The sequence below is a fragment of the Bradyrhizobium sp. SZCCHNR1015 genome (genome assembly GCF_032489875.1).
In the GTDB taxonomy this organism is placed as follows: Bacteria; Pseudomonadota; Alphaproteobacteria; order Rhizobiales; family Xanthobacteraceae; genus Bradyrhizobium.
Map to the genome: position 1 here is coordinate 229,309 of NZ_JAUEYW010000002.1, position 113,735 is coordinate 343,043.

A 113,735-nucleotide genomic window follows, 5' to 3' on the forward strand; every position below is an offset into this window, starting at 1 on the left:
TCATCTTGCGGATCACCTCCTCGGAGCGGTCCAGCGTGGCGCCGTCCGGCAGCCGCGCGAAGCCGACCAGGTACTGCTTGTCCTGGCCCGGCACGAAGCCGCCCGGCACCTGCTTGAACAGCACGGCGGTGGCGCCGACCAGCAGGACGTAGAGGATCATCACCGCGGCCTTGCCGGTGATCACCTTCGACACGCTGCCGCTGTAATTGTTGGAGGCGCGGACGAAGGCGCGGTTGAAGCCGCGGAAGAACCAGCCGAGGCTCGTGTCGAGGATGCGGGTGAGGCGATCCTTGGGCTCGTGGTGCCCCTTGAGCAGCAGCGCCGACAGCGCCGGCGACAAGGTCAGCGAGTTGACCGCGGAGATCACGGTGGAGATCGCGATCGTCAGCGCGAACTGCTTGTAGAACTGCCCGGTCAGGCCGGAGATGAAGGCGAGCGGCACGAACACCGCGACCAGCACCAGAGCGATCGCGATGATCGGTCCCGACACCTCGCGCATCGCCTGATAGGTGGCGTCACGCGGCGACAGGCCGCTCTCGATGTTGCGCTCGACGTTCTCCACGACGACGATGGCGTCGTCGACGACGATGCCGATCGCGAGCACCAGGCCGAACAGGCTGAGCGCGTTGATCGAGAAGCCGAACAGATGCATCACCGCGAACGTGCCGACGATCGAGACGGGGACAGCCAGCAGCGGGATGATCGAGGCGCGCCAGGTCTGCAGGAACAGGATCACGACGATCACGACCAGCACGATGGCCTCGAAAAGTGTGTGCACGACGGCCTCGATCGAGGAGCGCACGAACTGCGTCGGGTCATAGACGATGTGGTACTCGACGCCTTCCGGCATCGTCTTCTTGATCTCGGCCATGGTGGCGCGAACGTTGTCCGAGATCTGCAGCGCGTTGGAGCCGGGCGCCTGGAAGATCGGGATCGCCACGGCCTGCTTGTTGTCGAGCAGCGAGCGCAGGCCGTACTCGGAGGCGCCGAGCTCGATGCGGGCGACGTCGCGCAGCCGCGTGACCTCGCCATGCGTGCCGGTCTTGACCACGATGTCGGCGAACTGGTCCTCGTTGGAGAGCCGGCCCTCGGCATTGACCGAGAGCTGCAAATCGAGCCCCTTGACGCTCGGCGAGGCGCCGACCACGCCGGCGGCGGCCTCCACGTTCTGCGCCTGGATCGCCTTGACGATGTCGGAGGCGGAGAGGCCGTGCTCGGCCGCCTTCTGCGGATCGACCCACACCCGCATCGAATAGTCGCCGGCGCCGAACAGCTGCACGTCGCCGACGCCGTCGATGCGCGCCAGCCGGTCCTTGACGTTGAGCACCGCGTAGTTGCGCAGGTACGTCGTATCGTAGCGGCCGTTCGGCGAAATCAGATGCACGACCATGGTGAGGTCGGGCGAGCTCTTCTTGGTGATGACACCGAGCTGGCGCACCACGGCGGGCAGCCGCGGCTCGGCCTGCTGCACGCGGTTCTGCACCAGTTGGGTGGCCTTGTCCGGATCGGTGCCGAGCTTGAAGGTGACCGTGAGCGTCATCGCGCCGTCGGTGGTCGCCTGGCTGCTCATATAGAGCATGTTCTCGACGCCGTTGATCTGCTCCTCGATCGGCGTCGCCACCGTCTCGGCGATCACCTTCGGATTGGCGCCGGGATAGGTCGCGCGCACCACCACCGAGGGCGGCACGACGTCGGGATATTCGGAGATCGGCATGGAGAACAGCGCGATCAAGCCGCCGAGAAAGATCAGCGTCGACAGCACGCCTGCGAAGATCGGCCGATCGATGAAGAATTTGGAGAGGTTCATGGGAGGCCCCGTGGTCGGGAGTCGGTCGATGTGAGTTGGGTGTGTCGGTCGGGCTGCAAGCTCGGTCTGCGCCTCTCCCCGCTTGCGGGGAGAGGTCGGATCGCATCGAAGATGCAATCCGGGTGAGGGGGACTCTCCGCACGGTCGGTGCGCGCCCCCTCACCCCAACCCTCTCCCCGTGAAGAACGGGGAGAGGGAGCGCGCCGCCTGCGTCGGACTAGAATCGACTAATCATGATCAGCGCTGCGCCAGTTGCTTCGTGTCAGCCCCATCTCTTGCGCCCATCGCTGCCACCTGCGTCTTCAGCAACGCGCCCGGCCGCACCCGCTGAAGGCCGTTGACGACCACGCGCTCGCCGGGCTTGAGGCCGGCGGAGATGATGCGCAGGCCATCGACGCTGCCGCCGAGGCTGACCGTGCGATAGACAGCGCGCTCGTCGTCGCCGACCACCATCACGAATTTCTTGTCCTGGTCGGTGCCGATGGCGCGCTCGTCGAGCAGCACCAGCGATTGCTGCTGCGGCTGGCCCATGCGCACGCGCGCGAACTGGCCGGGGATCAGCCGGCCGTCCTCGTTCTTGAACACGGCGCGGACGCGGATCGTGCCGCTCTGCCCGTTGACCTGATTGTCGATCAACTGGATATGGCCGGATGCCGTGATGCCGCCCGAGGTCGTCATCTCGACCGGGATGCGGTCGAGATTGCCGCGTTTGCCGGAGCCGTCGGCAATCGCCGACAATGCGCGCAACACCAGCTCTTCGGTGGCGTCGAAGCTCGCATAGATCGGGTTGACGGACACCAGCGAGGTCAGCACCGGCGAGGCCGACCCGGCGGCGACGAGGTTGCCGACGGTGACCTCGATCCGGCCGACCCGGCCGTCGACCGGCGCGCGCACCTGCGTGTAGTCGAGATTGAGTTTTGCGGCCTGCAACGCCGCTTCCGCGGCCTTGACGTTGGCGATCGCCTCGCGATTGCCGTTGTCGCGCTGGTCGTAGTCGCGCTTGGTGACGATGGAGTTGCCGACCAGCTGCGCGCCGCGCTCCAGCTCATTGGCGGCGAAGGATGCGCGGGCCCGCGCAGCCTCGAGCTGCGCCTGCGCCCGGTCGACCTCGGCGGCGTAGGGCGCGGGGTCGATCTTGAACAGGACGTCGCCGGCATTGACCAGCGAGCCCTCGGTGAAATTGGTGCCGAGAATGGCGCCGGCCACCCGCGGCCGGATCTCGACCCGCTCGACCGCCTCGAGCCGGCCGGAGAACTCGTCCCACAGGCTCGCCTGGCGCGGCTCGACGACGGCAACCGTCACGGGGACGGCCTGTTCGGGGGCCGCCGCGCGGGCCGCATTCGGCGCGGGACTGAAGTGGAAATATTGGGAGCCGGCGTAGGATCCGGCGGCAATCACCAGGCCGGCGGCGGCGACGGTGCCCAGCCACCGCCTCAGGCGGCCGGAAGAACGAATTTCGGGCGAAGGCATTGGCGCGCTCCAGATTTGTAGTGCTCGCTACAAATGTGGCGCTGGCAACCCGTTCGCAAGAGACTTATGTAACGGATGCTACGAAAATAGTAGCCCGACTTTCGGCGACTGCGCCAGATCAAAGAAATCGCGTTCAATAACAACTAGATAAGAATCAGACGGGGCGGAGACGGGAACAGGAGTTTTGCACATGGGCATCGGACGGCCCCGGACTTTCGATCGCGACACCGCGCTGGACCAGGCGATGGAGGTGTTCTGGCGCCATGGCTATGAGGGCGCTACCATCGCCCAGCTCACCGACGCCATGGGCATCAACCCGCCCAGCCTCTACGCCGCGTTCGGCAGCAAGGAAGCCCTGCTCAAGGCTGCGCTCGACCGCTACACGGCGCGACGGGAGGCCTGGATGGACGAGGTGCTGAGCGCGCCGACCGCCCGCGAGGTCACCGCGCGGATGCTGATGGGCGTCGCCGAGAAACAGACCGATCCCTCCAATCCGCCCGGCTGCCTGCTGGTGCAGGGCGGTCTCGCCTGCGGCTCCGGCTCCGCCAACGTGCCGTTCGAGCTCGCGGCCCGCCGTGCGCAGACCGAGGAGCAGCTCCGGCACCGTTTCGAGCGCGCCAAGCGCGAAGGCGATCTGGCCCCGGCCGCGGATCCGGCCGCGCTCGCGCGTTACGTCTCGGCCGTGATCACGGGCATGAGCGTGATGGCCTCCTCCGGCGGCGACCGTGAGGCTCTGGCCCAGGTTGCGGCCGTGGCGATCAGGTCGGTCGAGGAGCAGTCTGTGCGGGCGTAATGCCCGGTCGCGCGGAGCCAAGCCGCCATGCGACATTCTCAAGCTGTCTCCATCTGTGTGTTCGCGAAGCCCCGAGCAGGCGTAGGAGTGACGGCCTGTGAGATCGTAGCAGGATATCGGCGTTTTCCGGACCGTCAGCGCGCAGCCGTTAAAGCGCACCTTCGCGATGCCGGGCTTCGATCTGATTCCGGGCCGAATAGAGCGCTCGCAACCACCAGCCGCTTAGTCCCGGCGCGTCCGACGTCGCTCAATCTTGTCCGAAGGAGGCCTGCTCTGGAGCACCGTCCGCATGATGCCGGCGAACAGCAATGCTGCGGCCGGCCAATGAAACCAGACTCTGTGCAGACCGGTGAAAACATTGATCAGAAGCAGAAAGCCGGAGACTGTGAGGGCCATTGCGAGGGGACGAGGCAGGCTCGCGAAGTGATCCGCGATCGAGGTGATCGACGTGGATCGCGCATCGCCGTCGCGAAAAGGAGGTGGAGCGCTCGAGGCCGCAAACGCGCGCGCATGGAGGGCGCCGTCGTCAACCGGGAGGTCGGGTCGCTGGCCGGAACGGCCGCCGATCGTGACACGATAGCTGGTCACGGGGGCAACATTCTTCAGCGGTGGCTGGCCAAGACAGTCGAAGCCGACAGTCAGTTTGTTGTGCACCTGGTCGTAGACGGGGGCCGAGACCACGATGCCGCCGGGCTCGGCCAGTTCTTGCAGGCGCGCCGCGATATTGACCCCATCGCCGAAGATATCGGAACCATCCACCATCACATCTCCCAGATTGATCCCGATGCGAAACTGCATCTGGTGTCCGTTGGATGGCGTGGGCTTCTGACTGATTTCCTGCTGAATTTCGACGGCACACCGCACGGCCTCGACGACACTGGCGAACTCGGCGATCACGGCATCGCCCCAAGTATTGACGATGCGCCCGTCATGGCGCTCCACCAATCCTGCAATGGCCGTGCGGTAGCGGCGCAGCGTCTCCAGCGTACCGGCTTCGTCGGCTCCCATGAGGCGGGAATAGCCGTGCACATCCGCGCACAGCACTGTCGTCAACCGCCGTTTCAATTTATCGTCCGCCATGTAGCCGATCGTAGCCTCATCGATTGCCAAATGCATCAGGCATCATCCGGCGCAGCGGGATCAGGCCGCGCTGTTTTCCGTCCCATGCGCTGTGCAGCGGTCGCCCTTCGCATGGGTCTCTTGCGCTTCCTGATGAGGTCCGTTTCTTTGTGGGCCTGCATCGCCGGCCGGTCCGGTGCGCGCCTGCCTTTCCTCGCAACCACCGGGTTCAGCCTTCATGCGTGTCTTCTCCGCCGCCCTTGCCACCGAGACCAATACCTTCGCGCCGATGCCCACGGGGCTCGCGACCTTCCATGAGCGCGCCTACTTCCCCGCCGGCCAGCACCCAGACAAGATGCAGATGCATGGCGGGCCACTATGGGCTGCGCGCCAGGTTGGGCCGTCCAAGGGCTGGACGCTGATCGAAGGGCTGGTGGCCGCGGCCGTGCCCAACGGGCTCGTCACCCGCGCCGCGTTCGAAACCCTGCGTGACCAGATCCTTGCCGACCTCAAAGCCGCGCTGCCGGTCGACATGGCGCTGATCGGCCTGCACGGCGCGATGATCGCCGACGGCTATGATGATTGCGAGGGCGAGCTGCTCGCGCGGATACGCGAGATCGTCGGACCCGATGTGGTCGTCGGCGCCACGCTCGACCCCCACGTTCATATGAGCGAGCTGATGGTCAGAAGCGCCGATCTTCTGATCTGCTGGAAGGAATATCCGCACACCGACATTCTCGAGCGCGCGCAGGATCTGGTGAAACACTGCACCGAGATCGCCGAGAAGCGGCTGAAGCTGCAGAAGGCGCTGGTCGACACCGACATGATCGTCACCCTGCACACCACGCGCGAGCCGGTGCGCAGCTTCGTCGACCGCATCACCGCGCTGGAAGGCAAGGACGGTATCGTCTCGATCTCGATCGTTCACGGCTTCGGCTGGGGCGACACGCCGTCCATGGGCACCAAGGTGCTGGTCTATAGCGATGCCGCCGTCGATCCGGACGGTGTCAGGGCGAAGGCGCTGGCACGCCGCCTTGCGGACGAACTGATCGGCATGCGCGAGGCGGTGACCGAGCGCATGCCCGGCGTCGATGCCGCGCTTGACCAGGCATTGGCGACAGACGGCACCATCGTGCTCGGCGATGCCAGCGACAATCCCGGCGGCGGTGCGCCCGGCGATTCCACCTTCATCCTGCGCCGGCTGCTCGACCGCAACATCGGCAATGCCTGCCTCGGTCCACTCTGGGATCCGATCGCGGTGCGCATCGCCTTCGATGCAGGCGTCGGCGCCAAGCTGCCGCTGCGGATCGGCGGCAAGATCGGGCCGCTGTCGGGTGATCCCGTCGATGCGACCTGGGAGATCAAGGCGCTGAAGGAGAACATGGTGATGACGGGCCTCGCCGGCACGCCCGCCAAGCTCGGCGATTGCGCGCTGATCGCGAGCAATGGCGTCGAGGTCGTCATCACGACGTTCCGCTGCCAGGCCTTCGGCCGGGACTTCTTCACCCAGCTCGGCTGCGATCCTGCCACGCGCAAGCTCGTCGTGGTGAAATCCGCCCAGCATTTCCGCGCGGCATTTGCGCCGATCGCGGCCGACATCATCATGGTCGATGCGCCCGGCGTGGTCGCGCGCGACGTGACGACGTTGCCCTACAAGAAGATCAAGCGTCCGAAATGGCCGCTCGACGAGTTGCCGCAACCATCGCGCGCATGATGTCCCAGAATGCGACGCTCATCGCAGCGACGTTAACGTTCGGAACGCGGCTGGAACGAACCGCGTCCGAATCGCTTGCGAATCAGGGTTTGAAATCTGTTCACGGCTAGATGTCGTAGCTCTCGGACATGGCGCGCAACATGCAGCGCCGGCGATCCTGATCGCGCGGCTCGGCTTTCGTGAGAAGGTTAAAGGCGCAGAGGCGCGCCGGCGTCGTTGGAGAGAAAGCTACGACCCCGCATGCGGGGGCGGGCCCGCTCACGTCGTCGACGATCCGAACCGTCGCATCCACGCCGCCCTCAGACTGATCGGTGTCGGCGAGAACGGGCCCGGAGGCGCGCGCGTGATCAGGGCGACCAGCAGGAGCGCGGCGATCGCGAGCCAGAAGCACAGCCAGAACGCGTCGAGATAAGCGAGCACGTTGGCCTCGCGCTGGACCTGCGCGGCCAAGGTCCCGACGGCGCGCGCCTTGGCTTGGCCGCCGCCATGCGCGGCGAAATAGCCGGTCAGCCGTTGCAGCGCGCGCGCGACGTCGAGGTCGCCGCTCTGGATGTTGAGGCCGAGATAGGCCGAATGCACCTGCTCGCGCACCCGCAGCCACGTTCCCATCAGGGCGACGCCGATTTCGGCGCCGCCGAGCCGCATCACCTGGATGTAGGCCGCAAAGGAGGTCGCGCGGGCCGGATCGGAATTCGACAGCGCGAGGATGATGATCGACAGCAAGGTCAGGGCCTGTCCGATCGACTGCAGCACGACGATGACGATGAAATCCTCGCGCGCCCAGGCATGGGTGATCTGGGTGCCGAGCAGATTGGCCGCCGCGAAGGCGCTGAGACCGAGCACGACGACGATGCGGGGATCGAGATGGCGAAGCAGCACGATCGACAGCGGCACCAGCACGATCATCGGCAGCGCGCCGTAGAACAACAGCAGCGAGCCGCTCTGCTCCGGCCGCAACTGCGTGATCGTGGCGAGGAAGTTCGGCACCAGCGACGCGTTCGAGAGGCTGGTCAGCGTGTAGAGCAGGATCACGACCAGCGACAGCCCGATGTTGCGCGAGAACAGCACGTTGAAATGCGCCCATGGCTGCGGGGCGAGCGCCTCGTTGACGAGGAACAGGACGAACAGCGCGGCGCCGCCTGATAGCAGCGCCATCACCGTGCTCGATTGCAGCCAGTCGAGCCGGTTGCCCTGGTCGAGCCCGGCATAGATCATCGCCACGGCGCTGCCGAGCAGCAGCATCCCGCCCCAGTCGGCGTTCTCGAGCAGCGTGCGGTTGACCGGCTCGGCCGGGGTGCCGAGATAGACCATCAGCGCCATCAGCGGAGCCAGCACGACGCCCTGCCAGTACAGCCACTGCCAGCCGAGATGCTCGACATAGAAGCCGACCAGCGAGGTCGAGGTATCCAGCGCGAAACCGACCCGGATCGCATAGATCGAGATCGCCGGCAGCCACCAGCGGATCGGCAGGTTGCGGAAGATGATCATGAGCGTGGCCGGCACGAAGGTGCCGAGCAGCATGCCGTGCAGGATCGCGAGCGCGATCAAGGTCGGATAGTCGCGCACGAACGGAATGATCAGCGACAGCACCGCGTAGACCAGGCTGGGAATGCCGAGCACACGGCGCAGGCCGAACACGGTCGCGAGCCACGCCACCGCCGGCGCGATCAAGATCTGCGAGCCGATCGCGGCGGTCGACAGCCAAGCGCCCTCGTCGAAGCCGAGCGAGAACGCGCCGCGCAGATCGGGCAGGCCGACCGAGGTCAGCCGGCTGTCGAAATTCGCCAGGAACGAGCCGAGCAGCACCGCCCCGACGGCAAACAGCGGATGCGCCGCCTGGCCGCCGCGCGACAGCGGTCCGCGATCGGTCTCACTTGGTGCCATCGGCCTGGCCGGCGGTGCGGATGTGGGTCTCGACCGACATGCCCGGCAGCAGCCGCGCGAGCAGCGGCTGGTCGCCGTCGAGGGCGATGCGGACCGGAATGCGCTGCACGACCTTGGTGAAGTTGCCGGTGGCATTGTCGGGCGGCAGCAGCGCGAATTGCGAGCCGGAGGCCGGCGCGATCCGCTCGACGCGGCCATGCAGCCTTTGGCCCGGGAACGAGTCCACGGTGACCTCGACCGGCTGGCCGGGCGCGACATGGGTGAGCTGCGTTTCCTTGTAGTTGGCGATGACGAAAACATGCGGCAGCGGCACCACCGCGATCAGGCTGCTGCCGATGTTGACGTAGTCGCCGACCTGCACCTGGCGCTGTCCGACGACGCCGTCGAATGGCGCAGTGATCCTGGTGTAGCCGAGCTTGAGCCGCGCCGCGGCGAGCGCGGCCTTGGCGCCGGCGAGATCGGCGCCGCGCTGCTTCTTGGTGCCGGTGAGCACCTCCAACTGGTGGCGCTGGGCGGCGATCACCGCGCGGCTCGCGCGCACGTCCGCCTGTGCTTTGGCATAGGCGGCCGTTGCCTGTTCCAGCCGCTGCTTGGTCCCTGCCTCGCTCTGCGACAGCGACTGCTGGCGCTCTTCCTCCTGCCTGGCCTGCACCTCGGCCGCGCCGGCCGAGACCTGCTGCGCTTCGGCCTGGGCGATGGTCGCGTATTGCAGCTCGACCTGGTTGCTGAGGTTGTCGAGCGCCGCCTGCGCCGCTTCGACATTGGCCTCGGCCTGCGATACCTGTGCCTCGTAGTCGGCCGGATCGATCTGGACCAGCAGGTCGCCGGCCTTGACCTGCTGGAAATCGCTGACCGCAACCTTCGTCACCTCGCCGGCCACGCGGCTCGAGAGCTGCGTCAGGTCGGCGCGCACATAGGCATCGTTGGTCGACTGGGTCGTTGCGTTGCCGGTCCAGGCGTTCCAGCGCGTGGTCGCGAGCGCCACGAAGGCGAGCGCTGCGATCACCGCAAGCAGCGGAATGCCGAGACGCGCCCAGAGCCCGGGCGCCGCGGCGGAGGAGGGGGGCGGCGTCGATGCAGCGCGCGCCGCCGCGTCGACGTTACCAGGTGTTTCACTCAAGGGAGCCTCCTGCATCGGCCGACGCTGATCAGTCCGACGACTCGTACCCCATTCTGCGCCGCGTGCCACCTGGACTCTGGGTTGTGAGCCATGCGCCGCGGGGCATGGACATCTGCGCGCCGAACGGAACCGGCAGGCGATCGGACCGTGATGAAACAGCTAACAGGCCAGCAGGTTGAGCACAGGCACAGCCTGCGATCGCCGCGCCGGGATCGCGCCAACGACATCGGCGCTGCACTCGCTGCCGCGACCAGCCCGCGCATGATGTCCCAGAATGCGACGTCGCGCGCGCTCACGTTAACGTTCAGAACGCGACTTGAACGAACCGCGTCCGAATCAGCGGCGCAGCCCGGTACGAGGTCTGTTCACGGCTAGATGTCGTGCTGCCATCGCGTGACGTCAGCTATTCGGCGTCACCTGACCGCCACCGGACGACCGGCCGGGGTGCAAGACCGTTAAGAGCGCGCAGAGCGGCGCGCCGCCAAGCGGTTGTGGTGACGCCGGCCGGCGCGCTGCCCGGTTGCAGCGGTCGCCGCGCTGGGTCACATTTCGCATCCGCGACTGGGTCCAGCCGTTCGCTGATCAGAAGGCCTTCATGCATGGGTCACAACGGAGCGATCCTGGTTGCCGGCGGCGCCGGCTACATCGGCGCCCATTGCTGCAAGGCTGTCGCCGAGGCTGGCTACGTGCCGATCTGCTACGACAATCTGTCCACCGGACATCGCCGCTTCGTGCGGTGGGGACCGCTGGTGGTCGGCGACATCGCCGACAGCGCCAGAGTGGCTGACACCATCCGCGCCCACGCGGTCGGCGCGGTCATGCACCTGGCCGGGCCGAGCACGATCGGCGAATCCGTCACCGATCCGCAGACATACTATCTCAACAACGTCGCCGGCAGCCTGGGCCTGCTGCAGGGCATGCGCGAGGCCGGCTGTGCGCGGCTGGTGTTCTCCTCGACCGGCGCGGTCTATGGCGACGCCGGGCGGGATCCGATTCCCGAGAGCGCCGCGGGATCGGCCCTGAATCCCTACGGCCGCTCGAAATACATGATCGAGCAGATCCTGGTGGACTATCAGGCGGCCTACGGCCTGTCGGCCATCGTGCTGCGCTACTTCAACGCCGGCGGCGCCGACGCGTCAGGCCTGATCGGTGAGCTGCGCGATCCCGAGACGCACCTGATCCCGCGGGCGCTGATGGCGATCCTCGGCCATGTGCCGGACTTCGCGATCTTCGGCACCGACTATGACACACCCGACGGGACCGCCGTGCGCGACTATGTTCACGTCGATGATCTCGCGGCAGCCCACATCGCCGCGATGGGGCGTCTGCTGCAGAACGGTTCGGGGGGCACCTACAATCTCGGCACCGGCCGCGGCCATTCGGTGCGCGAGATCGTCGATGCAATCGGCAGGGAGACCGGCGAGCGGATCCCGCTGGTGGTGCGCGCGCGCCGCGCCGGCGATCCACCGGTCCTGGTCGCCGATCCGCGCCTTGCCCGGCAGGAGCTCGGCTTCGCGGCGCATCGGTCCGATCTCGGCACGATCATCCGCTCGGCCTGGAGCTGGCACCAGACCGCGCACCCCCGGATCGCATGAGGCCGATGCCGCGTGTCGGGAGCTTGTCGGGGAAGTTGTTACGCCGCGGCCGGCGGCGTGTGCGCGAACTCGTCCACGAAGCTCACCTCCGCGCGCTCGTCGTCGACCGACCAGCAGCCGATCTCGGAAGCGCCCCGGAAGAAGTGGACGCTGTGGACCGGTGAGCGGAAATCGTCGCCGCGAATGATCTGGAGCAGCGTCTGCGCCACGCGGCGGTGATCGCCGGGGAGCCTGAGGTCGAAGAATGCGTCGCCATAGCCCGGCAGGATGGTGCCGGCCGAATCGCGAACTTCCATGCGCAACTGAGCCATGCTCGCATTCAACGACAGCAACGGTTTCCGCCCGGTAAATGCCGCCGCGCTTTGGTCTCGATCCGGCGGCACATGCGGCCTCATCATTCGAGAGCTATTGCAGCGTGAACAGACCCAGCGCATTGCGGACCTCGCGCAAGGTCGCAGCGGTGACGGTACGCGCCAGTTCGGTGCCCTGCCTGACGATATCGAGAACATGGCCGGGATCACGCGCCAACGCTGCACGCCGGGCGCGGATCGGCGCGACCACGGCCTGCAGCACGTCATCGAGCCGCCGCTTCACGATGCTGTCGCCGAGGCCGCCGCGGACATAACGCGCCTTGAGGTCCGCAACAGCCGCAGGATCGTCGTCGAACGCGTCGAGATAGGTGAAGACGACATTGCCCTCGACGCGGCCGGGATCCGCGGCCCTGATGTGGCCGGGATCGGTGAACATGCGGCGGACGGCATCGCGGATCTCGTCCGCCGTGGCGGAGAGCGGAATCGTGTTGCCCTGTGATTTGCTCATCTTGGCCTTGCCGTCCACGCCGGGCAGGCGCCCGACGCTCGGGATCAGCGCGCGTGCCTCGGGCAGCACCTCGCTGCCCGCCTGGCGGTTGATGCGGCGGACGATCTCGTTGGTCTGCTCGATCAGCGGCGCCTGGTCGTCTCCGACCGGCACGATGGTCGCCTTGAAGGCGGTGATGTCGGCGGCCTGCGCGACGGGATAGCACAGGAAGCCGGCCGGAATATCGCGGCCGAAGCCGCGCGCCTGGATCTCGTCCTTGATGGTCGGGTTGCGCTCGAGCCGCGCCACCGTGACGAAGTTCATGTAGAGCAGCGTGAGATCAGCCAGCGCCGGCAAATGCGATTGCAGGCAGATGGTCGTCATCTCCGGATCGATGCCGACGGCGAGATAGTCGGTCGCGATCTCCAGGATATTCCGGCTCACCCTGGCCGGATCGTGGGCGTGGTCCGTGAGCGCCTGGGCATCGGCCAGCAGCAGGAATTGCCGATGCGTGGATTGCAGCGCGACGCGGTTCCGCAGCGAGCCGACATAGTGGCCGAGGTGCAGGGGGCCGGTGGTTCTGTCGCCGGTCAGGATGACGGGACGGTCGGGCACTGAGGGACGCATTGTGGTTCTCCAGGAGTGAGAACCGCCGCTCGATCGAGCTCTTCGATGCTGTTGATGACAAGAACCGCGTCGCAGGCCGATGAACGGCGGCGACGGGCGATCAAAGACGAGGCCGTGCCGCTCCTAGATGGAGCGCCACCACATGTTCGTGCGCAGGGTCTCGGTCTTGATCATCGGACCGATATGGCCGAAATCGCGGATCGACGCAACCCGCTGACATGCGCCGAGCGCGGCGCGATCCGGCCATTCCGTCTATTCGAGATCGATCGCATGATACTGGCCGGTCTTGTCGAGCTGCGTGCCCCAGACCTTGTGCAGCGCCTGGTGGTCGGAGGGGCCGAAGCTCACCTTCGATCCAACGCCGAGCTCGTAGTTCTGCATCGATTCGAGGACGTCGACCAGCGACTCGGTGTCGACGGCGGGACCAGCGCGCCGCAGCCCTTCGATCAGGACGTTGGCGGTGAGATAGGCTTCCAGGGACGAGTAGTCCGCCGGCTCGCCGGGGAAATATTTGGCGAGCGCCTTCTTGTAGTTCAGGGTGACGGAGGCGTAGCCGTCGACGGCCGGCGTGACCTGGGTGCAGATGACGCCGTCGGCATAGCGCGGGCCGAGCACCATCAGCTCGCTGGCGAGGCCGGTGCTGCCGACGCCCGAGATCGTCGCGTAGGTCATGTCCGGATAGAGGTCGCGGGTCTTCTCGATGAACTTGGCCGCGGCGCGGAAGGTGGCGACCAGCACGACGGCCTTGATCGCATGCTTCTGCCGGCGGAGTTGCGCGATGGCCTCGTCGACATTGACGGTGTTGCGGCTGTAGCTCATGCGGAAGGCGTCGCCCGCGCCGCCGCGCAGCGCGTGCATCGCCTTGCTGACGCCCTCCCACCCCGCGTCGCCATAGGCGTCCTGCTGGGTGAGCACTCCGATCTCCTGCGGTCGCAGCTTGCGGCTCTTGACGAGATAGTTCACCAGCGCATGGGCTTCCTCGGCGTAGCCGGCGCGGTAGTTGAAGACGTAGCGGTCCGGCGGGTCGTGGCGGAGCGAAGGAGCCCCGGTGAAGGCGCCGAAATACAGCGCATGGTGCTCGAGCGCGTAGGGCACCGAGATCAGGGCCGTCGGGCTGCCGTAGTTCTCGACGAAGCCGAACACCTTGTGCTGCTCGTAGAGCTCCTTCATCGCGTTCAGCGTCCGCGTCGGCTCATAGGCATCATCGGCCGTGTAGAGCTTGAGCTGCCGGCCATGCACGCCGCCTTCCTCGTTGGCCTGCGCGAAGGCGAGGTCGATGCCGAGCTTGAGCTGATGGCCCATCTCCCGGGCCGGACCCGAGAACGGCGCCGCCATTCCGAAGCTGATTTCGGTGTCGGTCACGCCCTGGACCGGGGGGCGCGCGCTGGTCGGCGGCGCCGCCGCGGCATTGGCCATCCGCGTGTCGAACTTCGGCGCGCGGTCCTCCTCCCTGAGCGGCATGCTCTGGTCTGGCGTGACCACGGGGAGGGCGCTCGCGAACGCTCCGGTCGGGAAAGCATCCTGGACCGGCGCGACTGTCTGCGCGGCGCGGACCGGCAGCGGGGCGACTGTTGCCGGCGTCGTCGCCTCCGCACTGCCGTTGGCGGAGAGCGCAGCGGTCCACCGTGCCGGCAGCCGCATCGCGGCAAAGCCGGCCACGCCAGCGGCGACAGCCACGAGCCCCAGCACGCTCAACACGCCGAGCAATCGCCGCTCCCGTGGCGGCGGAGGAACCTCCTGCACGCCGTAGCGCGACGCGAATTCAGCGGGCGTGGGCCGGTCGTGCTCGTCGCGCCACGATTGTTCATACATCGGACGCCGGCCGTCGTCGTAGCCGGACGGGAATGGCGGATCGCGGTCGTCATTGGGCGCACGCAAATGTCTCACGATTTCCCCCTTGGCTCGCGCGTCATGGACTCGTTGGAGTTTTCTTCTTGATCGCGCGGCCGTCATGCGCTGCAGGTTCTGCCGGCCGGATGAGTGTGGCCATGCGTCGAGATCTGCGCACGTCACAGGACCAGCACTCATCATCGCGTGCTGGTGGCTCGACTGTCCCAGACATGTTGTCTGGAACAAGTCCGAACGTCGACATGATACTGCGAAGCAATGCGGCGGTTGTTTGTTCGCGCCGTCAATTCCGGCTGAACAACGAGAGAGCTGCGCCGCCATGAGGGCAATTAGCTAAGACAACAAGTAGACGTGAAGCAGTCGAGCCTGATGGTTGGCATCAGGTGCCGACGATGCTGTTCGCCCGGCGCAAAGCCTCTCGTCAGTGGCCGGCTTTCTCCTCCGCCACCAGTCCCGTCACCATCGCCTTCACCATGGTCGCGATCTGCGCGCGCAAGGCGGCGAGCGGCACCGCGATCAGCTTCTGCTCCAAGCCGAGCGCGACCATGCCGTGGACGGCCGAGAACAGGCTGCGCGCGGTGACGCTGATGTCGTCGAACGAGCGCTGCGGAAACAACGCCGCCAGCGGCTGGTGGATGTGACGGAACAGGTGCATCTGGTCGGCGATGGCCCAGTCCGGCAGCGGCTTCTCGGGCGCCATGCGATGTTCGAACAGCGCGCGCCAGAGCTCGAGATTGTGGGCGGCGAAGTCGCAATAGGCGATCGCGATGCGCACCAGCGCAGCCTCGGGGCCGGGAGGTCCCGCGCCCTCGGCTGCGGACAGGTTGGCATCGAGCCGCGCCAAGGTGCGTGATCCGACCATCAGCACGAGCTCGTCGACATCGGCGACGAGATTGTAGACCGCGCCATTGGCGACGCCGATCTCCTGGGCGAGATCGCGCGTCTTCAGGCCGGCGAGACCCCGCGTGCGGATCATCCGCTCGGCAGCCTCGATCAGGGCTTCGCGCTGTTTTGCGCGTCTTTCCAGTGTCTTGGACATTGTCGACCAAAATATTGAGCGTCGCTCAAAATAATTCTTGAGCGCCGCTCATGATTGCGCTAGAAGAAATCCTATGAGCGATGCTCATAACAGGGAGTTCACAATGTTCAAGACCGTTCTGACGCTGTTTCGGGGCACCGTGGCCGTCGCGGAGGAGGAGCTGCAGGACCGTACCGCGCTGGTGATCCTGGATCAGCAGCTGCGTGACGCCGCCGCCGCTGTCGAACGCAGCAAGCGCGCGCTGGCGCTGGCCATCGCGCAGGACCAGCAGGAGGGCAAGCGGCTCGAGGCGACCTTGGCGCGGATCACCGATCTCGAGGTGCGCGCCACCGCAGCGCTCGACGGCGGCCGCGAGGATCTGGCCCGCGAGGCGGCGCAGGCGATCGCCGGCCTCGAGGCCGAGCGCGACGCCGCCAGGACGGCGCGGGCGCTGTTCGCGACGGAGATCACGAGGCTGAAGAGGCATGTCGTCAACGCCGAGGCGCGCATTGCCGAGCTCGATCGCGGCCGGCGGATCGCGCGCGCCTCCGAGGCCGTGCGCAATCTGCGCCGCGGCGGCATCGAGGCGGCGCGTCCTTACGAGTGCACGCTGCCCGAGGCCGAGGCGACGCTGAAACGGCTGCGCGAGCGGCAGATCGAGGCGCAAGCCGCGGACGAGGCGCTCATGGAGCTCGATGCCGCGACGGGGCCGATCACGACAGCCGAGAAGCTCGCCGAGCAGGGCTTTGGCCCGCGCATCAAGACCACTGCCGACGACGTGCTGGCGCGGCTGAAGGCCGGCCGCACCGCCCCGGCCAACTGAATTTCGTCACCCCCGATCGAACGCATCAACAACCACTGCCATCATAGGAGCCGACCATGAACCAGAACACCCAGCCGCACAGCAGCGCCTTCATCACCTTCTCCTACGCCTCCTTCGCCGCGTCCGCCTTCCTCGTCGCGCTCGGCGTGTTCTTCATGCCGATCGATCTCTGGATGAAGGGCTATCTGACGATGGGCATCGTCATGCTGGTGCAGACCTGCGTCACCCTGACCAAGACCCTGCGCGACCGCCACGAGAGCGGCAAGCTCGTCAACCGCATCGAGGACGCCCGCGCCGAGCGCCTGCTGATGGAGGTGTCGAAGGCGGCGTAAGCCGGCAGTCGCAGCCCCCTTGCTTCCTCGGTCTATGGCATCGATCGTATCGGACGAGATGCATGCGACGCAGAAGCGTTCAATTGGTTACTCCGTCATGCCCGGGCTTGTCCCGGGCATCCACGTTTTTCCGAGGGCGCCGCACGGCGTGGATGGCCGGGACAAGCCCGGCCATGACGGCGTGGAGGCAGGACGTTCATGGAACAAGGCAGGGATGGAGCGGCCCAAGCATGGCTGCCATTCAGACTGCGTTTACCTTTGCCGCCGCTCCGCCTCTCATCATGATCGTGCATTAACGGCGTCAGGTTAGGTCAGTCGGATCTGGCCATGATGCTAGGATGCCGGTGACGGCAGGCATGGTCTGGCGGGTGGGTCTACAAGTGAACATCGTCGCAGCAGTGGGGCGTATCCGACGCGGCATCAGCTTCTGGCTGACCGCGCTCGGCCAGGAGGCGATGGACCTGTCGCTCCGAACCCACGCGGAGTTGCGCACGCGCATCGTCGAGAGCCCGGGGACGACCTTGGATGATGCGGCGCTGGCGGCGCTCGTGGCCGATCTCCGCACCATCGCCGGCAAGACGCTGCCGGCCGGCGAGCTCACCTATGGCATTTTTTCAGGCCAGCGCGAGCCGCTCGCGCGCGCCATCATCACCGTGGTGTCGGAGGAGGCGGGCGGCCGGCCGATCGCGTTCAACGCGCTCGCGGTGATGCTGGTCGAGCGCGACGGCGACGCCCAGCAGGTGCTGCATCTCGGACTGGTGATGGTCGACCCGGACGCGCGCGGCAAAGGCCTTTCCGGCGTGCTCTACGGCCTCACCACGCTGCTGCTGTTCATCCGTGACGGCCTGCGGCCGAAATGGATCTCCAACGTCACGCAGGTGCCGGCGGTGGCCGGCATGGTCTGCGAGACCTTCTCCGACGTCTATCCGTCGCCGCTGCCGCAGGCCCGGCCGACCTTTGCGCATCTTCAGCTCGCGCGCGGCATCATGCGGGCGCATCGGGCGGTGTTCGGCGTCGGCGACGAGGCCGGGTTCGACGAACAGCGCTTCGTCATCACCAACGCCTATACCGGCGGCTCCGACGCGCTCAAGAAGACGTATGACGACGCGCCCAAGCATCGCGACCCCGTCTACAACGGCTTCTGTGCGCGCGAGCTGGACTACACCAGGGGCGACGACCTGCTGCAGCTCGGCCGGATCGACCTCGCCGCCGCCCGGCGCTATCTGCTGCGCGAGATCCCCTCGGACTCGCTGCCGGCGCTGCTGGCGACCTCGGCCGTGCTGGCGCTGCAGCGGATGATCCTGCCGCTGGTGCACTGGCTCGACGACACCAGGACGTTCGGCACCTTGCGTCCGCGCCTGCCGACCGGCGAGCCCACGCCATGACGGCCGGCATCGTTGCCGACTCCATCGTCAACCTCTGCGGCGCGATCGGCCTCGCGGTGGCCGCCGCGATGCTGCACCGGCGCGATCCCCGGGGACCGCTGACGGCGCGGCTCGTCGTTCTGCTCGGGACGGTCGCCTCGCTGTTCCTGCTGCGCGGCATCGCCTGGTGGATGGACAATGCTTTTCTCGACCGCATCTCGCTGATTCCGGCGGCGCTGATCCCGCTCGGCGCGCTGGTGGTGACGGAAGGCCTGCTGCGCCGGCACGCGCATCGCGCGCTCAAGGCAATTGCCCTTGCCGGCGGCGCGGCTCTCGCGATCGCCGGCGCGCTCGGTCCGGTCGCGTTCGAAAGCCACCACACAATCGTGCTGTCAGCCTTTCAGCTCGCGGGCTTTGCGACCTGCGCCTGGCTGCTGCTTCGCCGCGACCGCGCGAGCCTGCTGGCGTGGGAGAACCGCGCCATCGATCGCGTCGCCTTCGGCGCCATCATGGTCATCCCCTTCATCATCACAGATTTTCGCGTGCTGGCGCCGGGCATGCCGGTGCGGCTCGGCGCATTGGGCGCGCTGCTGGCGGTGACCGCGATCCTGATCGCCGGCGCCAGCGCGGAGACGCAGCGCCAAAGCGGGCTGCTGACAATGTTGCGGATCCTCGGCGCCGCCTTGCTCGGCGCTGCCGCGGCCGCGCTGTCGCCGGAGGTCGACGCGGCGCAACTGATGCGTTTCTGCGCGGTCGCCGTGGCCGGCGTGCTCACGATCGGCCTGATTGGCGACGCCTTGCGCGCGGTGCTGCAGGCCGGCGAGCCTGGCGTGCTCGACTCGATCGGGGCGTCGAACGCGGCGACACGCGAGGATCTGATCGCCGAGCTCACCCGCCAGCCGGTCTTCGAGAGCGCGCGCCGCTGCCGCGAGGATGAGCTGATCGCCTATGATCCGCCGCTGCTGCGCGACTTTCTCGCGTCGCGCCGCGTGTTGCGCCGGGCCGATGCGCCGTGGCGGCGGGCGGTCGCCGATCCGGCCGTCGAGCGCATGGTGGCGCTGATGGATGCGCGGCATGCGACGCATGTGATCGTGCTGTCGCACCGGCCGGTCGATCTCATCGTGCTCGCGGTCTCCGTGATCTCGGCCGATCCGGCCACGGAAACCGCGCTCGCGCTGGTCAGGCGCCTGCTGGTGCAGGCGCCTGATCCTCAGGACGTCACGCCCACATGTGATGGTGGGCATGCTGATGCTGTGACATGTCCATCATCGGCCCTTCCATCATCGGACCGTCCATGACGAGGGTCGCCGGAGCGGCGCTGGCGGCGGGCGCCGCGCTCGCCAGCATGATCACGTTCGAGGCGGGCGCCGCCGTGATGGCCGCCAGGACGGCGGCGGCGTCGGCACTGTTGCCGCCGCCGGTGGTCGCCAGCACCTGGCCGATCGTGGTGCCGTCGACATTGTAGGCGCCGCCATTGACCGGGATGTTGTTGCCGCCGACATCGGCTGCGTTCTGGTGCATCTGGTCGGCGGCCGCGGCGACCAGCGCCTTGTTGCCGGCCTGGAAGCCCTCGAGGATCTTGGCGATCTCGGCGCCGAGCGTGCTCTGGTCGCCGAGCAGCTCGTTGTCGAAGCGGGCCTGGAAGATGCCGCCCTGCGCAGCGTCGAAATCGGTGACGTCCTTCTTGAACGTCATCAGGTCGGCGGTGACCTTCGCCATCGCGGCGGCGTCGCCGGCATTGACCGCGGCGATGGCGGCTTTGCCGAGCGCGTTCGACTGGGCGATGAACATGGCCCAGAAATCGGTCTGCGCCTGGTTGTCCTGATAGGCCGGCGTCGGATTGAGGAAGTCGCCGAATCCGGTCCAGCCGTTGAGGCCGTTCTGCTGCGCCATGTTGGCGAGATTGGTGTCGCCGGCGACGATGTCGATGATGTCGAGGAAGTCGTCGTTGAGCGCGCGGCCGATGTCGACATTGCCGGCCGCGCCGTTGATGTGGGTGTTGACGAGCGCGAGCTGGTCGATGATGGCGAGCGCGTGCACGCCGGTCAGGCCGCCGAACTGCAGCGGGTTGGCGGCGACCAGCGCATTGAGGCCGGCGATCAGCGCGTCGACATCGTCCTGGATGATGTCGACATTGCTGTCGTTGACGCCGCCGATCAGCCGGTTGGCGGCGTCGTTGAAGATCAGGCCGAGCTCGGCCAGCGTGCCCTTGGCGGCGGTTGCGGCCGTCACGCCCTCGGGCAGCAGCGCCGGCGCCTGCAGGAAGCCGGTGACGCCATCGGCGTTGGTGGCCTTGCCGGCGAGGTTCGGATCGTTGTTGACGACGTTGAGGATGTCGAGATGCGCGTTGCGCAGCGCGGTCTCCGCGGCCGCGATGCTGCCGAACGCGCCGCCGCCGGTCACCGACGCCATCGCGGCATCCTGCGCGACCGTGATGTCGGCGAGGATCTTGTTGACGTTGGTCAGCGTCTGCCCGGTGAACTGGTTGGCGGCAACCATCGCCTTCAGGCCATCCTGAATCACGGTGAGATCGCCGGTGTAGTTGTAGACGCTGCCGAGCCCCTGGCCGCCTTCGTCGACCACGTTGCGCCACAGCCCGCCTTCGAGAAAGCGCGTCGCGTCGTTGAACACCACGCCGAGTTCGGCGAAGCCGAGCGCGGGCGTCGGTGGCGTGGGAGTTGTCGGCGTGGGCGGCGTGGGCGTAGGAGGCATCGGCGCCGGCTGGCAGTGATGATTGTGATGGTGGTGGTTGTGATGATGGTGATCGTGGTGACTGTCGTGATGGTGACGATGATGGTGCGACATGTCCGACGTACTCCCCAAGGCTGCGCACCACTGCGGATGAGCCGAGGCAACGGGGCGCGGCTGACGCGGGTGCGGATGATGCGGGCTATCTGCTGCCCGCTTCGTGGCTGCTTCGCGCAAGGAATGTGGAATGCGTCTGCGTCAGATTGTCGTGCGGCATACGGGGGGCGCTGCCGCAGAGCTGCGACATCTCACCGCTTGACGGGTGAGGGGCCGCTTCAAGAGCACGCGACCCGCGGCGATGTCGCGCCACGGCAAATCAGTGAGTTGCAAGAGCGCTCGACCGTCGCGATTCGGTCGATGCTGGACGTTCCGAATGCACGCGGAGCGCCTTGCGACGATCCGACGCGTCCGGCGAAATGATGCTGAGATCCGGAGCAACGACGGGCCGCCGCTGCGATGTGGCCGGATCATGGCGATTTCTTTGCGAAGGCCGCGAATGCGTCGGCGTAGTCGGCATGCCAGCGCGACAGCGGCGGCCGGTTCTCGACGATGTCGCCCGCGGCCCACAGGATGCGCCGCTCGTCCAGCGCGCGCGGCACGTCGTTGTCAGGGCACAGCACGTAGAAGTCGCCGGCCGCGACGCGCTCCAGCATGAAGTCGACGGTCTGCTCTGGCGTCCATGCGCCGGCCGGCTTCTCGACGCGGCCATTGGCGGTCAGCGGCGTGAACACGAAGCCCGGAATGAACAGATGCGCTGTCACCTGGCAGCCGGGCGTGTTGCGCAGCTCATGCTGCAGCGCCTCGGTGAACGCCTTCACGCCGGCCTTGGAAACGTTGTAGGCGGGATCGCCAGGCGGCGTGGTGATGCCCTGCTTGGAGCCGGTGTTGATGATCAGCGCCGCCCGGCCTTGTGCGATCATGCCGGGGGCGAACACCTGCGCGCCATGGATGATGCCCCACAGGTTGACGCCGAGGATGCGCTGCCAATTGTCGTCGGCAAGCATCTTGCTGCCCGGCTGGATGCCGGCATTGTTCATCAGCACATCGATCGCGCCGAACCGCTGCCGCACCGCCGTTTCGAGCGCGACCACGCTGTCCCGGCTGCTCACATCGACCGTGGCGGTCATGACCGCAGCCTCGCCACGCTTGGTCGCAGCCGCGAGCCTGGCGGCGGCGTCGCGCAGCCGGGCCTCGTCGATATCGGCGATGCAGACGTTCATGCCGCGTTCTGCAAAGCGCATGGCGGCGGCGAGCCCGATGCCGGAGGCGCCTCCGGTGATGACGGCGGTGTGGTCGGCGGACAGAGCAGGGTGAGACACGGCAGGTTCTCCGGCATGACGATGAGATGCTGGTGTATGATGTCCCGGCGCGGCCGCAAGATCATCCGGCTGACGGCAAGACGGGTTTTTTTGCGGCTACAACGCGAGCCGCATCAGTCCGGTCACAGATGCATCGTGTCGGCTGGAACCGGCTTACGACGCGGTTCTGGCCGCGCGGGCCTTCCGTGGCTTCTCGATGTCGCTGCGCAGCGCGGCGAGATCCTTCTTCACGGCATTGGCCGCGTCGCGCTCGATGCGCCGGTAACGTTCGACCAGCTGCGCGCCGAACGCCGTCAGCGCCGCGCCACCGCCATTGCGGCCGCCGGTCTGCCGCGCGACCGCGGGCTGCCGGCATACCCGGTTGATCTCGTCGACGAGGTCCCAGGCCCGCTTGTAGGACATGTCCATCGCGCGCCCGGCCGCTGAGATCGAGCCGTGCTGCGCGATGTTCTCCAGAAGCGCGATCTTGCCCGGCCCGATCCGGCTGCCGTCATCGAGATCGATGCGCAGGCTGAGCGAGGGCAGGGCGTTCGCTTTCGGCATGGAGGGTCTGCTCATACTGACGTGGGGCGGACATTGCCACCATCATGTTTTGCGAACAAGATGATGCCAATCGACAATCGCAACGACATCTGGGGACGAAATGCTGCCTGCGCTGTTTTCACCGCTCACGATCGGTCCTTATCACCTCAAGCATCGCGTCGTGATGGCGCCGTTGACCCGCATGCGCGCCGCAAAGGAGACGCTCGCGCCGCGGCCGCTCAACGTCGACTATTATGCGCAGCGCGCCACGCCGGGCGGGCTGATCATCGCCGAGGCCTCGCCGGTGCTGCCGACCGGCACCGGCAGTCCGAACGTGCCGGGCATCTACAGCGCGGCGCAGGTCGCCGGCTGGAAGCAGGTCGTCGACGCCGTGCATGCCAAGGGCGGATTCATCTTCCTGCAGCTCTGGCATGTCGGCCGCGTCTCGCATTCCTCGTTCCAGCCGGGCGGTGCGTTGCCGGTGGCGCCGTCGGCGATCGCGATCGGCGACGATCTCAAGGCGATGACGGCGGACGGCAGGCCGGCGGCCTACGAGACGCCGCGGGCGCTGGAGTCCGACGAGATCCCCGCGCTCGTCGCGGCTTATGGCCAGGCGGCGCGCAACGCGATCGCGGCGGGCTTCGACGGCGTCGAGGTGCATGGTGCGAACGGCTATCTGATCGAGCAGTTCCTGCAGACGCGCAGCAATCAGCGCACCGATCGCTACGGCGGCTCCATTGAGAACCGCTGCCGCTTCCTGCTCGAGGTGACGGAAGCCGTGATCGCCGCTTGCGGCGCCGACAAGGTCGGCGTGCGGCTGTCGCCCTATGGCATCGCCAACGGCTCCGGCGAAGTCGACCCGATGCCGCTCTACACGCATGCGATCGAGGCGCTGAACAGGCTCGGCATCGCCTATCTGCATCTGATCGAGCCGCGCTCCTCCGGCGCCGGCCGCGCCGACGTCAACTGGCAGAACGTGCCGTCGGCGCTGGCGCTGTTCCGTCCGATCTGGAAGGGCGTGCTGATCGGCGCCGGCGGCTTCACCGGTGAGCCGGCGGAGGCGGCGATCAAGGCGGGCCATGCCGACGCCATCGCTTTCGGCCGCTACTTCATCTCCAATCCGGACCTGCCCGCCCGCCTGCAGCACGGCTGGCCGCTGACGCCCTACAACCGCCCGACCTTCTACGGCGGCGAGGAGAAGGGCTACACGGATTATCCGGTGTATCAGGAGACAGCCGAGGCGTAGCCTCCGCTCTCTCCACGTCATTGCGAGGAGCGAAGCGTATGATGATCGACGCTCTTCGCTCGTCTCTTTCCACATCGTCATGCCCGGGCTTGTCCCGGGCATCCACGTCCATCCAAGCGTGCCGACCGACGTGGATGGCCGGGACAAGCCCGGCCATGACGTGGAGAGGGCTTGCACCAACAAACAACACCGCGTCGCCGGAGGAACCGCAACATGAAAAACCGCACCACCGGACGTTCGGCCTTCCTCGCGCTGCTCAAGGACGAGGGCATCACGCATCTGTTCGGCAATCCCGGCACCACCGAATTGCCGGTCATGCATGCGCTGAAGGATCATCCCGATCTCACCTACGTCATGGCGATGCAGGAGAGCCTGGTGGTGGCGATCGCCGACGGCTTCAGCCGCGCCTCGGGACGTCTCGTCGCCTGCAACGTCCACGTCGCTCCGGGTCTCGGCAACGCCATGGGCGCGCTCTACAATGCGCAATTCACCGGCACGCCGATGATCCTCACCGCCGGCCAGCAGGAGCAGGGCCACGGCCTGATGGAGCCATTGCTCTACGGTCCGCTGGTGCGGATGGCCGAGCCGCTGGTGAAATGGGCGGTCGAGGTGACGAGGCTGGAGGACCTGCCGCGCATCATCAGGCGCGCCGCCAAGGTCGCGACCACGCCTCCGACGGGCCCCGTCTTCATCTCGCTGCCCGGTGATATCCTCAATGCCGAAGCCGGCATCGAACTCGGCCGGTCGACGCGGGTCGATGCGCGCGTGCGGCCGACCGCGGACGCGTTGCAGGGGCTGGCGCAGCGCATTCTCAAGGCGCAGCGGCCGGTGATCATCGCCGGCGACGAGATCGTCAAGAGCGATGCGCTGCAGGCCGCCGCGGAGTTCGCCAGCGCGATCGGCGCGCCCGTGCATCAGCAGTCCGCGCCCTATGGCGCGCATTTCCTCTCCGAGCATCCCTGCTACATCGGCTCGCTGTCGCGCGCGCAGAAGCAGGTCCGCGATCTCCTGGCGCCGCATGATCTGCTGATCGTGCTCGGCGCCGATCCGTTGCGGATGTCCGTGCACAGCGAGATCGAGCCGCTGCCGGAGGGACTGCCGATCGTGCAGATCGGCCTGGTCGATTGGGAGCTGGGCAAGAACTTCGGCGCCGAGATCGCGCTGAAAGCCGACGTCCGCGAGACGCTCCTGCAGCTCACGCCGCTGCTGCGCGAGGTGGGCGGTTCGTCCCTGCAAGCTACCGCGCAAGCGCGCATCGCGGAGCTGTCGTCGAAGAACTGGAGTGCGCGGCGCCGGACGCTGACCGCTCAGATCGAGACGGCACGCGACAAAACGCCGATCGATCCCGACTATCTCGCGCTGCAGGTGGCCCAGGCCATGCCGGAGCATGGCATCCTGGTCGACGAGGGGCTGACGTCCGCGCGCTACATGACGGCGCTGTGGCCGTACCGCGACCGCTACAACTATCACGGCCTCGCGTCGGGTGGCATCGGCTGGGGCCTGCCGGCCTCGGTCGGCGTCAGCCTCGCCAATCCCGACCGTCCCGTGGTGTGCTACTCCGGCGACGGCAGTGCGATGTATTCGATCCAGGCGCTGTGGACCGCGGCTCACCACAAGCTGCCGCTCTCCGTCGTCATCGTCAACAATGGCGGCTATCGCATCATCAAGCAGCGGCTGCTGTCGTTCCACGGCGACGACAACTATATCGGCATGGACTTTGTCGATCCGCCGGTGGACTTCGCCGGGCTGGCAAGATCGCTGGGCTGCGAGTCACTGCGCGTCGGCGATCCCAGTGAGTTGAAGTCGGTGCTGTCGGGGGCCTTCCGGCGGCCGGGCACGAAGCTGATCGAGGTGATGGTGAGCAATGCGGTGAATTGAACAGCTTGGCCTGATGGTTCGAGACGCGCCGCACCTCATCCGCGGCGACCTGCTCGCTCGGTCATGACCATCCGGGGGAAGCGGCGCTCCTCACCATGAGGGTGGAGATCTCGCCAGCCATGAGGGTTAGGATTTCGCCACAAGCTCGGTCCTCGTCCTGAGGAGCCCGCCGCAGGCGGGCGTCTCGAAGGAGGCGGCGGGCGGAGAAGCCGCGAGAAAATTCTTTACGAATATCCGAAGATGTGCTTTATTCCCGAAATCCCGCCTCACACGGAGGGGCGCATCGCGATCGTCACGACACGCGAGGTGGGGATGCGACGGCTGTGGGCATGCCGCAGCGTGGGGAAGCCCGCGCCGACGAACGGCATCTGGCGGACGTGAAGGCGTGTGGTCCTGGCGCCCCGATGCTGGCGCCAAGTCCGCGGGTGATGATCCTGCAGACGACGGTGGCTATCGAGCCGGACACCGGGGAGAGCGCGCTATAAGCGTGAAAACCGTCGCGCGGGGAATGCCGGATGTTCGGCTGAACCTGTGGTGACTGCCGCCTGCTTTTCTTTCTGCAGGCGGGCCATGGGTGAGGCCTTCACCCGGCATTCCCCGCGCCCTCCGTCTCGTGAGGGTGTTCATGCCAATAGCTCGGGTGCTCGACCGCACCGCGAGAACGAGAGCGCGTAAGTCGGGGACGGTGACAAGGCTGCCCGACGCGTCAAGTCCCAGGCATGGCAGTTCCATAATCCGAGACGCATGCGCTGACCAATTGAATTCAAACCCAGCCTCTTTCGCTCCGCCCACGATCCCGATATGACGCCGCCTTCGTTGTGACTGGAAAAGCGCCATGACCAGGATTGATGCAATCGCCCGTGCCCGTCAAAGCCTGACGAGCGGTGACTTCCTGGCCGAGCTCGGCCGCCGGGTCGCCTATCGCACCGAGAGCCTCAATCCCGAGCGCAAGGACGACCTCGCGGCGTATCTGGCCAACGAGCTGACGCCGTCCTTTGCCGCGCTCGGCTTTTCCTCCGAGATCGTGCCCTCGCCGAGCGGCAAGTCGCCGTTCCTGATCGCGACCTACCACGAGAGCGACAGCGCCCCGACGGTGCTCAGCTATGGCCACGGCGACACCGTCGACGGCATGGCCGGCGAATGGCGCGACGGCCGCGATCCCTGGGCGGTGACGCCAGCGGGCAATCGTCTTTATGGCCGCGGCACCGCCGACAACAAGGGCCAGCACAGCATCAACTTGGCGGCGCTGCGCGCGGTGCGCGAGGCCCGCGGCGGCAAGCTCGGCTTCAATGCCAAATTCATCATCGAGATGGGCGAGGAGATCGGCTCGCCCGATCTCGCAGAGGTGGCCGACCGGCATCGCGACGCCTTGAAGGCCGACGTCTTCATCGGCTCGGACGGCCCGCGGCTGTCGACCGCGCGCCCCACCATCTTTCTCGGCTGCCGCGGCGGCATCCGGCTGCATCTCGACGTCAACCTGCGCGAGGGCGGCAATCATTCCGGCAATTGGGGCGGCGTGCTTGCCAATCCCGCGACCATTCTCGCCAATGCCATTTCCACGCTGGTCGACGGCCAGGGCCGCATCAAGCTGGAGTCGCTGAAGCCGCCGCGCCTCACCAACGCCATCCGCGCCATCCTCGCCGACGTGAAGGTCGAGCCGACCGCCGACGAGCCGGCGCTGTCCGACAATTGGGGCGAGGACGGGCTGACGCCGGCGGAGCGGCTCTATGCCTGGAATACGCTCGAGGTGCTGGCGATCTCCTCCGGCAATATCGACAAGCCGGCGAATGCGATCCCGGGCCGCGCCCGTGCCGTGCTGCAGCTGCGTTTCGTCGTCGGCACCAAGGTCGACAGCATCGTGGAGGACGTGAAGAACCACCTCGTTGCGCATGGCTTCCCGATGATCGAGGTCAGCATGACGCAGGGCTTCATGGCCTCGCGCGCCGACATCGACAGTCCCTGGATCAAATGGGCCGCGGATTCCATCAAGATGAGCACCGGCAAGGCGCCCGCCGTGCTGCCGAACTTCGGCGGCTCGCTGCCCAATGACGTGTTTGCCGACGTGTTGAAGATGCCGACCATGTGGGTGCCGCATTCCTATCCGGGCTGCTCGCAGCACGCGCCGGATGAGCACATTCTGCTGGATGTCACGGAGGAGGCGCTCGGCCTGATGGCCGGGCTGTTCTGGGATCTTGGCGAATTGCGGAAGCCGCTGTGAACCGAGAAGGAGGCATGAGCACACATCGCCTGGCATCATTGGTGCTCACCTCCCGCCGCCTGAGCCGGAGTGAGGGGCGTGCCGCGTGCGGGAACCGTCCGCCTGCAACTTTCGTCTGGTCGCGGGGCATGCGAGCTGATCGTAGTTTACCATCCCGACGTTCGGCGCTGCCGTTTCAGCCCGAACGTCTTGTCGAAGGGGACGCGGGACAGGCAATTTGTCGCAAGCGTCCGAGAACTTCCCGCCGCGGGGCGGTCTATGGTGCCCGCGCTCGTCCGGCCGGAGATCGTCCGGGGGCGGGGGCCATTTTGAGTTCGCTGTGGTTTATGCAAGCATCCGGCGATCAGCCGGATTGAGGAGATCAGTTATGAAGCAGCTTCGCCTATTCGGTCTTGCCGTCGCCGCCGCGCTCTGCGCCGGCCAGGTGCAGGCCGAGGACCTGACGGGGACCCTGAAGAACATCAAGGAGACCGGTGCGATCACGCTGGGCGTGCGCGACTCCTCGATCCCGTTCTCCTATCTCGACGACAATCAGAAGCCGATCGGCTTTGCCATCGACATCTGCATGGGCATCGTCGATGCCGTGAAAAAGGAGCTCAAGCTCGACAAGCTCGACGTGAAGCTCAATCCGGTGACGTCGTCGACCCGCATCCCGCTGCTCGCCAACGGCACCATCGATCTGGAATGCGGCTCCACCACCAACAATGCCGAGCGCCAGAAGCAGATCTCCTTCACCAACACCCACTTCCTGACGGCGAGCCGCTACGTCTCGAAGAAGTCGAGCAACATCAACAAGATTGATGATCTGAAGGGCAAGACGGTCGTGTCGACTGCCGGCACCACCAACATCAAGCAGCTCACCGAAGCCAATGCCGCACGCAATCTTGGGATCAACATCATCCCGGCCAAGGATCACGCCGAAGCCTTCCTGATGGTCGAGACCGATCGCGCCGTGGCTTTCGTGATGGACGACATCCTGCTGTCGAGCCTCGTCGCTAGCTCCAAGGATCCGGCCGCCTACGTCATCTCCAAGGATGCGTTCTCCAAGCCGGAGCCCTACGGCATCATGCTCCGCAAGGACGATCCGCAGTTCAAGAAGGTCGTCGATGCCGCGACCGCCAAGATCTACACCAGCGGCGAGGGCGCCAAGCTGTATGACAAGTGGTTCATGCAGAAGATCCCGCCGAAGGGCCTGAACCTGAACACCCCGATCTCGGCCGAGCTGAAGGCTGAGTTCGCCAAGCCGTCGGACTCGCCGGATCCGGATTCGTACAAGCCGTAAGGTGAAGTCGCATTAAGCTCGTGCCGCGACGCCGGTGCGCTCCCTCCCCCCTTGTGGGGGAGGGTTGGGGAGGGGGGCCCGCAGGGGCAGTCTTTGCTGAGACCCCCACCCCGACCCCTCCCCGCTTCGCGCGGGGGAAGGGGAGCGCAGTGTCGCTCGTGGCGACATTGCGTAAACCGACCGCGAGCTATCACTTCAGGACACCCCCGTGAACTACACCTGGAACTGGCACATCTTCCTGGAGCCGAACCCGACCGGGGCGGGCACCTATTTCGACATGCTGCTGTCGGGGCTGAAGGTCACCATCGTGACCTCGCTGTCGGCCTGGGTGATCGCGCTGATCTGCGGCACGATCGTTGGCATCCTGCGCAGTCTGCCCTCGAAATTGGCGACCTGGATCGGCTTCGTCTATGTCGAGTTCTTCCGCAACATGCCGCTGCTGGTGCAGCTGTTCCTGTGGTTCTTCGTGCTGCCCGAGTTGCTGCCGCGAACCGCCGGCCTGTGGCTGAAACAGATGCCGAATGCGCCGTTCTATACGGCCGCGGTCGGCATCGGGCTGTTCATGTCGGCGCGCGTCGCGGTGCAGCTCGCGGCCGGCATCGGCTCGCTGCCGCGCGGCCAGATGATGGCGGCGACCGCGCTCGGCCTCACCACCTTGCAGGCCTATCGCTACGTGCTGCTGCCGATGGCCTTCCGCATCATCCTGCCGCCGCTGACGTCCGAATTTCTCAACACGGTCAAGAACAGCGCCGTGGCGATCACGATCGGTCTGATCGAGCTGACGGGCGCCGCCCGCGAGATGCAGGAATTCTCCTTCCAGGTGTTCGAGGCGTTCAGCGCCGCAACGCTGATGTATCTCGTCATCAACGTCATCGTCGTGATCGGCATGCGCCTGCTGGAGCGCGCGGTGGCGATCCCTGGCTACATCACGGGCAAATGAGATGCTGGCCAATTTCGATTTCGACGTCATCCGCCGCTCGCTGAGCTACCTGTTCATCGACGGCATGACCTTCACCTTGACGCTGACCGCGCTGTCGGCTTTTGGCGGTCTCGTCTTCGGCACCATGATCGCGCTGATGCGGCTGTCCGGCTATCGCGTGATGGGCTGGATCGCCGGGCTCTATGTCGACTTCATGCGCTCGCTGCCGCTGGTGCTGGTGATCTTCTGGTTCTACTTCCTGGTCCCCTATATCGGGCAGTGGATCACCGGATCGTCGCGGCCGATCAAGGTCGGCGCCTTCGCCTCCTCGCTGATCACCTTCATCATGTTCGAGGCGGCGTATTTCTCCGAGATCATGCGCGCCGGCATCCAGTCGATCTCGCGCGGTCAGCCGGCCGCGGCCTCGGCGCTCGGACTGACCTATGCGCAGACCATGCGCTACGTCGTGCTGCCGCAGGCGTTCCGCAACATGCTGCCGGTGCTGCTGACCCAGACCATCGTGCTGTTCCAGGACACTTCGCTGGTCTACGTGCTCTCGATCCCGGACTTCCTCGGCGCCGCCTCCAAGGTCGCGCAGCGCGACGGCCGGCTGGTCGAGATGTATCTGTTCGCGGCCCTGATCTACTTCACCATCTCCTGCATCGCGTCCTACGGCGTCCGCCGCCTGCAGTCGCGCATCGCCATCATCAGGTAGTCGGCTCCCATGATCGAAATCAGCCACGTCAACAAATGGTACAGCCCGAGCTTCCAGGTGCTGAAGGACTGCACGACATCGGTCGCCAAGGGCGAGGTGGTGGTGGTCTGCGGTCCCTCCGGCTCCGGCAAGTCGACCCTCATCAAATGCGTCAACGCGCTGGAGCCGTTCCAGGACGGCACGATCACGATCGATGGTCTCAAGGTCAATGATCCCAAGACCAACCTGCCGAAGCTGCGCTCGCGCGTCGGCATGGTGTTCCAGCATTTCGAGCTGTTTCCGCATCTGAAGATCATCGAAAATCTCTGCCTCGCCCAGCAGAAGGTGCTGGGGCGCGGCCACGAGGAAGCGACCGCCAAGGGCATGAAGCTGCTGGAGCGCGTCGGGCTGAAGGAGCAGGCGCAGAAATTTCCGGCGCAGCTCTCGGGCGGCCAGCAGCAGCGTGTCGCGATCGCGCGTGCGCTCGCCATGGACCCGATCGCCATGCTGTTCGACGAGCCGACCTCGGCGCTCGATCCGGAGATGATCAGCGAGGTGCTCGACGTCATGGTCGATCTCGCCCGCGAGGGCATGACCATGATGGTCGTGACCCACGAGATGGGGTTTGCCAGGAAGGTCGCCCACCGCGTCATCTTCATGGACCGCGGCGAGATCGTCGAGGACGCCAAGAAGGATGAGTTCTTCGGCCAGCCCCGCAGCGAGCGCGCGCAGCAGTTCTTGTCGAAGATTTTGTCGCACTAGTTAGACCCGTCATTCCGGGTTCGATGCTGCGCATCGCCCCGGAATGACGGCGAGAGAAACGATCGGCGCATGCTAAGGACTATGCGTGCGCTGATGAGAAAGGAGATACCGCCTTGGACCCCATCGCTTACGTCAACGGCGCCTTCGTGCCCCTGTCCGAGGCCAAGGTCTCGGTGCTCGATCGCGGCTTCCTGTTCGCCGACGGCATCTATGAGGTGGCGGCGGTGCTCGACGGCAAGCTGGTCGACAGCGCCTCGCACCTCGCCCGGCTGGAGCGCTCGGTCGGCGAGATCGGGCTGGCGCTGCCGGAGAGCCTGGCGCGAATCGAGGCGCTGCAGAAGGAGCTGGTCGCGCGCAACCGGCTCGACCAGGGCATGGTCTATCTGCAGGTCACGCGGGGCGCTGACAAGGGCCGCGACTTCCCGTTTCCGAAAGGCGACGTCAAGCCGACGCTGGTGATGTTCGTGACCGCCAAGAACATCGTCGATGCACCCTCGGCGACGGCGGGCATCGGCGTCATCACCGTGCCCGACATCCGCTGGGCGCGGCGCGACATCAAGAGCGTCGCGCTGCTGGCGCAGGTGCTGGCGAAGCAGGCGGCTGCGGCCGCCGGCGCTGGAGAGGCCTGGATGGTCGAGGATGGTCACGTGACCGAGGGCGGCTCGTCCTCCGCCTTCATCCTGACCAAGGACGACGTCATCGTCACCAGGCCGAACTCCAACGCCATCCTGCCGGGCTGCACCCGCAAGGCGGTGGTGAAGCTCGCCGAGGAGCGTCAGCTCAAGGTCGAGGAGCGGCTGTTCACCGTGGAGGAGGCGCTCGCGGCGAAGGAGGCCTTCATCACCAGCGCGAGCTCGTTCGTGCAGCCGGTGGTCACGATCGACGGCAAGCCGGTCGGCGACGGCAAGCCTGGCCCGGTCGCGGCGCGGCTGCGCGAGATCTATGTCGATTTTGCGCGCGCGACGGCGGTGTAGTTCGACGAGAGAGCAGATGCAGCATCGAAACCCGTTTGCTTCGTCCGGCGCTTTGCTATCGTGGCGGCGAACCAAACAAAAACGGGGAGGCGTTTCGATGCGGTATCGCTTGTGCGGGCTTGCGGCCGGACTGTTGATTGCGGGCGCGAGCTGGGGGACGGCATTCGCCGATGACGGCTGGGTGACCCTGGTCGACGGTGACAAGAAGGTCGAATTCGCCGAGGTCGGCAAGGCCAATTGGGAGGCGAAGGACGGCGTGCTGATGGCCGACAAGCTCGACGGCAAGGATCCGTCCTATCTGGTCACCAAGGCCAGCTACAAGGATTTCCAGATCAAGGCCGAGTTCTGGGTCGACGACGCCGCCAACAGCGGCATCTTCATCCGTTGCGACCAGTCGACGAAGATCGACTCCAACATCTGCTACGAGGTCAACATCTTCGACAAGCGGCCCGATCCGAAATACGGCACCGGCGCCATCGTCGACGTGTCCAAGGTCGATCCGATGCCGAAGGCCGGCGGCAAGTGGAACACCTACGAGATCACCGCCAAGGGCACGCGGCTGACCGTGATGCTCAACGGCGAGAAGACCGCCGACGTCGACGACAGCAAGCATGCTGCGGGGCCGATCGCCCTGCAATACGGCTCGGGCGTCGTGAAGTTCAAGAAGGTGCAGATCAAGCCGCTATAGCGGTGCATTCCGGGCAGCGGCGCTGACCGCGGCTCGCGCGGTAAAGGCCCTTGCAGTACCAATGGCGCGCCATCATCTGCAGAGGATGGCGGGCCAGCCTGGCCAGCGTCACCAGTTCGAGCATGGCGGGCATTGCGGACTCCCTCACTTTCTTTCGACGAGATGGGGCGGCGCTCCGGTGACGGAAGTGCCGCCCCAGTCGCGTCAGCCATGCAGCTTCTTTGCGGTCTCGGCGATCACGCGCCCTTGATAGCGCGCCCCCGCCAGCTCGTTCTCGCTCGGCAGCCGGCTGCCGTCGCCGCCAGTGATGGTGGTCGCGCCATAGGGCGAGCCGCCGGTGATCTCGTCGAGCTTCATCTGGCCGGCGAAGCCGTAGTTGAGGCCGACGATGGTCATGCCGAAATGCAAGAGGTTGGTGATGATCGAGAACAGCGTGACCTCCTGGCCGCCATGCTGGGTCGCGGTCGAGGTGAAGGCGCCGCCGACCTTGCCGTTCAGCGCGCCCTTGGCCCAGAGGCCGCCGGCCTGGTCGAGGAAGTTGGCCATCTGCGAGGCCATGCGACCAAAGCGGGTGCCGGTGCCGACGATGATCGCGTCATAGTTGGCGAGCTCCTCGACCTTGGCGATCGGTGCGGCCTGGTCGAGCTTGTAGTGCGAGGCCTTGGCGACGTCGGCGGGCACGAGCTCCGGCACGCGCTTGATGTCGACGGTGGCGCCGGCTTCGCGGGCGCCTTCGGCGACGGCATTGGCCATCGCTTCGATGTGGCCGTAGGCGGAATAGTAGAGAACGAGAACCTTGGTCATGGAAGTCTCCGTGGGAATGCGAGTGATCGGGGAGGGCGTCCCGGCCGGAGAGCCGACCGGGATCGCGAAACAGACTTAAGCGGCGTCGACCAGCACCAGTTCGGAATCTTCGAGCGCCGTGATCTTCAGCGTGGCCTCGTCGCGGATGGCGGCGCCGTCACGAGCGTTGACGCGGACGCCGTTCACTTCGACGCTTCCGGCGGCAGGCACGAGATAGATGTGCCGGGCCTTGTCGGCGCTGTACTCGGCGGTCTCGCCGGCCTTCAGCGTGGTGCCGAGTACGCGCGCCTTGGCACGGATCGGCAACGCGTCGCCGTCATCTGCGAAGCCGCTCGCCAGTGTGACCAGCTTGCCGGAGCGGTCGGACTTCGGGAACGGCTTGGCGCCCCAGGTCGGCTGGCCGCCATCGGTGGTCGGCTCGATCCAGATCTGGAAGATCCGCGTCGTGGTCGGCTCGAGATTGTACTCGGAGTGGCGGATGCCGCTGCCCGCACTCATCACCTGGACGTCGCCGGCTTCGGTGCGGCCCTTGTTGCCGAGGCTGTCCTGATGGGTGATCGCGCCTTCGCGGACGTAGGTGATGATCTCCATGTTGCGATGGGGATGCGCGGGGAAGCCGGTGTTCGGTGCGATCTCGTCATCGTTCCAGACGCGCAGGGCGCCGTGGCCCATGTTGCTGGGGTCGTAGTAGCTCGCGAACGAGAAATGGTGCTTGGCCTTGAGCCAGCCGTGGTCGGCGCCGCCCAGCGCCGCAAAGGGCTTCAGTTCGATCATGGGTCTGCTCCTGTGGTTGCAACGGTCGGCCGGTGCCGCCGTGCCGTTGGGCATTGGAATAAGGCGGCGACCGGAGTATAGAAATAGAAACTATTGAAACCTATTGTTTCCAAAAGAGAGATTTGAAGGAATGGCGCGACTTCCGGATTTCGAGGCGATGGCGATCTTCGCCAAGGTCGTCGAGCTGCGCTCCTTCGCCGGCGCCGCGCAGGAGCTGAGCCTCTCCAAGGCCTCCGTCTCCAAGGCGGTGAGCCGGCTGGAGGAGCGTCTAGGCACGCGGCTGTTCAACCGCACCTCGCGGCGCCTGGCGCTGACGGATGCCGGTCAGCGGCTGTCCGAGCGCGCCGCGCAGCTGCTCGCCGATGGCGAGGCGGCGGAGACCGAGGCGCTCGCGCAGTCGCTGACGCCGCGCGGCCTGGTGCGCTTCGCGGTGCCGATGACGTTCGGCGTCAAGAAGATCGCGCCGCTGCTGCCGGCGTTCCTGGAGCAATATCCGGAGGTCTCGATCGACCTCCACATGAGCGACGCCACCGTCGATTTGATCGGCGAAGGTTTCGATCTCGCACTGCGCATCGCGCGGCTGCCGGACTCCTCGCTGCTCGCGCGCCGGCTCTGCGCCATGCCGCGCTACACGGTGGCGGCGCCGTCCTATCTGAAACGCCACGGCCGGCCGACGCACCCGATGCATCTCGCCGAGCACAAATGCTTCGGCTACGCCTATCTCTCCACGGCCGGCGTTTGGCACTACACCAATGCGGCCGGCGAGCAGGCCAGCGTGCGGCCGGCGGGACAGCTGCGCGTCAACAATGGCGAGGCGCTGTTGCCGGCGGTGCGCGCCGGGCTCGGCATCGCAGACCTGCCGGATTTCATCGTGGGCGACGCGATCGCGTCGGGCGAGGTCGAGGTGGTGCTGAAGGGCTGGAGCCAGCCGGAAGGCGCGATGCACCTGGTGATGCCGCCCGGCGGCCCGCGCCCCGCGCGGGTCGAGGTGCTGACGGAGTTTCTGGTGAAGGAACTGGCGAAGGCGAAGAAGCGATGAGCGCGCCCGCCGATCTCAGCCGATCAGGACTGCACCTCGCAGACGTCGACCCATGCCGCTTCTGTCAACTCGGCCATGCGATCCGGCGTGATCTTCACCGCGCTGTGGGTCGAGCCCGCCGCGGGCACGACGATGTCGAAGGCCTTCAGCGACAGATCGCAATACACCGGCAGCGGCGACTTCAGCCCGAACGGGCAGACGCCGCCGACCTCGTGCCCCGTGATGTCGGCGACCTCGTCGAGACCCAGCATCTTCGGCTTGCCGCCGAACTGCGCCTTGACCTTCTTGTTGTCCATGCGGGCGTTCCCGGCAGCGACGATCAGGATGACGCGGTCGCCGACGCGCAACGACAGCGTCTTGGCGATGCGGGCCGGCTCCACGCCATAGGCTTCCGCCGCGAGCGCCACGGTTGCGGAGCTCTGGCTGGAGACGAGGACGTCGATGTCGGGGGCTTTTTCAGCGAAGAAGGCGCGGACGGATTCAAGGCTCATGCGTGTTGACGATCTCAGGCAATTCGGAGAGCGCAGCAATACGATAATCGGGCGCAAAACCCAACTCGTCCATCTGGGTGCGCAGCGCCTTGAACATCGTGAGCGGGGACACGAGATCGGTCTTGTTGCAGGCGGCCGCCATGGCCTCGGGAGTGACGCGCTCGATCCAGGCAACGTTGAGGCCGAACGCCTTGGCGCCGCAGACGTCCCAGGGATTGGAGGACACGAACAGCACCTCGGCAGGTGCAAGCCCGAGTGTCTCCTCGATCAGCGCATAGGCCTGCGGGCTCGGCTTGAAGATCGTGTGGGCATCGACGCTGATGACGGCATCGAGCAGCGTGTCGAAGGCGCTGGCCTTCACCAGGCCATCGAGCATCGCGGGGCTGCCGTTGGAGAGGATCGCGAGCCGGCGGTCCTTCATCGCGGCGAGCGCGGCGCGTGCATCAGGGTAGGGATCGAGATCGAGATATTTGGCGATGATGCGATCGCGTGTGATCGCATCGGCCTGCAGGCCGAGAACGCGCAGCGCATAGAGCAGCGACTCGCGGGTGACGACCGAAAAATCCTCGTAGCGCTGCATCAGCGAGCGCAGCCAGGTGTATTCGAGCTGCTTGATGCGCCAGATCTGGGTGATGATGTCGCCGTGGCCGGGAAAGGCCTGCTCGGTGACCGCCGCCACCGACTGGATATCGTACAGCGTGCCATAGGCGTCGAAGACGACAGCTTTGAACGGCATGGCGCTCACCTGACCACCTTGAACAGGCGCAATGACTAATGGGTCACCGCGCCTGCGTAGACTAGCACGATCCTTGCGGACCGGACGATGTCAGATCCCGAGCAGCCTGCGCGCGTTGGCCTTCAACACCTTCGGCCGGATCTCGTCGCGGATGTCGAGCTTGGCGAAATCGGCGAGCCAACGGTCAGGGGTGATCACCGGCCAGTCCGAGCCGAACAGCATCTTGTCCTGCAGGATCGAGTTGATGTAGCGGACCAGGATCGGCGGGAAGTATTTCGGCGACCAGCCCGAGAGGTCGATGTAGACGTTGGGCTTGTGGGTCGCCACCGACAGCGCCTCCTCCTGCCAGGGGAAGGAGGGATGGGCGAGGATGATCTTGAGATCGGGGAAATCGGCCGCGACGTCGTCCATGTACATCGGGTTCGAGTACTTCAGCCGCATCCCCATGCCCCCCGGCATGCCCGAGCCGACGCCGGTCTGGCCGGTGTGGAACAGCGCAATCGCGCCGCCGTCGTTGATCGCCTCGTACAGCGGATAGGCGAGGCGGTCGTTGGCGTAGAAGCCCTGCATGGTCGGGTGGAACTTGAAGCCGCGGACGCCATACTCCTCGATCAGCTTGCGCGCCTCGCGGACGCCGAGCTTGCCCTTGTGCGGATCGATGCTGACGAAGGGGATCAGCACATCGAGATGGTCGGAGGCGACCTCGAGCATCTCGTAATTGTTGTAGCGCCGGAAGCCGGTCTCGCGCTCGGCGTCGACCGGGAAGATCACCGCGGCGATGTTCTTGGAACGATAATAGGCGGCCGTCTCCGGCACCGTCGGCGGGTGCTTGTGCGGCGACTTGAAGTAGTCGGCCATCTGGGCCTGGAAATCGTCGTAGCCGTCATCTGCATGCATGCCGCAGGGCTCCTCGGCATGGGTATGGATGTCGATGGCGACGACGTCGTCGATCTTGGGCAGAGCGAGCTTGGGCATGGGCGTTCCCGGGGTTGGTTCTTGGCTTTGAGAAATTGATTATAGGATATAACGAATTTGGCAATCGCCAAGTTGGATCGGCGGGCTGCTGGCCGGCAGCTTCTGTTGAAGTCCGGCGCCGCCATGATTGACATCCGGCGGGCCGGTGGTTAGAAACCGGCCAATCCGGGCGGCTTGGTCGCTTGCGGAACTCCTTTTCTATTTGCCACCTCACTGTTTGCCACTTCCGGCCTGTCCAACACGGCCTTTCAACGTATCAGGATGTCCCATGAAGGTCCGTAACTCGCTGAAGTCGCTGCGTGGCCGCCACCGTGCCAACCGTCTGGTCCGCCGCAAGGGCCGCGTCTACGTGATCAACAAGGTCCAGCGCCGCTTCAAGGCCCGCCAGGGTTGATCGAACGAGGCTGATCCGGCCGCGGTCGCCAGTCCGCTCACAGGCGTTTGACGCGTGTGCTGCTTTGCAGGACGCGCGGACTGCGTCTACACTCCGCGCATGGCAAAGCGAACTTTCCAGGCGGTCCTGCTCGCCGCCGTCATTTCCATACCGCACCTTGCGCAAGCGCAGGGCGAGCCGCGTGCGGCTCCCAAGCCGAAGCCGCCCGAGGCGCCCGCCAAGCTGCCAAAGGTCGGGGCCGACAAGACCAAGGGCCTCGATTTCCTGTTCGGCGCCCTGAAGGCCGCGCCGGACGATATCAGCGCCAAGCACGTCGAGGCGCGGATCTGGGCGATCTGGCTGCAGACCCCCAGCGATACCGTTGCCCTGCTGATGGCGCGGTCCAAGGCGGCGATGGACGCGAAGCAGAACGAAGTCGCGCTCAAGCTGCTCGATTCGGTCATCAAGCTGCGGCCCGATTATGTCGAGGCCTGGAACCGTCGCGCGACGATCTATTACCTCCAGAACGATTACGGCCGCTCGCTGGCCGACATCCAGCAGGTCCTGCTGCGTGAGCCGCGGCACTTCGGCGCGCTCGCAGGTCTCGGCATGATCATGCAGGATCTCGGCGAGGAAAAGCGGGCGCTGGACGCGTTCCGCAAGGCGCTCGAGGTCAATCCGCATCTGGACAAGGTGCCGGAGCTGGTCAAGACGCTGACCGAAAAGGTCGAAGGCCGCGACATCTGACGCCGCACCTGCCGTTAACCATGTGCTGAGCGCCGCTCTTGCTGGCGGGACCGCGCAACCCCACGTGTCGCTTGAGCGAGATTTGTCGGCAGGAGAGGCGCAATGACGCGTGCGGTGCTGGCGGCAGCGCTGGTGATCACGGCGGCCACGGCCGCGTGGGCCGAAGACATGTTCTGGGTGGTCGGCAACCGCGCCACCAATCGCTGCGAGATCGTGACCAGCAATCCGGTCGTCACCCCCACCATGGGCGACATCTGGTTCGCGTCCGGCCCCTTTAAGTCGCTGGACGACGCCAAGCTCGCGCGCTCCACGATCAACGCCTGCCCGAACAAGGACATCACAGCCGAGGACTGATCGTCGCCCGGTCGGATCGCTCAGTGGAACGCGGTGCTGCGGCGGTCCGGCAGGCCGTACTGGGCAGCCGCGGCATAAAGCTGCGCGATCTCGGCCTCGAGGTGCTCGTTGACCAGCAGCAGCGCCTTCAGCGCGCCACGGAGATCGCCATTGCAGCTCGCGACGATCTCGTCGATAGCCGTCTCGCTCGAACGAACACTCATCGGTAACCCCCTCCCAAAACACCAAACTAAACTCAGGGCCGGTCATCGTGCTCAGACCACGCAATGACCCGACCGGAAGTAATTCACGGCCATCAGCCGATTGCGAGGAAAAGTCCCGACCATGGTTATAAAATGGCCGACGACGCGGTGATGACAGGATTCCCGGGCGAAACGACGAGACAACGCGGCCGGATCTGCAACTCCCGCGGATCTGCACCGTAACTGTCACTGTGACAGGCAGAAAACTATCAATGATTTCAATGTTCTTGGTGGGCACTTTGGCGCTCCTGGCGGTGCTCACGCGCGCCGGCGTGGCGGTGCTCGAGCGCCGTTACCCGGCGCAAGGGCAGGCCATCAATGTCGAGGGTGCGACGATCAATCTTGTGGATATCGGGCCCCGCGACAGCGAAAAGCCGCCACTGTTGCTGCTCCACGGCGCCAGCTCGAACCTCGAGGCGATGCGCAGGCCGCTCGGCGACCTGCTCGCGCAGCGCCACCGGGTGCTGCTGGTCGACCGTCCCGGCCACGGCTGGAGCCCGCGTCTCAGGCCCGAGGATTCCACGCCCGCCGCTCAGGCCCGCATGCTGGATGAGGCGCTGGCGCGGCTCGGGGTCGGCCAGGTCGTCCTGGTGGTGCATTCCTGGAGTGGCGCGCTCGGCCTGCGCATGGCGCTCGATTTCCCCGACCGGGTCGCGGGCCTCGTGATGCTGGCGCCGGTCGCGTATCCCTGGCGAGGCGGGGTCGGGCGCTACAACGAGGCCGTCACCACGCCGGTGGTCGGGCCATTGCTGGCGCATACGATCACGCTGCCGCTCGGTCTGGCGCTGATGGCGCCCGGCGCCCGCGGCGTGTTCGCGCCGCAGGCCATGCCGGACGATTTCGTCGACCGGACCGCGACGCCGCTGCTGCTGCGCCCGCGCGAGTTCATCGCCAATGCGCGCGATCTCGTCACCCTGAAGCAGGCCGTGATCGAGCAGGCGCCGCGCTATGGCGAGATCAAGGTCCCGGTCACGATCGTGGCGGGCGAGGCCGACCGGACGGTCTATACCGACATCCATGCCCGCCCGCTCGCCCAGGTCGTGCCGCACAGCCGGCTGATCGTGCTGCCCGAGCTCGGGCACATGGTCCAGAACGCGGTGCCGGAACTGGTGGCCGGCGAGGTCGACCGCATCGTCGCGGCCGTCGCCACGGCCGATGCCGTGGCGCCGTGATGCAAAAAAGCCCCGGCGGTCGGCCGGGGCTTTGCAGGCGAGCTGACGGGTCGGCCGGCGGCCGCTTACTGCTTCTGCTTGCCGTCCTTGTCGAACGACGACACATAGGCCCAGAGGTTGTTGATCTCGGTCTCGTTCTTGATGCCGGCGAAGGTCATCTTGGTGCCGGGAATCTTGGCCTTCGGATCCTTGATGTATTCCTTGAAGACCGCCTCGTTCCAGGTAATGCCCGAATTCTTGTTGGCTTCCGAATAGTTGTAGTCCGGCGCGCTGCCCGACTTGCGGCCGTCGAGGCCGTTCAGCTCCGGGCCGACCTTGTTCTTCGCGCCCTCGCCGATCGAATGGCAGGGCAGGCACTTGTTGAAGGACGTCTTGCCGGCGGCCGCATCCTGCGCCAGCGCGGCAGACGCCAGCGACGACGAGGCGAGGATGACGAGCGCGCTCAAAGTCATTTTCTTCATGGATCAGGCTCTGTGGGTTACGAGACGAGTTTGCGCGCAGGTTGTGGCATGGCCTCAGGCGAGGCACAAGCGGGGATGCGCTGAGGCAAATCAGCATAATGGCTGAGCTTGTTGCTCTGCCGCAAACTTCGATGCGGATCCGCTGCCTATCCAAACGGTTTCCGTTGTGATTGATAGGCCGGGGCAAAATCGAGGCCGGAGGAACGCGATGGCGATCATGATGCCGGAGGCAGATCAAGCGGTGTTGGCGCGCCGTGGCGAGATCGTTGCTGCACTGCGAGCAATCGTGCCGGGCGAAGGCGTCATCGACAGCGCCGCCGAGATGCTGCCCTACGAGTCCGATGGCTTGATGGCCTATCGCCAGCCGCCGATGGTCGTGGTGCTGCCGGAGACCACCACGCAGGTGTCGCGGGTGCTGAAATATTGCCACGAGCAGGGCATCAAGGTGGTCCCGCGCGGCTCGGGAACGTCGCTGTCCGGCGGCGCGCTGCCGCTGGCCGACGGCGTGCTGCTCGGCCTCGGCAAGTTCAAGCGCATCCGCGAGATCGATTTCGACAACCGCGTCGTCGTCACCGAGCCCGGCGTCACCAACCTCGCCATCAGCCAGGCGGTGGCGCATGCCGGCTTCTACTACGCGCCCGACCCGTCGTCGCAGATCGCCTGCTCGATCGGCGGCAATGTCGCGGAGAATTCCGGCGGCGTGCACTGCCTGAAATACGGCATGACCACCAACAACGTGCTCGGCTGCGAGATCGTGCTGATGACCGGCGAGGTGCTGCGCATCGGAGGCAAGTGCACCGAGAACGCCGGCTACGACCTGATGGGCCTGATCACCGGCTCGGAAGGCCTGCTCGGCGTCGTCACCGAGGTCACCGTGCGCATCCTGCAGAAGCCGGAGACGGCGCGCGCGCTGATGGTCGGCTTCGCCGAGGTCGAGGCCGCCGGCGAATGCGTCGCCCGCATCATCGGCGCCGGCATCATCCCCGGCGGCATGGAGATGATGGACAGGCCGGCGATCCATGCCGCCGAGGCCTTCGTCCATGCCGGCTATCCGCTCGACGTCGAGGCGCTGCTGATCATCGAGCTCGACGGCCCCGGCGTCGAGGTCGACGAGCTGATCGGCCGCGTCGAGGCGATCGCGAACGGTTGCGGCTCGACCACCTGCCGCATCTCGACCTCCGAGGCCGAGCGCAACCTGTTCTGGGCCGGCCGCAAGGCGGCTTTCCCCGCCGTCGGCCGCATCTCGCCGGACTATCTCTGCATGGACGGCACCATCCCGCGCGGCGCGCTGCCGAAGGCGCTCGCGCGCATCCGCGAGCTGTCGGAGAAGTACCAGCTCGGCTGCGCCAACGTGTTCCACGCCGGTGACGGCAATCTGCATCCGCTGATCCTCTACGATGCCAACAAGCCGGGCGAGATGGAGCGCGCCGAGGCGTTCGGCGCCGACATCCTGCGCTGCTGCGTCGAGCTCGGCGGCGTCCTGACCGGCGAGCACGGCGTCGGCATCGAGAAGCGCGACCTGATGCCGGAGATGTTTTCCGAGATCGACCTCAACCAGCAGCAGCGCGTGAAGTGCGCCTTCGACAGCCAGGGGCTGCTCAACCCCGGCAAGGTGTTTCCCACCTTGCACCGCTGCGCCGAGCTCGGGCGGATGCACGTCCATGGCGGCAAGCTGGCGTTTCCGGATCTGCCGCGGTTCTGAAAAGGGCGCGGGCGGGCAGGAGATTCTCATCTTTCGCCCGCGATCTCGCGAGCCTCACGCGCGCCAATCGTCGATCGCCTTGCGCCGCAACGCCGGTGCAGCGAGCGTTGACGCTCTCTCCCCACGTCATTCCGGGGCGCCCGCAGGGCGAGCCCGGAATCCATAACCACAGGCCGATGTGTGGGGCAGGCCGGCAGCTCCATCCCGCTCCAACAACATCGGCCTGTGGCTATGGATTCCGGGCTCATCGCTGCGCGATGCCCCGGAATGACGTGGAGAGAGCTGACCTCATCGCATCCACCTCCGTCCGCAGACGCACGTTCACATTCCCGCGGCGTGCTCCGCCCGAGTGATGCCATCGGCATCGCCCTTCGAACCAATCGAGAGGGCGCAGGGAATGCCGGGTGAAGGCCTCACCCATGGCCCGCCTGCGAAAAAAATGCAGGCGGCAGGTACCACAGGTTCAGCCGAACATCCGGCATTCCCTGCGCGGCGGTCTTAACGCTTATACGTGCTCGCCCCGGGGATCGGCGTTCTTGTCCCCGTCGCTGGCCCGCCCCGCAAGGGGCACGACCCGCTTGGCCTCAGCACCGGGAGGCCAGGCCCACACGATTTCACGTCCGCGTCGACATCGTTCGTCGGCATGACGCGAGGTCACGCTGCGACCCGACACGGCCACCGCATCCCCACCCCACGTATCGTGACGACCGCGCGTACGCCCCTCTCGGTGAGGCAGGATGGGTGAAGTTATACATGATTTCTGTAAAAGCGAAAGGAAAATTTCGCCATAAGGGGGCGGTTTAACGTTCTGAGTTGGATTCATTCACGAAATAAGTTTTTCAGCGCGGAGCTCTGGTTTCAGAAAGTCCAGCCTTCGGCGGCCATGAAATCCTCAAGCGTGAAGCACGGCACCTTGAAATGATCGCAGATGTTCGGGATCTTAGCGGCCCCCTTTTTGAATTTCTCCATCGTGACTACTGTTAAGCCGTCGGTGCCGGCTTTGGCGATCACGAACGGATCGGCATTCCGACCGCCCTTATAGAATTTTTGCCTCTCGATGTTCGCTTGGAAATGGGGAACGGAAAATATCTTCGTTACGAACTGACCTTCGTCGTTGGTGGGCGTGGGAAAGATGTCTTGGTTCTGCTTCGCCCAGTCCGCGAGGTCGGCAAGCGAACCGTCCTCAATCTCGCGCAAGACTTCACGCGTGGATATGATCAACTTGTTCGCGATCATCTGGTCGAACTTAGTCCAAAGCGATGGGAATTGCTTTCGGTAATAGTTCCGAAACAGAGCCGAGAAAGGCGAGTTGTCGAACACATACATTATAATGCGCCGCGTTCGAAATGTTCTTCAAGACCTGCAAGGCTTTTGGGTTTGACGTCGAGGAAGTTGGCTAGCTGCGTTTCGCTAATGCGATTTCGTCGATACTCATCTAGCGCTAGAGAAACGTAGTCGCGGCCGAGGTAAGCAAGTTTGGTCCAGAAGTAATCGCCGCCCGGAGCGCCTGCACCGCCACGCTGCTGTGCCCAGCGAGTAGTCGCCTCGCGGTAGGTTTGCTGCGTGATCTTGCCCTGATCGAGAAAACGACGAAAAATCACTTCTCGGCTGACATGAAAGCGGTTCGCGAGTTCGGTAGCGGTTGCCTCGTCGTGCTTGCGACCTTTCATAGCTTGCGCAAGCTCCTTTTCAGGCAAGAGAAATTCCGCAGCAAACGCATTGCAGAAAACTTCAATTGCTTTTTGATCGCCTCCGATCCGGTCGATATAGTCGCTGCTAAGCGTATCGATGCCGCTGGTCTGAAATAGCAGGTGCGCAAGCTCGTGGAACAGAGTGAATATCTGCCTCGTTTTAGTGGAGCTGTTGTTAACGTAGATCAGCGGGAATATTTCGTCGTAGAGACAGAAGCCAGAGAAGTCATCTGTTCTGAAAGCGTCCTTGAAGACGAAGACACCGACAGCTTGGAATGCGTCGCGCCAAGCCTTCAGCGCGTCGTCGTCGGTTTTGAATTGTTGCTGAGCTTCCAGAGATAAGCCAAGGTAATCGCGAACCTTTTCGGCGGTGGTGGCGATATTGTCCTTGATGCTAAGTCTTAGGTCTCGAATGATCTGCCGTTCTGCGGGGTTCTTAGAACCCGTCAATTCAGCCAAGTTGAGTTGAAACGCCGTGGCCTTGCTGACGAGCAGGCGCACACGGCTGGGAATGCTTTCCAGTTCGGCGTCGGGAAGCGTTCGGAACGACTTCTTGACATCAGGAACATCGGGAGGCTCGGGAAAAAAGAAAACCGATATCGGAAGTTTCAGCCCTGAGGCGAGCCCTTCAAGCTGCGCATAAGTCGGACTCGATGCGCCGCTTTCCCACTCGTCAATGCGGCCGAAGTGCTTAGCCTCGTCGAGCGAGAGGCCGGCGCGCTTTCGTGCCCAGGTCAAGACCGATGGATTGATCTGAAGTCGCTCGACGGCCATCGTGCAGTCCCAAGAACAACGTTGTACGGGCGGCCGACCTCTAACCGGCAGAGGCCTGATCTGCCACCGAATTCTTGTCCAACAGAATTCAGATTCCAAATGCGTTGTACGCCGAATGGCGCTGGTTGATCAACGGGCGATTGGCCGAGCTGGTCGGGCGTTACGCTGACATTGCACAAAATGTCTGAGTTGGTTTAGCTTCGTGGATATTTGCTCCAGCAGCTAGCCGGTCTTGTGCAGCCTCACCGCAACTTCTAGCTCCCCTTCGACCTTGAGATCACGGCTACGCCTCCCCCATTCCCTGACCGATATCTCGGCCGTTTCCAATTAGTGTAGCTTGAGCTGCCTAGCAGGATACTTCTTCTGCCAGGTCTCCACGAGAAATAGCGAGACTGTACTTGCGGAATGAATCGCAAGCCTTGCAATGCGCGGATCGATTCTGCGGTAGCCCCTTTCGCGTCCGTGTGCATCCCCGCCGTGTGTCCGGAGAGCGCCCACACCGTTCACCACCGAGTTGAGGCCGCCGAGGATTGTACGTACATCATTGGCAATCTCGTCCGCGACACCCTGCTTATCAGGCGTCAGACCAAGAGGCTCGCGGACCGCTTGATAGAGCCCTTGCACATCCTTTTTGGGTGGAAGAGGTAGTTCAAGCTCGATCAGCACCGAACGACAGACGCTCTCGATGACCGAGCAGGCGGACGTTACAGCGTCCTCCGGATCGCTCTCGGCGCTCGCAAGTGCCCGCTCGAGGTCGCGGTTCACGGTGTCGAAATCAATGACAGACGCAGCGGTGACCAAAGCGTCAACAACGCTGGCTGACCTGCCTGGCGCCCCTAGTCGGACATGGCGCCCGACACGCTGTAGCTCAAGCCCGTCGAAGGAAAGCCGTGCGTTGAGGTATTCGATGACGGCCTGCAGCCTATCGGGGTCGGACGCGAAGTCGCGAGGGTCCGCCGCTCGCTCGATGATGTTCCGGAGGATCGTCTGGTCGCCGACGCGGTTGGCTCGTTCAATCGCCTCGATCAAGGTGGGCAGTCGTGACCCGTTGCCAATGCTCATGGCGATGTTGCAGCCGCGCATGAAGGATTCGAGCTTCGGTCCCGATCGATAGATCCCAATTGGTGGCGCGGGGTCGTTGCCGCCTCCGCCTGAGATCACCATCGCCAGTGCTTCGACCGACTGTGGAGCGAGATGGATGTGCATTCAGTAGGCAATCTATTCGCTGATAACAGCCGATGTTCGACCGGCCCCGCCGAAATTGCAAGCCTGTCCTAGACGGCAACGTTTAGGATCAGCGCCTCACAGGCTGGGGGGGGGCACGAGATGATGGCGGCTAGGGGGCTTTGTTCTCCACGCAGTTGCGGCGATAGTGCGCTCTGATAGATAGCTCAGCGGGCTTTGCCGCTGAGAAGCGGTCTCTTAAGTTGGCCCGTCCCCTTCATGCTAGGAAAGGGAGAGCCGCTCTCCACCCAATTTCGATCTTGACGGGTTCCCGTGCCTAAATCAGTGGCTCTAAAAGTCGGCGGGTTACGCTTCGCTAATCCGCCCTACGGGCTAGGGTGGTGATGGAATTCACATGCGTCCAACTGAAACCTCAACGCCGACCATACGGCTGCGTTCTTTGATCCTGGCAGTGCGAAATCCGGCAAGACCGTCTCCGATTAGGTGACAGTGCCGGACTGTCACCTGATCCAGGCTCTTTTGTAGACTATGTCGGTTTTTGAGAACCGATAGGAGGCGAGGTTGGTTCAGCTTACGCCACGCCAACACCATTAGCCGCTTTGGCACTGAAGCCCAGTGACTGAACGGGCCTAGGGCGGATCAGCGAGATTCGACGAGTAGCCTCAAAATTGACAATGTGCGGACTAGATTCGCGGGGCGCTCGTGGGAGGTCGCCATGGGAATGCCGTCCTATCTAGCTGACATCGAAGACAAAGCTGCGGACAATCGGGCTGTGGCAGGGCTGTTTGTGAAAGGGACGGCTGGAGCCGCGGGCATAGACTCAGTTCTGGAAGCCAAAAAGACCGCCACGGCAATAAAGAAGGCGCGTAGGGAAGAGGCAGAAGTTCGCGAGATAGAAGAGCGAACGCGTAGCTACGTCGATGATATGCTCGCTTGGCTGGCCGCTACGGTCGACGTCACGCCGTTGCAGCGGCGCTGATTTTAACAGGCGCATGGGGAATTGCGGTGATAGTGCGCTTAACTCGAGGCGAAGCGCAGCGCCGGACCTTGCCGCTTAATAGCGTGCTCTGACGCGGCCTGTCCCTTCCAATAGCAAGAACTGACAGACCGCGATCCACCCAACCCGATCTCGCAGTTACGGTGACAGTGCACTAAACTTGACGCGCGCCGCCCGAACGGAGCAGGACCGCGCATGGCCCGTCTTGCCCGTGTCGTCATCCCGGTCTGCCGCATCATATCATCCAGCGAGGCAACGGGCGCGCGCGGACCTTTTTCGGGGACGACGACTACGCGCTGTACCGCGACCTTCTCGCGACCCACTGCGCGGCGGCCGACGTTGAGGTGTGGGCGTGGTGCCTGATGCCGAACCATCGGCAGCGAGCGCTTCCTCGCCCGGATCGAGAAGCTGACCGGGCGCGTGCCCAAACCTGCGAAGCGCGGACCGAAGCCGGCGGCGGAGGCGGGAGCGCGGACGCGGAGAGGGCAGGATCAGTTTTGTGGACTGTCACCGTAATATCGTAATCCGAACTCGCGGGCGACCGGCAAAACGCCTTCGCCCCGAGGCAGCTTCTATTGTGGACGTGAAGGCCCGGAGCGCTGTTCGACTCCGGGCCGATCATGTGGTCGCAGGCTGATGAAACGACTAATGCACCCGGATGGTCCCATCTGCGTTGTAGTCACTCTTGGGGTTGTAGCCGCTATCACGGTGAGTTTTGGCATGTAGGTCAGCATTGCTGCCGCTCACGCCAGGAGTTCCGGTATCAACCCGCATGGTCCCGTTTGCGTTGTAGTCACTCTTGGGGTTGTAGCGGGAATCGCGGTGAGTTTTTGCATGTAGGGCAGCGTTGCTGCCACTGACGCCCGGAGTTCCGGGATTAACCCGCATATTCCCATATTCGTCGCGATCACTATCGCTCGACCCGACCTGCGGAACCGCAGCGGCTCTTGCATGATGATGAGTGCGATGACCGGCCAAGGCCGCAGATGTAGAGACAGCGAGAATAACAAGACCGACAGCAATGCTTCTAGCCATAGTCAACTCCTGATGTTGAAGAACCGCTGACGACGGATACGCCGCCAGTATATAGGCTGACACGCAATTTCTGGCTGTCTTTGACATAACTCAAACGCTGAAAGCGAGTGCGCCGTCACCGTCGCCGCCGTTCTGGGTATCTGCCTGGCTGAATGTTTGGAATTACTGAAATTACGAAATCACGGTGACAGTGCACCAAACTTGACGCAAATCACTCGGGCGAGCAGGGTGGTGCATGGCCCGTCTTGCTCGCGTCGTCATCCCCGGTGTGCCGCATCATGTCACCCAGCGCGGCAACGGCCGCGCGCGGACCTTTTTCGGGGACGACGACTACGCGCTGTACCGCGACCTGCTCGCGACCCATTGCGCGGCGGCTGACGTCGCGGTGTGGGCGTGGTGTCTGATGCCGAACCACGTGCACCTCATCCTGGTGCCGTCGGATGCCGACGGGCTGCGCCGGGCGCTGTCGCGGGTGCATCGCGTCTACGCCGGGACCATCCAGGCACGCCGCCGGCGTAGCGGACATTTCTGGCAGGGGCGGTTCGGCGCGGTAGCGATGGACGAGACGCATCTGACGGCGGCGCTGCGCTATGTCAGTCTCAATCCGGTGCGGGCGCGGCTGGTGGCGCGCCCTCAGGACTGGGTCTGGTCGAGCACGCGCGCGCATCTGCGCGACCGCGACGACGGCATCACCGCGCGCGAGCCGGTGAAGCGGATGTTCCCGGACTTGGCCGGCCTGCTGTCCGCCCCACCGGAGGACGAGGACGCTCTGTTGGCGCGCCTGCGCGCCGCCGAGAGCATCGGCCGCCCGATCGGCAGCGACCGCTTCCTCGCCCGTATCGAGAAGCTGACCGGGCGCGTGCTCAAGCCGGCCAAGCGGGGGCCGAAGCCGGCGGAGGAGGCGTGAGCGCGCCGCACCCGGCAACGGGGCTTGCTCGGCCTTGCTCAAGTTTTGTGGACTGTCACCGTAATGCTTGTGTGTGATTGGTGGAATAGCTCTTCTGGGGATACATCTGTTAAATTCATGTCGGGATAGTGTTTCTACCCTTTTTTTGGTGCAGGGCGGGAGTAAGGGTATCAGAGTGGCGCGACATACTTCCGGCGACCCGTCCAAGGGTAGGATGTATCTGGGGAGGCCGATTCTATGGAAGGCTTTTACTTAGCTCTCGGCGCAACCATCTTGTTGCCATTCCTGCAATGGGCTTTTCCGACGATACCCAAGTTGGTCGCATACGCCGGTGTGGCAAGTGGTATCGTACTTTTGCTAAGCGAATTCTTGGACGCTTCAATGAAACCGCCCTTTAGTGCTGCAACCCTCTTTCTAATCGGCGCCTTGTGTATTGGCGGATCTGGCCATTTGTATCTGCAGTCTTTCAAGAAGTCCGTTGCCGAAAAACCGATAGAAATCGCAGCGCCCCTCCCAGGGCATAACAATCCTGATCATTCTGCCGAGAAGGTCGTCGAAAACAATCCCGTAAAGCCCATCCAAACTGCGGAAAGCACTCCAGCGATTGCCCCTCACGTTCCCGCCAATCCAATCGAGCCTCCGACGAAACCGCACGGCCCCATTTTAGAGGCAACCAACGATTCGAAAATAAACGCGGCTGGCGCAGTCATTCCAAATGACCTGCCTTTTCAGCTTGGCAAGGCTGATGGGGGCTCAGTGATTGATATGCCAGGCCTTGTTGTGACGCGGAAAGACGATGGCGCAATCGTGATCAATCCTGGAGCCGGTAGCGGTGAAAGATACTTTCAGCCGCCAAGCGGCGAGTTCGTAGATATGTCAGTCCGAGACCTGAAGGCGCGGATGCGTGCAACGGTGCACGATCTCAATGCTTTCCAAGCGAATTTTGAAAAGGATTTTTATGATCCCGGACATAAGTATCCTTCTAAGGAAAAAGCGCGAGAGGTCAGGGATAAATATTCCGCAGAGTATCGAGAGAAATTCTCTAAGCTTGCGCTGTCACTCGCAGAAGCAGCGTTGTTTCGTATTGGGAGGCGTGTAGACGCCAGTGAGTTGTCACGTCAGGCCAATGACGGCGGGAGGATAATCTTGCACGAAAGATTTGTTGGCCCCGCGCCAGCAACAGAGGCTGCGGCGTTTTTAGCCGGTTTAGAATCAAAGCTGCCCGATTAAAGCGGGACTAACAGGGAGGATTAAGGTGGCGGCGAGTGGGGCGGGTTAGTAACCCGCCCTGTGGACTATCTGATCAATGTTGGCCTTATTAGGTCGAGCACCCTAAATCAGCCCGTACTGCATCCGCTCGCGCCGTGCCAGCAGCGGCAGGGCCTGGCCGGCGATGTAGGTCTTGAAGTGGGCGCTCTCCTGGTGGGCCTTGAAGGCGGCTTCGTCGCGGAACAGCTCGTAGAACAGGAACTGCGCCGGGTTGTCCTTGGCGCGGGAGATCAGGAACAGTTTTGCGCCGGGCTCGCGCTGCGCCTCGGGCAGGAAGCGCGACAGGATCTCGGCGACGCGGTCGGCTTCGCCGGCCCGGGCCTCCCATTGTGCCACCACCAGCAGGCCGCCGCCGCTGACGGCCTCGCTCACGGTTCTGGTCTCGTTGGCATATCCGGTCATTGCGATCGTTCCTTTCGTTGATGTCGTGCAGGGGAATCGATACCGCGGTTTCGGCATCCGATCCTTCGATGGTGGACGAAGGATGGATGTTTCGCCGGGGCTTGACGGGCTGCTGGTGGGGAGAGATCGGGTTGCATCGGAGATGCAATTCGGGGGGGCCACGCGGCACTTCCCGTGCCGCTGCCCCTCACCCCGACCCTCTCCCCGTAAGAACGGGGAGAGGGAGGGCACTGTCTTCCGGGCTCGTAGTTGGGCCACCCAGCGCGCCACGCGAGGGAACTGTAGCCGGCGGGGCGCCATGCGGATCGCAGTCCTGGCCGCCCTTGTGTCCGGCCCGCAACGCTTTAGAAAGGCTCCAACGCTGATGGCCGCGCGTTGCGCTCGACCATCGTCATCATCAACCAGCAAGGCGAGCAGTGGTGGACGCCCTCAGAGTACGGAACGCAGCCGACGTCGAGGAGGTGGTCCGCTCGGCCATCGCCAGTGAGCAGCCGCTCGATGTGATCGGCCATGGCTCGAAGCGCGGAATCGGGCAGGTCACGGCGACCAATGCCGTGCTCGACCTGTCGGCGCTGAGCGCGGTCGTGTCCTATGAGCCGAACGAGCTGATCATCACGGCGCAGGCGGGGGCGCCGCTCGGCGATCTCCTGTCGCTGATCGATTCGAAGAGCCAGCAATTCGCGTTCGAGCCGATGGATACGGGGCCGCTGCTCGGCACCGCCGGCCGCGGCACGCTCGGCGGGATGATCGCGGCCGGGCTGGCCGGGCCGCGGCGGGTCCGGGCCGGCGGGGTGCGCGACCATCTGCTCGGGGCGCATGCCGTCTCCGGCTTCGGCGAGAGCTTCAAGACCGGCGGCAAGGTGGTGAAGAACGTCACCGGCTACGATCTCTGCAAGCTGCTGGCGGGCTCCTGGGGCACGCTCGCGGTCATGACCGAGGCGACCCTGAAGGTGATGCCGCGGCCGGAGGCCGAACGCACGCTGGTGCTGCGCGGGCTCGACGACCTCAAGGCCAACCGGGCGATGACGGCGGCGCTCGGCTCGCCGTTCGACGTCTCCGGAGCCGCGCATCTGCCGGCCTCGACGCTGCGGCCGGAGGTCACGGGCTTGAGCCCGCTCGGCTCGCCGCGCGAGGCGGTCACGGTGATCCGGCTGGAGGGCATCACGGCCTCCGCGGCGCATCGGGCGACGTCGCTCGCCCGCCAGCTCGCCACCTTCGGTCCGGCTGAGATCATTGCGGACGACGCCTCGGCCGATGTCTGGAGCGCCATCCGCGACGTGCTGCCGTTCGCCGCCCATGGGCCGCTCGGCGCCTGGACGGTGTGGCGGATCGTCTGTCCGCCGGTGTCGGGCGGCGCGATCGGGCAGGCCCTGACGCGCCAGACCGGCGGCGAGGTGATCTACGACTGGGGCGGGGGCCTGATCTGGGCCGCGCTGCCGCCGCAGCCCGATGCGTCGGCGGGGCTGGTGCGCAAGCATGTCGAGGCCGCCGGCGGCCACGCGACCCTGCTGCGCGCGTGGGACGAGATGCGGCTCGCGGTCGACGTGTTCCACCCGCAGCCCTCAGGCGTCGCCGCGCTGGAGGAGCGGGTGCGCGTCTCCTTCGATCCCAAGACCATTCTCAACCGCGGGCGGATGCGTCGGAGCGTTGCGTCATGAAGACCGAGTTCACCCTGGCGCAGCTCGCCGATCCCGACATCGCGGTCGCCGACAAGATCCTGCGCGCCTGCGTGCATTGCGGCTTCTGCACCGCGACCTGTCCGACCTACGTGCTGCTCGGCGACGAGCTCGACAGCCCGCGCGGCCGGATCTACCTGATCAAGCAGATGCTGGAGAAGGACCAGGCGCCGACGGCCGACGTGGTCAAGCATATCGACCGCTGCCTGTCGTGCCTGTCCTGCATGACGACCTGCCCGTCGGGCGTGCACTACATGCATCTGGTCGATCAGGCGCGGGTGCGAATCGAGCAGCGCTACGAGCGCCCGCTGACCGACCGGTGGCTGCGCGCCGCGCTCGCCTATGTGCTGCCGCGGCCGCGCGAGTTTCGGCTGGCGATGACCCTGGCGCGGCTCGGCCGGCCGTTCAAGGCGTTGCTGCCGGCATCCTCCGCCTCGCGCGCACCTGCGCCCAGCCTGCTGCGGCGCGTCAGGGCGATGCTCGATCTGGCGCCCGCCGCCGCGCTGCCGCCGCCGGGGCCGGCTGATGGCAGCGTGTTTGCCGCGCAGGGCGCGCGGCGCGGCCGCGTCGCGCTGCTGCAGGGCTGCGCACAGGCGGCCCTGGCGCCGCGCATCAACCAGGCTGCGATCAACGTCCTGACCCGGCACGGCATCGAGGTCGTCTTGGTCAAGGACGAGCAATGCTGCGGTGCGCTGACCCATCACATGGGGCAGGATTCCGACGCGCTGGCGCGGGCGCGCGGCAATGTCGACGCCTGGACCGCGGAGGCGAAGCGTGGCGGTCTCGACGCCATCCTGGTGACGACCTCGGGCTGCGGCACCGTCATCAAGGACTACGGACACATGCTGCGCGAAGACCCGCGATATGCAGCGCCCGCGGCCGCCGTGTCGGCGATCGCGAAGGACATCACCGAGTATCTCGCCGGTCTCGATCTGGCCCCTGCAACTCAGCATGACGACGTCGTCGTGGCCTATCACTCGGCCTGCTCGCTGCAACATGGGCAGAAAATCACGAGCATTCCGAAAGAATTGCTTTCCAAGTCCGGATTCGTGGTGAAAGATATACCGGAGAGTCATTTGTGTTGCGGTTCGGCGGGGACCTACAACATTCTCCAGCCTGACATCGCGATGAAGCTGCGCGATCGCAAGGTCGCCAACATCGCGACCGTCAAGCCGAATGTGATCGCGGCAGGCAATATCGGCTGCATGATGCAGATTGCCAGCGGCACCTCCGTCCCCGTCGTGCACACCGTTGAGCTTCTCGACTGGGCGACGGGCGGTCCGCGGCCAGGAATGATTTGACGGATGGGCGCGCGCTGATGGCCGGCCCGTCCCGCCGGACGAGCTGATCGAACGGCGGCAACTGGAGGGTTTCTGATGGCGAAGGACAAGAAGGCGAAGAAGGACAAGAAAGAAAAGAAGAAGCTGATGGCGCAGGCCAAGGCCGCCAAGAAGGCGACGAAGACGTCCGCCAAGAAGGCGACGAAGACGTCCGCCAAGAAGGCTGCAAAGAAGTCGGCGAAAAAGGCCGCCAAGAAGGCTGCCAAGAAAACTGTCAAGGCGCCGGCCAAGAAGGCGAAGAAGACCGTGAAGGCCGCGGCGAAGAAGGCGGCCAAGGCGCCGGCCAAGAAGGCTCCCGCCAAGAAGGCCAAGGCGTCGGCTGCGAAGGCTCCGGCTGCGCCGAAGAAGAAGGCCGCCAAGAAGCGGGCTCCCAAGATGGCTCCGCTGGTCGAGACCCCCGAAATGCACGAGACCGAATCGGCTGCTGAGACCAGCTGGGCGATGCCGAGCGCGGCGCCCGAGGAGCACGAGGACGGCGAGGGCACGGCGTCCAGCAACTGATCCTTCCGGACCGGATCATTCTCAGGGCCGGGCGAATTCACATCGGGAGGCCGCGGCGGCTGCGCTGCGGCCTTTTCGTTTGCCAGCGTCCGTTGTCTGCGTTGGCTGCCCCTTGTTGTCGATGGACCTGTTTGTCCGAATGGTCGTCCCCGCAGATCTACGGCCGGGCGAATCCGACTCCGGTGCGCTGCGCCGTTTTGCTTGCGGCACCGCGTTTCCAGCGGGCCGGCACAATCGATTGTGCGTCCTAGCGTGCTTTCGGACACGGAGATTTGTTGTTCAAATGCAACACGCGCCGACTACCTGCCGTAGAAATGTCAAATCGCCCAAAAAGGCGGCAGATGCCGCGCTTTTTTGCTTCACGTGTGGCGGGACCCTGGCACAAATTGCGTCTGGATGACGCAGCCGGTCTTGTTTGCGCCCTGGGGGGCCAAGGTGGGGCAGGCTTTTTTCGAAATAGGGTGATGGGGATCGTCATGAAAAAGTGGGCTTTGCTGGCAACGGCGCTGGCAATGGTTTCGGGATCGGCTTCGGCGGCGGACATGGCGGTCAAGGCCTATAAGGCTCCGCCTCCGGTCGCGTTCGAGCCGTGGGACATCGCGTTCGGCGCGGCGATCATGAACGACTACGTGTTCCGCGGCGTCACCCAGTCGAACCACAAGGCGTCGGTCGCCGCCTATTTCGAGCCGCGCTACAACGTCAACAAGGACCTGCAGCTCTACGTCGGCGTCGCCGGCGAGAGCATCTCGTTCGCGAACCGCGCTGCTGCCGAGATCGACATCTACGGCGGTATCCGCCCGACCTTCGGCGCGTTCGCCTTCGACATCGGCGTCTGGGGCTATCTGTATCCGGGCGGCACCTGCTACTACGGCGGCGGCGCCGTGACGGATTTCGCGGGTCAGGCGCTGAGCGCCGAGTGTCAGGCCAACACGCTGACCAACCTGAACGTGATGAAGAAGGACGTCTCGTTCTTCGAAGTCTACGGCAAGATGAACTACACCGTGAACGACATGTGGACGTTCGGCGTCACCGAGTTCTACTCGCCGAACTTCCTGAACACCGGCGCCTGGGGCAACTACGCCTCGGTCACCGGCAAGTTCACCGCCCCGAGCACGACCTTCGGCTCCAGCGGCGTCGGCATGTACGTGTCGGGTGAGTTCGGCCGTCAGTGGTTCGGCACGTCGGACTCCTTCTACGGCGTTCCCGCCTTCCCGAACGGCATCAAGTATGCCGACTACAACACCTGGAACATCGGCGTCGGCTTCACCTACAAGGTGTTCACGCTGGACCTGCGCTACTCCGACACCGACATGTCGAAGGGTGATTGCAACGCCTTCACCAGCGACTTCACCGCCAGCGGCACCACCAACGTCACGCCGATCAACCCGGCTGGCCTGGGCTCGAAGTGGTGCGGTGCGACCGGCATCGCCAAGCTCTCGGTCGACCTGACGGCGATGAGCAATCTGAAGTAATCACCCGCCAAGGCGGATCGGACTGATCACGAAGGGCGGCAGAGCAATCTGCCGCCCTTCTGCTTTTTGGTGACGGGGGCCGGCTGTCGCTCGGACGTCTTGCCGCCTTTCCTGGTCGCCTTGCGTGGGCACCGCGGCGCGCGCGCCTCAGCTGCCTCCACCCGCGGTCGCGTCGGCCGCCTGTCCGGCTTGCCGCAGCGAGAACCGGTCGCCGTCGCGAATCAGCTCGACCTTGCGGTCGTGGAAATCGTGCAGGGTCGAGCGGTGGCCGATCGAGACGACGGTGGTCTGCGGCAGCCGCTCGGCGATGACCCGATAGAGCCGGGCTTCGCTCGGCTCGTCCAATGAGGCCGTGGCCTCGTCGAGGAACAGATATTGCGGCGCATGCAGCAGCGCGCGGGCGATGCCGAGCCGCTGCTGCTCGCCGAGCGACAGCATCCGGTTCCAGTGCTGGTCCTCGTCCAGCCGGTCCGCCAGTTGCGGCAGGCCGACGGCCACCAGCGCCTCCTTGACCTGCTCGGCACTGAACGCATCGGCGGCCGCGGGATAGACGATCGCCGCCTTGAGCGCACCGATCGGGAAGTACGGCCGCTGCGGCAGCATCATCAGCTTGGCATGCGCGGGCACGCTGATGGCGCCGCTGCCGAACGGCCAGATCCCGGCGATGGCGCGGAACAGCGTCGACTTGCCGGCGCCGGACGGCCCGGTCAGCAGCGTGCGCTCGCTGCTCTCGAGGCTGAAGTCGTCGGCCGCGATCAGCGGCAGACCGTTGGGCAGCTTCAGCAGCAACTGGGCGAGCTCGATGCTGTCGCCGGCATGGCTGGCGACATCGATCGTCTGCGGCTCGGCCGAGAGCTTGGCGGCGCTCTCGATGGACATGTCGAAGCCGTCGAGGCGGGCGACGGTCGAGCGCCAGTCGGCGAGCGTCCGATAGGTCGTCACGAAGAACGACAGCGCGCCCTGCACGGTCGAGAAGGCGGACGCCGTCTGCATGATGCCGCCCATCTGGATCGACTTCGCGAAGTAGGCAGGCGCAACCAGCACATAGGGAAAGATCACGGCCGCCTGCGAATAGCCCGCCGTGAAGGCCGTCAGCCGCTTGGTCCGGCTCATGATCTGGTACCAGTTCTGGACGACCCGGCCGAAGCGGGTGCCGAGCTGACCTTGCTCGGCGCCTTCCCCGCGCAGCAGCGCGATCTGCTCGGAGCTTTCGCGCACCCGCACCAGGTTGAAGCGGAAGTCGGCCTCGTAGCGCTGCTGCTCGAAGTTGAGATTGACGAGCGGCGATCCGATCCAATGCGTCAGGAGGGTCCCGAAGATCGCATAGATCAGCGCGATCCAGACCAGGTAGCCGGGGATCGCGATGTTGGTGCCGAACAGCTGCAGCGGGGCATCGGTCGACAGCCCCCAGAGCACCACCATGAACGATGCGAGCGAGACGACCGAGCTGAGCAGGCCGATGGTGATGTTCAGCGTCTTGTCGACGAACAGCTGCACGTCGTCGGCGATGCGCTGGTCCGGGTTGTCGGCGATGTCGCCCTTGAGCTGCATGCGATAGTGCGTGGCGTTGTCCAGCCAGCGGCGCAGGTAGACGTCGGTCATCCACCGCCGCCAGCGGATCTGCAGCCATTGATTGAGATAGAGCTGGTAGACGGCCAGGATGATGAAGATGGTCGCCAGTACGGCGAACACGCCGATTTCCCAGATGAAGCTGTTCCAATCATACTGCTGCAGCGCGTTGAAGAACCTGTTCTGCCACTGGTTCACCAGCACCTGGATCGCAACCAGCGACAGTTCGATCGCAATGACGGCGGCGAGAAGGATGCGGCCGGCGACCTTGTCTTCGGAGCGGAAGTAGGGAATGGCGATCCGCCAGACGGTGGCAACGGTCGAGCGCAGATTGTTCACAGACGGGCTGCTCCTGAGAAAAGGTCTTAACAGGCTGACGAAAAACGAGAAAATCGCTGGTGTCGCCACCTGCCTAGACTAAAGTCGTAATCTGGCGGGTGGCCGCCGGCTTGTCGGTCGCGTGTGACAAACCGTAGCATGGGGCAGGGGAGAGGGACTGCGACCGCCGCCAGATTTCGCGAGAATTTGAGCAGAGTTGGGCGTTGCCGGTTTTGTGATCGCCTTTCCGACCTTTGCCAGGCTTGGGGGCTTGGCGAGCAGACCTGATCCGTCCCGCCGGACGGGGTCCAATGACAAGAACGTGGGGGAGAAGTCACGATGTGGAATCAAATCTACGACCCGTTGGGGAGCCCGGCGCTGTCGACGCTGGCCGCCGCCGTCCCGGTCGTGACGCTGCTGGTGCTGATCGCCAGTGGCAAGGTCAAGGCACACATCGCGGCGATCATCGCCGTGATCCTGACCAACCTGATCACGATCTTCGTGTTCACGATGCCCGCCAATATGTCGCTGCGCGCGACGTTTCTGGGCGTCATCACCGGGTTCTTTCCGATCGGCTGGATCGTCCTGAACGTCATCTTCCTCTACCAGGTCACGGTCTCCACCGGACGGTTCGAGCTTCTGAAGCGCGCCATCGGCGGCGTCACGGAAGACCGGCGCCTGCAACTGCTGCTGGTCGCCTTCTCGTTCGGCGCGTTCTTCGAGGGCGCATCCGGCTTCGGAACCCCGGTGGCGATCACCGGTGCCGTGCTGATCGGCCTCGGCTTCTCGCCGCTCGCGGCCTCCGGCCTGTCGCTGATCGCCAACACCGCACCCGTCGCCTATGGCGCGCTGGGCACCCCGATCCAGGGCCTCGCCTCGGTCACCGGCCTCGACCCCTACATCCTCGGCGCCATGGTCGGCCGGCAGTTGCCGATGTTCTCGCTGATCGTGCCGTTCTGGGTGATCTGGGCGTTCGCGGGCTGGAAGGGCATGAAGGACGTGTGGCCGGCGATCCTGGTCACCGCCGTCTCGTTCGCGGTGCCGCAATTCCTGATCTCGAACTACGTCAATCCGTGGATCGTCGACATCGGCGCCTCGCTGATCTCGATGGGCGCGCTGATCCTGTTCCTGAAGGTCTGGCAGCCGAGGCAGCTGTGGCTGTCGCCGGCGTTGCGCGGGCGTGACGAATCGGCCGCCACGATGACGGCGGCGAAGCCGCTGGACCGCACGCCGCTGACGCAAGCCGAGCTCTGGGGCGCGCTGCTGCCCTGGATCATCGTCTGTGTCGTCATGCTGATCTGGGGCAACGGCGCCTTCAAGGCCTGGGCGAACTCGATCTTCACCTGGAACTATCCGGTGCCCGAGCTCGACAAGCTGATCAACAAGATGCCGCCGGTCGCTGCGAAGCCGACGCCGGAAGGCGCGGTGTTCTCGTTCACCTACCTGACCTTCACCGGCACCGGCATGCTGATCGCCGCGATCATCTCCGGCTTCCTGATGGGTGTCGGACCGGGCAAGCTGATCGCGGAATATGGCCGCACCATCCGTCTCTGCGCGATCTCGCTGATCACGATCTCGGCGATGCTCGCGATCGGCACGCTGACCCGGCTGTCCGGCGTCGATGCCACGCTCGGCCTAGCCTTTGCTGCGACCGGCGTGCTCTATCCGTTCTTCGGCACCTTGCTCGGCTGGTTGGGCGTGGCGCTGACCGGATCGGATACGGCTTCGAACGTGCTGTTCGGAAACCTGCAGAAGATCACCTCCGAGCAGCTCGGCCTGTCCCCTGTCCTGATGGCGGCCGCCAACTCCTCCGGTGGTGTCATGGGCAAGATGATCGATGCGCAGTCGATCGTGGTCGCCTCGACCGCCACCAACTGGTACGGCCATGAGAGCTCGATCCTGCGCTACGTCTTCCTGCATTCGATCGTGCTGGCCTGTCTTGTCGGCCTGTTCGTCACCTTGCAGGCCTATGTCTATCCGTTCACGGCGATGGTGCTGAAGTAGCAACACCGTCTGCGACAAAAGCCCCGCGCCGCAGCTGCGGCGCGGGGCTTGCTATGTTTGGAACACATTTGTGCGGGAGCCGTGCTGGCGGGAGTCACGGCCATCGCCTGGAAGGCGAGCCCTGCGTGTGACTGGTGTGAAGGGGAACGATGCAAGTGTTGAAGCGTGGCTGCGCCGTGGCGACGGTGGCGTTGTCGATGTCGGGGCTGGCGCTCGCCGCCGCCTCGGCGGAGGAGTTTCCTTTCGGCATGGAGATGACGCTCGATGCGCTGCCGCAACCCGGCTCGAAGCGGGTGCCGGATCTCGACATCGGCGATAACGGTGACACCGTGCTGGAGCTGTGGTGCAAGGGCGGCAAGGGCCAGTTCTCAGTTGCCGGCAACACCATCGTGTTCATCGCCAGCAGGATCGAGGACCGCAACTGCCCGGCGGCGCGCGCCCAGGCCGACGACGAACTGATCGCGGCGCTGAGCGCGGCGACCAACTGGAAGCGTCAGGGCGACCTGATCATCTTCATCGGGCCGAAGACGCTGCGCTTCCGGCTCAATACGAACTGAGGCAGGGCGGTCGCCTGTGAAGATGAAAAGCTGCTGAGACCAGCAACCCTGCTGGTCAGTTACTCCGTCATGCCCGGGCTCGTCCCGCCTGCGCGGCCGCAGCCGCTTCGGCGCGGCGAAGGCCCGGGCATCCACGTCCGTCCCAGGATGCCGATCGGCGTGGATGGCCGGGACAAGCCCGGCCATGACGACCTGGAGAGAGACGTGAGCGCACAACGGGTTGCCATATGCGCCCTGCCAATTGAAGAAAGGGGGCGCGCACCGGTCGACTGCGCGCCCGCCGCTCTTTATTTCCAGACCGAGTTGTCCGCGTCCCAGCGCTTGGCCTTGAAGACCTTCGCCAGCTCGTCGATGGCGCCGCCATCGTCACGGGTGTCGCCCTCCTCGTCGCCGGATGACTCGTCCGACAGGATCAGCTTGGCGGCGGAGCTCTCGTCGATCGTCGTCGTGGTCGGGCTGCTGATCCACAGCATCAGCGCGTCCGCGCCGCCCGGCTTGTCCGCCGAGACGAGGCCGGTGACCTCGATGACGTCGGTGAGCTCCAGGGCCGGCATCAGCTGGCTCGGCCGCTTCAACGTCAGCTTCAGCTTGCCGCTGACCGGATTCCACGCCGCGCTCGTCGGCTTGGCGTTGTAGGTCCGGGCCAGGACGTCGGAGATCGCGTTTGCGAGCTTGTCCTTGTTGATCTTGTCGCCGTCGCGCCAGTCGGCGGCCGCGAAACGGATGGTGCGGTCCATTTCGACGGTGCCGGCGGTCCAGCCGGCCGTCACCACGCCGTTCATGGCCCGCGCCTTCGCGATCAACGCGCCGGCGCGGTCGGGGTCGACCGTCATGCTGATGGTCTGCTCGCCCGCGCGCAAGGCATCGCAGCTCACGATCAGGCTCGACAGCGAAACTTCGACGTTCTCGCCCTTCAGGCTCTTGAGGAAGTCGGTCATGGCGTCGAGCTTGAGCCGGACCGAGACCGCCTCGGGCGAGACGTCGGTGAAGTCCTTCGGCTGGGCGCTGATGCCGTCGTCGCTCGACTGGCTCTCCTGGAATTCCTTCTCGCTGACGTCGGAGTTGTCGGTCGACGCCACCTCGGTGACGCTCTTGCCGATCGTGATCTGGCCGCGGAACTCGAACGTGTCGCCGGTCGGCTTGCGATTCAGCTTCACCGTGACCGGCTCCTTGGCGCCGTTGCTCTGGGTCGCGCCGGTCAAGGTCTGGCCGTTGACCGTGAGGCCGACCACGAAGCGGTCCTTGCGATCCGAATTCTTTGCGACGGGATAGCAGACGTCGAGCGTGGCGGCGGTGACGGTCTTGCCCTGGCGCGTCTCCTTCAGGATCACGTCGGCATTGCCGTCCATCAGACCGTCGATCGCGGTGAAATACCGCGTCTCGTTGGCGGGGGCCTTGGTCCCGCTCTTGCTCTGGGCCCAACCGAGTTCCGGCGCGGCCGCTACAATCACGGCCAGCGCAAGCAAAATCGCGCGCATCTGAAAATCCTTGTGGGGGCAGAATCGGCCATAAGCTGTAGCGCCGATTTGCGGTCGCTGCACCCCCGGCGCGGACACTCGGCCAAAAAGAAGGCCGCCCGGAGGCGGCCTTCCTGAATGTGAGATGTCGAAAACAGGGCTCAGAAGCCCATGCCGCCCATGCCACCCATGCCGCCGCCGGCCGGCATCGCGGGAGCCGCATCCTTCGGCAGCTCGGCGACCATGGCCTCGGTGGTGACCAGGAGACCGGCGACCGACGAGGCGTCCTGCAGCGCGGTGCGGACCACCTTGGCCGGGTCGATGATGCCCTTGGCAACCATATCGACATAGTCCTCGGTCTGCGCGTCGAAGCCGAAGGTCTCGGACTTCTCGTCCAGGATCTTGCCGACCACGATCGAGCCTTCGACGCCGGCGTTCTCGGAGATCTGGCGAATCGGAGCCTCGAGCGCCTTCAGCACGATGTTGATGCCGGCCTGGACGTCCGAGTTGGCGTTGGTGATGCGGCCGACCGCCTTCTTGGCGCGCAGCAGCGCCACGCCGCCGCCGGGGACGATGCCTTCCTGCACCGCAGCGCGGGTCGCGTTGAGGGCGTCCTCGACGCGGTCCTTCTTCTCCTTGACCTCGATCTCGGTCGCGCCGCCGACGCGGATCACCGCGACGCCGCCCGCGAGCTTGGCGAGACGCTCCTGCAGCTTCTCACGGTCGTAGTCCGAGGTGGTCTCCTCGATCTGCGCCTTGATCTGGCCGACGCGTGCCTCGATATCGGCCTTCTTGCCGGCACCGTTGACGATCGTGGTGTTCTCCTTGTCGATCACGACCTTCTTGGCGCGGCCGAGCATCTTCACCGTGACGTTCTCGAGCTTCATGCCGAGATCTTCCGAGATCAGCTGACCGCCGGTCAGGATCGCGATGTCCTCGAGCATGGCCTTGCGGCGGTCACCGAAGCCCGGCGCCTTGACGGCCGCGACCTTGAGGCCGCCGCGCAGGCGGTTGACGACCAGCGTGGCGAGCGCCTCGCCCTCGACGTCCTCGGCGATGATCAGGAGCGGACGGCCCGACTGCACCACGGCTTCGAGCACCGGCAGCATGGCCTGCAGGCCCGACAGCTTCTTCTCGTGCAGCAGCACGTAGACGTCGTCGAGCTCGGCGGTCATCTTCTCGGCATTGGTGACGAAGTAGGGCGAGAGATAGCCGCGGTCGAACTTCATGCCTTCGACGATGTCCACCTCGGTATCGAGCGACTTGTTCTCCTCGACCGTGATGACGCCCTCGTTGCCGACCTTCTGCATCGCCTGGGCGATCATCTTGCCGATCGCGGCGTCGCCATTGGCGGAGATGGTGCCGACCTGGGCGACCTCGGAGGACGCAGCGACCGGCTTGGCGCGCTTCTCGATGTCCTTGATCACGGCGGCCACCGCGATGTCGATGCCGCGCTTGAGGTCCATCGGGTTCATGCCGGCGGCAACGGCCTTGGCGCCCTCGCGCACGATGGCCTGGGCCAGCACGGTCGCGGTGGTGGTGCCGTCACCGGCGGTGTCGTTGGTCTTGGAGGCGACCTCGCGCAGCATCTGCGCGCCCATGTTCTCGAACTTGTCCTCCAGCTCGATCTCCTTGGCGACGGTGACGCCGTCCTTGGTGATGCGGGGAGCGCCGAAGCTCTTCTCGATGACGACATTGCGGCCCTTCGGGCCGAGCGTCACCTTGACGGCGTTGGCGAGAATGTCGACGCCGCGCAGCATGCGGTCGCGTGCGTCGCCGGCGAATTTGACGTCCTTGGCTGCCATTTCAAAATTCTCCTGGAGTAGACCTCGACGGCGAGGGGCGTGATCGCCCGTCTGTCGCTGGAACGAGGTTGCAGAGCATTTTCGCCCGGGGCGGCTGATCGCCGCCCCCGACAGGTCGGGATCAGGCGACGACGCCCATGATGTCGGACTCCTTCATGATCAGGAGCTCCTCGCCGTCCAGCTTGACCTCGGTGCCGGACCACTTGCCGAACAGCACGCGGTCGCCGACCTTGACGTCGATCGGGATCAGCTTGCCGCTCTCGTCGCGGCCGCCCGGGCCGACGGCGACGACTTCGCCCTGCGAGGGCTTTTCCTTGGCGCTGTCGGGAATGATGATGCCGCCCTTGGTCTTCTCTTCGGCGTCGATGCGCTTAACCACGACGCGGTCGTGCAGGGGACGAAACTTCGATTTGGCCATGACGGATCCCTTTTGGGGTGCTTGGATAAGTGTTGCTATCGGAGGAAATCTGAATGCGACCACATTTGACGCCCATCTGGCGCCAACTGGCTCGCAGCCTTAGCAATCGCGCCCTCCGAGTGCTAAAGACCGCTCGGGGAAATATGGCTTGCGGCTGTTCCTGTCAAGCAACGGCCAGCCGTTAAGCCGTTCTTGAGGCTGTTAGGGGGATGTTGTCCGGGGCCAGACATGTTAGTGGAGCGGCGTCGTCATCCGACGTCATTGCTCTGACGAGCGTTTTGCGCTTGGTTGCCGGACGGGGCAGCCACGATTCTGTTCCTAAGGGGATGCCATGACGAGTTCACGGTGCGCGCGGCCGGTTGCCAATCTCGCGATCGCGTCGGCGCTCACGATGCTTCTGGGGGCGTGCACGGGCTTCAGCCTGTCGCCGTCGCCCCCCATGCAGACCGAGGCGCCGGTCGAGCCCGAGGTTCCGGCGACGATCCGCCCCGAGGATCTCGTGGGCAAATGGGGCCTCGCCGCCTACAACAATCCGAATGACCGCGCGCGCACCGAGAAGATGGCTCTGGCGCAGTGCAAGCAGCCTTACGTCATCGGGGCAGGCACGTCCGGCGGTGTCGTGATGCATCTGGCCGACCAGGCGACTCCCCAGGAACTGCGCCTGAAGGGGTCGGCCAGCGGCAAGAACTACATCGGCCCGGCCGGACCGCCCGGCGGCGAGCAGGACCGCGAGGTCATCTCCTTCGACGGCCGTGTGCTGATCACCCGCTTCGTCGACAAGGATGCGGCGACCCGTTACCAGACGATGGTCTACGTCCGCTGCGGGCCGCGCGCCTGAGATCCGGGCGATCATCCCGCAAAGGTCGAGAGTCGAACGAAAAACGCCGGCGACTGCGCCGGCGTTCTGTACGATGACGTGGCCTGAAGCGGTCGCTGGGACTGGCCGCCGACCTCAGTTGAACATCGCGTCGATGTCGTCCTGCGAGGCGTGGCCGACCTCGCCCGCCGCCTTCGGGCCGTTCAGCAGCCTGGCGTCGCCCTCGCGGGTGTCGACGATCGGCGGCACATGCGCCTTGATGGCGTCGACGCCGCCCCAGATGTCCATCATCACCACGATGTGGTGCTCGATGAACTTCATGGTGGTCATGACCTTGTTGATGCGCTGGCCGGTCAGGTCCTGGAAGTTGCAGGCCTCGAAGATCGACACCACGCGCTCCTGGATCTCTTCGCTCAGGATCTTCTGCTGGTCGGCCGAGTCCACCTTGGACAGCGCACTGGCGGCCTGGTCGATCGCCTCCGCGGCTTCGAGGATCTGCTGCGTCGCCTGCTCGGTGCCGCCGACGACCGCGCCGAGCTCGCCGTTGACCTTGGCCATCTCCTCGCCGTTGAAGCTCTTGGCATGGAGGGTCGCGATCTCGCCCTTGGTGCGGTTGATCGCGTCGTGGATCAGGTCGAGCTCGACCTTGAGCTTTTCGCACTGCTCGATCTGGGCACGATACGTCTCGAGCAGCGCGCGCGCTTCGGCGACCTCGCGTGCGGCGGATTCTTCGATGGCGGCGTTGGCCGTGTTGCTACCTCCGCTGCGGATGGCGTTGGCCATCTGGGAGCGGATCGCGCGCAGCTCGTCCATGATTTCCTTGTGGTTGGGGCCGATCTCGCCGCCCACGAAGTCGGGCTCCGGCATATGGCCGACGATTGCTTCTTCGATACGGAAACGCTTGCGAACAGCCATGATAGTATCCCTGACCTCTTGTTCGGATCAGTTCTACGCAGAGCCTATTTAACATCGCGTTCACGCCAGGAACCGCGGTTGAGCAACGCTGGCGTGCATCGTGCGTCAACTATTAACCATGCCCCGCCGGCCTTCACGCAAAATAAACGCTAGCCATCAAAACCGCCGTCGTATGCAGCGATGGTGAATCCCGGCGCCTCCCGCGTTTACCAAAGCGATCGGGTTTTGCTCTTTATTGACGATACGCGGCGGCGTTGCCGCCTCGCGCGACGAACAGTCTCCAGACGAAACAGTACAGAGTACGTCGATGTTCAAATCATTCTCCACGGCGCTGCTGGCCGGCGCATGCGCATTCTATTCAGGTCTGGATCGGGCGGCGGCCCAGGGGTTTCAGCAGCCGACCGTGATCTACAGCGGGCCGCCGCAGCAGTCCGCGCCGGTGCGCACCGCCTATGTCGAACGCTCGCGCATGGGTGGCGGCTTCATCGAATTCCTGTTCGGAGATCCGCAAGGCGGCCGCGGCGCGCCTCCGCCGGGACAGCCGATGTACCAGCAGCAGCCGTCCTACTACGAGCCGCAGCGGCTGGCGCCGGGCATGGTCCCGCAGCAGGGAGTGCCGGATGAGGAGGCCTATGAGCAGACGCAGCGGCCGCTCGATCCGAAATACGAGAAACAGATCGTTGACTATGACGGCAAAGAACGGCCGGGCACGATCGTCATCGATACGCCGAACAAGTTCCTCTATCTGGTCCAGGGCGAGGGCAGGGCGCTGCGCTATGGCATCGGCGTCGGCCGGCCCGGCTTCACCTGGTCGGGCGTGAAGACGATCTCGGCCAAGCGTGAATGGCCGGACTGGACGCCGCCGCCGGAAATGCTCGCGCGCCGGCCCGACCTGCCGCGGCACATGGAGGGCGGACCGCAGAACCCGCTCGGCGCACGCGCGATGTATCTCGGCTCGTCGCTGTATCGGATCCACGGGTCGAACGAGCCATGGACGATCGGCACCAACGTGTCGTCAGGCTGTATCCGGATGCGCAACGAGGACGTCATCGACCTCTATGGCCGCGTGAACGTCGGTGCCCGGGTGATCGTGCTCTGACGACCGCCGCCGCACGACATCGGCCATTGAAAAAGGCCGCCCATCCGGGCGGCCTTTGCATTCTCGAATTGGCTGCGACCCGGGAGGATCACGCGTAGTCGCTGCCACCGTCGTCGTCGCCATAGCCGTCATCGGAATCGAAGTCGGCCGCGTCGCTGTCATTGCCGTTGTCGTCGTAGTTCGCCTGGTCGAACAGGCCGGCACGACCACTGTCGCCGCCCGAGCGGCCGATGTCGTCGAGACCGGCGTCACGCGCCAGCGACCCGCCGGACTGGTCGCCGCTCCACGGGCTGGCACCGCCGCCGCGCTCCTCGATGATCGTGGTGTCGCCGAACGCCTGATGCGACCCGCCGCCCATCATCGAGCGGATGCCGCCGAGCAGCAGTGAGCCGCCGACCATGCCGGCCGCGGCCGCCGCGGCCGTGCCGAGGAATGAGCCGCCTCCGCCGCCGAACATGCCGCCGCGCGGCTGGCCGAAGCCGCCCTGATCGTAGGGGCCGGGCTGACCGGGATAGCCGGGCTGGCCCTGGTAGCCCGGGGGCATCGCCTGGCCGCTGTTCCAGACCGGCCGGCTCGGCAACGGCGGCGGCACGTTAGGGACCGACCCGCGGCTGCCCGCGCCGAAGATGCTGTCGCGCATCGAATCGAGGAAGCCGCCGGACTGAGCCTGCTGCGGGGCCTGGGCGTGCTGCAGCTCCTCGATGCGGGCATTGGCGCGTTTCAAGGCTTCGTCCTGCACCAGCACCGTCTGCACCAGCGCGTAGACGGCATTGGGAGCCCGCTGCAGCGCCTGGGCGATGGCGGCGGCGGCCTCCGGATCACGCGGTGCACTCTCCAACTTGGCAAGCCGGTCGAACAGATCGTCGATGAGTTGGCGTTCTTGCGGTGTCATGTCGTTCTCCTGCCGCTTGCCTTGTTCCGGCGAAGCGCGGCCAAGATTTAGGGGGACTTTGTGGCCCGGCCAGCCGGGGCGCGGATTAAATTTCGGTATGCGACACAGCGTCTCTCGGGCTTGCGCGGCGTTTTGGACCTCCACGCTGCCCGCACCGCAGGAGGAACGCTGCCGAGCGGCTTTTTGTTCGTCGCAGGCCCGCAAGATCCGTTCAGGCCAGCGTCATCCGGCGGCGGTCGAGCAGCGCTGGAAAATGCTCGCCGGCGAGATAGGCGTGCTCGTGCTCGCGCTGGACGGTCAAAGGATCGAGCTCGATCAGGACGTCGTCGACGAAGCCGGGATGGCACATCACCAGCCCGTCCTCCGGCAGCTCGTCCAGGAAGCCGTCCATCAGCGTGCCGAAATCCGAGGTCTTGCTGAAGTCATAGGCGCCGGCGAAAGCGGGATTGAAGGCGATCGCGGCCCGCCTGGCATGACGGCGGAATTGCGCGCTCAGGACGTCCAGCAGCAGCGCCTTCGGTGCCGTCAGCCGCTGCATCAGCGGCACGATCCGGCCGCCCTGACGCACCCAGGCCGCCGGCGCGGCTTCCTTGACGGCGGCGAGGAAGCCCTCGCGCACCTGCGGATAGAGCTGGGCATGCTGATGGCCGTCGACGAAATCCGGGGCGCGGCCGAACAGCTCGCCGAACGCCGCAAGCTGGACCAGCACCTCGGCGCGGATCAGCTCGGGATCGAGCCGGCGGGACATTCCGGCACGCAGCAGCTTGGGAAAGGGCAGGAACATGCCGCCCTCCGACGGGCGGAAGTGCATGGTGAGGGGCCGGAATGGCGCGGTCAGCGTGACGTGCAGGCCGATGGCGCAACGCGGGCGGTCGGACGCGACCCTGGTCAGCTCCGCCACCTCGTCGCGCCCGATCGCGGCGCCCACCGTCATCACCGAGGTGGCGTTCAGCCGGCCGCGCGCGATCAGGTCCCGGATGGCGCTGTTGACCCCGGGGCTGATGCCATAGTCATCGGCGCACAGCCAGATGCGCCGGTGCGGCGTCGCGCTCATTCGGCGGCGTTCCTCTCGGCGCCGTCGCTCCGTGCATCGAGCGCTGCACGCTTCTCGCTGTGCTCGGCGACGAAGTAGATCGGACGCGCCTTCAGCTCGGACAGGATCTTGCCGATATACTCGCCCATGATGCCGATCATGATCAGTTGCACGCCGCCGATCGTCATCAGGCCGACCATCAGCGAGGGATAGCCCGGCACCGATTTGCCGCTGACGACGGTCTCCCAGAGGATGGAGAGCCCGAACAGGAAGGCCGCAGAGGCCAGCAGGATTCCGAGCAGGCTGGCGAAGCGCAGCGGGGCGACCGAGAACGAGGTCAGCCCTTCAATCGACAGGCCGAGCAGGCTCGTCAGGTTGAAGGTCGTCACGCCGTGGGCGCGCGCCGCGGGCTCATAGTCGACGCGGATCTGGCGGAAGCCGATCCAGCTCGCGAGGCCCTTGAAGAAGCGGTTGCGTTCAGGGAGCTGCCGCAGCGCGGCCACCGCGCGCGGCGACAGCAGGCGGAAGTCGCCGGCATCCTCCGGAATCTTCTGCCGCGCCCCCCAGTTGATGAGCGCGTAGAAGCCGTGAACGGCGACCCGGCGCAGGAACGGCTCGTTGTCGCGATGCGCCTTGGCGGTATAGACGACGTCGTAGCCGTCCTTGATCCAGTGCGTGACGAGTTGCTCGATCAGGGCCGGCGGATGCTGGCCGTCGCCGTCCATGAACATCACCGCGCCGCGCCGGGCATGATCGAGGCCGGCCATCAGCGCGGCCTCCTTGCCGAAATTGCGCGACAGCGACACGACCTGCACATCGAGCGCATCGGCCTGCAGCGTGCGGGCAATCGCGAGCGTGTTGTCGCGGCTGCCATCGTCGACATAGACGAGCTCACAGGCGAGACCGAAGCGCTGACGCAGGGTGCGTGCGAGATTGTTCAGCCGCTCGTGCAGCGCCGTCAGTCCCGCGCCCTCGTTATAGACGGGGATAACGATCGACAGTCCCTGCGACGCGGCGTCGGCCGCGGTCGTGGTCAGGTCGGACACGTCAGTTCCCAGCATCGCTCAGAGTCCTCGTTCTCCTACCAACATATGGTAGTCGCGCTCACCTGTCGCTACGATGAACGGCGATTTATGATCGCAGGAAGGCCTCGAGGCGGGCAAACAGCGGATTCTCGCGGTCGAGCACGTAGTCCAGCGAGGCGACCGAGACGGTCTCGGCGCCATGTGCGCGCAGAAAGCTGCCGAGCGCGTAGATCTGCGCCGGCGGGCAGTGCAGGGTCAGCATGCCGGACGAGGTCGGGCCGCCGAACGGCGCCACCACGCCGAAGCGGTTGTGCGCCTCGCTCAGCATTGCTGCGTCGCACCCTTTGAAGCGGGTGCGGACCTCGCGGTATTTGCTGGCGCGGGCGCGGGCATGGATGTGGTCGAGAATGATCCGGGCGCTCTCGCGCGGACCCTCCGACCAGTCGGCGTCGCGCGAGGCGACGAGATTGGCCTGGCTGCGCAGGATCACGCCGTCGTCCAGCACCTTCAGCCCGTTGGCCATCAGTGTCGAGCCGGTGCTGGTGATGTCGACGATCAGCTCGGCGGTGCCGACCGCGGGCGCGCCCTCGGTGGCGCCGGCGCTCTCGACGATGCGGTAATCGACGATGCCGTGGGCGGCGAAGAAGCTGCGCGTCAGGTTGATGTACTTGGTGGCGACGCGCATGCGGCGATTGTGCTGGGCACGGAAACCGGTGGTGACGTCGTCGAGATCGGCCATGGTGCGGACGTCGATCCAGGCCTGCGGCACCGCGACGACGACGTTGGCGCCGCCGAAGCCGAGCGTGTCGATCAGCAGCACGCGCTTGTCGGCATCGGTGATGCTCTCGCGCACGAGATCCTCGCCGGTGACGCCGAGATGCACGGTCCCGCGCGCCAGTTGCGAGGCGATCTCACTCGCAGAGAGATAGGCGATCTCGACATTGTCGAGACCTGCGATGGTGCCGCGATAGTCGCGCGCGCCGCCGGGCTTGGACAGGTTCAGCCCGGCCCGTCCGAAGAAGGCTTCGGCATTCTCCTGCAGACGTCCCTTGGAGGGAACGGCGAGGACGAGGGGGCCGCTCATGATGCTCTCCCGCGCGCGGCCTTCCCCGCGGCGCTGCTCTGGGCCAGCCGCTCGATCCAGATCGAGAAGCCGACGGCCGGAATCGACGAGGCGGCGCCGAGCTGGCTCAGCAGGCCGTCATAACGGCCGCCGGCGACCAGCGGCTCGTCGCCATTGCCTGGGTGGTGCAGCTCGAACTCGAAGCCGGTGTAGTAGTCGAGGCCGCGGCCGAACGAGGTGGCGAAGCGCACCTTGGCGATGTCGATGCCGCGCTGGGCCATGAAGCCGGCGCGCGCCTCCAGCGCGTCGATCGCCGCCGAGATGTCGAGCCTGGCATCGGCGGCGAGGGCGCGAAGCTGCTGGACGGCTTCGGTCGGGCTGCCGCTGATGGCGAGGAAGCGCTTGATACGGTCCAGCGCGTCACGCGGCAGCGCGCCGCTCTTCAGGGTGGACTGCTCGAGGAAGCGGTCGGCGATCTCCGCCACCGTGCGGCCGCCGACGGCGGTGGCGCCGGCAATCGACATCAGGTCGGTGACCAGGGCGAGCGCAGCCTTGCGGTCGGAGCCGGCCAGAGCGGCGAGCACGCCCTCATACTCGTTGCGCGGCGCCACCGAGGCGATCGCCAGCCGCTCGAGGTCCTGCGCCAGGGTGCGCTTGCGGTTGAAGTCCTTGATCAGCCGCCGCCGCCAGACCGGATAGAGGTCGAGCGCGTCGATGAGGGCCGTGAACAGCGCGACGTCGCCGGTGCGGATCTCCACCGCGGCAAGGCCGGCGGTGGCGGTCGCCTCGATCGCCAGCGCCAGCATCTCGGCATCGGCGGCGGGCCGGTCCTGGCGTCCGAACGATTCGATGCCGGCCTGCAGGAACTCGCTCGGGCGGCCCTCGCGGTAACGGAATACTGGACCGAGATAGCTGAAGCCGGCCGGCTGCCCGGCGCGGGCCGAGGCGAGGTAGTCCCGGGCGACGGGAATGGTCAGGTCGGGGCGCAGGCAGAGCTCCTCGCCGGCGGCGTCGCCGGTCAGATAGAGGCTCTTGCGGATGTCCTCCCCCGAGAGGTCGAGGAATGGCTCGGCCGGCTGCAGGATCGCCGGCTCGGCCCGCTGATAGCCGGCCTGGGCGAAGGATTGCAGCAGCATGTCCGCCCACGCGGCGGGTCCGGTTGGAGCGGGTCCGGTCATGTCGATCGAGTTCCAAAGTGGATTGGGCGCCTCTGGGAGCGGCGGCTGCCCCTTAGCATGGCCGTTTGACGGTTTCGACTGCGAATGGCCCCGGCGCGCCACAATTGGCCGGAAGACCTTAACCGCGGGCTCCGCTCCAGTCCCCGAGCGTGGCCTGGATCACGGCGAGGGCGGCAACGCCGGCCGTATCCGCGCGCAGGATGCGCGGACCCAGCGCCAGCCTGATCACGTGCGGCTGGCGCAGCAGCAGCGTCCGTTCATCCTCGGCAAAACCGCCCTCCGGTCCGATCAGCAGGTCGATGCCGGCCGCAGCCTTGGTTCCGCGCAGCGCCTGCAGCGGATCGGCCAGCTCGGCCGCCTCATCGCAGAACACCAGCAGCCGCTCAGGCTGCCGCTGCGCGAGGAAGCGCTCCAGCGGCACGGGGTCCCTGACCTTGGCGAGGCTGAGGATGCCGCATTGCTCGGCGGCCTCGATCACGTTGGCGCGCATGCGCTCGCCATTCACGCGCGACACCTGGGTGTGACGGGTGATGACCGGCTCGAGGCGCGCGGCGCCCATCTCGACCGCCTTCTGCACCATGTAGTCCAGCCTCGCGTGCTTGAGCGGCGCGAAGACATAGGCGATGTCCGGCAGGTGATCCTGCGGCCGGCTCTGCTGCTGGATCGTCAGGGCGTCAGCGCGCTTGCGGCCCTCGATCACGGCCCGCCATTCGCCGTCGCGGCCGTTGAAGACCAGCACGTGATCGCCGGCGCCGAGGCGCAGGACGTTGCCGAGATAATTGCCCTGGTTGCGGTCGAGCGCGACCGAGCCGCCCTCCTGCAGGGGGGCGTCGACGAACAGGCGCGGGGCGGTGAAGTCGTATGCGGGCATGGAGCGAAGCGATGGCTATGACGGACGTTGCTTACCGGACCCCGCGCCGGCCGCAAAGCAGGCGGAGCCGTCACGGGGTGTTGTCTCAGGTACTGGCGATGGCGCCTTTCGGCCGTGCTGTCGACAGATTTTACGGCTTCGATCCCGCCGGTCGTCCCTTGGGACGGACATCCGACGATTCCGTGAGCCTCGATGCGGAGAACGGCCTTGATCTTGAGACATTCGACTTCGGCGCTTGCGATCTGGGCGCTTGCCGCGACCATCGCCGTGATGGTCGCTGCGCCGTCCCGGGCCGACGACAAGGCGGTCGCCGCGCCGCCGCAGCGGCCGGCGCCCGCGGTTCCGGGCGGCGCTGGCGTGGCTGGCTTTCGCCCGCCCGAAACCTGTCTGAAGGAGTTCACCCCGCTGCGGGACGAGACCGCGCGCCGGGCCAAGCTGCTCAAGGCGGCGACCGAGCGGCGCTTTGCGCCCGGCGAGGCCTGTCAGCTGGTGCATGACTACGAGCTCGCCCAGACCAAGATGATCGACTACGCCGTTGCGCATGCCTCGCTCTGCGGCATCCCGGCCAAGATCACCGATCAGTTGAAGGCGAATCACGAAAACACCCTGACCGTGATGCGCAAGGTGTGCACGGCGACGTGATCCCTCGCGGCGGGCAGGTCGCCGCCCGCCGCCGACTGGCTATTCCGTTCATCGGGCGTGCAGGGCGCAGACCGAACCCGATGCCCGGGCCTGACGTCCGTGGACGGGATTGCATGCCGGTCTGGAACCCGGCTGCGTCCCTCCGCCGCGGATGTGATCAAATCCGCGGTTGTGCTGGACGGACGAGAATCGTAAAAGCCCCGGATCGGATCGTGCTTTCATCCGGAAGTGTTGAGGATTCTTGGTCTTACCGGAGAACCAGCCTTGATCGTCCGCCAGTCTTTCATGCCGCTCGCCATTGCCGCCCTGGTGCTCTCCACAGGGCAGGTCGTCGCGCAGAGCTCGTTTCCCGCGCCGATGCCCGGCCAGGCCCAGACCAGCAACTCGCCGTTTCCGCCCATCAACGGCGCGGCGCCAATGCGGGCTGCGGCTCCGTCGAGCCCGTTTCCGAGCCCCGGCGGCTCCGCGTTCGGTGGCGGCGGCGGTGGCTTTGCGCCTCCGCCGATGGGGGCTGCGCCGCAGGGCGGTCCGCCCGAAAGCTGCATGAAGGAGTTTCTGCCGCTGCGCGAGGAAGCCGAGCGTCGCGGCAAGCTGATCAAGGCGGCGAGCGACCGCAAGGCCTCGCCCGACGAGGCCTGCAAGCTGATCGCGAATTTCGGCAAGGCCGAGGTCAAGATGATCAAATATGTCGAGGCGCATTCGGCGAGCTGCGGCATTCCCCAGCAGATCGCCGACCAGCTGAAGGCCGGTCACAAGAACACCGACGCGCTGGAAAAGAAGGTCTGTGCCGTGGCGGCGCAGATGCAGTCGGGGGCTGGAAGGCCCGCGGCTCCGAGCCTCAGCGACGTGCTGGGCTCGTCGGCCGCGCTGCCTGAAGCCAACGCGACGAAGAAGGGCGGTTCCGCCTTCGACACCATGACCGGCAACGTCCTCACCCGATGAGCACCACCGCCGTCCGCGTTGCTGACGCGACCGGCAACTGGGTCGACACGCTGGCGCCGGTGTGGAGCCGGCCTTACCTGCGGCTCGCCCGCTTCGATCGCCCGATCGGATCGTGGCTGCTGCTGATGCCGTGCTGGTGGTCGGCCGCCCTCGCGGCCGGGATCGGCGGGAATCTGTCCATGCTGCCGGCGTGGATCGCGCTCTATTTCGTCGGCGCGTTCGTCATGCGCGGCGCCGGCTGCACCTGGAACGACATCACCGACCGCGATCTCGACGCCAAGGTGGAGCGCACCCGTTCGCGCCCGATTCCCGCAGGCCAGGTCGGCGTGAAGCAGGCGCTCGCCTTCCTGGTGGTCCAGGCCCTGATCGGCTTGGCGGTGCTGCTGCAATTCAACCGCTTCGCGATCGCGACCGGCATCGCTTCGCTGCTGATCGTCGCGATCTATCCGTTCATGAAGCGCGTCACCTGGTGGCCGCAGGTCGTGCTGGGTCTCGCCTTCTCGTGGGGCGCGCTGATGGGTTTTGCGGTCGCGTTCGGCCGCATCGATGCAACCGCGCTGCTGCTCTACGCCGGGTCGATCGCGTGGGTGATCGCCTATGACACGATCTACGCGCATCAGGACGCCGAGGATGACGCGCTGATCGGCATCAAGTCGACCGCGCGCCTGTTTGCCGAGCGCACGCATCTGGCGCTGGTCATCTTCTACGGTCTGGCCGTCATGCTGATTGGCGCCGCGTTCGCGACGGCCCACGTGCATGTCGCGGCGTGGCTCGGGCTCGCGGGCTTTGCCGCCCATCTCGGCTGGCAGATCCGGCGTCTGGATATCGCCGATCCGGCGCTGTGCCTGCGCATCTTCAAATCGAACCGCGATGCCGGACTGCTGCTGTTCGCCGGACTGCTGGTCGACGCCGTGCTGCGTGCAAGCTGATCAGTTGCGCGCGATGATCTCGCGCTCGCCGCGATGGATCGAGGCGGGATTGAGCTGATAGCCGACACGGCGTCGCATCAGGAAGCGCGGGCGGCGCGAGCGGATCGCGTTGCGGCGGCGGCGGCGCGGCGTGGCCTCGCGGCGCGTGTCCTGCAACTGGGGCAGCGCGAACGTCTCGCTCCACATCGCCCACGCAGCAACGATCTCGGTCTGGTCGTCGCTGACGCAGAGCGGGATGGTCAGGGAAGGGTCGCGGTGGACGAGCACCAGCATCACCTGCGTGGCGTCGATGTCGCGCACGCCGATGCCGAGGAAGTCGCTGACGCGGAGGTTCAGGGCCATGCGCATGCCGCTGACGGCACGACGCAGGACCACGCGCTCCCGGTGCAGTTCGATCTGCCGGATCCCGCCATCGGCACGGGTATCGTGCGCGCTGTACGAGACGGGCAGGGAAAGAGGGTCGAGCCGCAGGACGCGGCCCGACCCAGCGGAATTGCTTCCGCCTGTTGCTGTTTGACGCCTCACGGCTTGGTCTCCCCGCCGGGATTATGCTCCCGGTCGATGCGTGTGACCTTGCCACGCAGATCGCCCGTATCGGCTTAACAAGCCTGGTTAATCAGATCTCACGCATGATCCTCTTACCGTCATGATTGACAAGCGCTTGCCCCGCATGATTGACGAGACCTTGCCGATTTGCCGACAATCCGATGTGCCGTCTGCCGTCCTGCTTGAAGTCGGCGTGAACAGGCCACATTTCGTTTGGATTGAGCCGTCTTCGCCCACCTGACATCGATCGGATCGTGTTCGTGACCTCTTCCCCAGCCTCATCGTCGACCTCCGCCCAATCAGATCTGCTCGACCAGTCCGCCCTGCGAACGCTCGCCGAGCGGCTGGTGGAAGCCGCGAGGAAGGCCGGCGCCGATGCCGCCGACGCCATCGCGGTGCGCGGCATCTCGCTAGGCGTCGAGGTCCGTGACGGCCGTGTCGAGGAATCCGAGCGCTCCGAGGGCGACGATGTCGGCCTGCGCGTGCTGGTCGGCAAGCGCCAGGCCGTGGTGTCGACCAACGATGTCAGCGGCGACGGTGTCGCGCGGCTGGCCGAGCGGGCGGTGGCGATGGCGCGGGTGGCGCCCGGCGATCAATATGTCGGCCTCGCCGATCCCGCGCTGCTGGCGCGCGACATTCCCGAACTCGATCTGCTCGATCCGCAGATTCCCTCGACCGCAGAGCTGGAGCGCCGTGCCCAGGAGGCGGAGGCCGCCGCGCTCGGCGTGAAGGGCGTGACGAAGTCCGGTGGTGCGTCCGCCTCGACCGGCATCGGCGGCATGGTGCTGGTCACGAGCGACGGTTTTCACGGCGCCTATCTGCGCTCGAGCCAGAGCATCTCGACGACCGCCATTTCCGGTGAGGGCACCGGAATGGAGCGCGACTACGACTACACGGCGGCTCCGCACGGCGCCGACCTGCTGGCGCCCGCGGCCGTCGGGCGCAGCGCCGGCGAACGCGCGGTGGCGCGCGCCAATCCGCGCAAGGTTGCGACGTGCCAGGTGCCGGTGGTGTTCGATCCCCGCGTGTCCGGCTCGCTGGTCGGACATCTGGTCGGCGCCATCAATGGTGCCTCGATCGCGCGCAAGACCAGCTTCCTCAAGGACAAGCTCGGCGCGCAGCTGTTCGCCAAGGGCATCCGCATCATCGATGATCCGCTGCGCAAGCGGGGCTTGCGGTCGCAGCCGTTCGACGCCGAGGGCGTGAAGGTGAAGCAGACCGCGCTGGTCGACGATGGCGTGCTGACGACGTGGCTCCTCGATTCGGGCACCGCGCGCGAGCTCGGCATGGTGACGACCGGGCATGCCCATCGCGGCGTGTCGTCGTCGCCTTCGCCCGGTCCGTTCAATCTGCATCTCGAAGCCGGCGTCGTGACAGCCAAGGAGCTGATCTCGGACATCAAGCAGGGCTTCTACGTCACCGACCTGATCGGCTCGGGCGTCAACGGCGTCACCGGCGACTACAGCCGTGGCGCGTCCGGCTTCTGGATCGAGAATGGCGAGATCGGCTATGCCGTGAGCGAAGTGACGATCGCCGGGCATCTGTTCGAGATCTTCAAGTCGATGACGCCCGCCAGCGATCTGGAATTCCGCTATGGCGTCAATGCGCCGACGGTGCGCATCGAAGGGTTGACGCTTGGCGGACGGTGAGATCGGGAAACCGGACGACACGAGCCTGGCGGCGGACGCCGGGCTCCTCAAAGAGGCGGTGCGCGAAGCCGGCGAGCTCGCACGTTCGATGTTCGGAACGGAGCTGCGCAAATGGACCAAGGGGGCGTCGTCGCCCGTTTCCGAAGCCGACATGGCGGTCAATGCGCTGCTCGAACGCAGGCTGCGATCCGCAACGCCGGATTACGGCTGGCTGTCCGAGGAGAGCGCGGATGATCGGGCGAGACTTGGTCGATCGCGGGTCTGGATCGTCGATCCGATCGACGGCACGCGGTCCTATCTCGGCGGCCGCAACGACTGGTGCGTGAGCGTTGCGCTGGTCGAGCACGGTGCGCCGATACTCGCCGCCGTGCATGTCCCGGTCAGCGAGGAGTTCTTCTTCGCCGCGCGCGGTAGCGGCACCACGTTGAACGAACAGCCGGTTCGGGCTGCACCTGGACGCGAGCTCGATTTCTCGCGCGTGGCCGGCCCGAAACCGCTGGTTGAGCGGCTGGCTCCGGACGCGGCGCGGATTGAGCTGCATCCGCGAATCGGCTCGCTGGCGCTGCGCCTGTGCCGTGTCGCGCATGGCGGGCTCGATGCCGCTTTTGCAGGCGGACAAAGCCGCGATTGGGACCTTGCGGCGGCTCATTTGATCGTGCAGGAAGCGGGTGGTAAAATGACCGCGTTGTCCGGCGAGGCGATCCTCTATAATCGTCCGGAAGTGGTGCACGGGGTGCTGGTGGCAGCGGGCCGCGACCGACATGCTGACATCGTCGCTCAGTATCGCAGGTTACCGCCGGACTGACGCCCCTGGATCGCACCCTCCATTTCGCCTGCAAGGCGCTGATTAGGAAACGATACCGATGACAGATAGCGCCTCGCAGCAGCTCCTTCACCTCGTGATCGGCGGCGAGCTCATCAACCTCGACAAGAACGAATTCAAGGATCTCGACAAGGTCGACATCGTCGGTGTCTATCCGAACTACGCGGCGGCCCACGCCGCCTGGCGAGCCAAGGCGCAGATGACGGTCGACAACGCCCATATGCGCTATTTCATCGTTCACCTGCACCGGCTGCTCGATCCCGGTCAGGACGCGAAGTAAGACGCAAAGCTCGTCACTTGAAACATCTGGTTCGCAATACGCTGCGCAGCGGCTGGTTCCAGCGCGCCGTCGGGTTCCTCGCCGCCGAGTACCTGCGTCTGGTGTGGCTGACCAACCGCTTCACCTATGAGCCGCCCGAGGTCTACGATATCGTCGAGCCGCAGATGCCGGCGATCTTCGCGTTCTGGCACGGCCAGCATCTGCTGACCCCCTTCATCAAGAACAAGCCGAGCTATCGCGCCAAGGTGCTGATCTCCCGCCATCGCGACGGCGAGTTCAACGCGATCGCGGCGGAGCGGCTCGGCATCGGAACCATCCGCGGCTCCGGCGATCACGGCTCTTCCTTCCACCGGAAAGGCGGAGTAGGAGCTTTCAAGGAGATGGTGCGGGCGCTCGAAGACAACTATAATGTTGCATCGACCGCCGATGTGCCGAAGCGCGCGCGGATTGCGGGTCTCGGCATCATCATGCTCGCGCGTGAAACAGGACGTCCGATCATGCCGTTCGCAATGGTCACGAGCCGCTTCATCCGCCTGAAGAACTGGGACAGCACCACCATCAATTTGCCATTCGGCCGCGGCGCATTGGTGGGAATCAAGGAAATCAACGTGCCGCGCGATGCCGACGCCGCGATGATGGAAGAGGCGCGTCTCGACCTCGAGGCGACGCTGAACCAATGCATGCGCCGCGCCTATGAGATCGTCGGCCGTCCCGAGGCCTGTCCCCCTCCGGTCGCGTCGGGAGCATCGAGTGCCTAGCCCGCTGCCGATGGCCCTGCGTGTCTACCGCGGGTTGTCCTCGGCGGCATCGCCGCTTGCGCCGGCCCTGATCAGGCAGCGGCTCAAGCATGGCAAGGAGGATCCGGAGCGGACCGACGAGCGTCGCGGCCTGAGCCACGACACCCGCCCGCTGGGTCCGCTGGTCTGGATTCACGGCGCCAGCGTCGGCGAGGTGCTCGCGGCGGCGGCACTGATCGAGCGGCTGCGTGAGCTCAACATCCGCATCCTCATCACGTCCGGCACCGTGACCTCGGCCGCGATCGTGGCCAAGCGTTTCCCACCCGACGTGATCCACCAATACGTGCCCTATGACACGCCGCGCTTCGTCGAGCGGTTTCTCGATCATTGGCGTCCCTCGCTCGGGCTGTTCATCGAGTCCGATCTCTGGCCCAACCTGATCCTGGCCGGTGCCTCGCGGCGGGTGCCGATGGTGGTGATCAACGGCCGCATGTCGCCGCGCTCGTTCCCGCGCTGGCGCCGCATGTCCGGCACCATCTCCGCTTTGCTGGGACGCTTTGATCTCTTCCTGACGCAGTCGCAGGCGGATGCCGACCGGTTCTCCGCGCTCGGCGCGCGCAACGTCATCACCACCGGCAATCTCAAGCTCGACGTGCCGGCGCCGCCCGCCGATCCGGCGAAGCTCGATCGGCTCACGGCGATGACGCGCGGCCGTCCGGTCGTCGTCGCCGCCTCCACGCATCCCGGCGAGGACGAGATCCTGATCGCGGCCCATAAGGCCTTGTCTGCGGCCTATCCGTCGCTGCTCACCGTGATCGTGCCGCGCCATCCGCATCGCGGCCCGGCGGTCGCGGAGCTCGTCGCAAGCGCCGGCCTGCAGGGCGCCTTGCGGTCGCGCGAGGACCAGCCGCTCGCCGGCACCGACATCTACGTCGCCGATACCATGGGTGAGCTCGGCCTGTTCTACCGGCTGGCGCCGGTCGTGTTCATGGGCGGGTCGCTGGTCGAGCATGGCGGCCAGAACCCGATCGAGGCGGTCAAGCTCGGCGCGGCGATCGTGCATGGCCCGCACGTGTTCAATTTCACCGACGTCTACGAGGCGCTGGACAAGGCCGGGGGAGCCCGGCTCGCCCACGATCAGGAGGCGCTGATCCGGCAGCTCCGGCAGCTGCTCGCCGATCCCGCAGCCGGCAACAGCCTGGTTGCGGCAGGCACGCGCGTCGTCGATCAGCTCGGTGGCGCGCTGGAGCGGACGCTGTCGGCGCTCGAGCCGTATCTGTTGCAGGTCAGGCTCGAGATGGGGGCCGCCGGCGATGCGTGAGCCGGCCTTCTGGCATCGGCCGCCCTCCTGGCAATCGCGTCTGCTGTCCCCGCTCTCGACACTCTACGGTGCCATTGCCGCACGCCGCATGGCGCAAGTCGGCGTCGATGCAGGCCTGCCGGTGATCTGCGTCGGCAATTTCCATGTCGGCGGCGCCGGCAAGACGCCGACCGTGCTGGCGCTGACCGACATGCTGCGTGACCTCGGCGAGCGGCCGGTGGTGCTGAGCCGTGGCTATGGCGGCCGGCTGCACGGTCCCGTGGCCGTCGATCCCGCTATCCATCAGGCGGCCGATGTCGGTGACGAGCCGCTGATGATGGCCGCGCGGGTACCGGTCGTCGTCTCGCGCGACCGCGCCGACGGCATCGGCCTCGTCAAGGCGCAGGGCGCCTCGGTCATCCTGATGGACGATGGCTTCCAGAATCCGTCGATCACCAAGGATCTCGCGCTGATCGTGATGGACGGCGCGCGCGGCCTCGGCAATGCCGAGGTGTTTCCCGCCGGACCGTTGCGCGCGCCGCTGCCGCCGCAACTGGCGCGCACCGACGCGTTGGTCGTGATCGGCGGCGGCCGAGCCAGCGATCTGGTCGCTGCGCGTGTCTCGGCGGCCGGCAAGCCGGTGTTCTCGGCCGCGTTGCAGCCCGATGCAAAGGTCGTTGCGGCGTTGCAGGGCAGGCCGCTGCTGGCGTTTGCCGGGATCGGCGATCCCGCCCGCTTCTTCCGCACCCTTCGCGGCGCGGGTCTCGACGTCAGGCGCGAGCGGGCCTTTCCGGATCACCACCCATTCACGACAGGCGACGTCGCAGCCCTCGCCAACGAAGCGAGGCGTGATGGATTTGCCCTGGTGACCACGGAAAAAGATCTCGTGCGGTTCCGCGGCCATGAGGCCGCGCCCGATGTCATGGCATTCCCGGTCACGCTGCAGTTCGACGATCTCGCCGCGTTGCGCGCGCTGGTTGTGCAACGACTGGCAGCGAAGCGTAAAGGTCAGCCGTTGGCCTTCAATGCGCCCGGATAATGCCGCTGCAGCACGGCGGTCGGCACGGCGTAGGCTTCCTGCAGATCGACACTCCAATACTTCAGCTCGTCCAGCGGAATCCGCACATCGGTGACCGCGCAGCGCACATAGCTTCCCGGTGAGATCACGCGGAAATCGCCATCCAGATACTGCACCTGCGCCTCGCCCTGGCCCGAGGGACCAAACTTGTTGAGCACGTCCGCGATCTCCAATTCCTTGCCGTGAAGTCCCTCCGCGAGCGCCGCACGCACACGACAGGCCGATTTTCGATGATGTCCTAGCATAGATGGGGGACGCTGTCCCCCCGCGCAAACCCACTGATTTGTGATGCTTCTGCACGAAACTCCGTGCTAGCTAGGTTTCAATATCCGCCGCTTGTCCCGCCCGGCTGGTTTGATGCGCTCCCTCGTCGCCATCGTTGTCTCAATGCTTTGCGCCACGGCGTTTTCAGCCTTGGCTGAGCCGTTGCCGGCGCCCGTCGCGGTCGAGATTCCCTCGGGAAGCTATGTGCTGCGCGCCCAGCTCTACCGGCCGAAGGGGGCCGGCCCATTTCCGGTCGTCGTTGCCCTGCACGGCTGCGGTGGGCTTTCCGGCCGCTCCGAGCCCGTGCTGCCGCGTTATCGCGACTGGGCGGAGGAACTGGTCGGGGACGGCAAGGCCGTCCTGCTGCCGGACAGCTACGGCTCGCGCGGGCTGGGCCCGCAATGCCGCGTCAAGGAGCGTCGTATCAGCGGCCGGCGCGAGCGTGTCGCGGACATCGTGATCGCGCAGAAATGGCTGGCCAAGCAAGCCTGGGCGATGCCCGACCGGGTCAGTCTGGTCGGCTGGGCCAGCGGTGCGAGCGCGCTGTTATGGGCGGTACGCCCGCAATTGCCCCAGCATGTCTCGCCCGATTTCCGCTCGGCGGTGGCGTTCTACCCGGATTGCCGTGCCTCGTCCGGCCTCGGCTGGAGCACGCGCGTCCCGACATTGGTGCTGATCGGCGGGCTGGACGACGTCTATTCGCCGCCCGCATGCCGACAGATGATCGATGGTGCGCGCGGCCGCAGCGCGCTGACCCGCATCGTGATCTATCCCGGCGCCTATCACGATTTCGATCGTGTGAACCTGCCGCTGCATCAGGTTGCCGGCTCGGATGCCGGGGCGCCCGAGCGCGGCCATGTCGGCTCCGATCCCGAGGCGCGCGCCGATGCGCAGAAGCTCGTGGCCGAGTGGCTGGCGCGCTGAGAACCGATCAGAACAGGCTGCCTTGATCGGCGGGATCGGGCGTGCGCTTCGCTGCCGAAGGCTTGGCCTCGCGCGCAGGTTTCGGCGATGACGGCGCTGCCGGCGGAAGCGGGCGGTCCGCGCCCGCCGTGGCCGCGACCTTGCCGTCGGCAAATTCGATCGAGAGCGCGGCGCCCGGACCGATGCTCGCGGCATGGTGCAGCGGGTGGCCGGCCTCGTCACGCACCAGCGCAAAGCCGCGCGCCAGCACGCTGCGATAGGACAGAGCGGTGAGGAGCTTCTCGTTCTGGCCAACGCGGGCCGACAGGCGCTGAAGCTGGGTCAGCAACGCGCGCCGGGCCCGCTCGGCCAGACGTTCGGTTCGGTCGCGCTCGCGACCGATGGCCTGGCGCTTGGCCTGCGCATAGGCCTGCCGAGAGGCCTTGAAGCGGGCATCGAGCGCCTCGAACCGCTCGCGCCGCCGGTGCAACTGGCCGCGCGACGACAGCGACAGCCGTTCGGACGACGCGATCAGGCGATGGCGCGATTGCGAGATCTGCGCGTGCAGCACGCGCAGAGTGAGCTTGGCGCTCGCCGCCGCGAACTGGCGGAAGTGCACATGCGTGTTGGTCTTCAGCGCGCGCGGCAGGCTGGCGGCCGCCGAATCCAGCCGCTGCCTGGGAATGGCGAGCAGATCACCGGCGCCGGGCAGAGCGCGCGCGGCGGCGCGCAGCTCGTTGCGGCGGCTCTCCTGGCCACGCTGCCAGCAGACGCTGACACGGCGCGCGAGGCTTGCGACCTCCTGCATCAGCTCGCTGCGCACCGGCACCGCCATTTCCGCGGCTGCTGTCGGAGTCGGCGCACGTTTGTCCGCGGCGAAATCGATCAAGGTCACGTCGGTCTCGTGGCCGACCGCCGAGATCAGCGGGATCATGCTCTCGGCCGCGGCGCGGACCACGATCTCCTCGTTGAACGACCACAGGTCCTCCAGCGAGCCGCCACCGCGCGCGACGATCAGCACGTCGGGCCGCGGGATCGGACCGCCCTCGGGCAAGGCGTTGAAGCCGCGGATCGCGGCGGCGACCTGCTCGGCCGAGCCCTCGCCCTGTACCTTCACGGGCCAGACCAGCACGCGCCGGGGAAAGCGGTCCTCGAGCCGGTGCAGGATGTCGCGGATGACGGCGCCGGTCGGCGAGGTGACGACGCCGATCACCTCGGGAAGCCACGGCAGCAATTGCTTGCGCGCGGGGTCGAACAGTCCTTCGGCCCCGAGCTTCCGCTTGCGCTCCTCCATCAGCGCCATCAGCGCGCCGATCCCGGCCGGCTCCAGCGCCTCGATGACGATCTGGTACTTCGACGAGTTGGGATAGGTGGTGAGCTTGCCGGTGGCGATCACCTCGAGCCCCTCCTGGGGCTTGAAGCGCATGCGGCCATGCACGCCCTTCCAGATCACCGCCTCGATCTTGGCGCTCTCGTCCTTGAGCGCGAAATAGCAATGCCCCGAGGAATGCGGCCCGCGAAAGCCGGTGATCTCGCCGCGCACCCGGACATGGCCGAACTGGTCCTCGACCGAGCGCTTCAGCGCCGAGGACAGCTCGGTGACGGTGAATTCGGGCGCGTTGGGCAAGGCTTCCGCAGGCGGCATCGCTGGCTGATTCGGTTCGGGGAGCAGCAGCCAAGGTAGGGGCTTTCCGCGTCCGCCGCCAATCAAGCCGTTGTCTTTTCGATAACTCTGTTATACAGAGTACTCTATAAATTGGGTGAGTGGAGGAGAGCATGCGACGCGGTGCGAAGGTCCTGTTTCGGGCCCTAGGAGGAGCGCTCTGCCTCGTCGGCGTGCTCGCTTTGGTTCTGGCCGCGATGATCGCGACGCCGCTTGCGCGCCCGCCCGAGCTCAAGTCGATCTCGGAGACGGCCGGACGGGTCGACCGCAGCACCATGCCAGGGCTGCAGCGCTTCAGCGCCCGCGATGGCACCGAGCTGGCCTATCGCCATTACCCGGCGCGCGGGGCGGCTGTCGGCAAGGTCGCGATCGTCGTCCACGGCTCCTCCGGCTCCAGCGTCGCCGTGCATGCTCTCGCCGATGCTTTGGCGGCGCGCGGCATCGAGACCTTCGCGCCCGACATTCGCGGCCATGGCGGCTCCGGCACCCGCGGCGACATTGGCTATCTCGGACAGCTCGAAGACGATCTGGCCGACCTCGTCGCCGAGCTCAGGAGGTCGATCCCGACCGAGCCGATCGTCCTGCTCGGCCATTCCGCAGGCGGCGGCTTTGCGCTGCGCGCGGCGAGCGCCCCGATCCAGGACCTGTTCACGCGCACCGTGCTGCTGTCGCCCTATCTCGGCTACGATGCGCCGACCAACCGTGAGAATTCGGGCGGCTGGGCCGGTCCCGACATTCCGCGCATCCTGGCGCTCGGCGCGCTCAGGCGCATCGGTATGCCGTGTTGCGAGGCACTGCCCGTGCTGGCCTTTGCTGTCAGGCCGAACTCGGAGAAATTCCTGGCGCCGACCTACAGCTACCGGCTGTTCCGCAATTTCGCGACCCGCGGCTACAAGGCCGATCTCGCCGCGGCGAAGCACCCGGTGACCGTTATCGCCGGCGCCGATGACGAGCTGATGCTCGCCGACAAATATGCAGATGCGGTGCACGCCGTCGCGCGCGGCGTTGACGTGAAGCTGATCGCGGGCGTCAATCACATGGAGATCGTGTCGGCGCCGCAGGCGGTGAGCGCGATCGCCGAAGACGTGGCTAAGCGCTAGAGGTTCAAACCGCATGATCGACAGCCTGGAAGCCGCGCGGGCGCTCGGCGACATCGAGGATGTGATGAAGCGCGTGCGGCAGTCGCAGATCTATCGGCTGTCGAGCCTGCTGATGATCCTCTGGGGCGTTCTCGTCTTCGCCGGCAATCTCGTGACCTATCTCACACCTTATTACGCCGGCAAGGCCTGGCTGGCGGTCTATGTTCTCGGTCTTGCCGGATCGCTGACGTTGGGTGCGGCAGAGAAGGTGCGCTCCGGCGTGCGCAGCTTCGACGTCAGGGCGCTGCTCGCCTTCGTCATGTTCTTCGCCTTCGGCTTCTTCGTCGAGGCGATCGGCCATTTCGGGCCGCGCGAGATGGGCGCGTTCTGGCCGGTCTATTTCATGCTGTTCTATGGCCTGGCCGGATTGTGGTTCGGCATCGCGTTCACGATCTTCGGTCTCTGTGTGACCGCGTTGACCCTGGTCGGCTATCTCTTCATCGGCGCGGCTTTCCCGTTGTGGATGGCGTTCGTCAATGGCGGCGGCCTGGTTCTCGGCGGCCTATGGATGCGGCGGAGCTGACGGCTTGGCGGAGCTCGACGAGATCATCCACCAGCCGCTGCGGCTGAGGATCATGGCGGCGCTGAATGCCCTGCCGGCCGGGGCCGGGCTGGAATTCGTCCGGCTGAAGAAGCTGACCGGCGCCACCGACGGTAATCTCGGCGCTCACATCGACACGCTGGCGCGCGCCGGCTACGTCGCCGTGGACAAGGCCTTCGTCGGCAAGAAGCCGCAGACCACGGTGACGGCGACCGCGGCCGGCCGTGCGGCCTTCGCCCGCTATGTCGCGAACCTGCAGGGCATCATTGCCGGGGCCGCCGCGAAGCCGCCTGAGCCATGATTTGACTCCGTTGCGAGGGCCGGGCAATTGGGGCGTCCAAATTGGCCCACCCCTCTGCGACGGCATCGACGATGAACATTCTGCTCCTTGGTTCCGGCGGCCGCGAGCACGCGCTCGCCTGGAAGATCGCCGGCTCGCCGCTGCTCAACAAGCTGTGGTGCGCGCCCGGCAATGCCGGAATCGCCAAGGAGGCCGAATGTGTCGCGCTCGACGTCGCCGATCATGCGGCGGTGATCGCCTTCTGCCGGGCGAACAAGGTGGACCTGGTGGTGGTCGGCCCCGAGACGCCGCTCGCCGCCGGCATCGTCGATGATCTCGAGGCGGCCGGCATCAAGGCGTTCGGCCCGTCCAGGCTCGCCGCCAAGCTCGAGGGCTCCAAGGGATACACCAAGGATCTCTGCGCCGAATACGACATCCCGACCGGCGCCTATTCCCGCTTCGACAACGCTCCGGAGGCGCTCGCCTACGTCCGCGAGCACGGCGCTCCGATCGTCGTCAAGGCGGACGGGCTGGCGGCCGGCAAGGGCGTCGTCGTCGCCAAGACGGTTGCCGACGCCGAGGACGCCATCAAGATGATGTTCGAGGGCGGCTTTGGCGTTGCCGGCACCGAGGTCGTCATCGAGGAGTTTCTCGAAGGTCGGGAGGTGTCGTTCTTCGCGTTGTGCGACGGCGAGACCGCGATACCGCTGGCCTCCGCCCAGGACCACAAGCGGGTGTTCGATCACGACCAGGGACCGAACACCGGCGGCATGGGAGCGTATTCCCCGACGCCGTTCGTGACGCAGGAGATTCATGACAAGATCATGAATCAGATCATTCAGCCGACCATTGCCGGGATGAACGCCCGGGGCACACCCTTCAAGGGCATTCTCTATGCCGGCCTGATGCTGACGGCCCAGGGGCCGAAGCTGTTCGAATACAATGTCCGCTTTGGCGATCCGGAATGTCAGGTGCTGATGCTGCGGATGATGTCGGATCTCGTGCCCGCCATGCTGGTCGCCTGCGACGGGCAGTTGAAGAATTTCGACCTGCGCTGGTTTCCCGAGGCTGCCGTCACCGTTGTCATGGCCGCGAAGGGCTATCCCGGCGACTACGCCAAGGGCGGTGTCATCGAGGGGCTCGACGACGCCGCGAGGATCGAGGGCGTCGAGATCTTCCACGCCGGTACGGTGGCAAAGGACGGCGCCATTCTCGCCAATGGCGGGCGCGTCCTCAATGTCTGCGCGTCGGGCAAGACCGTCACCGAGGCTCAGGCGCGGGCCTATCAGGCCGTCGACCGCATCAAATGGGCCGACGGCTTCTGCCGGCGCGACATTGCCTGGCAGGCGGTGGCGCAGGAAAGCGGTCAGGGCTGAGCATCGTGATCGCCGCAGTCGGCCCCGCAAGGCTATTTTTCCCGTGCGAATTGTGGCAGTTCCATAGACTCATGCCTTGATGGGATGAATCAGTTCCGCCGTGGAACGGAGGGGCCATGGAATGCGCGCGGTGCGGCAGGCAGAATCAGCCAGGGAGAGCCTCGTGCGACCGGTGCGGCGAGCCGCTCAGCCTCAGATGTGAGGCGTGCAACCAGACCAACAGTCCGTCGAATCGCTTCTGCGGCCAATGCGGCGCGCCGTTGCCCGGCCGGCTGGCTCCGCCCGACCAGGCGGCGCAGCGCGTCCTGAGGACCCTGAGCAGCAAGGGTGGAGAACGCAAGCGTCTCACCATCCTGTTCGCCGACATCCGCGATTCCACCCAGCTGATCGACAGCCTCGGCGATCCCGAGCTCGCGATGCAGCGGCTCGATCCGGTGCTCAACCTCATGAAGGAGGCGGTCCACCGCTATGACGGCGTCGTCAACAAGACGCAGGGTGACGGCGTCATGGCCCTGTTCGGAGCGCCGGTGCCGCATGAGGATCATGCGGTTCGCGGCTGCCTCGGCGCGCTGGCGATGCAGGACTCCATCGCGCGCCTCGCCGACCCGCATTTGCAGGTCCGGGTCGGGCTGCACACCGGCGAGGTGATCGTCCAGGTCGTCGAGAACAGCATGTACCAGACCTACGACGCGGCCGGCGCCAACGTCCATCTCGCCAATCGTCTGGAGCACATGGCCGAGGCCGGCACCATCCTGATCAGCAAGGAGACCTACACCGGCGCCAGGCAGTTCGTCGAAGCCGAGCCGCTCGGCACCCACGCGCTGCGCGGCATCGCCTCGCCGGTGTCGATCTACAAGCTGATCGGCCGCCTCAGTGCGCCGGCGAGCGACGTCTTCCGCAGCGGCCAGCGCCTGTTGCCGCTGATCGGGCGCAATGCCCAGCTTGCGGTGCTCGAGCGCGAGCTCGACGACGTCCTGGCGGCGCGCGGCGCTGTCGTCGGCATTGTGGGTGAGGCCGGCATCGGCAAGAGCCGGCTGTGCTTCGAGTTCGCCGAGCACTGTCGCCGCCAGGGCATTCGCGTCTACGAGGCGCGCGTGCTGGCACATGGCCGCGCCACCCCGTTCCAGCCGGTGCTCGAATTGCTGCGCGACTTCTTCGGTATCCGGCCGAAGGAGCCGGTGGAGGTGTCGCGCCAGCGCGTGGTCGACCGGCTCGAAGCCATTGCCATGCCCGACACGGCGCTGGTCCTGCTCCTGGACTTCATGAACCTCGCCGATCCGGCACGGCCGGCGCTCCGGCTCGATCCCGGCGTGTTCAAGACCCGTCTGCTGAACGTGTTCAAGACGCTGTTCCGTGCGGCGCCCGCCGACGGCGCCATGGTGATCATGATCGAGGACCTGCATTGGGTCGACGAGGCCAGCGAGGAATTCGTCGAGGCGCTCGCGGAGGCCACGATCGGCACCAAGACACTGCTGGTCGTGAACTACAGGCCGGGTTTCGCCGCCTCCTTCATGCAGCAGACCCCGTTTCACGAACTGCACATCGTCCCGCTTGCCTCCGAGGAGGCAAGCGAGCTGCTGCGCGGGGTGTTCGGTGACGATCCTTCGCTCGAGGTGCTGGCGCGCGACATCGTCGAGCGCGCGCAGGGCAATCCGTTCTTCCTCGAGGAACTTGCCAGCGCCGTTTCCGAAAGCGGCGGCTTCGAGGGTGAGCGCGGCGCCTACCGTCTCAAGGGTGGCATCGGACCGATTCCACTGCCGCCGACCGTGCATGCGGTCGTGGCCGCGCGCATCGATCGTCTCGGCGAATCTGCCAAGAACGTGCTGGAAGCAGCGGCCGTGATCGGCCGATCGGTCGCGCTGGCGGTGCTCAAGCCCGTAACCGGCATCGATGACGCAGAGCTGTTCGATGCGCTCGCTCAGCTCAGGCAGGCCGATCTTCTCTACGATCTGCCGCCGTTCGACATGGGCGTGCTCGCCTTTCGCCATCCGCTGATCCAGGAGGTCGCCTATGCGATGCAGCTGCGGTCCCGGCTGAGCACGATCCACGCTGCCGTGGCCAAGGCGATCGAGGCGCTCGATTGGGGGACGCAGGACGAATTCGCCGCCCTGATCGCCTCGCACTATGAGTTCGCCGGCCAGACCATGCAGGCGGTCGAGCATCTGCAGCGCGCGGCGCGCTGGATCGGCCGCACCAACACGGCGGAGGCGCTGCGGCTATGGAAGAAGATCCGCTCCCTGCTGCAGGCGCTGCCGCAATCGGAGCGCGTCGACCGCCTGCGTGCGCTGGCCAGCGGCCAGATCCTGAACTTCGGCTGGCGCGAAGGCATCTCGGCCGAAGAGGTCAAGCCTTTTGCTGAAGAAGCGTTGAGATTTGCCCGCTCCTCCGACAAGGCGCATGAGCCGTTGTTGATCGGCGCTTATGGCCGCGTGCTCGCTTCGACGGGAGCGGCCGATGACTACGTCGACCTGGCGCAGAACGCCATCAAGCTGACCTCGGGCGAGGGGGATGTTGGCCGCTACGCGACCGTCAACGCCATGCTGGCGCAGGCATACACACATTCGGGACGGATGAACGAGGCGCTCTCGGCGGCCAATACAGCCATCGCTGCAATGGCAAGCCAGGCCGGCTTCGACAGTCACGTCACGCTTGGTTTGAACCCGAACCAGATTCTCGGCTTTGACGTCAGCTATTGGGTGAGATGCATCAGGGCGCGCGCAATGGCTCATCTCGGCCAGATCGAGGATGCTCGCAGCGAGCTTCTCGAATTGGTGCAGCAGCCTTCATCCGAGGTCGCACCGGTGCTCCAGTTCGTCCCCCACTTCAACCTCGTGGAGCTGGCATGGATGGTCGAAGACCAGAGCCTTGCGCGCGAGCACGCAAGGCGAGTTTCCGATCTCGCTGAAACATCCGGCATTCCCTACATCCGCGTGCTCACCTTGCTCTGCGCAAGCCTCGAACAGGCTTTGACGGGTCGATTCGCCGACGCGACGAATGAGATGGTTGGCGCGATCGAAGCCGCTCGGGCCGCAAGGACGGGGCTCGAGCTCGAGGCGCGCATGGCCGCCATAAATGCCGATCTGCTTTACCGGAGTGACGACTTCGATGCCGCCATCGAGGCCAGCAAACAGGCGATCCTTGTAGCCAAGCGAAAGACGGATCGAGTGGCGGAGTGTTACGCGACGACCGTTCTGGGCCTTGCTCTTGCCGGAGCCGGCAGGAACGAGCAGGCTGCGGGACTTCTTGAGCAGATAGGACATCTCATGAATGTCTCTGGTGCGTTCTGTCTGCGTTCATTAGTTCAGAAACTGCAATTGCATCTTGAAGCAATGCAATGATGCATGCATTGTCGATTCGTTGAATTCCGGCTTTTTCAGATTTGGGGGTTACAATGGGGGTAATGATTAAAGACAGTACTACCCTTGATATTATCGTGCAGCTCAACAAACGGTTCGATGCAGATGCCTTGCCCGAAATGGTCGAGCTGCAACGGGAGTTCGGGGTCTTCTCGCTGAGGCATAGTCTACAGCAGTCCTTTGCTTTGCTCGGAATCGTGCCTGCCGATTGGTCCGAGCGGCGGCGCTGGTACAAGTTTCTCGAGTTTCTGAAGACGTATCCATCGGACATCGCCAGCGTGAACGGCCATGATCGTGTGATCCAGGCGTTCAAGGATGATCTGGAGTGCGAAAAGCCGCTGCCGGTCTCGATCGTCTGTCACTCTGCGGCAGAGGATCCCCGTGTCACCGTGTCGGAAGGACGTCCGATCGTTTTCTCCCTCGACAAGCACGTCATTATCTCTATCCCGACGACGCCCGGTCGTGAGGCACGCAAGCAGGCCGCTGAGACCGCACGGGCGAGGCGGGTCGAAAAACGCAAGAAGTGAGGCGACCACGAGGGTCGTCTTCGGAGACGAGGCTCTTTGCTCGATTCCCCTGTTCTGACGTCGATGTCTATCGCGCCGTGCCGTCTCGAGCGATCACCGACCCGGTTCGGTGCTGATGTGCGTGAGAAGCTGAGCGCTGCCTTGTGCCGTTCAGCTTCACTGTCCCATTGGCGCCAGATCGCCCTTGATGGTCCGGAGAAAAGAAGGCACCATGACACCGGTGCATTCTGCGCTATCGGGAGGAAGCCGTTATGGGAGCGATGATGAAGGACAGCACGACGCTCGACGTCGTGGTTCAGTTCAACAAGCGGTTCGAGGCTGACGCGGTGCCGGAGATGGCCGAGTTGCAGCGCGAGTTCGGGATCTTTTCTGCCGAGCATGGCCTGCAGCGCTCGTTCACCTTGCTTGGCATCGTGCCTGCCGACTGGAATGAGCGCCGTCGCTGGTACAAATTCCTGGATCATCTCAAGACCTATCCTTCGGACCGCGACGGCGTGAATGGTCACGATCGAGTCGTCGAGGCTTTCAAGGAGGATCTGGAATCGGGCGCGCCGTTGCCGATCTCGCTCGTCTGTCATTCGGCCGCCGATGATCCGCGCGTCACTGTCTCTCGTGGACGGCCTGTCGTCTTCGCGTCCGACGTGCACGTCATCGTGTCGATTCCGACGACGCCCGGCCGCGTCGTGCGACAGCAGATTGCAAAGACGGTGCGGGAGCGGCGCGCTCGAGAGCTCAGCATGCAGTGAGCGCCAGATCTGCCACACGCACGGCGAAGGACGTTCCGAGCCTCGGCTTGATCCAGGCGGACGTCGATGCCTATTACTCTGCCTGCGTTGCGCGTCACGGCGCAACGCCGCGCGGCGTTGACTGGTCGTGCGAGGCGACGCAGGGCCTGCGCTTCGTGCAACTGATGAAGCTGTGCGACGTGTCGGCGCCGTTCAGCCTCAATGACATCGGTTGCGGCTATGGCGCGCTGGTGCCGTTTCTTGAATCGCGTTTTGCGTCCTGTGAGATTGACTATCTCGGCATCGACCTGTCCCGCGCCATGATCAGCCGGGCGCGGCGCCGCTTTGCCGCCCCCTTGCGGCGCTTCGTCGTCGCGTCGGAGAGCCCGCGCATCGCCGACTATTCGGTCGCCTCGGGCATCATGAACGTCAACGTCGGCTATTCGCGCGACGCCTGGGAAGGCTACATCAAAGCCATGTTGCAGCGCATGTTCGCGACCAGCCGGCGCGGCTTTGCCGTCAATTTCATGCGAGCGGCCGCTGATGAGGAGCAGGACGGCGATCCCGCCAAGGCGCGCCTGTATCGCACTACGCCGGACGTTTGGGCCACCCACTGCGAGCAGGAGTTTGCGGCGGCCGTCGAGGTCATCGGCAACTACGGGATGAAGGAGTTCACGCTCCTGGTGCGCCGCCTGACTCATGCCGCCCCGTCGCAAGCAGGGCTCTCGCACTGATGTCGGCTGTTCCGTCGCTATCCTCGCAGACAGATCGCCGCAGCGCCGCCGTCGAGCGTGCTGTGGACGTGCTGATCTCCTCGCGAGGTCACGCCGACCCAACGCGGCTGGAACGCGCCTGTGCGCTGCTGCGCCAGCGCGCGCCGCTGCATTGGGTTGAACGCTCGGGCGTTCGTCCGTTCCGGGCGGTCACGCGCTATGCCGACATTGTCTCGATCGAGACACGGAGCAATGAGTTTGCCGCGGGCCCGCGCACCTATCTCGCCAGCGAGACCTCCGAGGCCGTGCTGCAGCGTGTCACCGGCAAGCCGCAACTCGTGCGCAGCCTGACCGAGATGGATCCGCCGGATCACGGCGTTTATCGCGGCATCATCCAAGGCGCCTTTGCGCCGCCGGTCTTGCGCGAGATGGAGACATGGCTGTCGCAATGGGCCGCCGAGATCATCGACCGGGTTTCCGCGCGCGGCGCCAGTTGCGACTTCGCAGGCGACGTGGCGCTGCCCTTCACCTTCCGGGTGATCGGCCGCATGCTGGGCACGCCGGAGGCCGACGATGCCCGGCTTGCGCGGCTCGCCCAGGCCTTCGTGGGCGCCGAGGATCCGCGGCGCCGTCTCGCCGAGGCGCCGGGCGATACGATGCGGATGGCCATGCTGGCGCTGCGCGATTATTTCGAAGCCGTCGTGGCCGACCGGCGCGCCCGACCGCGCGACGATCTCGCCAGCCTGATTGCGCATGCCGCGCCGCATGGCGCGGCAATGCCGCATTACGAGCTGATCTCCTACTTCATCCTGCTGGTCACGGCGGGCCACGATACGACGGCGCTCGCATTGGCGGGCGGCCTGGCGGCGCTGCTCGCGGCGCCCGAGCAGATGGTGCGGCTGCGGGCCGAGCCCGAGCTGCTCGATCCGGCGATCGAGGAAATGCTGCGCTGGACCTCGCCGGTGCGGCACTTCATGCGCACCGCGGTCTGCGACACCGAGGTCGGGGGGCAACGCATTCGCGAAGGCGATGCGCTGGCCTTGTTCTTCCATTCGGCCAATCGCGACGAGACCGTGTTCGAGGACGCCGGCGCGTTCCGGATCGATCGCAGTCCGAACCCGCACATCGCCTTCGGCCGTGGTCCGCACATCTGCATGGGACTGCAGCTGGCGCGGATGCAGATGCGGGCGCTATTTGCGGAGTTGCTGCGCCGGACCGAACGGATCGAACTCGCCGGGCGGGTGCGCCGGGTGCGGTCGCCCTTCATGAGCGGCGTCTCCAGCCTCCCGGTTCGCATGAGCTTTCGCGCGCTGCGCAAGGAGGCGGCTGCATAGGCCTCACCGCCGCGCCTTGAAGAACTCCTTCAGCATCTGCGCCGCCTGCTGCTCGCCCACCGCCGAATAGACCTCCGGGGCGTGATGGCAGGTCGGCGCCGTGAAGAAGCGCACACCCGACTCGACCGCACCGCCCTTCGGATCGGCGGCCCCGTAATACAGCCGTCGGATGCGCGCGAAGGAGATCGCGCCAGCGCACATCGTGCACGGCTCGAGCGTGACGTAGAGGTCGCACTCGACCAGCCGCTCGCTGCCGACGACCTGGGCCGCCTGCCGCAGTGCCAGGATCTCGGCATGCGCGGTCGGGTCGCGGTCGGTCAAAGTGCGGTTGGCGGCGGTGGCGATGACCGCGTTGTCACGGACGACGACGCAGCCGATCGGCACCTCGCCGGAAATTGCGGCCGATTCGGCCGCTTTCAGCGCCAAATCCATGAAAGAAGGGCTGTTCATGGCTCGTCACGCCCGCCCAAGTCTGCTACTGGATCGCCCTTCAGCACAACCGGACCCCGATTTCCTGCGTGACATGCGCTGCTTCAGAAGCGCGCGGTTCACGCGTCGTCCTGCACCTCGAAGTGAGACCTTCATGCCCCGCACCACCGACAAAGACAACGATTCCCGCGGCCGCCGCGGCGGCGCCCCGCGGGGGCGGTCCGAGGGCGGCAAAGGACGCTCGGGCGCCGCACGTGGGCCGGAAAAGAAGTTCGCCAAGCGCGGCTTCGGCGACAAGGAAGCGGGTGGCCGGGGCAAGCGCTCCTTCGACGAGGGCCGCGCCCCGCGCCGCCGCGACGACGGCGATGCGCCGCGCAAATCCTTTGGCGACAAGCCGCGCTTCAACCGCGATGAGCGGCCGCGCGGCGATCGGCCCTATGCCGCTCGCCCGGCGCGGTCGGGCGATGGCGAGAAGCGCGCCTTCAAGCCGCGTGGCGACCGGCCGAAATTCGATCGCGACGAGCGGGGCGGCGAGAAGCGTCCCTATACGCCGCGCGCCGGTCGCGACGAGGCTCGTCCGGCGGGGCGATCGTCCGAGCGCAAGTTCGGCGAGCGCAAGCCCTACGCTCCGCGGGAGCGCGATGGTGAGAAACGCCCCTATACGCCACGCGGCGAGGGCGCGCGTGATCGCGGCGACCGGCCGCGCACCGAGCGCAGCTTCGGCGACCGTCCGCCGCGGACCGGCGATCGCCCTGAGCGCAAGTTTGGCGGAGAGCGCAAGTTCTCTCGCGGCGCTGAAGGCGATCGGGGCGAGCGCAAGTTCGGTGCCGGCGCGCGCGGGCCGCGCAAGGAGTTTGGCGACCGTCCCTCGCGCGGCGAGAGCAAGCCGTGGCAGAAGCGCGGCGCGGATGGCGATCGCCCGGAACGCAGCCCGCGTCCGCCGCGCGAAGGCGGCCGCAGCTTCGATCGCCCGCGCACCCAGCGCAGCAGCGAGGATCGTCCGAAATTCGACAGGCCCAAATTCGACAAGCCGAAGTTCGACCGCCCGCGGGATCGGGGCGAGGAGCGCAGCTTCGACCGGCCGCGCCGTCCCGAGGGGCGCACCTCCTGGCAGGAGCATCCGCGCAGCGAACGCCGTGGCCGCGACGGCTTCTCCGAGCGGCCGCGCCGCGACAATGAAGACGACAGCAAGGTCTTCGCCAAGCGTCCGGCGTTCGGCGGCCGCGGCGCCTATCGCGAGCGCAAGCCCGAGACCGACAAGCGCAGCGCCCGCGTTGCCGCCGAGCCGGCCGCACCGAAGAAGGCCGGCGAGCGCATCGCCAAGGTGCTGGCCCGCGCCGGCCTCGCCTCGCGCCGCGACGCCGAGGAGATGGTCACGCAGGGCCGCGTGACGGTGAACGGCCGCGTCATCAACTCCCCCGCGCTCGATGTCACCGAGAATGACGTGATCCAGGTCGACGGCGCGCCGCTGCCGGAGCGCGAGCGCACGCGGCTGTTTCTGTATCACAAGCCGCGCGGGCTGATGACGACGCACAGCGACCCCGAGGGGCGGCCGACGGTGTTCGACAATCTGCCCGAGGGCCTGCCACGGCTGATCTCGATCGGCCGACTCGACTTCAACACCGAAGGGCTCTTGCTGCTCACCAATGACGGCGGCCTCGCGCGCGTGCTGGAATTGCCGGACACCGGCTGGACGCGGCGCTATCGCGTCCGCGCCCATGGCGAGATCACACAGGCGCAGCTCGATCAGCTCGCCGCGGGCGTCGAGGTCGACGGCGTCAAATACGGCCCGATCGAAGCGACGCTCGAGCGCGACCAGGGCGCCAATGTCTGGCTCGTCGTCGCGATCCGCGAGGGCAAGAACCGCGAGGTGCGCAACGTGCTCGCGCATCTCGGCCTCGAGGTTAATCGCCTGATCCGCGTCTCCTACGGTCCGTTCCAGCTGCTGGAGCTGCCCGAGGGCGAGGTGCAGGAAGTCAAGACGCGGGTGCTGCGCGAGCAGCTCGGCGAGAAGGTCATTGCGCAGTCGGGTGCTGATCTCGGTCCTGCGGGCAAGGGCAATCGCGAGCCGTTGCCGGACCCGAAGCCCAAGCCGAAGCGCGAGGTCGTCGCCGACCGCAAGGGCCGCCGCGTGCTCGTCCAGCGTACCGGCAGCGAGGAAGCGCGCGAGCGCCACGAAGCCGAGGCGCGTTTCCCCGGTCCGCCGCGGCGGCCGAAGCGCGGCTATCACGGCAAGCGCGATATCACGCCGCAGGATGACGAGTAGGGTGTTGCGATGCGTGTCGTCGGTGGACGGCTGAAGGGCCGCAACATCGCTTCGCCTGCGTCGCGTGACATCCGGCCGACGCAGGACCGGCTGCGCGAGGCGCTGTTCAACATCCTCGTCCACGCCTACGAGGATCCGATCGAGGGCGCACGCGTGCTCGATTTGTTTGCCGGCACCGGCGCGCTCGGCATCGAGGCGACCTCGCGCGGCGCGGCGTTCACGCTGTTCGTCGACAACGGCGCCGAGGCAAGGGCGCTGCTGCGCAACAATGTCGAATCGCTCGGGCTCGGCGGCGTCACCAAGGTCTACCGCCGCGACGCCACCGATCTCGGACCGGCGCATCCGGTCGAGCCGTTCTCGCTGGTGTTCCTCGATCCGCCTTATGGCAAGGGCTTGGCCGAGAAGGCGCTGGCCTCGCTGCGCGACGGCGGCTGGCTCGTGCCATCGGCGCTGCTCGTGGTCGAGGAGTCCAAGGCTGCCGCGTTCAAGGCGCCCGAGGGGTTCGAAGAGCTCGAGCGCCGCGCTTACGACGACACGGAGTTCGTGTTCCTGCGCCGGTCCTGATCCTCGCTCGCTGTCGCGCCTGCGAACGCAGAGGCCCATAGCCACAGGATTGCGTTGGGAGGCTGGCTGCTCGTAACGTCGTTCATGTCCCTGACTGCTGCTGCGGCGTATGGGTCCCGGATCGGCGCCGCCGGACGGCGCTGCGCGCCGCCGGTGGCTTGTCCGGGACGACACCGGATTTGTAGCTATCGTCGTGGCCTCAATCGTAGCCGCTATCTCCTCCCGAACAGCTTCTCGACATCCGCGAGCTTCAGCTCGACATAGGTCGGGCGGCCGTGATTGCACTGGCCCGAGTTCGGTGTGTCCTCCATCTCGCGGAGCAGCGCGTTCATCTCTTCCGGCTTGAGGCGGCGGCCGGCGCGGACCGAGCCGTGGCAGGCCATGGTGGCTGCGACGTGCATCAGGCGGCGCTCCAGCGGCAGCGCCTCGCCCCATTCCTCCATGTGCTCGGCGAGGTCGCGCAGCAAGCCTGCGGCATTGATCTTGCCGAGCAGCGATGGCGTCTCGCGCACGGCGACGGCGCCGGGGCCGAAGGATTCGATGGCGAGGCCGAACGAGGCCAGCTCATCGGTGCGCGCGAGCAGTGACTCGACGGTGGCTTCGTCGAGCTCGACGATGTCCGGGATCAGCAGGATCTGCCGCTGCACGCCATGCGCCGCCAGCGAGGCCTTGAGCCGCTCATAGACGATGCGCTCATGCGCGGCGTGCTGGTCGACGATGACGAGGCCGTCCCGGGTCTGTGCAACGATGTAGGTGTCATGGATCTGGGTGCGCGCGGCGCCGAGCGGACGGTCGAGCAGGTCAGGCGTCGCCGGCTGCTCGTGCAGCCGAACGTCGGCGCGCGGGCCGCCGACGTCGAACGCCGCTTGAGAGGATTCCGCAAGCCCGAACGACCCGAGATCTGGTGAGGGCGCCGCCGCAGGGAAGGAGCCGCCGAAATGCGGCATCACCGGCGCCGACGGCGAGCGCTGCCAGTCCCAGTTCATCGGACCGACGTTGGGTCGCGGCGGCGCGAACGCCGGGCGGAATGCGGCGATGGTCGCGCCGCCGTCATTGGCCGCGGTGCGGCGGCCTTCGCGGGCGAGACCTTCCTTCAGCGCGTGGATGATCAGCGCGCGCACGAGGCCGGCATTGCGAAAGCGCACCTCGGTCTTGGCCGGATGCACGTTGGCGTCGACCTCGCGCGGATCGAGCGTCACGAACAGCGCCACGACCGGATGGCGGTCACGCGGCAGATAGTCGGCATAGGCGGCGCGCACCGCGCCGAGGATCAGCTTGTCGCGCACCGGGCGGCCATTGACGAACAGATACTGGCCGAGCGCATTGGCGCGCGTCAGCGCCGGCGCCGCGGCGAAGCCTTCGACGACAACGTGATCGCGCTCGCTGCGCACCGCGATCGCATGGCTGCGGAAGTCGGCGCCGAGGATGTCGCCGAGCCGCGTCAATTGGCCCGGCGCGCCGGGCAGCGCGGCGGCCCAGGTCACCGGCGCGCGCTCCTCGCCGGCGAGGGTGAAGGCGATGTCGGGCCGCGCCATCGCCAGCCGCCGCACCACCTCGCGGATCGCCTCGGCCTCGGTGCGGTCGGTCTTGAGGAACTTCAGCCGCGCCGGCGTGGCGTGGAAGAGGTCGGCGACCTCGACGCGGGTGCCTTGGTTCAGCGCGGCCGGCACGATCGGGGACTTGTCGCCGCAATCGACTTGAAGCGCCCAGGCGTGCGGTTCGCTTTTGTGTCGCGTCGTGATCGACAGCCGCGCCACCGAGCCGATCGAGGGCAGCGCCTCGCCGCGAAAGCCGAGCGTGCGGATCTGCAGCAGATCCTCGTCGTCGAGCTTGGAGGTGGCGTGGCGCTCGATCGCGAGCGCGAGGTCGGCCGCGGTCATGCCGCCACCATCGTCTGATATGGCGATCTTCCGCCGCCCGCCGCCGTCGGTGAAGATGTCGATGCGGCTGGCGCCGGCATCGATGGCGTTCTCGACCAGCTCCTTGACCACGCTCGCCGGCCGCTCGACCACCTCGCCGGCGGCGATGCGGTTGACGATCTGTTCGGGGAGCTGGCGGACGGGCATGGTGCGAACGAACTTGAAAGCTGGCTGGCTTGGATCTTGAAGGCGCGCGGCGCTGCGGCGGCCACGCTGCAAATGTGGGACGAGAATAGCTTTTTTCATGCGCTGCGGCAGAGAAAAGCAACCTTCTCCAACGGGATTGTGAGGCGGGCGGGGCCAGTATATCGTTTCGCAAAAATAACGATCAGCCGGAGGAAGACCATGTGCCATCTGTTCGCACACCAGCCTCAGCGCGATTATGAGTCGCAGACCCGTAGTTTGCGGATCGGCGGCCATAGCACGTCGATCCGGCTCGAAATGGCGTTCTGGGACACGCTCGAGGAGATCGCCGCCAAGGAAGGCATGAGCCTCGCGAAGTTCGTGACCACGCTGTACGCCGAGGTGCTCGACCACCACGGCGAGGTGAGGAATTTCGCCTCGCTGCTGCGCTGTTCCTGCCTGATCTATCGGGCGAAGGCGACCGCCGCGGTGCCGGATTTTCGCGCGCCGGCCGCGATCATGGACGCGGCGGAGTAGCCACGCGTCTGCTGTCTCGTCTCCCTCCCCCGCCTGCGGGGGAGGGCGGGGTGGGGGCGCCACACGGGCAGTCTTTCCTGCGCGCGCTTCATGGGCAGTCTTTGTGGAGCGTTCCCCCACCCGCATCGCATCTTCGATGCGATGCGACCTCCCCCGCAAGCGGGGGAGGCGCTGACTGCATTCGCGGCGGGTGAGGTGCGCACCCATCACGCGTTGCTAATCAGATCTCCTTCTTCTGCATCGCGCCCGCGATGTAGTCGGCCTGGCGGATCGCCAGCGCCACGATGGTCAGCGTCGGATTGCACGCCGCCCCCGTGGTGAACTGGCTGCCGTCGGACACGAACAGGTTCTTGATGTCGTGGGTCTGGCCGAACTTGTTGACGACGCCGTCCTTGGCCTTCTCGCTCATCCGGTTGGTGCCGAGATTGTGCGTCGAGGGATAGGGCGTGGTCGGGTAGGTCACGGTGGCGCCGACCGCCTCGTAGATCGCCGAGCCCTGTTTGTAGGCGTGGGCGCGCATCGCGACGTCGTTGGGGTGGTCGTCGAAATGCACCGACGCCACGGGCATGCCGAACTTGTCCTTGGCGACCGGATCGAGCGTGATGCGGTTGGTCTCCTGCGGCATGTCCTCGCCGACCAGCCACATGCCGGCCATGCGCGGATAGGTCTCCATCGCCGCGGTGAAGCTGCGGCCCCAGGCGCCGGGGTTGAGGAACGCCGCCATGAACGGCAGGCCGAGCGACAGCGTCTCCATCTCATAGCCGCCGACGAAGCCGCGCTTCGGATTGAACGCCGCCTCGTCGCGCACGATGCCGGCCATCGTGGTGCCGCGATACATGTGCACCGGGTTTTCGAACGTCGCATAGACGCTGCCGGTCATGTGCCGCATGTAGTTGCGCCCGACCTGGCCGGAGGAGTTGGCGAGGCCATCCGGGAACATGTTCGAGGCGCTGTTGAGCAGGAGGCGCGGGCTCTCGATCGAGTTGCCGGCGACCGCGACGATGCGGGCCTTCTGCAGCTGCATCTTGCCCTGGCTGTCGGCATAGACCACGCCGGTCACCTTGCCGGAGGCGTCATGCTCGATCTTGATCGCCATGCTGCCGGATCGCACTTCGAGATTGCCGGTGGCCTCGCCCTTCGGAATCTCCGTGTAGAGCGTCGACCATTTCGCACCGGACTTGCAGCCCTGGAAGCAGAAGCCGATCTGCTGGCACGAGCCGCGGCCGTCGCGCGGCTGCGAGTTGATCGCCATGTTGCCGGTGTGCACGGTCTTGTAGCCGAGCTTGCGGGCACCGGCTTCGAGCACCTTGAAATTGTTGTTGCCGGGCAGGCCGGGAATGTCGTTGGTGCGGGTCACGCCCATCTTGAACTCGGCCTTGGCGTACCACGGCTCCATCTCGGCGAGCGTCACCGGCCAGTCCATGAGGCTCGAGCCGGGGACGCCGCCATAGGTGGTGCGGGCCTTGAACTCGTGCTCGTCGAAGCGCAGCGAGGCGCCGGCCCAGTGCACGGTCGAGCCGCCGACCGCCTTGACAATCCAGGCCGGCAAATTGGCGAAGTCCTTGGCGACACGCCAAGTGCCCGAGGTCGTGCGCATGTCGGTCCAGGCGAGCTGGGTGAAGCTCTCCCATTCGTCATTGATGAAGTCCGGAATCTCGTAGCGATTGCCGGCCTCCAGTATGACGACCTTGATGCCCTTCTGGGCGAGCTCGTTCCCGAGCGTGCCGCCGCCGGCCCCCGAGCCGATGATGACGACGACGCTCGAATCGTTCTGGTCGAATTTTGCCATGGTGGTGTCCTCCGTGTTCTCTTCGTTGTTCGCCGGCGTCAGGCTTTCGGCAGCCAGTCGATGTCGGAGAAGCCACGGTTGATGTAGCCGCCATGCTCGGCGGAGGAGCCCTCGTAGCCGAACTTTGGCCAGAGCTCTTTCTGATTGTAGAGCGACACCACGAGGTCGCCGCGCAGGGTCTTGAAGAACGTGGTCTGCTCGATGCCCTGGAGCAGCGCGACGCGGTCGGCCTCCCACGGCACCTGCGCATAGGGCACCTTGTGGCGATCCTTCGCGTCCTGATCGAGCCGGGCGACGCCGTCATTGATCATCGCCTTGACCGCGGCATCTTCCGCCGCCTTGCCGTCCCACGGCTTGACCGCGGTGATGTAGTAGCGGTCGGCGAGGAAGTCGTGCGGGTAGATGTCGCGCGCGACCTTCACCAGCGTCTTCAGCGTCGCCGGCGTCAGCGCCTTGGCATCCTCGGCCCAGGCATCGGTGATCCCGAAGCCGGTCGCGGAAGCCACGGCCGCGGCCGGCACGGTCGAGGCCGCGCCCTTGAGAAAGACGCGGCGGTCGTATTTGTTGCGGCGATCGACTTCTCTCATGGGTATCCTCCGTGGGTTTTTGTTGGGTGTATTTTCGTGGTCGGCGGCTCAGCCGAAGCGGCCGCCGCGCTGGATCACCTCGATCTTGTAGCCGTCGGGATCGGTGACGAAGAAGAAGCGCGCGAGTGTCGCGCCATTGTGCTTGAAATCGCGCAACGGGCCTGGCGCCAGGTTCTCGCGCTCGAAGCGGGCGTGCTCGGCGTCGAGATCGTCGACGACGACGGCGAGATGGCCGTAGCCGTCGCCGAGCGTGTACGGCTCCTTGCGGTCGTAGTTGACGGTGAGCTCGACCTCGAACGGCGAGGAGGGATGGCGCAGATAGATCAGCGCGAAGCCGTCGAAGCGGAGGTTGTCGGCGATCTCCAGCCCGAAGGCGCGCTTGTAGAAGTCGAGCGCTTTCGCTTCGTCGAAGACGCGGATCATGGAGTGTACGGGCTTGGCCATCTCAATTGTCCTTCAAATAGTTGATGATCGTGGCGCGCACGTCGGGCTTGGCCTGGCGATAGGCCATCACGGCGCCGGGGATCAGCTCTTGCGGATTGGTCAGCCAGGCGTCGAGCTTGGCCTCGTCCCAGGTGAAATCGGCCTTGGCGAAGCCGGCCGAATAGCGGAAACCTTCGATCGAGCCGGCGCGGCGGCCGACGATCTTCGACAGCGGCGGCCCCTGCCGCATCGGCTCGGCGCTGCTCAGCGTATGGCAGACGCCGCATTGCTGCTTGAACAGGGTGGCGCCGTCGACGGGCTTCGGTGCGGGCAGCGCCATCTGCGCCGACGCGATCGTGGTGCTCAGCACCGCGCCAATGAATGCCCCGCACAGAAGAAGCGCATCTTGCGCCGCACGCCGTCCCGCCATCGTTCCTCGCTCGCAATTTTTCCGGAGCGTAGGTCGCAGGTGGCGCGCCGTGGTAGTAGCCGGCTGTTTCAGTGGGAACAAAGCGTGCGCAGCAGTCGTGCGCGCCGCAGGAATGTCAGCGTTACGGACTAATCGTCGAAACGGCGCGCCCCGCGCCCCGCCTTGACGTCGCTGCGGAGCTTCTTGCCCTCGAGCCGGCGCTGCTTGGAGCCGAAGGTCGGCTTGGTCGGGCGCCGCACCTTCGGCCGCACCATCGCTTCGCGCAGCAGCGTGACCAGCCGCTCGATCGCATCGGCCTTGTTGCGCTCCTGGGTACGGAAGCGCTCGGCCTGGATCACGATGACGCCGTTCTTGGTCATGCGCTGGCCGGCCAGCCGCGCCAGCCGTGCCGCGGCATCCTCCGGCAACGTGATGCGGCTGGTGTCGAAGCGCAGTTGCGCCGACGTCGACAGCTTGTTGACGTTCTGGCCGCCAGGGCCGGAGGCGCGGACGAACGAGATCTCGATGTCGTTCTCGTCGATGGCAAGGTCGCGGGAAATCCGCAGCATGGAGCACCAGGGGGAATCGAGGCTTTCGCGTGCACCATAGCGGTTTTAGGGGCGGCGTGCGCGGGTTCGCGTCGACGGCACCGTTGACCCGGGACAGTCATCACAATCTCCGCTGTCATCCCGGCGAACGCCGGGATCCATACCCCAGGGAGCAGTTTGGGGCAGGCGGGTCATTGACATCTCGTCCCCATCATTTCGGCTGCGGCGTATGGGTCCCGGATCTGCGCGCGCCTTGCGCGCTTGTCCGGGACGACAGCGGTTGGTGTGGCGGACTTCACGGTTCAAACAGCGGGGACGATCAGCTAGGACACGGCTTCGCGCTCTCGCGGCATGCCTGCCCGAGGCTTGCATCGTCGTGGCCCTCGCTGAGAATGCAGAGGGCGCGGGGAATGCCGGGCGCTGGCCGCACCCATGGCCCGCCTGCGAAAAAAATGCAGGCGGCAGGTACCACAGGTTCAGCCGAGGCATCCCGGCATTCCCCGCGCGACGGTCTTCACGCTTATACGCGCTCTCCTCGGTGCACCGGGCTTGTTGGCCACCGTCGCCCGCCGGATCATCATCACCGGCGAGCTTGGCATCAGCGTCGGGATGCCAGGACCACGCGACTTCACGTCCGCGACAGATCGTTCGTCCGCGCCTTCGCTCAGAAGACGCTGCGATCTCTCGCGGCCATCGCATCCCCGCCTCGCGTGTCGTGACGATCGCGATGCGCCCCTCTGCGGTGAGGCGGGATAAGGAGAGTTGATCATGAATTCGGAAAAATAGCAAGATAATTATTCGTATGTGACGTCGGTGTGTTGGCCCCGCTGTCGTCCCGGGCAAGCCGTCGGCGCCGCGAAGCGGCGTCGATGGCGCCGACCCGGGACCCATACGCCGCAGCAGATGTGAGGCGCGAGATGCCCAACACCAGCCTGCCCCAAAACACCTCCCTGGGGGTATGGGTCCCGGCTCAAGGCCGGGACGACACCATTTTTGTCGATGCCGCGGTGGGAAGCCACGAGCAGCCGTCATGGCCGGGCTTGTGCAGCCTGCGCGGCTGAAGTCGCTTTGGAGTGGCGAAGGCTCGGCCATCCACCTGCGTCAATTGCCCCAAAACGTGGATGCCCGGGACAAGCCCGGGCATGACGTCGCCATTGATAGTTATTCTGCGTCGTTGAAGGCGAGCGCGCCTTCGCAAGCTCAGTTCGTCTTCGTCACCGGAGCCGTGACTGGGGCTTGCGCCGGTTCGGCGGCCGCCTGCGGCGTGCGGCCGACGACGGCGGTCAGCAGGCCCTGGCTCCAGAGCTGCTTGGCCGCCTTCTTGGCGTCGTCCAGCGTCACCGCGTTGACGATCTCGCTGCGCTTCTCGATGTAGTCGATCGGCATCTTGTCGAGCTGATATTGCAGCATCGCCTGCGCCAGCTTGGAGGAGGTGTCGAGCGCGAGCATCTGCGAGCCGTTGATGTAGGACTTGGCCTCGTCGAGCTCCTGCTGGGTCGGGCCTTCCTCCGCCATGCGGCGGATCTCCTGCTCGACGGCCGCGATGGTCTCGCCGGCGCGGTCGAAGCGGGTGGCGGTGTTGCCGATGAACAGCGCCGAATGATCCATCCACAGCAGCGCGTCGTAGACGGAGTAGGCGAGGCCGCGCTTCTCGCGCACCTCCTTGTAGAGCCGCGACGACAGGCCGCCGCCGCCGAGGATGTGGTTGACCACATAGGCCGCCATGAAGTTCGGGTCGTGGCGGCGGATGCCGGGACCGCCGAAGGTGATCACCGTCTGCGGCACGTCGAGCGGCACCAGCGCACGCTGCGGCGGCCTGGTGGCGACGACGTCGGGCACTGGCGTCAAAGTGGCCTTGGCGGGCAGGCTGCCAAACGTCTGATCGAGCAGCTTGCCGAGCGTGGCCGGGTCGACGTCGCCGACAACCGCGACCTTGAGCGTGTCCTTGGCGAGCACGCGGCCGACATAGGCCTTGAGATCGTCGACGGTGATCGTCGGCACGCTGTCCAGCGTGCCGTTGGCCGGACGGCCGTAGGGGTGGTTGGGGAAGGCAAGCTCGAGGAACTTGCGGCCCGCCAGCGAGCTCGGATTGGTGGTCTCGCGGCGCAGGCCGGAGATCACCTGCGAGCGGATGCGCTCGACGTCGGCGCTGTCGAAATGCGGCGACGTCAGCGCCGTCCGCAGCAGCTCGAACGCCTCGTCCTTGTTGTCGCGCAGCATGCGCAGCGAGCCGCGGAATTGATCGCGCGAGATCTGGAAGGAGAGCTCGATGGCGCGGCGGTCGAGCCGCTCGTGGAAGGTCTTGGAGTCGAGATCGCCGGAGCCTTCGTCGAGCAGGTCGGCCACGAGATTGCCGACGCCGGGCTTGCCGACGGGGTCCTGCGAGGCGCCGCCCTGGAACGCATATTCCATCGCGATCAGCGGCACGGTGGCGTCCTGCACGAACCAGGCTTCGATGCCGCCGGGCGACACCAGGTGCTGGATCTTGGTCGCCGCATGGGCGGCAGGAGCGATCGTGAGCGCGGCGGCGCCGACGGCGAGCGCGCAGGCGAAGCGGCGGGCGAAGGTCATTGTGTTCATCACGACCGCTTCTCCTCGCGCTTGGCCGCATTGTCCTTGATCAGATAGCCGGTGACCGAGCGCTTCTTCTGCAGCCAGGTCTGCGCGGCGGCGCGGACCTGCTCGGCGGTCACGGCCCGGATGCGGTCGGGCCAGCTCCTGATGTCCTCGATGCTGAGACCTGTGGTGAGGCCGCCGCCATACCAGCGCGCCATGGTCGCCTGGTTGTCATTGGCGTAGATCGCCTCGGCGATGAGCTGCGTCTTGACGCGTTCGAGGTCTTCGGCGCGCACCGGGTTCTGTGCGATCTCGGCGATGACGCTGTCGACGACAGCCTCGACCTGGGCGAAATCGACGCCCGGACGCGGCGCGACCGCGATCGAGAACTGGCTCGGATCGAGCGACGTGCCCTGATAGGACGCGCTGGCATTGACCGCGAGCGGCTTGTCGACGACGAGCGCACGGTAGAGATAGGAGTTGCTGCCGCTGCCCATCAGTTGCGCCAGCACGTCCAGCGCGGCCGACTGGCCGGGGGCAGCCGTGGTGGCCGAGGGCACCAGATAGAAGCGGCGCATCGACGGCTGCTCGACATGCGGGTCGGCCAGTGTGACCGTGCGCGGCGCCACCGGCTCGGGCTCCTGCGGCCGCAACCGGCGCGCGGGGATGTCGGGTTGCGCGGGAATCTTGGCGAAGGTCTGCTCCACGAGCGGGCGCACTTCCTTGGCGTCGGTGTCGCCGGCGATCACCAGGATCGCGTTGTTGGGCGCGTAGAAGCGGCGATAGAACGCCAGCGCATCCTCGCGGCCGAGCTTCTCGATCTCCGGCCGCCAGCCGATCACCGGCCGGCCATAGGGGTGGTTGACGTACAGCGCCGCCATGATCTGCTCGTTGAGGCGCGCTTCCGGCGAGTTGGCGACGCGCATGTTGTACTCTTCGAGCACCACGTCGCGCTCGGGCAGCACGTTCTCGTCCTTCAGCACGAGGCCGGTCATGCGGTCGGCCTCGAACTCCATCATCTTCGGCAATTGATCGCGCGGCACGCGCTGGAAGTAGCCGGTGTAGTCGACCGAGGTGAAGGCGTTCTCATTGCCGCCGATCTTCAGGACCGTCTTGGAGAACTCGCCGGCCGGATGCTTCTCGGTGCCCTTGAACATCAGATGTTCGAGGAAGTGCGCCAGGCCCGACTTGCCGGGCGTCTCGTCGGCGGAGCCGACCTTGTACCAGATCATCTGCGTCACGACCGGCGTGCGGTGATCCTGGATGACGACGACCTGCAGGCCGTTGGGGAGGGTGAAGCTGGTGGGGGGCTCGGAGGCGAACGTCGTTTGCGCCGAAGCGCCGGCCGTGAACGCGATGAGGGAGACGAGCGCGGCGGCGACGGATTTGAACCGGTGCGAGGACATCATGATCCTTCTGGAGGCCCGCAGGGAGGGGCGATCGGGTTTGAGCGCATCATGCTACATCGCGCCGGACGGCGCCCGACGTCACAAAACGGCGACATCGTGCCGCCGCGAGACATTAAATTTCGCTAACGCCAGCGAAGCCGGCATCTCCGGGCGAACGGGGCGGTGCCGCCGTCACCGTTCCTTGCCGGTCATGATGTCCATCTGCTTGCCGCCGATTGGCTCCTGCTTGCCGGTGCCGTAGGCATAGCTTGGCGACGGCGTCTGATAGCCGGGCGGCGGCTGGGTCAGGCTCTCACGCTGCGGCTCGCTGGTGAACGGCTTGGTCTCGCTGTCGCTGCCCTTGAACATGCCGAACAGGCCGCCTTTGAAGCCCAACTGTGAGGGGCTCATCATCGGGTTGTTGGCGACGCCGGGCTGAATCGGCTCAGTCGACTTGGCGGCGGCCGTCCGCCCCATCTTCATCTCGGCCGGGGTCAGCGGGCGGGCCGCATTGACCGGATCCTTGTTTTCCTTCTTGCGCGCGGCGGCCGCGGCACGGCGTTGCTGCTCGTCGGGGTCCTTCGGCCAGTTCGGCGCGGTCGCCTGCGCCGCGGCGGCGGGCGGCGGCAGATCGAGCTTGGGCGGCACCACCAGCGGCGACCGCTCGCGGTATTCGATGGAGGGCGTCTCCATGTTGGTGCCGCCGAGGCCGCGCATCAGATTATCGATGATCTTCTCTTCGAAGGTCTTGTCGTCTTCCTCGTCGTCCTGGGCACGGGCGGCCCCGGCGGCCATGACGAGGCCGATGCCGAGCGCGACGGCGGACAGCCGCAGGGCGCGAATGGCCGCGTGGGTCACGATCCGGCCGCTGACTTCGGTCTTGCGCATGGCTTTTCCCGTCCTCGCTTGTGCAGTGCTCGGGCTCCGACGAACCGGCCGCGAATCCACCGATTTGGACGCTCGCCGCAGGCGGCTGGTCCGGTCACCGCGCCAGTCCCGAAAACGTGAAGAACCTCAGGCTCTTGGCTCCGGGACAGCACCGGCCGGTATCGACCCCGATCAGGGCGCTTTTGCGGCATGAGCCCCGAAGAAGGAGTCATACAGCAGGCCCGCCACCCCGGCAACGATGGCCACGTCGGCCATGTTGAAGATGTACCAGTTGTAGACCGTGCCGCCGATCTGGATGTGGAACAGCGCGAAATCGACCACCGCGCCATAGGCCAGCCGGTCGATGCCGTTGCCGATGGCGCCGCCGATGATCAGGCCGAGCGCCGCCGTCGCCAGCTTGCTTTCCGCACGCGCCATCCAGATGCCGAGGGCGACCACCGCGACGGCCTTCACCGCCATCAGTCCATATTGCGCCAGCGCGCTCTCGCTCTGCAGCCAGCCGAAGCTGATGCCGATGTTCCAGGCGAGGTAGAGGTCGAAGAACGGGGTGATCCTGACGGTGCCGCGGTTGGGCAGGTCGAACACGTATAGCAGCCACAGCTTGGAGGCCTGGTCGATGACCAGGGTGGCGAAGCTGGCGATGAGGCCGAGACGGAGGCGGGGGGTCATTGCAAGCTGGTGAGTTGACCACCAGGCCGGCCGCAAACACAGCTGTCGTCCCGGCGAACGCCGGGACCCATACCGCGGACGGCCGATTGGTGAAAAGGACTCGGAGTCATCAGTCTTTGCCTACCAAGACGGCCGGTGGTTATGGGTCCCCGCGTGCGCGGGGACGACGGCGGAGTGTGACGCGCGATCGCGCATCACACGCCCACCCCCAGCGCCTTCCATTCGCGCAGCGCCTGCGCGTCGCGCGGGGACACGTCGGGATAGTCCTTGTCGTCGCCGACGCTCTCCAGGATCTTCCAGGAGCGGGCGCACTTCTTGCCCACGGCCTTCTCGACGACCACCGCCACACCCGGCACCGCATCGAGCCGGAACGCATCGGCCGGCGCGTCGCCCTCGCGGACCTCGTAGTTCGAGGTGATGCAGACCTCGGCCAGATCCGTATCGAACAAGGTGCCGAGCAGCGCGCGGTCGGCGACGTAGATGATCGGCGAGGCCTCGAGCGAGGAGCCGATGGTCTTGGCGGCTCGCGCGAGCTCCAGCGCACCGGTGACGACGCGCCTGATATTGCGGATGGTCTCCCACTTCGCGGCGAGCGCATCGTCGCGGTACTGGTCCATCGCATCCGGGAACAGGGTCAGATGCACCGACGGCTCGGCGTCGGGGCGATACATCCGCCATGCCTCGTCGGTGGTGAAGGACAGCACCGGCGCCAGCCATTTCAGGATGGCGTCGCAGATCAGGTCGATCGCCGTCAGCGCCGCCTTGCGCGCCACCGACGACGGCGGATCGCAATACAGCGTGTCCTTGCGGATGTCGAAATAGAACGCCGACAGCTCGGTGTTCATGAACGCTGCCAGGCTCGCGATCACGGTCTTGTAGTCGAACGCGGCATAGGCGCGGGTGATGGTCTCGGCCTGCTGCGAGAGCTGATGCAGCATCAGCCGCTCCAGCTCCGGCATATCCGCGAACGCGACCGCATCGCCGCGCTTGTAGTGGTGCAGGGTGCCGAGCATCCAGCGGATGCTGTTGCGCAGCTTGCGGTAGGTCTCGATGGTGTTCTTCAGGATCTCCGGGCCGATGCGCTGGTCGTCGGCATAGTCTGTCGCGCAGACCCAGAGGCGCAGGATGTCGGCGCCGGAGTCCTTGATCACCTTCTGCGGCTCGACGGTGTTGCCGAGCGACTTCGACATCTTGCGGCCGTTCTCGTCGAGCGTGAAGCCGTGCGTCAGCACCACGTCATACGGCGCGCGGCCGCGCGTGCCGCAGCTTTCCAGGAGCGACGAGTGGAACCAGCCGCGATGCTGGTCGGAGCCTTCCAGGTACATCACCGTGTCCCGGCCGCCATCGACTTTGCGCTTGATGCCGGCGAGGCCGGGGAAGTGCACGGGGTCTTCGAGCACGAAGGCGTGGGTCGAGCCGGAGTCGAACCAGACGTCGCAGATGTCGTCGACCTTCTTCCAGTCCTCGTTGGCGCGTGAGCCGAGGAAGCGCTCGCGCGCGCCGTCGGCGTACCAGGCATCGGCGCCCTCCTTGGCGAAGGCGTCCGTGATGCGGGTGTTGACGGTCTCGTCCTGCAGGATCTCGGCGGATCCGTCGCCGGTCTCGCGCACGAATACCGCGATCGGCACGCCCCAGGCGCGCTGGCGCGAGATCACCCAGTCCGGGCGGTTGGCGATCATGCCGTTGATGCGGTTCTGGCCGGCGGCCGGCACCCACTGCGTGACCGAGATCGCGCGCAGTGCGCGGGCGCGCAAGGTATCGCCGGAATTCGCCTTGCCGTCGTCCGCGATGTCCTTGTCCATCGCGATGAACCATTGCGGCGTGTTGCGGAAGATCACCGGCTTCTTGGAGCGCCAGGAGTGCGGATACTGATGCTTGAGGCGGCCGCGCGCGAGCAGCATGCCGGCATCGGTCAGCGCCTTGATGACGGCCTCGTTGGCGTCGCCCTTCTCGCCCTTGTCGTTGATGACGCGTTTTCCCGTGAAGCCGGGGGCATGATCGGTCAGCGCGCCGTTCTCGTCGACGGTGTAGGGGATGGTGGTCGCAATGCCCCTGCCGTCGAGCTCGCGCCCATGCGCCATCCAGACGTCAAAATCCTCGCGGCCGTGGCCGGGCGCGGTGTGCACGAAGCCGGTGCCAGTGTCGTCGGTGACGTGGTCGCCGGGCAGCAGCGGCACCGTGAAGCCGTAGCCGCCGGCGAGGCCCTTCAGCGGATGGGCGCATTCGACGGCGTCGAGCGCGTCGCCGGGGACGTCGCGCAGCCTGTTGTAGCTCGTGACGCGCGCCTGCTTGAACACGCCGTCGGCCAGCGCATCGGCCAGGATCAGCTTGTCGCCGGTCTTGGCCCAGTTGTCAGCCGGCGCGTCGGTGACCTCGTAGAGGCCATAGGCGATCTTCGGCGAGAACGAGATGGCGCGGTTGCCGGGCAGGGTCCAGGGTGTGGTGGTCCAGATCACCACGGAAGCGCCGGCGAGCGCGCCATGCGCCGGCGAGGTCACCGGAAACTTCACCCACACCGTGTCGGACTGATAGTCCTCGTACTCGACCTCGGCTTCGGCGAGCGCGGTCTTCTCGACAACGCTCCACATCACTGGCTTGGAGCCGCGATACAGCGTGCCGTTGGCGGCGAACTTCATCAGCTCGCGGGCGATCTGCGCCTCCGCCGGATAGGTCATGGTGGCGTAGGGATGATCCCAGTCGCCGATCACGCCGAGACGCTTGAACTCCTCGCGCTGCACGTTGAGCCAGTGATCGGCGTAGGCGCGGCACTCCCGGCGGAATGCAACCATGGCGGCGGAGTCGCGGAAGTCGGGCTTGGTCTTGCCCTTCTTGCGGTAGTTCTCCTCCTCGATCTTCCACTCGATCGGCAGGCCGTGGCAGTCCCAGCCGGGCACGTAGTTGGAGTCGTGGCCGAGCATCTGCTGGCTCTTGGTCACGACGTCCTTGAGGATCTTGTTCAGCGCGTGCCCGATGTGGATGTTGCCGTTGGCATAGGGCGGGCCGTCGTGCAGGACGAATTTCGGCCTGTTCCTCGCGGTCTCGCGCAGCTTGCCGTAGAGGTCGATGTCACCCCAATATTTCAGGATCTCCGGCTCGCGCTGCGGCAGGCCGGCGCGCATCGGGAATTCCGTCTGCGGCAGATACAGGGTCTTGGAATAGTCCTTGGCGTCGGATTTTTGGGCGTCGGGCTTTTGCGGCTTTTCGGACATCGTGATCTGGCTGGCTGAGCTTTAAGAGGGCGCTGAGACGCG

The 113,735-nt window shown here is 66.0% G+C and carries 105 protein-coding genes (1 of these 105 running past the window's edge); 55 read left to right on the forward strand and 50 right to left on the reverse strand.

What is annotated here, in order from left to right; translation table 11 throughout:
* A protein-coding gene (locus tag QX128_RS04735; RefSeq protein WP_316236810.1) for a multidrug efflux RND transporter permease subunit crosses the window boundary here: on the reverse strand, positions 1-1,807 show its 5' portion. Its footprint begins 1,376 nt before the window's first position; only the first 1,807 of its 3,183 coding nucleotides appear in the window; it begins with the start codon at positions 1,805-1,807; the stop codon falls past the left edge of the window.
* Positions 1,808-2,044: 237 nt separating this feature from the next.
* Entirely contained in the window at positions 2,045-3,277 is a 1,233-nt protein-coding gene (locus QX128_RS04740) for an efflux RND transporter periplasmic adaptor subunit (RefSeq protein WP_316236811.1), read from the reverse strand.
* Positions 3,278-3,467: 190 nt separating this feature from the next.
* Between QX128_RS04740 and QX128_RS04745 the strand changes: the two genes are divergently transcribed.
* On the forward strand, positions 3,468-4,070 hold the full coding sequence (locus QX128_RS04745; RefSeq protein WP_315801856.1) for a TetR/AcrR family transcriptional regulator: 603 nt from the start codon (positions 3,468-3,470) through the stop codon (positions 4,068-4,070).
* Positions 4,071-4,292: 222 nt separating this feature from the next.
* Here QX128_RS04745 and QX128_RS04750 read toward each other — a convergent pair whose 3' ends face one another.
* A complete protein-coding gene (locus tag QX128_RS04750; protein ID WP_316217226.1) occupies positions 4,293-5,150 on the reverse strand; it encodes an adenylate/guanylate cyclase domain-containing protein in 858 nt (285 codons plus the stop codon).
* 217 nt (positions 5,151-5,367) lie between these two features.
* Here QX128_RS04750 and QX128_RS04755 point away from each other — a divergent pair, with 217 nt between their 5' ends.
* Complete coding sequence (locus QX128_RS04755) at positions 5,368-6,843, forward strand: M81 family metallopeptidase (protein ID WP_316236812.1); 1,476 nt, start codon at positions 5,368-5,370, stop codon at positions 6,841-6,843.
* Between the two features lie 258 nt (positions 6,844-7,101).
* On the opposite strand, the gene QX128_RS04760 is transcribed toward QX128_RS04755, so the two are convergent.
* A complete protein-coding gene (locus QX128_RS04760; RefSeq protein ID WP_316236813.1) occupies positions 7,102-8,727 on the reverse strand; it encodes an MFS transporter in 1,626 nt (541 codons plus the stop codon).
* Complete coding sequence (locus QX128_RS04765) at positions 8,714-9,847, reverse strand: HlyD family secretion protein (RefSeq protein WP_315801859.1); 1,134 nt, start codon at positions 9,845-9,847, stop codon at positions 8,714-8,716. Before QX128_RS04765 ends, QX128_RS04760 begins: the two co-directional genes overlap by 14 nt.
* A 599-nt stretch (positions 9,848-10,446) precedes the next feature.
* Here QX128_RS04765 and galE point away from each other — a divergent pair.
* A complete protein-coding gene (galE, locus tag QX128_RS04770) occupies positions 10,447-11,442 on the forward strand; it encodes a UDP-glucose 4-epimerase GalE (RefSeq protein WP_316236814.1) in 996 nt (331 codons plus the stop codon).
* A 38-nt stretch (positions 11,443-11,480) separates the two neighbouring features.
* On the opposite strand, the gene QX128_RS04775 is transcribed toward galE, so the two are convergent.
* From QX128_RS04775 to QX128_RS04790, 4 genes are all read right to left on the reverse strand, one after another.
* Entirely contained in the window at positions 11,481-11,825 is a 345-nt protein-coding gene (locus tag QX128_RS04775; protein WP_316236815.1) for a hypothetical protein, read from the reverse strand.
* A 22-nt stretch (positions 11,826-11,847) separates the two neighbouring features.
* Positions 11,848-12,867, reverse strand: a complete 1,020-nt coding sequence (gene trpS / locus QX128_RS04780) for a tryptophan--tRNA ligase (protein ID WP_316236816.1) — start codon at positions 12,865-12,867, stop codon at positions 11,848-11,850.
* A gap of 252 nt (positions 12,868-13,119) precedes the next feature.
* Positions 13,120-14,754 carry an ABC transporter substrate-binding protein gene (locus QX128_RS04785; RefSeq protein ID WP_316236817.1) on the reverse strand — a complete coding sequence of 545 codons (1,635 nt, stop codon included), beginning with the start codon at positions 14,752-14,754 and terminating at the stop codon, positions 13,120-13,122.
* Positions 14,755-15,136: 382 nt separating this feature from the next.
* Positions 15,137-15,754, reverse strand: coding sequence for a TetR/AcrR family transcriptional regulator (locus tag QX128_RS04790; protein WP_315801864.1), 618 nt, complete (start codon positions 15,752-15,754; stop codon positions 15,137-15,139).
* Positions 15,755-15,857: 103 nt separating this feature from the next.
* Here QX128_RS04790 and QX128_RS04795 point away from each other — a divergent pair, with 103 nt between their 5' ends.
* The 4 genes from QX128_RS04795 (at position 15,858) to QX128_RS04810 (ending at position 19,550) form a co-directional block, all read left to right on the forward strand.
* On the forward strand, positions 15,858-16,556 hold the full coding sequence (locus QX128_RS04795; protein WP_316236818.1) for a PspA/IM30 family protein: 699 nt from the start codon (positions 15,858-15,860) through the stop codon (positions 16,554-16,556).
* Between the two features lie 56 nt (positions 16,557-16,612).
* Positions 16,613-16,888 (forward strand): YiaA/YiaB family inner membrane protein, encoded by a 276-nt coding sequence (locus tag QX128_RS04800; protein WP_315716622.1) that lies wholly within the window; start codon positions 16,613-16,615, stop codon positions 16,886-16,888.
* 380 nt (positions 16,889-17,268) lie between these two features.
* Positions 17,269-18,273 (forward strand): hypothetical protein, encoded by a 1,005-nt coding sequence (locus QX128_RS04805; protein WP_316236973.1) that lies wholly within the window; start codon positions 17,269-17,271, stop codon positions 18,271-18,273.
* A complete protein-coding gene (locus tag QX128_RS04810; protein ID WP_316236819.1) occupies positions 18,270-19,550 on the forward strand; it encodes a hypothetical protein in 1,281 nt (426 codons plus the stop codon). The genes QX128_RS04805 and QX128_RS04810 overlap by 4 nt, the downstream gene beginning before the upstream one ends.
* Here the strand turns inward: QX128_RS04810 and QX128_RS04815 are convergent.
* The 3 genes from QX128_RS04815 to QX128_RS04825 all read right to left on the reverse strand — a co-directional run bounded on the left by QX128_RS04815 (position 19,471) and on the right by QX128_RS04825 (position 22,862).
* Positions 19,471-21,057: a hypothetical protein gene (locus QX128_RS04815; protein WP_316236820.1), complete on the reverse strand. Its 1,587-nt coding sequence runs from the start codon at positions 21,055-21,057 to the stop codon at positions 19,471-19,473. The genes QX128_RS04810 and QX128_RS04815 overlap by 80 nt on opposite strands.
* Before the next feature lie 410 nt (positions 21,058-21,467).
* Positions 21,468-22,319, reverse strand: a complete 852-nt coding sequence (locus QX128_RS04820; protein WP_316236821.1) for an SDR family NAD(P)-dependent oxidoreductase — start codon at positions 22,317-22,319, stop codon at positions 21,468-21,470.
* Positions 22,320-22,472: 153 nt separating this feature from the next.
* On the reverse strand, positions 22,473-22,862 hold the full coding sequence (locus QX128_RS04825) for a winged helix-turn-helix domain-containing protein (protein ID WP_316236822.1): 390 nt from the start codon (positions 22,860-22,862) through the stop codon (positions 22,473-22,475).
* A 100-nt stretch (positions 22,863-22,962) separates the two neighbouring features.
* On the opposite strand from QX128_RS04825, the gene QX128_RS04830 reads away from it, so the two are divergent.
* From QX128_RS04830 to QX128_RS04870, 9 genes are all read left to right on the forward strand, one after another.
* Positions 22,963-24,087: an alkene reductase gene (locus QX128_RS04830; protein ID WP_316236823.1), complete on the forward strand. Its 1,125-nt coding sequence runs from the start codon at positions 22,963-22,965 to the stop codon at positions 24,085-24,087.
* Positions 24,088-24,300: 213 nt separating this feature from the next.
* The gene (locus tag QX128_RS04835; RefSeq protein WP_316217156.1) at positions 24,301-25,965 is read left to right on the forward strand and encodes a thiamine pyrophosphate-binding protein; all 1,665 of its coding nucleotides are present in this window, start codon (positions 24,301-24,303) and stop codon (positions 25,963-25,965) included.
* Between the two features lie 835 nt (positions 25,966-26,800).
* On the forward strand, positions 26,801-28,183 hold the full coding sequence (locus tag QX128_RS04840) for a M20 family metallopeptidase (RefSeq protein WP_316236824.1): 1,383 nt from the start codon (positions 26,801-26,803) through the stop codon (positions 28,181-28,183).
* A gap of 367 nt (positions 28,184-28,550) precedes the next feature.
* Positions 28,551-29,465, forward strand: a complete 915-nt coding sequence (locus tag QX128_RS04845) for an amino acid ABC transporter substrate-binding protein (RefSeq protein ID WP_315801873.1) — start codon at positions 28,551-28,553, stop codon at positions 29,463-29,465.
* Between the two features lie 208 nt (positions 29,466-29,673).
* Complete coding sequence (locus tag QX128_RS04850) at positions 29,674-30,405, forward strand: amino acid ABC transporter permease (protein WP_315801874.1); 732 nt, start codon at positions 29,674-29,676, stop codon at positions 30,403-30,405.
* A gap of 1 nt (position 30,406) precedes the next feature.
* A complete protein-coding gene (locus tag QX128_RS04855; RefSeq protein WP_315801875.1) occupies positions 30,407-31,099 on the forward strand; it encodes an amino acid ABC transporter permease in 693 nt (230 codons plus the stop codon).
* Between the two features lie 9 nt (positions 31,100-31,108).
* Positions 31,109-31,840, forward strand: coding sequence for an amino acid ABC transporter ATP-binding protein (locus QX128_RS04860; protein WP_316179526.1), 732 nt, complete (start codon positions 31,109-31,111; stop codon positions 31,838-31,840).
* Between the two features lie 113 nt (positions 31,841-31,953).
* The gene (locus tag QX128_RS04865; RefSeq protein WP_315801877.1) at positions 31,954-32,814 is read left to right on the forward strand and encodes a D-amino-acid transaminase; all 861 of its coding nucleotides are present in this window, start codon (positions 31,954-31,956) and stop codon (positions 32,812-32,814) included.
* Positions 32,815-32,911: 97 nt separating this feature from the next.
* Positions 32,912-33,502 carry a DUF1080 domain-containing protein gene (locus tag QX128_RS04870; RefSeq protein WP_316236825.1) on the forward strand — a complete coding sequence of 197 codons (591 nt, stop codon included), beginning with the start codon at positions 32,912-32,914 and terminating at the stop codon, positions 33,500-33,502.
* On the opposite strand, the gene QX128_RS04875 is transcribed toward QX128_RS04870, so the two are convergent.
* From QX128_RS04875 to QX128_RS04885, 3 genes are all read right to left on the reverse strand, one after another.
* On the reverse strand, positions 33,489-33,635 hold the full coding sequence (locus tag QX128_RS04875) for a hypothetical protein (RefSeq protein ID WP_315801879.1): 147 nt from the start codon (positions 33,633-33,635) through the stop codon (positions 33,489-33,491). The two genes, QX128_RS04870 and QX128_RS04875, sit on opposite strands and share 14 nt — an antisense overlap.
* Before the next feature lie 71 nt (positions 33,636-33,706).
* On the reverse strand, positions 33,707-34,306 hold the full coding sequence (gene wrbA / locus QX128_RS04880) for an NAD(P)H:quinone oxidoreductase (RefSeq protein ID WP_316236826.1): 600 nt from the start codon (positions 34,304-34,306) through the stop codon (positions 33,707-33,709).
* Between the two features lie 75 nt (positions 34,307-34,381).
* Positions 34,382-35,080, reverse strand: coding sequence for a pirin family protein (locus QX128_RS04885; RefSeq protein WP_315753387.1), 699 nt, complete (start codon positions 35,078-35,080; stop codon positions 34,382-34,384).
* Between the two features lie 130 nt (positions 35,081-35,210).
* Here QX128_RS04885 and QX128_RS04890 point away from each other — a divergent pair, with 130 nt between their 5' ends.
* Positions 35,211-36,119 carry a LysR family transcriptional regulator gene (locus QX128_RS04890; RefSeq protein ID WP_315801882.1) on the forward strand — a complete coding sequence of 303 codons (909 nt, stop codon included), beginning with the start codon at positions 35,211-35,213 and terminating at the stop codon, positions 36,117-36,119.
* Between the two features lie 23 nt (positions 36,120-36,142).
* Here QX128_RS04890 and QX128_RS04895 read toward each other — a convergent pair whose 3' ends face one another.
* The 3 genes from QX128_RS04895 to QX128_RS04905 form a co-directional block, all read right to left on the reverse strand.
* Positions 36,143-36,610, reverse strand: coding sequence for a YbaK/EbsC family protein (locus tag QX128_RS04895; protein WP_316236827.1), 468 nt, complete (start codon positions 36,608-36,610; stop codon positions 36,143-36,145).
* Positions 36,600-37,346: a haloacid dehalogenase type II gene (locus QX128_RS04900; protein ID WP_316236828.1), complete on the reverse strand. Its 747-nt coding sequence runs from the start codon at positions 37,344-37,346 to the stop codon at positions 36,600-36,602. Before QX128_RS04900 ends, QX128_RS04895 begins: the two co-directional genes overlap by 11 nt.
* A 90-nt stretch (positions 37,347-37,436) precedes the next feature.
* Positions 37,437-38,321 carry an amidohydrolase family protein gene (locus QX128_RS04905; RefSeq protein ID WP_315801885.1) on the reverse strand — a complete coding sequence of 295 codons (885 nt, stop codon included), beginning with the start codon at positions 38,319-38,321 and terminating at the stop codon, positions 37,437-37,439.
* 268 nt (positions 38,322-38,589) lie between these two features.
* Here QX128_RS04905 and ykgO point away from each other — a divergent pair, with 268 nt between their 5' ends.
* The 3 genes from ykgO to QX128_RS04920 all read left to right on the forward strand — a co-directional run bounded on the left by ykgO (position 38,590) and on the right by QX128_RS04920 (position 39,795).
* On the forward strand, positions 38,590-38,715 hold the full coding sequence (gene ykgO / locus QX128_RS04910; protein WP_006611362.1) for a type B 50S ribosomal protein L36: 126 nt from the start codon (positions 38,590-38,592) through the stop codon (positions 38,713-38,715).
* 99 nt (positions 38,716-38,814) lie between these two features.
* Positions 38,815-39,441, forward strand: a complete 627-nt coding sequence (locus QX128_RS04915) for a tetratricopeptide repeat protein (protein ID WP_316236829.1) — start codon at positions 38,815-38,817, stop codon at positions 39,439-39,441.
* 102 nt (positions 39,442-39,543) lie between these two features.
* Complete coding sequence (locus tag QX128_RS04920) at positions 39,544-39,795, forward strand: hypothetical protein (RefSeq protein WP_315801887.1); 252 nt, start codon at positions 39,544-39,546, stop codon at positions 39,793-39,795.
* Positions 39,796-39,815: 20 nt separating this feature from the next.
* On the opposite strand, the gene QX128_RS04925 is transcribed toward QX128_RS04920, so the two are convergent.
* Positions 39,816-39,998, reverse strand: coding sequence for a hypothetical protein (locus tag QX128_RS04925; RefSeq protein ID WP_015669379.1), 183 nt, complete (start codon positions 39,996-39,998; stop codon positions 39,816-39,818).
* 251 nt (positions 39,999-40,249) lie between these two features.
* On the opposite strand from QX128_RS04925, the gene QX128_RS04930 reads away from it, so the two are divergent.
* Positions 40,250-41,209, forward strand: coding sequence for an alpha/beta hydrolase (locus tag QX128_RS04930; protein ID WP_316236830.1), 960 nt, complete (start codon positions 40,250-40,252; stop codon positions 41,207-41,209).
* Positions 41,210-41,274: 65 nt separating this feature from the next.
* Here the strand turns inward: QX128_RS04930 and cycA are convergent, their stop codons facing one another.
* Positions 41,275-41,670 carry a cytochrome c-550 CycA gene (cycA, locus tag QX128_RS04935; protein ID WP_315801889.1) on the reverse strand — a complete coding sequence of 132 codons (396 nt, stop codon included), beginning with the start codon at positions 41,668-41,670 and terminating at the stop codon, positions 41,275-41,277.
* 208 nt (positions 41,671-41,878) lie between these two features.
* Here cycA and QX128_RS04940 point away from each other — a divergent pair, with 208 nt between their 5' ends.
* Complete coding sequence (locus QX128_RS04940) at positions 41,879-43,372, forward strand: FAD-linked oxidase C-terminal domain-containing protein (protein WP_316236831.1); 1,494 nt, start codon at positions 41,879-41,881, stop codon at positions 43,370-43,372.
* Between the two features lie 858 nt (positions 43,373-44,230).
* Here QX128_RS04940 and QX128_RS04945 read toward each other — a convergent pair.
* From QX128_RS04945 to QX128_RS04955, 3 genes are all read right to left on the reverse strand, one after another.
* The gene (locus tag QX128_RS04945) at positions 44,231-44,698 is read right to left on the reverse strand and encodes a PIN domain-containing protein (RefSeq protein WP_316179509.1); all 468 of its coding nucleotides are present in this window, start codon (positions 44,696-44,698) and stop codon (positions 44,231-44,233) included.
* Entirely contained in the window at positions 44,698-45,837 is a 1,140-nt protein-coding gene (locus QX128_RS04950; protein WP_316179507.1) for an ImmA/IrrE family metallo-endopeptidase, read from the reverse strand. Before QX128_RS04950 ends, QX128_RS04945 begins: the two co-directional genes overlap by 1 nt.
* A 327-nt stretch (positions 45,838-46,164) precedes the next feature.
* Entirely contained in the window at positions 46,165-47,043 is an 879-nt protein-coding gene (locus tag QX128_RS04955) for an abortive infection family protein (protein WP_316179505.1), read from the reverse strand.
* Positions 47,044-47,737: 694 nt separating this feature from the next.
* On the opposite strand from QX128_RS04955, the gene QX128_RS04960 reads away from it, so the two are divergent.
* The 3 genes from QX128_RS04960 to QX128_RS04970 all read left to right on the forward strand — a co-directional run bounded on the left by QX128_RS04960 (position 47,738) and on the right by QX128_RS04970 (position 51,191).
* Positions 47,738-48,001: a hypothetical protein gene (locus QX128_RS04960; RefSeq protein WP_316179504.1), complete on the forward strand. Its 264-nt coding sequence runs from the start codon at positions 47,738-47,740 to the stop codon at positions 47,999-48,001.
* Between the two features lie 1,288 nt (positions 48,002-49,289).
* Positions 49,290-49,961: a transposase gene (locus tag QX128_RS04965; RefSeq protein WP_316179500.1), complete on the forward strand. Its 672-nt coding sequence runs from the start codon at positions 49,290-49,292 to the stop codon at positions 49,959-49,961.
* Between the two features lie 237 nt (positions 49,962-50,198).
* Entirely contained in the window at positions 50,199-51,191 is a 993-nt protein-coding gene (locus tag QX128_RS04970) for a hypothetical protein (RefSeq protein WP_316236832.1), read from the forward strand.
* Positions 51,192-51,293: 102 nt separating this feature from the next.
* Here the strand turns inward: QX128_RS04970 and QX128_RS04975 are convergent, their stop codons facing one another.
* Positions 51,294-51,632, reverse strand: coding sequence for a putative quinol monooxygenase (locus QX128_RS04975; protein ID WP_316236833.1), 339 nt, complete (start codon positions 51,630-51,632; stop codon positions 51,294-51,296).
* Positions 51,633-52,051: 419 nt separating this feature from the next.
* Here QX128_RS04975 and QX128_RS04980 point away from each other — a divergent pair, with 419 nt between their 5' ends.
* The 4 genes from QX128_RS04980 to QX128_RS04995 all read left to right on the forward strand — a co-directional run bounded on the left by QX128_RS04980 (position 52,052) and on the right by QX128_RS04995 (position 56,621).
* Positions 52,052-53,290, forward strand: a complete 1,239-nt coding sequence (locus QX128_RS04980) for an FAD-binding protein (protein ID WP_316236834.1) — start codon at positions 52,052-52,054, stop codon at positions 53,288-53,290.
* Positions 53,287-54,609, forward strand: a complete 1,323-nt coding sequence (gene glcF / locus QX128_RS04985) for a glycolate oxidase subunit GlcF (RefSeq protein WP_316217139.1) — start codon at positions 53,287-53,289, stop codon at positions 54,607-54,609. The genes QX128_RS04980 and glcF overlap by 4 nt, the downstream gene beginning before the upstream one ends.
* Positions 54,610-54,684: 75 nt before the next feature.
* Positions 54,685-55,149, forward strand: a complete 465-nt coding sequence (locus QX128_RS04990; RefSeq protein ID WP_316236835.1) for a hypothetical protein — start codon at positions 54,685-54,687, stop codon at positions 55,147-55,149.
* A gap of 476 nt (positions 55,150-55,625) precedes the next feature.
* Positions 55,626-56,621: a TorF family putative porin gene (locus QX128_RS04995; protein WP_316179491.1), complete on the forward strand. Its 996-nt coding sequence runs from the start codon at positions 55,626-55,628 to the stop codon at positions 56,619-56,621.
* A gap of 147 nt (positions 56,622-56,768) precedes the next feature.
* Here the strand turns inward: QX128_RS04995 and QX128_RS05000 are convergent, their stop codons facing one another.
* A complete protein-coding gene (locus QX128_RS05000; RefSeq protein WP_316236836.1) occupies positions 56,769-58,529 on the reverse strand; it encodes an ABC transporter ATP-binding protein/permease in 1,761 nt (586 codons plus the stop codon).
* Positions 58,530-58,847: 318 nt separating this feature from the next.
* Here QX128_RS05000 and QX128_RS05005 point away from each other — a divergent pair, with 318 nt between their 5' ends.
* Together QX128_RS05005 and QX128_RS05010 are read left to right on the forward strand one after the other, a co-directional pair.
* Entirely contained in the window at positions 58,848-60,512 is a 1,665-nt protein-coding gene (locus QX128_RS05005) for an L-lactate permease (protein ID WP_315801899.1), read from the forward strand.
* Between the two features lie 149 nt (positions 60,513-60,661).
* Complete coding sequence (locus tag QX128_RS05010) at positions 60,662-61,069, forward strand: hypothetical protein (protein WP_316179487.1); 408 nt, start codon at positions 60,662-60,664, stop codon at positions 61,067-61,069.
* Positions 61,070-61,356: 287 nt separating this feature from the next.
* Here QX128_RS05010 and QX128_RS05015 read toward each other — a convergent pair whose 3' ends face one another.
* The 3 genes from QX128_RS05015 to groES all read right to left on the reverse strand — a co-directional run bounded on the left by QX128_RS05015 (position 61,357) and on the right by groES (position 64,749).
* Positions 61,357-62,547, reverse strand: a complete 1,191-nt coding sequence (locus QX128_RS05015) for a hypothetical protein (protein WP_316236837.1) — start codon at positions 62,545-62,547, stop codon at positions 61,357-61,359.
* A gap of 140 nt (positions 62,548-62,687) precedes the next feature.
* Positions 62,688-64,331, reverse strand: coding sequence for a chaperonin GroEL (gene groL, locus QX128_RS05020; RefSeq protein WP_315801902.1), 1,644 nt, complete (start codon positions 64,329-64,331; stop codon positions 62,688-62,690).
* A gap of 121 nt (positions 64,332-64,452) precedes the next feature.
* Complete coding sequence (gene groES, locus QX128_RS05025; protein WP_008961387.1) at positions 64,453-64,749, reverse strand: co-chaperone GroES; 297 nt, start codon at positions 64,747-64,749, stop codon at positions 64,453-64,455.
* 331 nt (positions 64,750-65,080) lie between these two features.
* Here groES and QX128_RS05030 point away from each other — a divergent pair, with 331 nt between their 5' ends.
* Complete coding sequence (locus tag QX128_RS05030) at positions 65,081-65,587, forward strand: hypothetical protein (RefSeq protein WP_315801903.1); 507 nt, start codon at positions 65,081-65,083, stop codon at positions 65,585-65,587.
* A 114-nt stretch (positions 65,588-65,701) separates the two neighbouring features.
* Here QX128_RS05030 and QX128_RS05035 read toward each other — a convergent pair whose 3' ends face one another.
* Positions 65,702-66,481 carry a protein phosphatase CheZ gene (locus tag QX128_RS05035; RefSeq protein WP_315801904.1) on the reverse strand — a complete coding sequence of 260 codons (780 nt, stop codon included), beginning with the start codon at positions 66,479-66,481 and terminating at the stop codon, positions 65,702-65,704.
* A 307-nt stretch (positions 66,482-66,788) separates the two neighbouring features.
* Here QX128_RS05035 and QX128_RS05040 point away from each other — a divergent pair, with 307 nt between their 5' ends.
* Positions 66,789-67,580 carry a L,D-transpeptidase gene (locus QX128_RS05040; protein WP_316179482.1) on the forward strand — a complete coding sequence of 264 codons (792 nt, stop codon included), beginning with the start codon at positions 66,789-66,791 and terminating at the stop codon, positions 67,578-67,580.
* An 88-nt stretch (positions 67,581-67,668) separates the two neighbouring features.
* On the opposite strand, the gene QX128_RS05045 is transcribed toward QX128_RS05040, so the two are convergent.
* The 6 genes from QX128_RS05045 to QX128_RS05070 form a co-directional block, all read right to left on the reverse strand.
* Positions 67,669-68,472: a DUF2076 domain-containing protein gene (locus tag QX128_RS05045; protein ID WP_316179480.1), complete on the reverse strand. Its 804-nt coding sequence runs from the start codon at positions 68,470-68,472 to the stop codon at positions 67,669-67,671.
* Positions 68,473-68,683: 211 nt separating this feature from the next.
* Positions 68,684-69,526, reverse strand: a complete 843-nt coding sequence (locus QX128_RS05050; RefSeq protein WP_316236838.1) for a ChbG/HpnK family deacetylase — start codon at positions 69,524-69,526, stop codon at positions 68,684-68,686.
* Positions 69,523-70,566: a glycosyltransferase family 2 protein gene (locus QX128_RS05055; protein ID WP_315801908.1), complete on the reverse strand. Its 1,044-nt coding sequence runs from the start codon at positions 70,564-70,566 to the stop codon at positions 69,523-69,525. Before QX128_RS05055 ends, QX128_RS05050 begins: the two co-directional genes overlap by 4 nt.
* A 70-nt stretch (positions 70,567-70,636) precedes the next feature.
* On the reverse strand, positions 70,637-71,614 hold the full coding sequence (gene hisG, locus QX128_RS05060; RefSeq protein ID WP_316236839.1) for an ATP phosphoribosyltransferase: 978 nt from the start codon (positions 71,612-71,614) through the stop codon (positions 70,637-70,639).
* Complete coding sequence (locus QX128_RS05065; protein WP_316236840.1) at positions 71,611-72,771, reverse strand: ATP phosphoribosyltransferase regulatory subunit; 1,161 nt, start codon at positions 72,769-72,771, stop codon at positions 71,611-71,613. The genes hisG and QX128_RS05065 overlap by 4 nt, the downstream gene beginning before the upstream one ends.
* A 118-nt stretch (positions 72,772-72,889) precedes the next feature.
* Positions 72,890-73,642, reverse strand: a complete 753-nt coding sequence (locus QX128_RS05070; protein WP_316236841.1) for a 16S rRNA (uracil(1498)-N(3))-methyltransferase — start codon at positions 73,640-73,642, stop codon at positions 72,890-72,892.
* 207 nt (positions 73,643-73,849) lie between these two features.
* Here QX128_RS05070 and QX128_RS05075 point away from each other — a divergent pair, with 207 nt between their 5' ends.
* From QX128_RS05075 to ubiA, 3 genes are all read left to right on the forward strand, one after another.
* Positions 73,850-74,284, forward strand: a complete 435-nt coding sequence (locus QX128_RS05075; protein WP_316236842.1) for a hypothetical protein — start codon at positions 73,850-73,852, stop codon at positions 74,282-74,284.
* A 267-nt stretch (positions 74,285-74,551) separates the two neighbouring features.
* Positions 74,552-75,226 (forward strand): hypothetical protein, encoded by a 675-nt coding sequence (locus tag QX128_RS05080; RefSeq protein ID WP_409997909.1) that lies wholly within the window; start codon positions 74,552-74,554, stop codon positions 75,224-75,226.
* Positions 75,223-76,155, forward strand: coding sequence for a 4-hydroxybenzoate octaprenyltransferase (gene ubiA / locus QX128_RS05085; protein WP_315801913.1), 933 nt, complete (start codon positions 75,223-75,225; stop codon positions 76,153-76,155). Before QX128_RS05080 ends, ubiA begins: the two co-directional genes overlap by 4 nt.
* Here ubiA and QX128_RS05090 read toward each other — a convergent pair whose 3' ends face one another.
* A complete protein-coding gene (locus QX128_RS05090) occupies positions 76,156-76,680 on the reverse strand; it encodes a DUF6101 family protein (protein ID WP_315801914.1) in 525 nt (174 codons plus the stop codon).
* Between the two features lie 281 nt (positions 76,681-76,961).
* Between QX128_RS05090 and QX128_RS05095 the strand changes: the two genes are divergently transcribed.
* Genes QX128_RS05095 through lpxK form a run of 6 tightly spaced genes read left to right on the forward strand, consistent with a single transcriptional unit; the run spans position 76,962 to position 82,529 of the window.
* Positions 76,962-78,350, forward strand: coding sequence for a TldD/PmbA family protein (locus QX128_RS05095; RefSeq protein WP_410053130.1), 1,389 nt, complete (start codon positions 76,962-76,964; stop codon positions 78,348-78,350).
* 58 nt (positions 78,351-78,408) lie between these two features.
* Positions 78,409-79,155: a 3'(2'),5'-bisphosphate nucleotidase CysQ gene (locus QX128_RS05100; protein ID WP_315802166.1), complete on the forward strand. Its 747-nt coding sequence runs from the start codon at positions 78,409-78,411 to the stop codon at positions 79,153-79,155.
* Positions 79,156-79,213: 58 nt separating this feature from the next.
* A complete protein-coding gene (locus QX128_RS05105) occupies positions 79,214-79,453 on the forward strand; it encodes a DUF4170 domain-containing protein (protein ID WP_009031572.1) in 240 nt (79 codons plus the stop codon).
* Positions 79,454-79,470: 17 nt separating this feature from the next.
* A complete protein-coding gene (locus QX128_RS05110; protein WP_315801916.1) occupies positions 79,471-80,211 on the forward strand; it encodes a lysophospholipid acyltransferase family protein in 741 nt (246 codons plus the stop codon).
* Positions 80,204-81,511: a 3-deoxy-D-manno-octulosonic acid transferase gene (locus tag QX128_RS05115; RefSeq protein ID WP_315801917.1), complete on the forward strand. Its 1,308-nt coding sequence runs from the start codon at positions 80,204-80,206 to the stop codon at positions 81,509-81,511. The genes QX128_RS05110 and QX128_RS05115 overlap by 8 nt, the downstream gene beginning before the upstream one ends.
* Positions 81,504-82,529 carry a tetraacyldisaccharide 4'-kinase gene (lpxK, locus tag QX128_RS05120; protein ID WP_316236844.1) on the forward strand — a complete coding sequence of 342 codons (1,026 nt, stop codon included), beginning with the start codon at positions 81,504-81,506 and terminating at the stop codon, positions 82,527-82,529. Before QX128_RS05115 ends, lpxK begins: the two co-directional genes overlap by 8 nt.
* Here lpxK and QX128_RS05125 read toward each other — a convergent pair.
* Positions 82,499-82,726: a DUF2093 domain-containing protein gene (locus QX128_RS05125; protein ID WP_315801919.1), complete on the reverse strand. Its 228-nt coding sequence runs from the start codon at positions 82,724-82,726 to the stop codon at positions 82,499-82,501. The two genes, lpxK and QX128_RS05125, sit on opposite strands and share 31 nt — an antisense overlap.
* Before the next feature lie 199 nt (positions 82,727-82,925).
* Between QX128_RS05125 and QX128_RS05130 the strand changes: the two genes are divergently transcribed.
* Entirely contained in the window at positions 82,926-83,756 is an 831-nt protein-coding gene (locus QX128_RS05130; protein ID WP_315801920.1) for a dienelactone hydrolase family protein, read from the forward strand.
* A 7-nt stretch (positions 83,757-83,763) separates the two neighbouring features.
* Here the strand turns inward: QX128_RS05130 and xseA are convergent, their stop codons facing one another.
* A complete protein-coding gene (gene xseA / locus QX128_RS05135) occupies positions 83,764-85,380 on the reverse strand; it encodes an exodeoxyribonuclease VII large subunit (RefSeq protein ID WP_316236845.1) in 1,617 nt (538 codons plus the stop codon).
* A 131-nt stretch (positions 85,381-85,511) separates the two neighbouring features.
* Here xseA and QX128_RS05140 point away from each other — a divergent pair, with 131 nt between their 5' ends.
* From QX128_RS05140 to QX128_RS05180, 9 genes are all read left to right on the forward strand, one after another.
* On the forward strand, positions 85,512-86,498 hold the full coding sequence (locus QX128_RS05140) for an alpha/beta hydrolase (protein ID WP_316236846.1): 987 nt from the start codon (positions 85,512-85,514) through the stop codon (positions 86,496-86,498).
* A gap of 13 nt (positions 86,499-86,511) precedes the next feature.
* On the forward strand, positions 86,512-87,060 hold the full coding sequence (locus QX128_RS05145) for a hypothetical protein (RefSeq protein WP_316236847.1): 549 nt from the start codon (positions 86,512-86,514) through the stop codon (positions 87,058-87,060).
* Positions 87,061-87,064: 4 nt separating this feature from the next.
* Positions 87,065-87,379 (forward strand): transcriptional regulator, encoded by a 315-nt coding sequence (locus QX128_RS05150; protein ID WP_316217127.1) that lies wholly within the window; start codon positions 87,065-87,067, stop codon positions 87,377-87,379.
* A gap of 71 nt (positions 87,380-87,450) precedes the next feature.
* Complete coding sequence (gene purD, locus QX128_RS05155) at positions 87,451-88,734, forward strand: phosphoribosylamine--glycine ligase (RefSeq protein ID WP_316236848.1); 1,284 nt, start codon at positions 87,451-87,453, stop codon at positions 88,732-88,734.
* Between the two features lie 116 nt (positions 88,735-88,850).
* Entirely contained in the window at positions 88,851-92,072 is a 3,222-nt protein-coding gene (locus tag QX128_RS05160) for an adenylate/guanylate cyclase domain-containing protein (RefSeq protein WP_316236849.1), read from the forward strand.
* Between the two features lie 95 nt (positions 92,073-92,167).
* A complete protein-coding gene (locus QX128_RS05165) occupies positions 92,168-92,617 on the forward strand; it encodes a hypothetical protein (protein WP_315801927.1) in 450 nt (149 codons plus the stop codon).
* Between the two features lie 335 nt (positions 92,618-92,952).
* Positions 92,953-93,363 carry a hypothetical protein gene (locus QX128_RS05170; RefSeq protein WP_315801928.1) on the forward strand — a complete coding sequence of 137 codons (411 nt, stop codon included), beginning with the start codon at positions 92,953-92,955 and terminating at the stop codon, positions 93,361-93,363.
* On the forward strand, positions 93,360-94,076 hold the full coding sequence (locus QX128_RS05175) for a class I SAM-dependent methyltransferase (protein WP_316217123.1): 717 nt from the start codon (positions 93,360-93,362) through the stop codon (positions 94,074-94,076). The genes QX128_RS05170 and QX128_RS05175 overlap by 4 nt, the downstream gene beginning before the upstream one ends.
* Positions 94,076-95,389 (forward strand): cytochrome P450, encoded by a 1,314-nt coding sequence (locus QX128_RS05180; RefSeq protein WP_316236850.1) that lies wholly within the window; start codon positions 94,076-94,078, stop codon positions 95,387-95,389. Before QX128_RS05175 ends, QX128_RS05180 begins: the two co-directional genes overlap by 1 nt.
* Positions 95,390-95,392: 3 nt before the next feature.
* Here the strand turns inward: QX128_RS05180 and QX128_RS05185 are convergent, their stop codons facing one another.
* Positions 95,393-95,839, reverse strand: coding sequence for a nucleoside deaminase (locus tag QX128_RS05185; RefSeq protein ID WP_315801931.1), 447 nt, complete (start codon positions 95,837-95,839; stop codon positions 95,393-95,395).
* A gap of 133 nt (positions 95,840-95,972) precedes the next feature.
* On the opposite strand from QX128_RS05185, the gene QX128_RS05190 reads away from it, so the two are divergent.
* Positions 95,973-98,084, forward strand: coding sequence for a pseudouridine synthase (locus tag QX128_RS05190; RefSeq protein WP_316236851.1), 2,112 nt, complete (start codon positions 95,973-95,975; stop codon positions 98,082-98,084).
* Positions 98,085-98,093: 9 nt separating this feature from the next.
* Complete coding sequence (rsmD, locus tag QX128_RS05195) at positions 98,094-98,648, forward strand: 16S rRNA (guanine(966)-N(2))-methyltransferase RsmD (protein WP_316179448.1); 555 nt, start codon at positions 98,094-98,096, stop codon at positions 98,646-98,648.
* Between the two features lie 212 nt (positions 98,649-98,860).
* Here the strand turns inward: rsmD and mutL are convergent, their stop codons facing one another.
* On the reverse strand, positions 98,861-100,714 hold the full coding sequence (gene mutL, locus QX128_RS05200) for a DNA mismatch repair endonuclease MutL (RefSeq protein WP_316236852.1): 1,854 nt from the start codon (positions 100,712-100,714) through the stop codon (positions 98,861-98,863).
* Positions 100,715-100,912: 198 nt separating this feature from the next.
* On the opposite strand from mutL, the gene QX128_RS05205 reads away from it, so the two are divergent.
* Positions 100,913-101,227, forward strand: coding sequence for a ribbon-helix-helix domain-containing protein (locus tag QX128_RS05205; protein ID WP_316217224.1), 315 nt, complete (start codon positions 100,913-100,915; stop codon positions 101,225-101,227).
* 220 nt (positions 101,228-101,447) lie between these two features.
* Here QX128_RS05205 and QX128_RS05210 read toward each other — a convergent pair whose 3' ends face one another.
* The 10 genes from QX128_RS05210 to ileS all read right to left on the reverse strand — a co-directional run bounded on the left by QX128_RS05210 (position 101,448) and on the right by ileS (position 113,693).
* Positions 101,448-103,016, reverse strand: a complete 1,569-nt coding sequence (locus QX128_RS05210) for a GMC family oxidoreductase (protein ID WP_316236853.1) — start codon at positions 103,014-103,016, stop codon at positions 101,448-101,450.
* Between the two features lie 38 nt (positions 103,017-103,054).
* Positions 103,055-103,603 (reverse strand): gluconate 2-dehydrogenase subunit 3 family protein, encoded by a 549-nt coding sequence (locus QX128_RS05215; protein WP_316236854.1) that lies wholly within the window; start codon positions 103,601-103,603, stop codon positions 103,055-103,057.
* Positions 103,604-103,651: 48 nt separating this feature from the next.
* The gene (locus tag QX128_RS05220; protein WP_315801937.1) at positions 103,652-104,047 is read right to left on the reverse strand and encodes a VOC family protein; all 396 of its coding nucleotides are present in this window, start codon (positions 104,045-104,047) and stop codon (positions 103,652-103,654) included.
* A 1-nt stretch (position 104,048) separates the two neighbouring features.
* The gene (locus QX128_RS05225; protein ID WP_315802168.1) at positions 104,049-104,366 is read right to left on the reverse strand and encodes a c-type cytochrome; all 318 of its coding nucleotides are present in this window, start codon (positions 104,364-104,366) and stop codon (positions 104,049-104,051) included.
* A 218-nt stretch (positions 104,367-104,584) separates the two neighbouring features.
* Positions 104,585-105,004 (reverse strand): alternative ribosome rescue aminoacyl-tRNA hydrolase ArfB, encoded by a 420-nt coding sequence (arfB, locus tag QX128_RS05230; protein ID WP_006610408.1) that lies wholly within the window; start codon positions 105,002-105,004, stop codon positions 104,585-104,587.
* Positions 105,005-106,183: 1,179 nt separating this feature from the next.
* On the reverse strand, positions 106,184-107,563 hold the full coding sequence (locus QX128_RS05235) for a pitrilysin family protein (RefSeq protein ID WP_316183219.1): 1,380 nt from the start codon (positions 107,561-107,563) through the stop codon (positions 106,184-106,186).
* Entirely contained in the window at positions 107,563-108,948 is a 1,386-nt protein-coding gene (locus tag QX128_RS05240; RefSeq protein WP_316217117.1) for a pitrilysin family protein, read from the reverse strand. Before QX128_RS05240 ends, QX128_RS05235 begins: the two co-directional genes overlap by 1 nt.
* Before the next feature lie 171 nt (positions 108,949-109,119).
* Positions 109,120-109,815 (reverse strand): hypothetical protein, encoded by a 696-nt coding sequence (locus QX128_RS05245; protein WP_315801940.1) that lies wholly within the window; start codon positions 109,813-109,815, stop codon positions 109,120-109,122.
* Between the two features lie 171 nt (positions 109,816-109,986).
* The gene (gene lspA, locus QX128_RS05250; RefSeq protein WP_316236855.1) at positions 109,987-110,484 is read right to left on the reverse strand and encodes a signal peptidase II; all 498 of its coding nucleotides are present in this window, start codon (positions 110,482-110,484) and stop codon (positions 109,987-109,989) included.
* Between the two features lie 194 nt (positions 110,485-110,678).
* Complete coding sequence (gene ileS, locus QX128_RS05255; RefSeq protein ID WP_316236856.1) at positions 110,679-113,693, reverse strand: isoleucine--tRNA ligase; 3,015 nt, start codon at positions 113,691-113,693, stop codon at positions 110,679-110,681.
* Between the last annotated feature and the right edge of the window lie 42 nt (positions 113,694-113,735).

Excerpts from the sequence above, each read along its gene's own strand:
- lspA (WP_316236855.1), bottom strand. The coding sequence starts at position 110,484 with ATGACCCCCCGCCTCCGTCTCGGCCTCATCGCCAGCTTCGCCACCCTG.
- xseA (WP_316236845.1), bottom strand. The coding sequence starts at position 85,380 with ATGCCGCCTGCGGAAGCCTTGCCCAACGCGCCCGAATTCACCGTCACC.
- QX128_RS05215 (WP_316236854.1), bottom strand. The coding sequence starts at position 103,603 with ATGAGAGAAGTCGATCGCCGCAACAAATACGACCGCCGCGTCTTTCTC.
- purD (WP_316236848.1), top strand. The coding sequence starts at position 87,451 with ATGAACATTCTGCTCCTTGGTTCCGGCGGCCGCGAGCACGCGCTCGCC.
- trpS (WP_316236816.1), bottom strand. The coding sequence starts at position 12,867 with ATGCGTCCCTCAGTGCCCGACCGTCCCGTCATCCTGACCGGCGACAGA.
- QX128_RS05180 (WP_316236850.1), top strand. The coding sequence starts at position 94,076 with ATGTCGGCTGTTCCGTCGCTATCCTCGCAGACAGATCGCCGCAGCGCC.
- QX128_RS04760 (WP_316236813.1), bottom strand. The coding sequence starts at position 8,727 with ATGGCACCAAGTGAGACCGATCGCGGACCGCTGTCGCGCGGCGGCCAG.
- QX128_RS04830 (WP_316236823.1), top strand. The coding sequence starts at position 22,963 with ATGCTGCCTGCGCTGTTTTCACCGCTCACGATCGGTCCTTATCACCTC.
- QX128_RS04995 (WP_316179491.1), top strand. The coding sequence starts at position 55,626 with ATGAAAAAGTGGGCTTTGCTGGCAACGGCGCTGGCAATGGTTTCGGGA.
- QX128_RS05070 (WP_316236841.1), bottom strand. The coding sequence starts at position 73,642 with ATGCCCGCATACGACTTCACCGCCCCGCGCCTGTTCGTCGACGCCCCC.
- QX128_RS04855 (WP_315801875.1), top strand. The coding sequence starts at position 30,407 with ATGCTGGCCAATTTCGATTTCGACGTCATCCGCCGCTCGCTGAGCTAC.
- QX128_RS04800 (WP_315716622.1), top strand. The coding sequence starts at position 16,613 with ATGAACCAGAACACCCAGCCGCACAGCAGCGCCTTCATCACCTTCTCC.
- ykgO (WP_006611362.1), top strand. The coding sequence starts at position 38,590 with ATGAAGGTCCGTAACTCGCTGAAGTCGCTGCGTGGCCGCCACCGTGCC.
- glcF (WP_316217139.1), top strand. The coding sequence starts at position 53,287 with ATGAAGACCGAGTTCACCCTGGCGCAGCTCGCCGATCCCGACATCGCG.
- QX128_RS04940 (WP_316236831.1), top strand. The coding sequence starts at position 41,879 with ATGGCGATCATGATGCCGGAGGCAGATCAAGCGGTGTTGGCGCGCCGT.
- QX128_RS04835 (WP_316217156.1), top strand. The coding sequence starts at position 24,301 with ATGAAAAACCGCACCACCGGACGTTCGGCCTTCCTCGCGCTGCTCAAG.
- ubiA (WP_315801913.1), top strand. The coding sequence starts at position 75,223 with ATGAGCACCACCGCCGTCCGCGTTGCTGACGCGACCGGCAACTGGGTC.
- QX128_RS04745 (WP_315801856.1), top strand. The coding sequence starts at position 3,468 with ATGGGCATCGGACGGCCCCGGACTTTCGATCGCGACACCGCGCTGGAC.
- mutL (WP_316236852.1), bottom strand. The coding sequence starts at position 100,714 with ATGCCCGTCCGCCAGCTCCCCGAACAGATCGTCAACCGCATCGCCGCC.
- ileS (WP_316236856.1), bottom strand. The coding sequence starts at position 113,693 with ATGTCCGAAAAGCCGCAAAAGCCCGACGCCCAAAAATCCGACGCCAAG.
- QX128_RS05190 (WP_316236851.1), top strand. The coding sequence starts at position 95,973 with ATGCCCCGCACCACCGACAAAGACAACGATTCCCGCGGCCGCCGCGGC.
- QX128_RS05045 (WP_316179480.1), bottom strand. The coding sequence starts at position 68,472 with ATGACACCGCAAGAACGCCAACTCATCGACGATCTGTTCGACCGGCTT.
- QX128_RS05105 (WP_009031572.1), top strand. The coding sequence starts at position 79,214 with ATGACAGATAGCGCCTCGCAGCAGCTCCTTCACCTCGTGATCGGCGGC.
- QX128_RS04860 (WP_316179526.1), top strand. The coding sequence starts at position 31,109 with ATGATCGAAATCAGCCACGTCAACAAATGGTACAGCCCGAGCTTCCAG.
- QX128_RS05010 (WP_316179487.1), top strand. The coding sequence starts at position 60,662 with ATGCAAGTGTTGAAGCGTGGCTGCGCCGTGGCGACGGTGGCGTTGTCG.
- QX128_RS04815 (WP_316236820.1), bottom strand. The coding sequence starts at position 21,057 with ATGTCGCACCATCATCGTCACCATCACGACAGTCACCACGATCACCAT.
- QX128_RS04790 (WP_315801864.1), bottom strand. The coding sequence starts at position 15,754 with ATGTCCAAGACACTGGAAAGACGCGCAAAACAGCGCGAAGCCCTGATC.
- QX128_RS05140 (WP_316236846.1), top strand. The coding sequence starts at position 85,512 with ATGCGACGCGGTGCGAAGGTCCTGTTTCGGGCCCTAGGAGGAGCGCTC.
- QX128_RS04750 (WP_316217226.1), bottom strand. The coding sequence starts at position 5,150 with ATGGCGGACGATAAATTGAAACGGCGGTTGACGACAGTGCTGTGCGCG.
- QX128_RS04950 (WP_316179507.1), bottom strand. The coding sequence starts at position 45,837 with ATGGCCGTCGAGCGACTTCAGATCAATCCATCGGTCTTGACCTGGGCA.
- QX128_RS04740 (WP_316236811.1), bottom strand. The coding sequence starts at position 3,277 with ATGCCTTCGCCCGAAATTCGTTCTTCCGGCCGCCTGAGGCGGTGGCTG.
- QX128_RS04915 (WP_316236829.1), top strand. The coding sequence starts at position 38,815 with ATGGCAAAGCGAACTTTCCAGGCGGTCCTGCTCGCCGCCGTCATTTCC.
- QX128_RS05210 (WP_316236853.1), bottom strand. The coding sequence starts at position 103,016 with ATGGCAAAATTCGACCAGAACGATTCGAGCGTCGTCGTCATCATCGGC.
- QX128_RS04990 (WP_316236835.1), top strand. The coding sequence starts at position 54,685 with ATGGCGAAGGACAAGAAGGCGAAGAAGGACAAGAAAGAAAAGAAGAAG.
- QX128_RS05015 (WP_316236837.1), bottom strand. The coding sequence starts at position 62,547 with ATGCGCGCGATTTTGCTTGCGCTGGCCGTGATTGTAGCGGCCGCGCCG.
- QX128_RS04955 (WP_316179505.1), bottom strand. The coding sequence starts at position 47,043 with ATGCACATCCATCTCGCTCCACAGTCGGTCGAAGCACTGGCGATGGTG.
- groL (WP_315801902.1), bottom strand. The coding sequence starts at position 64,331 with ATGGCAGCCAAGGACGTCAAATTCGCCGGCGACGCACGCGACCGCATG.
- QX128_RS04905 (WP_315801885.1), bottom strand. The coding sequence starts at position 38,321 with ATGCCCAAGCTCGCTCTGCCCAAGATCGACGACGTCGTCGCCATCGAC.
- QX128_RS05220 (WP_315801937.1), bottom strand. The coding sequence starts at position 104,047 with ATGGCCAAGCCCGTACACTCCATGATCCGCGTCTTCGACGAAGCGAAA.
- QX128_RS05205 (WP_316217224.1), top strand. The coding sequence starts at position 100,913 with ATGTGCCATCTGTTCGCACACCAGCCTCAGCGCGATTATGAGTCGCAG.
- QX128_RS05245 (WP_315801940.1), bottom strand. The coding sequence starts at position 109,815 with ATGCGCAAGACCGAAGTCAGCGGCCGGATCGTGACCCACGCGGCCATT.
- QX128_RS05030 (WP_315801903.1), top strand. The coding sequence starts at position 65,081 with ATGACGAGTTCACGGTGCGCGCGGCCGGTTGCCAATCTCGCGATCGCG.
- galE (WP_316236814.1), top strand. The coding sequence starts at position 10,447 with ATGGGTCACAACGGAGCGATCCTGGTTGCCGGCGGCGCCGGCTACATC.
- QX128_RS05005 (WP_315801899.1), top strand. The coding sequence starts at position 58,848 with ATGTGGAATCAAATCTACGACCCGTTGGGGAGCCCGGCGCTGTCGACG.
- QX128_RS04890 (WP_315801882.1), top strand. The coding sequence starts at position 35,211 with ATGGCGCGACTTCCGGATTTCGAGGCGATGGCGATCTTCGCCAAGGTC.
- QX128_RS04825 (WP_316236822.1), bottom strand. The coding sequence starts at position 22,862 with ATGCCGAAAGCGAACGCCCTGCCCTCGCTCAGCCTGCGCATCGATCTC.
- hisG (WP_316236839.1), bottom strand. The coding sequence starts at position 71,614 with ATGAGCGGCCCCCTCGTCCTCGCCGTTCCCTCCAAGGGACGTCTGCAG.
- QX128_RS04895 (WP_316236827.1), bottom strand. The coding sequence starts at position 36,610 with ATGAGCCTTGAATCCGTCCGCGCCTTCTTCGCTGAAAAAGCCCCCGAC.
- QX128_RS04840 (WP_316236824.1), top strand. The coding sequence starts at position 26,801 with ATGACCAGGATTGATGCAATCGCCCGTGCCCGTCAAAGCCTGACGAGC.
- QX128_RS04925 (WP_015669379.1), bottom strand. The coding sequence starts at position 39,998 with ATGAGTGTTCGTTCGAGCGAGACGGCTATCGACGAGATCGTCGCGAGC.
- rsmD (WP_316179448.1), top strand. The coding sequence starts at position 98,094 with ATGCGTGTCGTCGGTGGACGGCTGAAGGGCCGCAACATCGCTTCGCCT.
- QX128_RS04965 (WP_316179500.1), top strand. The coding sequence starts at position 49,290 with ATGGCCCGTCTTGCTCGCGTCGTCATCCCCGGTGTGCCGCATCATGTC.
- QX128_RS04845 (WP_315801873.1), top strand. The coding sequence starts at position 28,551 with ATGAAGCAGCTTCGCCTATTCGGTCTTGCCGTCGCCGCCGCGCTCTGC.
- QX128_RS05050 (WP_316236838.1), bottom strand. The coding sequence starts at position 69,526 with ATGAGCGCGACGCCGCACCGGCGCATCTGGCTGTGCGCCGATGACTAT.
- QX128_RS05240 (WP_316217117.1), bottom strand. The coding sequence starts at position 108,948 with ATGATGTCCTCGCACCGGTTCAAATCCGTCGCCGCCGCGCTCGTCTCC.
- groES (WP_008961387.1), bottom strand. The coding sequence starts at position 64,749 with ATGGCCAAATCGAAGTTTCGTCCCCTGCACGACCGCGTCGTGGTTAAG.
- QX128_RS04945 (WP_316179509.1), bottom strand. The coding sequence starts at position 44,698 with ATGTATGTGTTCGACAACTCGCCTTTCTCGGCTCTGTTTCGGAACTAT.
- QX128_RS04755 (WP_316236812.1), top strand. The coding sequence starts at position 5,368 with ATGCGTGTCTTCTCCGCCGCCCTTGCCACCGAGACCAATACCTTCGCG.
- cycA (WP_315801889.1), bottom strand. The coding sequence starts at position 41,670 with ATGAAGAAAATGACTTTGAGCGCGCTCGTCATCCTCGCCTCGTCGTCG.
- QX128_RS04795 (WP_316236818.1), top strand. The coding sequence starts at position 15,858 with ATGTTCAAGACCGTTCTGACGCTGTTTCGGGGCACCGTGGCCGTCGCG.
- QX128_RS04900 (WP_316236828.1), bottom strand. The coding sequence starts at position 37,346 with ATGCCGTTCAAAGCTGTCGTCTTCGACGCCTATGGCACGCTGTACGAT.
- QX128_RS04875 (WP_315801879.1), bottom strand. The coding sequence starts at position 33,635 with ATGCCCGCCATGCTCGAACTGGTGACGCTGGCCAGGCTGGCCCGCCAT.
- QX128_RS05040 (WP_316179482.1), top strand. The coding sequence starts at position 66,789 with ATGTTCAAATCATTCTCCACGGCGCTGCTGGCCGGCGCATGCGCATTC.
- QX128_RS05235 (WP_316183219.1), bottom strand. The coding sequence starts at position 107,563 with ATGAACACAATGACCTTCGCCCGCCGCTTCGCCTGCGCGCTCGCCGTC.
- QX128_RS04885 (WP_315753387.1), bottom strand. The coding sequence starts at position 35,080 with ATGATCGAACTGAAGCCCTTTGCGGCGCTGGGCGGCGCCGACCACGGC.
- QX128_RS05170 (WP_315801928.1), top strand. The coding sequence starts at position 92,953 with ATGGCCGAGTTGCAGCGCGAGTTCGGGATCTTTTCTGCCGAGCATGGC.
- QX128_RS05055 (WP_315801908.1), bottom strand. The coding sequence starts at position 70,566 with ATGCTGGGAACTGACGTGTCCGACCTGACCACGACCGCGGCCGACGCC.
- wrbA (WP_316236826.1), bottom strand. The coding sequence starts at position 34,306 with ATGACCAAGGTTCTCGTTCTCTACTATTCCGCCTACGGCCACATCGAA.
- QX128_RS04930 (WP_316236830.1), top strand. The coding sequence starts at position 40,250 with ATGATTTCAATGTTCTTGGTGGGCACTTTGGCGCTCCTGGCGGTGCTC.
- QX128_RS05160 (WP_316236849.1), top strand. The coding sequence starts at position 88,851 with ATGGAATGCGCGCGGTGCGGCAGGCAGAATCAGCCAGGGAGAGCCTCG.
- QX128_RS04920 (WP_315801887.1), top strand. The coding sequence starts at position 39,544 with ATGACGCGTGCGGTGCTGGCGGCAGCGCTGGTGATCACGGCGGCCACG.
- QX128_RS05035 (WP_315801904.1), bottom strand. The coding sequence starts at position 66,481 with ATGGCTGTTCGCAAGCGTTTCCGTATCGAAGAAGCAATCGTCGGCCAT.
- arfB (WP_006610408.1), bottom strand. The coding sequence starts at position 105,004 with ATGCTGCGGATTTCCCGCGACCTTGCCATCGACGAGAACGACATCGAG.
- QX128_RS05145 (WP_316236847.1), top strand. The coding sequence starts at position 86,512 with ATGATCGACAGCCTGGAAGCCGCGCGGGCGCTCGGCGACATCGAGGAT.
- lpxK (WP_316236844.1), top strand. The coding sequence starts at position 81,504 with ATGCGTGAGCCGGCCTTCTGGCATCGGCCGCCCTCCTGGCAATCGCGT.
- QX128_RS05225 (WP_315802168.1), bottom strand. The coding sequence starts at position 104,366 with ATGGCGCTGCCCGCACCGAAGCCCGTCGACGGCGCCACCCTGTTCAAG.
- QX128_RS04960 (WP_316179504.1), top strand. The coding sequence starts at position 47,738 with ATGGGAATGCCGTCCTATCTAGCTGACATCGAAGACAAAGCTGCGGAC.
- QX128_RS04970 (WP_316236832.1), top strand. The coding sequence starts at position 50,199 with ATGGAAGGCTTTTACTTAGCTCTCGGCGCAACCATCTTGTTGCCATTC.
- QX128_RS04810 (WP_316236819.1), top strand. The coding sequence starts at position 18,270 with ATGACGGCCGGCATCGTTGCCGACTCCATCGTCAACCTCTGCGGCGCG.
- QX128_RS05185 (WP_315801931.1), bottom strand. The coding sequence starts at position 95,839 with ATGAACAGCCCTTCTTTCATGGATTTGGCGCTGAAAGCGGCCGAATCG.
- QX128_RS05130 (WP_315801920.1), top strand. The coding sequence starts at position 82,926 with ATGCGCTCCCTCGTCGCCATCGTTGTCTCAATGCTTTGCGCCACGGCG.
- QX128_RS04975 (WP_316236833.1), bottom strand. The coding sequence starts at position 51,632 with ATGACCGGATATGCCAACGAGACCAGAACCGTGAGCGAGGCCGTCAGC.
- QX128_RS05065 (WP_316236840.1), bottom strand. The coding sequence starts at position 72,771 with ATGACCGGACCCGCTCCAACCGGACCCGCCGCGTGGGCGGACATGCTG.
- QX128_RS04870 (WP_316236825.1), top strand. The coding sequence starts at position 32,912 with ATGCGGTATCGCTTGTGCGGGCTTGCGGCCGGACTGTTGATTGCGGGC.